This window comes from Halomonas sp. GT (genome assembly GCF_002082565.1).
Lineage (GTDB): Bacteria > Pseudomonadota > Gammaproteobacteria > Pseudomonadales > Halomonadaceae > Vreelandella.
Window position 1 is genome coordinate 2,239,550 of record NZ_CP020562.1, and the last position, 115,343, is coordinate 2,354,892.

The 115,343-nt window shown below is 51.8% G+C and carries 101 protein-coding genes, 1 tRNA gene, 1 other RNA gene and 1 pseudogene (1 of these 104 cut by a window edge); 44 read left to right on the forward strand and 60 right to left on the reverse strand.

Annotation, left to right across the window (positions count from 1 at the left end):
- Positions 1-176 precede the first annotated feature (176 nt).
- Positions 177-1,373, forward strand: a complete 1,197-nt coding sequence (locus tag B6A39_RS10515) for an efflux RND transporter periplasmic adaptor subunit (RefSeq protein ID WP_083005184.1) — start codon at positions 177-179, stop codon at positions 1,371-1,373.
- A gap of 6 nt (positions 1,374-1,379) precedes the next feature.
- The gene (locus B6A39_RS10520) at positions 1,380-4,562 is read left to right on the forward strand and encodes an efflux RND transporter permease subunit (RefSeq protein ID WP_083005187.1); all 3,183 of its coding nucleotides are present in this window, start codon (positions 1,380-1,382) and stop codon (positions 4,560-4,562) included.
- Here the strand turns inward: B6A39_RS10520 and B6A39_RS10525 are convergent.
- A pseudogene (locus B6A39_RS10525) lies at positions 4,535-4,928 on the reverse strand (sodium-dependent bicarbonate transport family permease). The gene B6A39_RS10520 and the pseudogene B6A39_RS10525 overlap by 28 nt on opposite strands.
- Before the next feature lie 92 nt (positions 4,929-5,020).
- Here B6A39_RS10525 and aztC point away from each other — a divergent pair.
- Positions 5,021-5,950, forward strand: coding sequence for a zinc ABC transporter substrate-binding protein AztC (aztC, locus tag B6A39_RS10530; RefSeq protein ID WP_083005191.1), 930 nt, complete (start codon positions 5,021-5,023; stop codon positions 5,948-5,950).
- Positions 5,951-5,998: 48 nt separating this feature from the next.
- A complete protein-coding gene (gene aztD, locus B6A39_RS10535; RefSeq protein ID WP_083005194.1) occupies positions 5,999-7,243 on the forward strand; it encodes a zinc metallochaperone AztD in 1,245 nt (414 codons plus the stop codon).
- 422 nt (positions 7,244-7,665) lie between these two features.
- Here the strand turns inward: aztD and B6A39_RS10540 are convergent, their stop codons facing one another.
- The gene (locus B6A39_RS10540) at positions 7,666-8,520 is read right to left on the reverse strand and encodes an ABC transporter substrate-binding protein (RefSeq protein WP_083005198.1); all 855 of its coding nucleotides are present in this window, start codon (positions 8,518-8,520) and stop codon (positions 7,666-7,668) included.
- Positions 8,521-8,769: 249 nt separating this feature from the next.
- Here B6A39_RS10540 and B6A39_RS10545 point away from each other — a divergent pair, with 249 nt between their 5' ends.
- Complete coding sequence (locus B6A39_RS10545; RefSeq protein WP_083005201.1) at positions 8,770-10,944, forward strand: TonB-dependent receptor; 2,175 nt, start codon at positions 8,770-8,772, stop codon at positions 10,942-10,944.
- 340 nt (positions 10,945-11,284) lie between these two features.
- Here B6A39_RS10545 and ffs read toward each other — a convergent pair.
- From ffs to B6A39_RS10560, 3 genes are all read right to left on the reverse strand, one after another.
- Positions 11,285-11,381, reverse strand: an RNA gene (ffs, locus tag B6A39_RS10550) — signal recognition particle sRNA small type.
- Positions 11,382-11,436: 55 nt separating this feature from the next.
- Positions 11,437-11,513: transfer RNA gene (locus tag B6A39_RS10555), tRNA-Met, on the reverse strand.
- A 103-nt stretch (positions 11,514-11,616) separates the two neighbouring features.
- Complete coding sequence (locus B6A39_RS10560; protein WP_083005206.1) at positions 11,617-12,549, reverse strand: choline ABC transporter substrate-binding protein; 933 nt, start codon at positions 12,547-12,549, stop codon at positions 11,617-11,619.
- A 191-nt stretch (positions 12,550-12,740) separates the two neighbouring features.
- On the opposite strand from B6A39_RS10560, the gene betI reads away from it, so the two are divergent.
- The 11 genes from betI to B6A39_RS10615 all read left to right on the forward strand — a co-directional run bounded on the left by betI (position 12,741) and on the right by B6A39_RS10615 (position 27,642).
- A complete protein-coding gene (gene betI / locus B6A39_RS10565) occupies positions 12,741-13,364 on the forward strand; it encodes a transcriptional regulator BetI (RefSeq protein WP_198036708.1) in 624 nt (207 codons plus the stop codon).
- Positions 13,365-13,374: 10 nt separating this feature from the next.
- Positions 13,375-14,844: a betaine-aldehyde dehydrogenase gene (gene betB, locus B6A39_RS10570; protein WP_083005209.1), complete on the forward strand. Its 1,470-nt coding sequence runs from the start codon at positions 13,375-13,377 to the stop codon at positions 14,842-14,844.
- A gap of 100 nt (positions 14,845-14,944) precedes the next feature.
- Positions 14,945-16,621: a choline dehydrogenase gene (betA, locus tag B6A39_RS10575; RefSeq protein WP_083005211.1), complete on the forward strand. Its 1,677-nt coding sequence runs from the start codon at positions 14,945-14,947 to the stop codon at positions 16,619-16,621.
- Positions 16,622-16,824: 203 nt separating this feature from the next.
- On the forward strand, positions 16,825-19,311 hold the full coding sequence (locus B6A39_RS10580) for an acyl-CoA dehydrogenase (RefSeq protein ID WP_083005214.1): 2,487 nt from the start codon (positions 16,825-16,827) through the stop codon (positions 19,309-19,311).
- 444 nt (positions 19,312-19,755) lie between these two features.
- A complete protein-coding gene (locus tag B6A39_RS10585) occupies positions 19,756-20,853 on the forward strand; it encodes an ABC transporter ATP-binding protein (RefSeq protein WP_083005218.1) in 1,098 nt (365 codons plus the stop codon).
- Positions 20,846-21,946 carry an ABC transporter ATP-binding protein gene (locus B6A39_RS10590; protein WP_083005221.1) on the forward strand — a complete coding sequence of 367 codons (1,101 nt, stop codon included), beginning with the start codon at positions 20,846-20,848 and terminating at the stop codon, positions 21,944-21,946. Before B6A39_RS10585 ends, B6A39_RS10590 begins: the two co-directional genes overlap by 8 nt.
- Complete coding sequence (locus B6A39_RS10595) at positions 21,939-22,826, forward strand: carbohydrate ABC transporter permease (RefSeq protein WP_083005225.1); 888 nt, start codon at positions 21,939-21,941, stop codon at positions 22,824-22,826. The genes B6A39_RS10590 and B6A39_RS10595 overlap by 8 nt, the downstream gene beginning before the upstream one ends.
- 1 nt (position 22,827) lies before the next feature.
- On the forward strand, positions 22,828-23,721 hold the full coding sequence (locus tag B6A39_RS10600; protein WP_083005228.1) for a carbohydrate ABC transporter permease: 894 nt from the start codon (positions 22,828-22,830) through the stop codon (positions 23,719-23,721).
- A 12-nt stretch (positions 23,722-23,733) separates the two neighbouring features.
- Positions 23,734-24,006, forward strand: coding sequence for a DUF2160 domain-containing protein (locus tag B6A39_RS10605; protein WP_083005232.1), 273 nt, complete (start codon positions 23,734-23,736; stop codon positions 24,004-24,006).
- Between the two features lie 72 nt (positions 24,007-24,078).
- The gene (locus tag B6A39_RS10610) at positions 24,079-25,818 is read left to right on the forward strand and encodes an ABC transporter substrate-binding protein (RefSeq protein ID WP_083005236.1); all 1,740 of its coding nucleotides are present in this window, start codon (positions 24,079-24,081) and stop codon (positions 25,816-25,818) included.
- Between the two features lie 168 nt (positions 25,819-25,986).
- Positions 25,987-27,642 (forward strand): glycerol-3-phosphate dehydrogenase/oxidase, encoded by a 1,656-nt coding sequence (locus B6A39_RS10615; protein ID WP_083005240.1) that lies wholly within the window; start codon positions 25,987-25,989, stop codon positions 27,640-27,642.
- Positions 27,643-27,720: 78 nt separating this feature from the next.
- On the opposite strand, the gene glpK is transcribed toward B6A39_RS10615, so the two are convergent.
- The 4 genes from glpK to B6A39_RS10635 form a co-directional block, all read right to left on the reverse strand.
- The gene (gene glpK, locus B6A39_RS10620; protein WP_083005244.1) at positions 27,721-29,205 is read right to left on the reverse strand and encodes a glycerol kinase GlpK; all 1,485 of its coding nucleotides are present in this window, start codon (positions 29,203-29,205) and stop codon (positions 27,721-27,723) included.
- Between the two features lie 163 nt (positions 29,206-29,368).
- Positions 29,369-30,127, reverse strand: a complete 759-nt coding sequence (locus B6A39_RS10625) for a DeoR/GlpR family transcriptional regulator (protein ID WP_083005248.1) — start codon at positions 30,125-30,127, stop codon at positions 29,369-29,371.
- A 129-nt stretch (positions 30,128-30,256) separates the two neighbouring features.
- Positions 30,257-32,107 (reverse strand): SLC13 family permease, encoded by a 1,851-nt coding sequence (locus tag B6A39_RS10630; protein ID WP_083005252.1) that lies wholly within the window; start codon positions 32,105-32,107, stop codon positions 30,257-30,259.
- A gap of 306 nt (positions 32,108-32,413) precedes the next feature.
- On the reverse strand, positions 32,414-33,391 hold the full coding sequence (locus tag B6A39_RS10635; protein ID WP_083005256.1) for an NADPH:quinone reductase: 978 nt from the start codon (positions 33,389-33,391) through the stop codon (positions 32,414-32,416).
- 180 nt (positions 33,392-33,571) lie between these two features.
- Between B6A39_RS10635 and B6A39_RS10640 the strand changes: the two genes are divergently transcribed.
- Positions 33,572-34,339 carry a glycerophosphodiester phosphodiesterase family protein gene (locus tag B6A39_RS10640; protein WP_083005260.1) on the forward strand — a complete coding sequence of 256 codons (768 nt, stop codon included), beginning with the start codon at positions 33,572-33,574 and terminating at the stop codon, positions 34,337-34,339.
- Positions 34,340-34,375: 36 nt separating this feature from the next.
- Positions 34,376-35,281 (forward strand): deoxyribonuclease IV, encoded by a 906-nt coding sequence (nfo, locus tag B6A39_RS10645; RefSeq protein WP_083005263.1) that lies wholly within the window; start codon positions 34,376-34,378, stop codon positions 35,279-35,281.
- Here nfo and B6A39_RS10650 read toward each other — a convergent pair.
- Complete coding sequence (locus tag B6A39_RS10650; RefSeq protein ID WP_083005266.1) at positions 35,251-35,838, reverse strand: helix-turn-helix domain-containing protein; 588 nt, start codon at positions 35,836-35,838, stop codon at positions 35,251-35,253. The two genes, nfo and B6A39_RS10650, sit on opposite strands and share 31 nt — an antisense overlap.
- Positions 35,839-36,015: 177 nt before the next feature.
- Between B6A39_RS10650 and B6A39_RS10655 the strand changes: the two genes are divergently transcribed.
- Together B6A39_RS10655 and B6A39_RS10660 are read left to right on the forward strand one after the other, a co-directional pair.
- Positions 36,016-37,434: an amidase gene (locus tag B6A39_RS10655; protein WP_083005269.1), complete on the forward strand. Its 1,419-nt coding sequence runs from the start codon at positions 36,016-36,018 to the stop codon at positions 37,432-37,434.
- Between the two features lie 113 nt (positions 37,435-37,547).
- On the forward strand, positions 37,548-38,756 hold the full coding sequence (locus tag B6A39_RS10660; protein WP_083005273.1) for a benzoate/H(+) symporter BenE family transporter: 1,209 nt from the start codon (positions 37,548-37,550) through the stop codon (positions 38,754-38,756).
- A 319-nt stretch (positions 38,757-39,075) separates the two neighbouring features.
- Here B6A39_RS10660 and B6A39_RS10665 read toward each other — a convergent pair whose 3' ends face one another.
- Positions 39,076-39,510, reverse strand: coding sequence for a hypothetical protein (locus B6A39_RS10665; RefSeq protein ID WP_038484981.1), 435 nt, complete (start codon positions 39,508-39,510; stop codon positions 39,076-39,078).
- Between the two features lie 244 nt (positions 39,511-39,754).
- On the opposite strand from B6A39_RS10665, the gene B6A39_RS10670 reads away from it, so the two are divergent.
- Together B6A39_RS10670 and B6A39_RS10675 are read left to right on the forward strand one after the other, a co-directional pair.
- Positions 39,755-41,488, forward strand: a complete 1,734-nt coding sequence (locus tag B6A39_RS10670; protein WP_083005277.1) for a proline--tRNA ligase — start codon at positions 39,755-39,757, stop codon at positions 41,486-41,488.
- Positions 41,489-41,535: 47 nt separating this feature from the next.
- Complete coding sequence (locus B6A39_RS10675; RefSeq protein WP_232318697.1) at positions 41,536-42,078, forward strand: transglycosylase SLT domain-containing protein; 543 nt, start codon at positions 41,536-41,538, stop codon at positions 42,076-42,078.
- Here the strand turns inward: B6A39_RS10675 and B6A39_RS10680 are convergent.
- The 5 genes from B6A39_RS10680 to B6A39_RS10700 form a co-directional block, all read right to left on the reverse strand.
- Complete coding sequence (locus B6A39_RS10680; RefSeq protein ID WP_083005283.1) at positions 42,075-43,298, reverse strand: PqqD family protein; 1,224 nt, start codon at positions 43,296-43,298, stop codon at positions 42,075-42,077. The genes B6A39_RS10675 and B6A39_RS10680 overlap by 4 nt on opposite strands.
- Before the next feature lie 482 nt (positions 43,299-43,780).
- Positions 43,781-44,836 carry a GGDEF domain-containing protein gene (locus B6A39_RS10690; protein WP_083005289.1) on the reverse strand — a complete coding sequence of 352 codons (1,056 nt, stop codon included), beginning with the start codon at positions 44,834-44,836 and terminating at the stop codon, positions 43,781-43,783.
- A gap of 98 nt (positions 44,837-44,934) precedes the next feature.
- Positions 44,935-45,348 carry a hypothetical protein gene (locus B6A39_RS10695; protein WP_232318698.1) on the reverse strand — a complete coding sequence of 138 codons (414 nt, stop codon included), beginning with the start codon at positions 45,346-45,348 and terminating at the stop codon, positions 44,935-44,937.
- Positions 45,349-45,630: 282 nt separating this feature from the next.
- Positions 45,631-45,756, reverse strand: a complete 126-nt coding sequence (ccoM, locus tag B6A39_RS19210) for a cytochrome c oxidase subunit CcoM (protein ID WP_442906227.1) — start codon at positions 45,754-45,756, stop codon at positions 45,631-45,633.
- A gap of 241 nt (positions 45,757-45,997) precedes the next feature.
- Positions 45,998-46,516, reverse strand: a complete 519-nt coding sequence (locus B6A39_RS10700; RefSeq protein WP_083005297.1) for an FKBP-type peptidyl-prolyl cis-trans isomerase — start codon at positions 46,514-46,516, stop codon at positions 45,998-46,000.
- Between the two features lie 118 nt (positions 46,517-46,634).
- Here B6A39_RS10700 and B6A39_RS10705 point away from each other — a divergent pair, with 118 nt between their 5' ends.
- Positions 46,635-48,005: an AmpG family muropeptide MFS transporter gene (locus B6A39_RS10705; RefSeq protein WP_083005300.1), complete on the forward strand. Its 1,371-nt coding sequence runs from the start codon at positions 46,635-46,637 to the stop codon at positions 48,003-48,005.
- A gap of 2 nt (positions 48,006-48,007) precedes the next feature.
- Here the strand turns inward: B6A39_RS10705 and B6A39_RS10710 are convergent, their stop codons facing one another.
- Positions 48,008-49,828, reverse strand: a complete 1,821-nt coding sequence (locus B6A39_RS10710) for an SEC-C domain-containing protein (RefSeq protein ID WP_083005304.1) — start codon at positions 49,826-49,828, stop codon at positions 48,008-48,010.
- 82 nt (positions 49,829-49,910) lie between these two features.
- Entirely contained in the window at positions 49,911-51,158 is a 1,248-nt protein-coding gene (locus B6A39_RS10715; RefSeq protein WP_083007891.1) for an ABC1 kinase family protein, read from the reverse strand.
- Positions 51,159-51,350: 192 nt separating this feature from the next.
- Between B6A39_RS10715 and B6A39_RS10720 the strand changes: the two genes are divergently transcribed.
- Positions 51,351-53,321 (forward strand): DNA topoisomerase III, encoded by a 1,971-nt coding sequence (locus B6A39_RS10720; protein WP_083005307.1) that lies wholly within the window; start codon positions 51,351-51,353, stop codon positions 53,319-53,321.
- A gap of 10 nt (positions 53,322-53,331) precedes the next feature.
- On the opposite strand, the gene B6A39_RS10725 is transcribed toward B6A39_RS10720, so the two are convergent.
- The 9 genes from B6A39_RS10725 to B6A39_RS10765 all read right to left on the reverse strand — a co-directional run bounded on the left by B6A39_RS10725 (position 53,332) and on the right by B6A39_RS10765 (position 60,667).
- A complete protein-coding gene (locus B6A39_RS10725; protein WP_083005310.1) occupies positions 53,332-53,709 on the reverse strand; it encodes a hypothetical protein in 378 nt (125 codons plus the stop codon).
- 272 nt (positions 53,710-53,981) lie between these two features.
- Positions 53,982-54,389, reverse strand: a complete 408-nt coding sequence (locus tag B6A39_RS10730) for a VOC family protein (protein ID WP_083005313.1) — start codon at positions 54,387-54,389, stop codon at positions 53,982-53,984.
- A 119-nt stretch (positions 54,390-54,508) separates the two neighbouring features.
- The gene (locus tag B6A39_RS10735) at positions 54,509-56,464 is read right to left on the reverse strand and encodes a M48 family metallopeptidase (protein WP_083005316.1); all 1,956 of its coding nucleotides are present in this window, start codon (positions 56,462-56,464) and stop codon (positions 54,509-54,511) included.
- A 25-nt stretch (positions 56,465-56,489) separates the two neighbouring features.
- Positions 56,490-57,083: a LemA family protein gene (locus tag B6A39_RS10740; protein WP_083005319.1), complete on the reverse strand. Its 594-nt coding sequence runs from the start codon at positions 57,081-57,083 to the stop codon at positions 56,490-56,492.
- Positions 57,084-57,329: 246 nt separating this feature from the next.
- Positions 57,330-57,569, reverse strand: a complete 240-nt coding sequence (locus B6A39_RS10745) for a hypothetical protein (RefSeq protein ID WP_083005322.1) — start codon at positions 57,567-57,569, stop codon at positions 57,330-57,332.
- 70 nt (positions 57,570-57,639) lie between these two features.
- Positions 57,640-58,953, reverse strand: a complete 1,314-nt coding sequence (locus B6A39_RS10750) for a S8 family serine peptidase (RefSeq protein ID WP_083005326.1) — start codon at positions 58,951-58,953, stop codon at positions 57,640-57,642.
- Positions 58,954-59,113: 160 nt separating this feature from the next.
- Complete coding sequence (map, locus tag B6A39_RS10755) at positions 59,114-59,905, reverse strand: type I methionyl aminopeptidase (RefSeq protein ID WP_083005330.1); 792 nt, start codon at positions 59,903-59,905, stop codon at positions 59,114-59,116.
- Positions 59,898-60,104, reverse strand: coding sequence for a ParD-like family protein (locus B6A39_RS10760; protein WP_083005333.1), 207 nt, complete (start codon positions 60,102-60,104; stop codon positions 59,898-59,900). Before B6A39_RS10760 ends, map begins: the two co-directional genes overlap by 8 nt.
- A gap of 152 nt (positions 60,105-60,256) precedes the next feature.
- Entirely contained in the window at positions 60,257-60,667 is a 411-nt protein-coding gene (locus tag B6A39_RS10765) for a DUF2784 domain-containing protein (RefSeq protein ID WP_083005336.1), read from the reverse strand.
- A 183-nt stretch (positions 60,668-60,850) separates the two neighbouring features.
- Here B6A39_RS10765 and B6A39_RS10770 point away from each other — a divergent pair, with 183 nt between their 5' ends.
- Positions 60,851-61,450: a cysteine hydrolase family protein gene (locus B6A39_RS10770; protein WP_083005340.1), complete on the forward strand. Its 600-nt coding sequence runs from the start codon at positions 60,851-60,853 to the stop codon at positions 61,448-61,450.
- 62 nt (positions 61,451-61,512) lie between these two features.
- On the opposite strand, the gene B6A39_RS10775 is transcribed toward B6A39_RS10770, so the two are convergent.
- The 7 genes from B6A39_RS10775 to B6A39_RS10805 all read right to left on the reverse strand — a co-directional run bounded on the left by B6A39_RS10775 (position 61,513) and on the right by B6A39_RS10805 (position 65,476).
- Positions 61,513-62,205: a hypothetical protein gene (locus tag B6A39_RS10775; RefSeq protein WP_083005343.1), complete on the reverse strand. Its 693-nt coding sequence runs from the start codon at positions 62,203-62,205 to the stop codon at positions 61,513-61,515.
- 196 nt (positions 62,206-62,401) lie between these two features.
- Complete coding sequence (locus B6A39_RS10780; RefSeq protein WP_083005346.1) at positions 62,402-63,034, reverse strand: O-methyltransferase; 633 nt, start codon at positions 63,032-63,034, stop codon at positions 62,402-62,404.
- A gap of 256 nt (positions 63,035-63,290) precedes the next feature.
- On the reverse strand, positions 63,291-63,458 hold the full coding sequence (locus tag B6A39_RS18990) for a hypothetical protein (RefSeq protein WP_198036709.1): 168 nt from the start codon (positions 63,456-63,458) through the stop codon (positions 63,291-63,293).
- A gap of 369 nt (positions 63,459-63,827) precedes the next feature.
- Entirely contained in the window at positions 63,828-64,085 is a 258-nt protein-coding gene (locus B6A39_RS10790; protein ID WP_083005352.1) for a hypothetical protein, read from the reverse strand.
- Positions 64,082-64,408: a hypothetical protein gene (locus tag B6A39_RS10795; protein WP_083005355.1), complete on the reverse strand. Its 327-nt coding sequence runs from the start codon at positions 64,406-64,408 to the stop codon at positions 64,082-64,084. Before B6A39_RS10795 ends, B6A39_RS10790 begins: the two co-directional genes overlap by 4 nt.
- 48 nt (positions 64,409-64,456) lie before the next feature.
- On the reverse strand, positions 64,457-64,960 hold the full coding sequence (locus B6A39_RS10800) for a hypothetical protein (RefSeq protein ID WP_156886222.1): 504 nt from the start codon (positions 64,958-64,960) through the stop codon (positions 64,457-64,459).
- Positions 64,961-65,080: 120 nt separating this feature from the next.
- Complete coding sequence (locus tag B6A39_RS10805; RefSeq protein ID WP_156886223.1) at positions 65,081-65,476, reverse strand: hypothetical protein; 396 nt, start codon at positions 65,474-65,476, stop codon at positions 65,081-65,083.
- Between the two features lie 571 nt (positions 65,477-66,047).
- On the opposite strand from B6A39_RS10805, the gene B6A39_RS19060 reads away from it, so the two are divergent.
- Together B6A39_RS19060 and B6A39_RS19065 are read left to right on the forward strand one after the other, a co-directional pair.
- On the forward strand, positions 66,048-66,215 hold the full coding sequence (locus B6A39_RS19060) for a hypothetical protein (protein ID WP_232318699.1): 168 nt from the start codon (positions 66,048-66,050) through the stop codon (positions 66,213-66,215).
- A gap of 17 nt (positions 66,216-66,232) precedes the next feature.
- Positions 66,233-66,424: a hypothetical protein gene (locus B6A39_RS19065; RefSeq protein WP_232318773.1), complete on the forward strand. Its 192-nt coding sequence runs from the start codon at positions 66,233-66,235 to the stop codon at positions 66,422-66,424.
- Between the two features lie 141 nt (positions 66,425-66,565).
- Here the strand turns inward: B6A39_RS19065 and B6A39_RS10815 are convergent, their stop codons facing one another.
- Together B6A39_RS10815 and B6A39_RS10820 are read right to left on the reverse strand one after the other, a co-directional pair.
- Positions 66,566-66,964 carry a hypothetical protein gene (locus B6A39_RS10815; protein WP_009724591.1) on the reverse strand — a complete coding sequence of 133 codons (399 nt, stop codon included), beginning with the start codon at positions 66,962-66,964 and terminating at the stop codon, positions 66,566-66,568.
- 325 nt (positions 66,965-67,289) lie between these two features.
- Positions 67,290-67,916 carry a LysE family translocator gene (locus B6A39_RS10820; RefSeq protein WP_083005362.1) on the reverse strand — a complete coding sequence of 209 codons (627 nt, stop codon included), beginning with the start codon at positions 67,914-67,916 and terminating at the stop codon, positions 67,290-67,292.
- 252 nt (positions 67,917-68,168) lie between these two features.
- Between B6A39_RS10820 and glaH the strand changes: the two genes are divergently transcribed.
- A complete protein-coding gene (glaH, locus tag B6A39_RS10825; RefSeq protein WP_083005366.1) occupies positions 68,169-69,131 on the forward strand; it encodes a glutarate dioxygenase GlaH in 963 nt (320 codons plus the stop codon).
- A 63-nt stretch (positions 69,132-69,194) separates the two neighbouring features.
- Positions 69,195-70,409 carry an L-2-hydroxyglutarate oxidase gene (lhgO, locus tag B6A39_RS10830; protein WP_083005369.1) on the forward strand — a complete coding sequence of 405 codons (1,215 nt, stop codon included), beginning with the start codon at positions 69,195-69,197 and terminating at the stop codon, positions 70,407-70,409.
- Between the two features lie 113 nt (positions 70,410-70,522).
- On the opposite strand, the gene B6A39_RS10835 is transcribed toward lhgO, so the two are convergent.
- The 4 genes from B6A39_RS10835 to B6A39_RS10850 all read right to left on the reverse strand — a co-directional run bounded on the left by B6A39_RS10835 (position 70,523) and on the right by B6A39_RS10850 (position 73,743).
- A complete protein-coding gene (locus tag B6A39_RS10835) occupies positions 70,523-71,443 on the reverse strand; it encodes an extracellular catalytic domain type 1 short-chain-length polyhydroxyalkanoate depolymerase (protein WP_083007892.1) in 921 nt (306 codons plus the stop codon).
- Positions 71,444-71,512: 69 nt separating this feature from the next.
- On the reverse strand, positions 71,513-71,764 hold the full coding sequence (locus tag B6A39_RS10840; RefSeq protein ID WP_083005372.1) for a hypothetical protein: 252 nt from the start codon (positions 71,762-71,764) through the stop codon (positions 71,513-71,515).
- Positions 71,765-72,300: 536 nt separating this feature from the next.
- On the reverse strand, positions 72,301-72,498 hold the full coding sequence (locus B6A39_RS19215) for a GNAT family N-acetyltransferase (RefSeq protein ID WP_442906321.1): 198 nt from the start codon (positions 72,496-72,498) through the stop codon (positions 72,301-72,303).
- 186 nt (positions 72,499-72,684) lie between these two features.
- On the reverse strand, positions 72,685-73,743 hold the full coding sequence (locus B6A39_RS10850) for an SDR family oxidoreductase (RefSeq protein WP_083005379.1): 1,059 nt from the start codon (positions 73,741-73,743) through the stop codon (positions 72,685-72,687).
- A gap of 141 nt (positions 73,744-73,884) precedes the next feature.
- Between B6A39_RS10850 and B6A39_RS10855 the strand changes: the two genes are divergently transcribed.
- Entirely contained in the window at positions 73,885-74,817 is a 933-nt protein-coding gene (locus B6A39_RS10855; RefSeq protein ID WP_083005382.1) for a LysR family transcriptional regulator, read from the forward strand.
- Between the two features lie 228 nt (positions 74,818-75,045).
- On the opposite strand, the gene B6A39_RS10860 is transcribed toward B6A39_RS10855, so the two are convergent.
- From B6A39_RS10860 to B6A39_RS10870, 3 genes are all read right to left on the reverse strand, one after another.
- Positions 75,046-75,795: a DUF2971 domain-containing protein gene (locus tag B6A39_RS10860; protein ID WP_198036710.1), complete on the reverse strand. Its 750-nt coding sequence runs from the start codon at positions 75,793-75,795 to the stop codon at positions 75,046-75,048.
- A 720-nt stretch (positions 75,796-76,515) separates the two neighbouring features.
- Positions 76,516-76,971, reverse strand: coding sequence for a hypothetical protein (locus B6A39_RS10865; RefSeq protein WP_083005390.1), 456 nt, complete (start codon positions 76,969-76,971; stop codon positions 76,516-76,518).
- A gap of 289 nt (positions 76,972-77,260) precedes the next feature.
- The gene (locus B6A39_RS10870) at positions 77,261-77,683 is read right to left on the reverse strand and encodes a hypothetical protein (protein ID WP_083005394.1); all 423 of its coding nucleotides are present in this window, start codon (positions 77,681-77,683) and stop codon (positions 77,261-77,263) included.
- 968 nt (positions 77,684-78,651) lie between these two features.
- Here B6A39_RS10870 and B6A39_RS10875 point away from each other — a divergent pair.
- Positions 78,652-79,572, forward strand: coding sequence for a ketopantoate reductase family protein (locus B6A39_RS10875; RefSeq protein WP_083005397.1), 921 nt, complete (start codon positions 78,652-78,654; stop codon positions 79,570-79,572).
- 71 nt (positions 79,573-79,643) lie between these two features.
- Here the strand turns inward: B6A39_RS10875 and B6A39_RS10880 are convergent, their stop codons facing one another.
- From B6A39_RS10880 to B6A39_RS10920, 9 genes are all read right to left on the reverse strand, one after another.
- A complete protein-coding gene (locus B6A39_RS10880; protein WP_083005400.1) occupies positions 79,644-80,276 on the reverse strand; it encodes a glutathione S-transferase family protein in 633 nt (210 codons plus the stop codon).
- 197 nt (positions 80,277-80,473) lie between these two features.
- Positions 80,474-81,484: a 3-hydroxyisobutyrate dehydrogenase gene (gene mmsB / locus B6A39_RS10885; RefSeq protein WP_269747925.1), complete on the reverse strand. Its 1,011-nt coding sequence runs from the start codon at positions 81,482-81,484 to the stop codon at positions 80,474-80,476.
- The gene (locus tag B6A39_RS10890; RefSeq protein ID WP_083005406.1) at positions 81,432-82,547 is read right to left on the reverse strand and encodes an enoyl-CoA hydratase/isomerase family protein; all 1,116 of its coding nucleotides are present in this window, start codon (positions 82,545-82,547) and stop codon (positions 81,432-81,434) included. The genes mmsB and B6A39_RS10890 overlap by 53 nt, the downstream gene beginning before the upstream one ends.
- Before the next feature lie 20 nt (positions 82,548-82,567).
- Positions 82,568-83,722 carry an acyl-CoA dehydrogenase family protein gene (locus B6A39_RS10895; protein ID WP_083005410.1) on the reverse strand — a complete coding sequence of 385 codons (1,155 nt, stop codon included), beginning with the start codon at positions 83,720-83,722 and terminating at the stop codon, positions 82,568-82,570.
- 261 nt (positions 83,723-83,983) lie between these two features.
- Complete coding sequence (locus B6A39_RS10900; RefSeq protein WP_083005413.1) at positions 83,984-84,976, reverse strand: branched-chain amino acid ABC transporter permease; 993 nt, start codon at positions 84,974-84,976, stop codon at positions 83,984-83,986.
- Between the two features lie 2 nt (positions 84,977-84,978).
- The gene (locus B6A39_RS10905; protein ID WP_083005416.1) at positions 84,979-85,866 is read right to left on the reverse strand and encodes a branched-chain amino acid ABC transporter permease; all 888 of its coding nucleotides are present in this window, start codon (positions 85,864-85,866) and stop codon (positions 84,979-84,981) included.
- A gap of 213 nt (positions 85,867-86,079) precedes the next feature.
- Complete coding sequence (locus B6A39_RS10910; protein WP_083005419.1) at positions 86,080-87,303, reverse strand: ABC transporter substrate-binding protein; 1,224 nt, start codon at positions 87,301-87,303, stop codon at positions 86,080-86,082.
- Positions 87,304-87,468: 165 nt separating this feature from the next.
- Positions 87,469-88,218 (reverse strand): ABC transporter ATP-binding protein, encoded by a 750-nt coding sequence (locus B6A39_RS10915; protein ID WP_030072546.1) that lies wholly within the window; start codon positions 88,216-88,218, stop codon positions 87,469-87,471.
- Positions 88,215-89,003 (reverse strand): ABC transporter ATP-binding protein, encoded by a 789-nt coding sequence (locus tag B6A39_RS10920; protein ID WP_083005422.1) that lies wholly within the window; start codon positions 89,001-89,003, stop codon positions 88,215-88,217. The genes B6A39_RS10915 and B6A39_RS10920 overlap by 4 nt, the downstream gene beginning before the upstream one ends.
- A 358-nt stretch (positions 89,004-89,361) precedes the next feature.
- Between B6A39_RS10920 and B6A39_RS10925 the strand changes: the two genes are divergently transcribed.
- The 9 genes from B6A39_RS10925 (at position 89,362) to B6A39_RS10965 (ending at position 99,650) form a co-directional block, all read left to right on the forward strand.
- Positions 89,362-89,775 carry a MerR family transcriptional regulator gene (locus B6A39_RS10925; RefSeq protein ID WP_009724565.1) on the forward strand — a complete coding sequence of 138 codons (414 nt, stop codon included), beginning with the start codon at positions 89,362-89,364 and terminating at the stop codon, positions 89,773-89,775.
- 20 nt (positions 89,776-89,795) lie between these two features.
- Positions 89,796-90,965 carry an isovaleryl-CoA dehydrogenase gene (locus tag B6A39_RS10930; RefSeq protein WP_083005426.1) on the forward strand — a complete coding sequence of 390 codons (1,170 nt, stop codon included), beginning with the start codon at positions 89,796-89,798 and terminating at the stop codon, positions 90,963-90,965.
- A 10-nt stretch (positions 90,966-90,975) separates the two neighbouring features.
- Positions 90,976-92,583 carry a carboxyl transferase domain-containing protein gene (locus tag B6A39_RS10935; protein ID WP_083005430.1) on the forward strand — a complete coding sequence of 536 codons (1,608 nt, stop codon included), beginning with the start codon at positions 90,976-90,978 and terminating at the stop codon, positions 92,581-92,583.
- 11 nt (positions 92,584-92,594) lie between these two features.
- On the forward strand, positions 92,595-93,428 hold the full coding sequence (locus tag B6A39_RS10940; protein ID WP_083005433.1) for an enoyl-CoA hydratase/isomerase family protein: 834 nt from the start codon (positions 92,595-92,597) through the stop codon (positions 93,426-93,428).
- A complete protein-coding gene (locus B6A39_RS10945) occupies positions 93,425-95,464 on the forward strand; it encodes an acetyl/propionyl/methylcrotonyl-CoA carboxylase subunit alpha (RefSeq protein WP_083005436.1) in 2,040 nt (679 codons plus the stop codon). The genes B6A39_RS10940 and B6A39_RS10945 overlap by 4 nt, the downstream gene beginning before the upstream one ends.
- A 10-nt stretch (positions 95,465-95,474) precedes the next feature.
- Positions 95,475-96,380, forward strand: a complete 906-nt coding sequence (locus tag B6A39_RS10950) for a hydroxymethylglutaryl-CoA lyase (RefSeq protein WP_083005440.1) — start codon at positions 95,475-95,477, stop codon at positions 96,378-96,380.
- Between the two features lie 66 nt (positions 96,381-96,446).
- Positions 96,447-98,150: an AMP-binding protein gene (locus B6A39_RS10955; protein ID WP_083005443.1), complete on the forward strand. Its 1,704-nt coding sequence runs from the start codon at positions 96,447-96,449 to the stop codon at positions 98,148-98,150.
- Between the two features lie 61 nt (positions 98,151-98,211).
- Positions 98,212-99,036 (forward strand): class I SAM-dependent methyltransferase, encoded by an 825-nt coding sequence (locus tag B6A39_RS10960; RefSeq protein WP_083005448.1) that lies wholly within the window; start codon positions 98,212-98,214, stop codon positions 99,034-99,036.
- Between the two features lie 44 nt (positions 99,037-99,080).
- Complete coding sequence (locus tag B6A39_RS10965; RefSeq protein WP_083005451.1) at positions 99,081-99,650, forward strand: hypothetical protein; 570 nt, start codon at positions 99,081-99,083, stop codon at positions 99,648-99,650.
- Here B6A39_RS10965 and B6A39_RS10970 read toward each other — a convergent pair.
- A complete protein-coding gene (locus B6A39_RS10970; RefSeq protein ID WP_083005455.1) occupies positions 99,647-101,545 on the reverse strand; it encodes a monovalent cation:proton antiporter-2 (CPA2) family protein in 1,899 nt (632 codons plus the stop codon). The genes B6A39_RS10965 and B6A39_RS10970 overlap by 4 nt on opposite strands.
- A 117-nt stretch (positions 101,546-101,662) precedes the next feature.
- Between B6A39_RS10970 and B6A39_RS10975 the strand changes: the two genes are divergently transcribed.
- The 3 genes from B6A39_RS10975 to B6A39_RS10985 are packed head-to-tail and all read left to right on the forward strand — an operon-like array spanning position 101,663 to position 104,039.
- On the forward strand, positions 101,663-101,956 hold the full coding sequence (locus B6A39_RS10975) for a Trp family transcriptional regulator (protein ID WP_083005458.1): 294 nt from the start codon (positions 101,663-101,665) through the stop codon (positions 101,954-101,956).
- 2 nt (positions 101,957-101,958) lie between these two features.
- Positions 101,959-103,383 carry an anthranilate synthase component I family protein gene (locus B6A39_RS10980; RefSeq protein ID WP_083005462.1) on the forward strand — a complete coding sequence of 475 codons (1,425 nt, stop codon included), beginning with the start codon at positions 101,959-101,961 and terminating at the stop codon, positions 103,381-103,383.
- Positions 103,380-104,039 carry an anthranilate synthase component II gene (locus B6A39_RS10985; RefSeq protein ID WP_083005466.1) on the forward strand — a complete coding sequence of 220 codons (660 nt, stop codon included), beginning with the start codon at positions 103,380-103,382 and terminating at the stop codon, positions 104,037-104,039. Before B6A39_RS10980 ends, B6A39_RS10985 begins: the two co-directional genes overlap by 4 nt.
- Before the next feature lie 76 nt (positions 104,040-104,115).
- Here B6A39_RS10985 and rluF read toward each other — a convergent pair whose 3' ends face one another.
- The 7 genes from rluF to cysM all read right to left on the reverse strand — a co-directional run bounded on the left by rluF (position 104,116) and on the right by cysM (position 114,091).
- The gene (gene rluF, locus B6A39_RS10990) at positions 104,116-105,165 is read right to left on the reverse strand and encodes a 23S rRNA pseudouridine(2604) synthase RluF (RefSeq protein WP_083005469.1); all 1,050 of its coding nucleotides are present in this window, start codon (positions 105,163-105,165) and stop codon (positions 104,116-104,118) included.
- A 68-nt stretch (positions 105,166-105,233) separates the two neighbouring features.
- Positions 105,234-105,779: a DUF924 family protein gene (locus B6A39_RS10995; protein ID WP_083005472.1), complete on the reverse strand. Its 546-nt coding sequence runs from the start codon at positions 105,777-105,779 to the stop codon at positions 105,234-105,236.
- A 66-nt stretch (positions 105,780-105,845) separates the two neighbouring features.
- A complete protein-coding gene (ppc, locus tag B6A39_RS11000; RefSeq protein ID WP_083005475.1) occupies positions 105,846-108,494 on the reverse strand; it encodes a phosphoenolpyruvate carboxylase in 2,649 nt (882 codons plus the stop codon).
- Positions 108,495-108,541: 47 nt separating this feature from the next.
- Positions 108,542-109,381: a nucleoside triphosphate pyrophosphohydrolase gene (gene mazG, locus B6A39_RS11005; protein WP_083005478.1), complete on the reverse strand. Its 840-nt coding sequence runs from the start codon at positions 109,379-109,381 to the stop codon at positions 108,542-108,544.
- Entirely contained in the window at positions 109,381-111,657 is a 2,277-nt protein-coding gene (gene relA, locus B6A39_RS11010; RefSeq protein ID WP_083007893.1) for a GTP diphosphokinase, read from the reverse strand. The genes mazG and relA overlap by 1 nt, the downstream gene beginning before the upstream one ends.
- Positions 111,658-111,727: 70 nt before the next feature.
- A complete protein-coding gene (locus B6A39_RS11015; protein ID WP_083005482.1) occupies positions 111,728-113,194 on the reverse strand; it encodes a TRAM domain-containing protein in 1,467 nt (488 codons plus the stop codon).
- Positions 113,195-114,091, reverse strand: coding sequence for a cysteine synthase CysM (gene cysM / locus B6A39_RS11020; RefSeq protein ID WP_083005485.1), 897 nt, complete (start codon positions 114,089-114,091; stop codon positions 113,195-113,197). It abuts the gene before it with no gap.
- Positions 114,092-114,182: 91 nt separating this feature from the next.
- On the opposite strand from cysM, the gene B6A39_RS11025 reads away from it, so the two are divergent.
- Positions 114,183-115,343: the beginning of an ATP-binding protein gene (locus tag B6A39_RS11025; protein ID WP_083005489.1), read on the forward strand. The gene runs 1,539 nt beyond the window's last position; the window shows 1,161 of its 2,700 coding nt (coding positions 1-1,161); it begins with the start codon at positions 114,183-114,185; the stop codon falls past the right edge of the window.

The following is a 115,343-nucleotide window of genomic DNA, read 5'->3' on the forward strand; positions in this document are numbered from 1 at the left end:
GCAGGAACCTGATACCTCTCCCACGCCCCCTTCACCTATGTTAGCTGATATCCGTTCGGCGCTTGGTCTCTGGTCGAATCTGGCGCTGCTTAAACGACTACATAACTACCAACGCGACACCCATCTATATAACGAACGCCGCTATCGAATACCGGTAGCCAGGGGAGCAAGTCATCATGGGAAGTTTGTCTCAAAGAGCCCGCTTTGCAAGCAGCGGAGCGGTGATCCCGCTTTTGCTAATAACGGTCTTACTAGCCGGCTGTGAGGCCAATAGCGAGGAGGCAGCAGCGCCTTCACCGCCACCAGAGGTTGATGTAGCGGAAGTGGTGGCTCAGCCGATGGTGCTGAGCGAGTCATTCACCGGGCGGGTGGAAGCCGAAGAAACGGTGGAGTTAAGAGCCCGGGTTAGCGGCTATATCCAAGAGGTGGCGTTTGAAGAGGGCGAACTGGTAGAGCAAGGAGACCTGCTATTCCTGATCGACCAGCGGCCTTATCAGGCACGTATAGGTGCCGCCCAAGCGGACCTTGCCCAAGCCAGGAGCCAGCTGGCTCAGGCTGGCAGTGAAGCCGAGCGTGCCCGGGTGTTGTTGGGGCGTCAGGCCATTTCTCAGGAAGTACATGATCAGCGTCAATCGGCGCTAAACAACGCACGCGCCATGGTGGATGCCGCCCAAGCGGCGTTAGATACCGCCGAGCTAGACCTTGAGTATACCCGCATTACCGCACCGGTCAGTGGCCGTGCCGGCCGGACAATGGTAACCCGTGGCAATCTGGCCAATGCCGACCAGAGCCTGCTGACCACGCTGGTAAGCATTGATCCAGTACACGTTTACTTTGAGGCGGATGAGCAGGCCGCATTTGCCAGCCAGACACTATTGACCGATGACGCGACGAATAGCCTGACAATCGAGCTGGGCGGCGACCCGCAGCGGCAGTACACGGGTACCCTGGACTTTATCGACAACCGCTTAAACCCCAATACGGGCACTCTGCAATTCCGGGCGGTGCTGGCTAACCCGGATGGTCGAATTCGGCCTGGAGAGTTTGCACGGGTCGAAATGCCGGTCGCTCGTTTAGAGCAAGCATTACTAGTAGACCGTAAGGCAGTGCTGACCAATCAGGATCGCCGCTATGTCTATATCGTCAATGAGAATAACCTGGCAGAGCAGCGCCAGGTAACCACAGGGCGGCAGGTGGCAGAACGCACCGTCATTACCGATGGGCTCCAAGCGGGTGATCGAGTGATCGTCAATGGCGTGCAAAAGGTGTTCTTCCCCGGAATGGAAGTTAGCCCGCAAAGCTTAGCGGCCGCCCCGGCGGCTGATCTCCCTATTTCCGACGACCAGCCCACCGTTGCGGCCAGGGAGGAGTAAACCGCCATGAATTTCTCCCGTTTCTTCGTTGACCGGCCGATTTTTGCGGCGGTGCTGTCGATCATTATTCTTGCGGTGGGGCTGATCTCTATTCCCAACCTGCCGATCAGCGAGTACCCGGATGTAGTACCGCCCTCCGTAGTGGTTAGAACGGTTTACCCCGGCGCCAACCCGAAGGAGATTGCCGAGACCGTAGCGACGCCGCTGGAAGAAGCCATCAATGGCGTCGAGGACATGATGTACCTCAAGTCTGTTGCGGGTTCTGATGGTGTACTGCAGATGACCGTCACCTTCCGTCCCGGTACCGATGCTGAGCAGGCCGCCGTTCGCGTACAGAACCGCGTCAGCCAAGCAGAGGCTCGGTTGCCGGAAGCCGTGCGCCGTCAAGGTGTCACTACTCAGAAGCAGTCGCCGACGTTTCTGATGGTCGTTCACCTAACCTCGCCCAGCGGTGAATATGACACCCTTTATTTGCGCAACTATGTGCGGCTAAATGTCCGTGATCGTCTTGCCCGGCTCGAAGGGATTGGGGATGCGCAAATCTTAGGCGGGGGGGATTACGCCATGCGCGCATGGCTGGATCCCGATCGAATAGCCGCCCGAGGCCTGACGGCCAGCGATGTAGTTGGGGCCATGCGCGAACAGAACGTGCAAGTCTCTGCCGGGCAGCTAGGCGCCGAACCCATCGCGGATAGCGATTTTCTCACTCTGATTAACGCCCGTGGTCGGCTTGAAACGGTGGAAGAGTTTGGTGACATCGTGCTGAGCCGCGGCGACAGCGGCGAGATACTCAGGCTTGCAGATGTGGCCCGGCTGGAAATGGGCGCCGGGGACTATACGCTCCGCTCGCAGTTAGACGGCAATAACGCAGTAGGGGTGGGAATATTCCAGGCACCGGGTGCCAATGCACTTGAGATTCGCGAGCAGGTAATTGCCACTATGGAGGAGCTGTCCGAGCAGTTTCCTGAAGGAGTTGAGTACGAAGCCGTCTACGACACCACGATCTTTGTGAACGATTCTATAAAGTCAGTGATAGCCACTTTACTGGAAGCTGTGCTTCTGGTGGTACTAGTGGTCACGCTGTTCCTGCAAACATGGCGAGCTTCTATCATTCCATTGCTGGCGGTACCGGTCTCGGTGATCGGCACCTTTGGCGCACTCTACCTGCTGGGCTACTCCATTAACACGCTGACCCTTTTTGGCCTGGTGCTCGCCATCGGTATCGTGGTGGATGACGCCATCGTAGTGGTGGAAAACGTCGAGCGGAATATCGAGGAGGGTCTAAAGCCCCAAGCCGCCGCTCATCAGGCTATGCGGGAAGTCTCTGGCCCCATTATCGCCGTAGGCCTGGTGCTGTGTGCGGTGTTTATACCCATGGCTTTTCTGTCTGGGGTAACCGGGCAGTTCTATCGGCAGTTCGCCGTGACGATTGCAATATCTACGGTCATCTCCACGATCAACTCGCTGACTCTTTCACCCGCACTGGCGGCGATGCTGCTCAAACCTCACAACGCGCCTAAAGATCGACTCACGCGGGTGATCGATAAACTGCTCGGCTGGATCTTTCGCCCCTTCAATCGCTTTTTTAATGCCAGCTCCAATAAGTATCAAGGTGGCGTGGCCCGTTCCCTGAAGCATCGTGGCGCGGTGTTTGTGGTCTATGCGCTGTTGCTGCTGGGTACCGGCGTGATGTTCAAGGCGGTGCCTCCCGGCTTTATTCCAGTGCAGGACAAGCTTTATCTAATCGCGGGCGTCATTTTGCCGGAAGGGGCGTCTCTGGAGAGAACCGACCAGATGCTTCAGGACGTCGTGGACATCGCTATGGAAACCGAAGGTGTAGAGCACGCCATTGCCTTTCCCGGCCTGAACGCGCTGCAGTTCACCAACACCTCCAACACCGGTGTGGCGTTTCTTACCCTCAGCGCCTTTGGGGAGCGTAGCCTTAGCGCCGCGGAGATAAACGCCCGAATCAACCGAGGCATTGGCGGTTTGAAAGAGGGGTTTGCGTTCTCTTTCATGCCCCCCCCGATTCTGGGGCTAGGCAATGGTTCTGGCTTTCAGTTATTTATTGAGGATCGTGGCAATCTTGGCTACGGCGCACTACAGGAGGCACTTAACCAACTCCAGGGCGCGATTGCGCAAACGCCGGGAATGGGCTTTCCAATCAGCAGCTATCAGTCTAACGTGCCGCAACTGGATGCCGAGGTGGATCGGCTGAGGGCCAAAGCTCAGGGCGTGCCGCTTACCGAGTTATTCGACACACTGCAGACTTATTTGGGTTCGACCTATGTAAATGACTTTAATCGCTTCGGCCGTACCTGGCAGGTAATCGCCCAGGCAGACGCTCCTTACCGCACCAGCGTGGAAGATATCGCACGACTGCGTACCCGTAATGATCAGGGGGAGATGGTGCCTATCGGTACGATGGTGGATATCAGGCAAACCTTCGGCCCGGACCCGGTGTTACGTTACAACGGCTATCCGGCGGCGGACTTAGCCGGTGAGTTTGATCCCCGCGTGCTCTCTTCTGCCCAGGCAATAAATACTATTAACGCTTTGGCGGAAGAGGTGTTGCCACCAGGCATGGCGCTGGAGTGGACAGACTTGAGCTACCAGCAATCCTCTCAGGGTAATGCAGCGATGATCGTCTTCCCGTTGTCGATCCTACTGGTATTTCTAGTGTTGGCGGCGCTTTACGAGAGCTGGACGCTACCATTAGCGGTAATTCTGATAGTACCTATGTCGATGCTGGCGGCGCTGATCGGCGTTTGGTTTGGCGGTGGCGACAACAACATCTTCGTGCAGGTAGGGCTGGTCGTGCTGATTGGGCTAGCATGTAAAAACGCTATCCTGATCGTAGAGTTTGCCCGTGAGCTGGAACTGCAGGGCATTAGCGTCGTGGATGCGGCCCTGGAAGCCTGCCGTTTAAGGCTGCGGCCTATTATCATGACCTCAATTGCCTTCACAGCTGCCGTATTGCCCTCTGTGATTGCCACAGGAGCGGGGGCAGAAGTGAGGGCTGCACTGGGTACCGCCGTCTTTGCAGGCATGATTGGTGTGACCTTATTCGGTTTGTTCCTCACACCGGTGTTTTACGTGGCACTGCGTAAGCTATCTGGCCCTCTTGTCAGCCATCACAGCGATAACCTGGATGCTACCGTTCAACCCGCCAACCAATCCCAGAGTTGATGATATAGCGGGATGCCGATCAGCACGTTGGAGGGGAAAGTGAGCCCTAGCGATGCCAGCATGGCAAGACCAATGTTGGCCTCTGGAATAGCCGCGCGAATGGCAACTGGGGCGGCAATGTAAGAAGCACTGACGGTAAGACTTGCCAAAATAACCGCGGAGCCAGCGGGTAGCTCCAGCCAGTAAGCCATTCTCAGGCCGAAGCAAGAGAGCGCGCTAGCGCAGGCTACGCAGCGTTTCTGCCGCGACCAGGTCCATCTCCAACAGGAGCAGCGCCAGGATGCCATGGAAGGCGTTTGTATAAAGACTGTTTACCGATTCACCAGCATCTGGGCTATGTAGCCAACCAACAAGGACACCGCCCACTAGTAGAATACTGGCAATTCAGTTTAAAAATCTCTATAGACGCTCATCTTGTCAATTGATATAATATAACATTACTTTTATAGAAAAAAATCATGCTCTTAAAATATTCTTCACATTTTCTAGGCGCTTGTTCTCTATTTTTTGCAAGCTTCACTTCCTTTGCTGATGAGCGCGCATTAAAAATAGTGGCTTCGTTCTCGATCATCGAAGATTTAGCACGCCAAGTTGGCGGCGAACGTATTACCCTAACCAGTATTGTGGGTGCCAATGACGACGCCCATGTTTACGAACCCACCCCCGCCGACGTTCGTCATGTGGCGCAGGCGGACGTGGTGCTCATCAATGGCCTGATGTTTGAGGGCTTTCTTACCCGTCTGATAGATGCCAGCGGTACCAAGGCAAGCGTGGTCACCGTGTCGGAGCACTCAGTGCATCTCGAAGACCCCCAAGGCGGTCACTACCACTTTTATGGCGACCGGGCGGTGTTCCATGAAGCGCCTTATGATCCTCATGCATGGCAATCGGTGCCTAATGCTAAAGCGTACGTAGCTCGGATTGCCGAGGCTTTTTGCGAGGCCGACCCGAAAGGCTGTCAAGAGTACCGTGCTAACCAGCAGCGCTATGAGCAAGCTCTGGAAACGCTAGAGCATGAGATTCAGGAGCGCATCTCCACAATTCCCGAATCCCGGCGCACCGCTGTAGTGGCCCACCACGCTTTTCGCTATTTCGAGGAGGCCTACGGCATCAATTTTTTAGCCCCGCAGGGGGTGTCCACCGAGTCCGAAGCCACGGCTGCACATGTGGCACAGTTGATTGATGCCATTGAGAAGCAAAACGCGGTGGCTGTGTTCGCTGAAAATATTTCTAACCCCAGGCTAGTAGAGCAGATTGCCGATGAGGCGGGCATCGCACTCAGCGGCACCCTCTATTCAGATGCGCTCTCTGGCGCTGATGGGCCTGCGGCCACTTACCTCGACATGATGCGGCATAACGTCAACACCCTAGTGACGGCGCTGCAATAGTCACCCAGGCAACTAACCATGCCCTTTCAGGGCTCAAGGAGAGAAACGATGCCCCCGATGTTTATAGGCAAAGCGTTGACCGCGCTCGCCTTCGCAATAAGTAGTGCCGCCGTGCAGGCTCACGACCATTCCGATGACCACGCCCATGGCGACGGTGAAAACGTCACGGCCTGGCGGCTATTGGTCGCGGACCAACAGGATGCCGTGGTACACGTCATCGATGCCAAGGAGAAGTCGCTGCTGGACACCTTCGAGATAGCGGGCCCGGCGGCACTTCATCGCTCCCGCAGCGGCGAAGCGGTGTTTGCCGTGCAAGGGGCTGCAAACACGGTGTCGGTGATTAACACCGGCATCGCTTTCCATGACCACGGCGACCACGCCGATATTGAGGTGTCAGCTCCCGCCCTCCTAGACGTGACACTAGAAGGCGAGCGCCCTGCCCACTTCGTCGAGCGCCAGGGCTATATTGCACAGTGGTTCGATGGTGAAGACGAAGCTCGTCTATTTACCGAAAGCAGCACTTTGTCGGGCGAGCCAGATATTCGGGTGGCTAATGTGGAAGCGCCACATCATGGCGTGGCAGTGCCCTATCACTCTCACGCAGTCGTGACCGTCGTGAACCCCGAAGATTCTTCCCAGCGCCCGATAGGTGCCAAAGTGCTGGATAGCGATGGAAACTTGGTCGGTGGCGAAGTGGCCTGCCCTGGGCTACATGGCTCGGCTGGATCTGGCAGCCTCTATGCGCTGGCCTGCCACACAGGACTGCTGCTGATCGCCACGGAGAACGGCACGCCCCAGATCACCCACCTGCCCTACCCGAATTCTCTGCCGGAAGGCAGTGCTTCCACGCTACTAGGGGGCATCGGGCTTCAGTACTTTATGGGTAACTACGGGCCAGATCGCTTGATACTGGTAGATCCCACAGAAGGCGGAGAGGGCTTCCAACTAGTGCAGTTGCCTACCCGTCGTGTGCATTTTGCAGTGGACCCGATTCGGGCCCGGTACGCCTACGTGTTCACCGAAGATGGCCAACTGCATCAACTGGATGTGCTTAATGGCGAGTTGACACAGTCGCTACGCCTAACAGAGCCCTACTCCATGGATGGTCACTGGAATGAACCGCGCCCACGGATTGCAGTAGCAGGCGATCAAGTGGTCGTCACAGATCCCAATGCAGAAGCGTTACACTTTATAGATATCGAAACATTTGAACAGTTAGAAGAGATGCCGCTAGAAGGTAAACCTTACAACATTGTAGCAGTTGGAGGCACAGGAGTTTCTCACAATAATTAATATCATCTGACACAAATCCCCGGATGTTTAAAACGCAAAAACAACTTTTTGGTAAAGCCCATAAACGTTGTCAGCAACTCATCCGGGCACAATTTTCTTGCCTCCAACTTTCTATACATATCTTATCACTAATGTTAAGTTTATTTTTATAAACGGTAATCTACAAACAAGATGTACGAATATCTAACTTTAACCAAATTTTTCAGATATCTGAAATGGGTAATGCTCTAAAAGGCTAGCTAATAATTTTAGTAAACGTCTCGATGAAGCGAGCTTGGATAATTTTAACTTTGATATTTTCGGGGGAAAGGTCAATCCTGCCGTTGGCTAGCACTTTCCCTTATCAGGCCCACAGAGCAAAAAAGCCACCAAGCAATCCTGAGGCTCCACTCTCAGAAACAGCGCCCGTATAGCGGCGTGCGTTAGCGTGATGGTCGAGACGCCAGCGCGGCCACCAGCTCACGAGCAAAACGTTGAGCGGAAGGCAACGCGCCAAAACTCCATACCGGCGGTAATCGCAATAGCGTGGCGTTTTTAACGCTGGGTAGATGTTGCCATAAACCACTTTTCGTCAGCGCTTCTTCGACTCCAGCGGCCAGCGGCTCGACAACGACCAGCGTGGCCTCAGGATAGTTGTAGAGCGCTTCGATACCCACGAGTGAAAATCCCCAGGCGTTAGTGGGCCGATCCCAGGCATTGGTTAAGTTGATTTGATCAAGCACGGCGTTATAGAGGCTATTATCGCCAAATACTCTGACATGACGGGCATCCATGAATTGCACCATTAGAAGTGGCGGTGCCTCGGGACGTTGTTGTCGGAGCGTATCCATCAACCTATGCGTTTCGTCAATTAGCTGTGCTGCCTGCAGCCGGTGGCCGGTCAACTCACCTAGCTGTCGGGTGAGAGTGTGTATCTCTTGCCAAGTGTGGGTGCCGGGCGAATAGGGGGAAAACGACGTGACCGGGGCAATGCTCTCCAGACGCTCCGTCAGACTGGCGAACATCGGTGAAATGAACGTTTGCGTCGGTGGCGATTGCGCCATGAGTTCTAGGTTGGGCTGTGATCGCAGGCCCAGGTCTGCAACGCCATCGGGAATTCCTGGCTCCCCTACCCACTCATGGTAGCCCTTGTGTTGAGCGGTACCACTCAGCGGCGCGTCGATGGCCAGTAGCGTCTCGGCGATGGTCCAGTTGATGGTGGCCCACTGGGCGTGGGCACTCGACAAGGGCAACAAGCAAGCGGCCGTTAAACAACAGCGAGCCAAGAATGAGAACATCGACCAGTGGCACATAGCAGCGAGGGCATCAGAAAAAAGGATTTACATTTAGACGTCAATACGCATTTTTTGCAAGGCATCAAGAAAAAATAACACCCGCATATGCTAATGCCTCTCATTTTGTTTATCATATAGATCCACATCGGGTAGGTGGTCATGGCACGAAAGCCAAGCCCTCCACTTTCTTATATCGGCTTCATAAAAAACGCGGCGGCCGAGTGCTGCTGTACACACGATTGGATCGACACCATGCCTCTTGGGAACATCTTCAACAAAGCGGCTCAGCGCCGCAAAGCACGACTGTTGCGCGCGATGACACTGCTCGCGATGGGTATTACGCCCGTGACCGCCTGGGCGCAAACGAGTGCTGAAAATCAATCCCTGGATACCGTCACCGTCACGGGCTCCGTACCCACCTATGGCGATACGCCACCGCCGGCCTTCGCCGGTGGCCAAATCGCGGCGGGGGGCCGAGTGGGTCTGATCGGCGAAAAGGACGCAATGGACGTGCCTTTCAACGTCATCAGCTATACCAGTGAGCTGATGGAGAATCAGCAATCTCAAACACTGGGCGATACACTTCAGAATGATGCCTCGGTATCGGTAGGGTTAGGCTTTGGTATCTATGGCGAAGCGTATAAGGTACGTGGTTTCAATCTTACCGGTGACGACGTCGCTTATGGAGGTCTCTACGGTGTATTGCCGCGACAAATCATCAACAGCGACCTTGCCGAGCGCGTCGAAGTCTTCAAAGGCGCCAGCGCTTTTACGTCGGGCATTCCCATCGGCGGGAGCGGCGGAATTGGTGGCACCATCAACATCGAGCCCAAGCATGCGGGGGATGATCCGATGCTCAATCTATCCAGTGGTTATCGCTCCGATGGCTACGGCGAAGTGGGCGTCGATGCTAGCCAGCGTTATGGTGATCAGCAACAATGGGGAGCACGCGTAAGTGCCACGCGCGGCCGTGGTGATACCGCCATTGATGACGAAACCCAGCGCGACACCTCCGTCGTCGTTGGGCTCGACTATCGTGGCGAACAAGGCCGGATATTGTTCGATGTCGGTCATCAAAAGCTCACCCTGGATGGCGGCCGCTCAAGCGTCAACACTGGCGCTGCCACTCAGGTGCCAGCAGCCCCGGATTCCTCGTTGAACTACACCCCCTCGTTCGGTGGAACCGAGCTAGAAACCAATTTCGGCATGGTCAGGGGCGAATATGACCTCACCAACACCTGGACCGCTTTCGCGGCCTTGGGGGGTAACCGCACGCTCGAAGGCATCGTGTCGGCGACCCCGCGCCTTACCGATGATACAGGTAACGCCAGGGTCAACGACTTCGAGACCAACAACCACATCGACAACGTCGCCAGCCAAGCGGGACTTCGTGGGTATGTGTTGACTGGCCCGGTTAGCCATGACATCACCGTTGGCTACTCTAGCGCCTATCGCAAGTTCGACACGGACTGGAATTTCCTCTCGGCAGGCTCGACCAACATCTACAATCCCGTCGATTTATCTCGTCCGGATGGCACGCCTTTCGTGGGGGGGAGCGTGACGCGCACACGCTCCCAAGGGGTCACGCTGAGCGATACGCTTGGATTCATCGACGACCGACTGTTGCTGACACTGGGGGCACGCTATCAGGAACTCGAGATCGATGAACGCCCTAATGCCGGTAGCAGCAACCGCTATGCCGACCGTCGGGTCACCCCCGCCGTCGGCGCGGTATTTAAGACCACGGATAATATCTCGCTCTACGCCAACTACGTCGAAGCATTGCAGGATGGCGGCACGGTCACCGATACCACAGCACTGAACTTTGGGCAGCAATTGGGCATTGCCCATGCCAAGCAGCACGAGGTGGGCGCTAAGTTCGACTACGGCAACCTAGGCGGTGGCATTAGCCTGTTCCAGATTGAGCTACCCTCTGCAGCGGTCGTCGATGGCGTCGGCAACCTGGATAACAAGCAGCGTAATCGCGGCCTGGAACTAAGTCTTTACGGTGAGCCGACGACAGGCGTGCGTCTGTTTAGTAGCGCGACCTGGATAGACGCCGAACTCACCAAAACACAGGATGGCAACGAAGGAAATGACGCCACGGGCGTTCCTGAGTATCGTTTTGTGTTCGGTGGCGAATGGGACACATCCTTCATCGAGCGCCTCACTGCCACTGGTCGCGTCCTGCACACGGGCTCGCAGTACGCCGATGTAGCTAACGACTTGAAGCTGGATTCCTGGACACGCCTCGATCTTGGCCTGCGCTACACCACGCCGGTCGGTGGCGCTGATTGGATCTGGCGCGCAGGCATCGACAACGTGACCGACGAAAATTACTGGTCAGGTGCCTCGACGTCCTTTGCGAATTATTTGATTCAAGGCGAACCACGTACCTTCAAGCTTTCGGCGACCGTAGAGTTTTAATAAACGCATCCTTTTTACCGTTATCCTAAGGGCGCTTCCGATGAAGCGCCCTCACTGTTTACGGCGAGGCAATGAAAGCCTTAACGTGAGAGGAGTATTCAGAATGGTAGCAGGTATCAAACTCTAGGTAAGACTTTACAGTATGTGCAAAGGCAGTTTTGAAGCTGGGAAATTTGTAGAGACTCTTGACACGAGAGTGACGGAGTTTGCGCCTGCACATGACAACACCCCATTACGTAGGTTTACTACAAAAAAGGTTATGTCACGAGAGACCGAAAATTATGTCATTTTGATCGGAATTAATGTCAAAACAGGCCGGAAACGACAGAAATGGAGGCGGCCCCAAAAGCCACATCCCGGCACACGCAGCCACCACTACCGTTGCTCCCTTCCGGGCCTGGCGGGGTTTGCAGTTTAGCGTTGCGGGAGGACCTAAGGGGCCACCATAACGGCACACTCTGGTATTTCTAAGTGAGTGTACTGATGCTGATGTGGTGGCTACGCCCTGATTTGAACAGGGGACCCCATCATTATGAGTGATGTGCTCTAACCAGCTGAGCTACGTAGCCTTTCCCTCATCAACGGGTGCAGATTATGCCTATCTTAACTATGAAAGGCAAGCCAAAAACGACCTGCCTTTCATTCAACTACCCTGTTGAGTGAATAGTGTGCTTATAAGGCTGCTTGGACTGCCGGCAGCGCTTCTTCTCCAGCTCGGGTAGTCACTCCTTCGAGCCATGCTGCTAGCACATCACCGTTTTCATTAAGGTAACTGCGTGCTGCCTCTCGCGGGTCTACCCCATCATCCATAATGGCACTCATCAGCTGGTTTTCCATTTCCAGGGTGAACGTCATATTTTTCAGCAATTCACCGACATTAGGACACGCCTCAACAAACCCCGCCCGGGTATTGGTATGCACGGTTGCACCACCCAGATTGGGGCCAAAGTAGTCACCAGCATCAGATAAATACGCCATATCAAAATTAGTGTTCATTGGATGCGGTTCCCAGCCTAAAAATACCATCCACTCCTCATTTGGCACTCTAGCGCGAAGCTCAGCCAGCATACCCGCCTCGCTCGAATCGACGACTTGCCAATCACCTAGCCCATAGGCGTTATCGTCAATCATTTGCTCAATCAGCTCGTTACCATCATTGCCAGCTTCAATGCCGTGCAAACGCTGCTCAAACTGATCAGCATGCTCTGCCAAATCATTAACAGAGGTCACGCCCGCATCATAGACATATTGAGGCACTGCCAGGGTGTACTTAGCTCCCTCAAGGTTGACCACTAAGCGCTCAACCTCGCCGCGCTCCACATAGGGGTCGCTGATAGAGGCCATCGACGGCATCCAGTTGCCTAAAAAGACGTCAAAATCATTATTACCCATGCCCGCATAAGCAATCGGCACCGAGACAGTATCAACACGCGTTTCATAACCAAGCGCTTCCAGTACTTCACTGGCCAATGCTGTCGTTGCCGTAATATCAGTCCAGCCCACTTCTGCAAAGCGAACACTACTACACTCATTAGCAGAGGCCGCTGCCGGTAAACAGGCAGTCAGCAATAATGTGCTTAGACTTCGTGTGTATGTCCGTTTCATGTTGATCTTCCCCATTATCGGTTTTATATGAACACGCTCTATACGCAACAGTCGTAGAGACGAGAAAACAACGCAGGCTTTTATTGATTGAACGTTCAATAAAAAAATGTCATCATGCTCAGGTAATCATGCCTACTCCTGGTTTTCAAGGACAGGAGCCAATGGGCATTCAACGTCAGTAGGAGATAGCTGTGCCTAAGGTGGGAATGGAACCGATACGCCGCCAGCAGTTAATTAAGGCTACCATGGCGGCCATTGACGAAGTTGGTTTAGCAGAAGCAACTGTCATGCGAATTGCCCGTCATGCTGGCGTTTCGGCGGGCATCATTAGTCACTACTTTGGCGGCAAGGATGGCCTGCTGGAAGCAACGATGCGGCAGATCTTGACCGATCTTAGTGATGCCGTTGCAGCACGCCGCCGTGCGTTAGAAGACGACTCCCCCCGGGCTCATATTGGCGCCATCATCGAAGGTAACTTTGATCGCACTCAGGTGACCGGCCCTGCCGCCAAAACATGGCTCGCCTTTTGGGCCAGCAGCATGCATAAGCCCGTGCTTCAGCGGCTTCAGAATGTCAACGACCGCCGTTTGTACGCCAATTTATGTCATCAATTCCAGCGCGTCATGCCCCGCTCAGACGCTCGCAATGCGGCTCGCGGGCTGGCCGCGATGATTGATGGTCTCTGGCTGCGTGGTGCACTTACGCCAGAAGGGCTCGACGCCGCGGAAGCGCGACATCTTGCGCACACCTATCTCGACCAACTGCTTATTCATCATGGATGCCAGCAACGCGCATCCACTGCAGAAACACAGTAAGGAGACCAACATGGCCGCTCAAGATATTCAGCCACTTTATATTGATGGTCGTCCGGTAAACGCCACTTCAGGCGAGACATTTACCGTTTCAAACCCCTATGACGGCAGCCTGCTCGCCACGATTGGCCAGGCAGGCCAATCCGATGTCGATAGTGCTGTAGAAGCCGCTCAACGCGGACAGCGTCAATGGGCAGCGATGACGGGAATGGAGCGCTCACGTATTCTGCTGCGCGCTGTTGCTCTGTTAAGAGAGCGAAATGATGAGCTTGCCGAGCTGGAGACTCACAATACGGGTAAACCTATTAGTGAAACCGCCAGTGTCGATATTGTGACCGGTGCCGACGCCTTGGAGTACTACGCAGGCCTTGCCCCCGCTATAGAAGGCAGCCAGATTCCGCTGCGTGATAGCTCCTTTGTGTATACCCGTCGCGAGCCACTCGGTGTCATTGGCGCCATTGGCGCCTGGAACTACCCCATTCAAATTGCCTGCTGGAAAGCCGCACCTGCGCTGGCGGCGGGTAACGCCATTGTCTTCAAGCCCAGTGAAGTAACGCCGCTAACCGCTATCAAGCTGGCTGAAATTTTCACTGAAGCAGGCCTGCCTGACGGTGTTTTCAATGTCGTTCAAGGAGATGGCCGCGTTGGCGCAATGCTGACTGAGCACCCAGGTATCGCCAAGGTATCGTTTACTGGCGAAGTTGGTACCGGAAAAAAAGTGATGGCCGCTGCTGGTGGCTCTACGCTGAAAGACGTCACTATGGAACTAGGCGGTAAGTCTCCGCTGATCGTGTTTGCCGATGCTGATTTAGATCGTGCTGCCGATGCCGCTATGATGGCCAATTTTTACTCCAGCGGCCAGATCTGCACTAACGGCACTCGCGTGTTCGTGGAGCGCAGCGTCAAAGACGCCTTTGAGGCGAAGCTGGTTGAACGCGTTCAGCGAATCAAAGCGGGCGACCCGATGGATCCAAGCGTTAACTTCGGCCCGCTAGTAAGCTTTGAACATCAGCAAAAAGTGCTTTCCTATATTGCCCTAGGTAAAGAGCAAGGCGCACGAGTATTGGCTGGTGGCGATGAGTGGAATAGCGGTGATTGGGCGAAGGGTGCTTGGGCTGCGCCCACCATCTTTACCGATTGCACTGACGATATGCGCGTCGTAAAAGAAGAGATTTTTGGGCCAGTGATGTCAGTACTCGCCTTTGAAGACGAAGACGACGTTATTCGTCGCGCCAATGACACCAAGTACGGCCTGGCGGCGGGTGTGTTTAGCGAAAGCTTAAACCGTGCTCACCGAGTTATTCACCAGCTGGAAGCCGGCATTTGCTGGATCAACACCTGGGGCGAGTCTCCTTCCGAAATGCCGGTAGGCGGCTACAAAGAGTCGGGCATCGGCCGCGAGAATGGCGTCGAGACGCTCAATCACTACACCCAGACCAAGTCAGTACAGATCGAGATGGGGCCGTTTGAGTCGGTGTTTTAAATCGAAGTAATGGACGCCACCGGTAGGTATATCGAGCAGACACGTCTCTTTTATATCTACCGGTTCATTACCAATTCTTCGACTCTTCCAAGGTAAAACCATGTCTCAATCACGCGAATTTGATTACATCATTATCGGCGCAGGTTCAGCGGGTAACGTGCTGGCTACCCGCCTCACCGAAGACAGTGAGGTCAGCGTATTACTGCTCGAAGCAGGCGGCCCCGATTACCGTTTCGATTTTCGCACCCAAATGCCCGCCGCACTGGCCTACCCGCTACAAGGCAAACGCTACAATTGGGCATTTGAAACCGACCCCGAACCGTATATGGATGGCCGTCGCATGGAGTGTGGCCGAGGCAAAGGCCTGGGCGGCTCTTCACTGATCAACGGCATGTGCTATATCCGCGGCAACGCACTGGATTACGATAACTGGGCCAAGCAACCCGGCTTGGAAGAGTGGGATTACCTCAGTTGCCTGCCCTATTTTAAAAAGTGCGAAACCCGCGATATTGGCCCTAATGATTACCACGGCGGCGACGGCCCGGTCAGCGTGACCACGCCTAAAGCTGGCAATAACCCGCTTTACCGCACGTTTATCGAAGCAGGGAAGCAAGCGGGCTATCCAGAAACCGAGGATGTTAACGGCTACCAGCAAGAGGGCTTTGGCCCCATGGACCGTTTCGTCACACCCAAAGGGCGCCGTGCGTCGACTGCACGCGGCTACCTTGACGTTGCCAAGCAGCGCAGTAACCTGACCATTGAAACCCATGCAGTCACCGATGTGATTGAATTTGATGGCAAACGTGCCGTTGGCGTGCGTTACGAGCAAAAAGGTCAGCCACACAAGGCCTACGCTCGCAGGGAAGTGCTGTTGTGTGGCGGTGCCATTGCCTCACCACAGATTCTTCAGCGCTCTGGCGTAGGCAACCCCGAATGGCTTCAGGAATTAGGCATTTCGGTTGTTCATGAGCTGCCCGGCGTAGGAGAAAATCTCCAAGATCACCTTGAAATGTACATTCAATACGAATGCAAAGAGCCTATTTCGCTGTATCCGGCGCTGAAATGGTACAACCAGCCAAAAATTGGTGCCGAGTGGTTATTTAAAGGTACTGGCGTTGGCGCCAGCAACCAGTTTGAATCCTGCGGATTTATTCGTAGCAATGATGAGGAAAAGTGGCCAAATCTGCAGTACCACTTCCTACCCATCGCGATCAGTTACAACGGTAAAAGCGCCGTCCAGGCACATGGTTTCCAGGCCCACGTTGGCTCGATGCGCTCGGAAAGCCGTGGACGAATTCGATTAACCTCGAAAGACCCACACGCGGCACCCAGCATATTGTTTAACTACATGGCCAAAGAGAAAGATTGGCAAGAGTTCCGCGATGCGATTCGCTTAACCCGCGATATCATCGCTCAACCTGCTTTTGATAAGTACCGTGGCCGTGAAATTTCACCTGGCCCCAGCGTACAAAGTGATGACGAACTCGATAGCTTCGTCAAGCAACATGCCGAAACGGCCTATCATCCTTGTGGCAGTTGCCGCATGGGCGAAGGTGAGATGGCAGTCACTGATGGACAAGGCCGTGTGCACGGGCTCGAAGGCCTACGCGTCGTTGATGCATCGCTGTTTCCGGTGATTCCTACCGGCAACCTCAACGCGCCTACTATCATGCTGGCGGAGAAAATTGCTGACCGCATCCGTGGACGTGAACCCTTGCCACGCGCCAACGTGGATTATTACGTCGCTCACGGCGCACCCGCTAAACAAGCTTCGTAAAAGCGCAACTCTTGGATACGATTAAGAATGCTAAACGCTATGGCTAACGACCATAGCGTTTTTTTATGTCTTATTTACGCTACAGTAAAGGGTATATAGCGAACGTATAAGAGTGAAACACTTGCACTTAGATAGGTGACTCTGACAATATTCAAACATACGTTTAAATGCGTTCATAACTAACTACCCACGGAGACACACCAATGCTCACCTTACTACTCATTGTGCTTGCCGTTGCAGGCTTGCTCGTGGTGATGCGCCGCGAAGCAGGCGCTACGCCTGCACTCGCCTTGCTTGGCGTACTGGGCTTAGTAGGCTTAGTGTTAGACGCGCCAATTATTGGCACACTTTTACTGTTAGCCGCGTTAACCGTCGCGGTGACTGGTCTGCCAGCATTACGCAGCAAGTGGCTGACGCCGCGCATTTTCGCCACCTTCAAAAAGGTAGCGCCGAAAGTGTCTGATACGGAGCGCACGGCATTAGAAGCGGGCAGCGTTTCCTGGGATGGCGAGCTATTCTCTGGCAAACCTCAATGGGAGTCGTTGCTAAACTATAAAGACGACGGCCTGAGCGAGGCAGAGCAAGCGTTCCTGGATAATCAGTGTGCAAAAGCAGCTGGCATGTGTAACGCCTGGGATATCGCACAAGAGCGCGCTGACCTCCCCCAACAACTGTGGGATTATCTAAAGAAAGAAGGCTTCTTCGGCATGATTATTCCGAAGGAGTACGGTGGTCTAGGGTTCTCGGCTAAAGCACAATCCATGGTACTGCAGAAGCTCTCCGCTAATGAAACGCTGATGGTCACTGTTGGCGTACCGAACTCACTCGGCCCAGGCGAACTGCTGCTCAAATACGGTACTCAGGAACAGAAAGACCATTACTTGCCCCGCCTTGCTGATGGCCGAGAAATCCCCTGTTTCGGCCTAACCGGTCCGCGTGCTGGCTCTGACGCCACATCCCTGCCGGATACAGGCGTTGTCTGCAAGCAAGTTATCAATGGCGAAGAAGTGCTTGGCTTACGCCTTAACTTCGAAAAACGCTGGATCACTCTGGCCCCTATTGCAACAGTAGTAGGCCTCGCCTTCCGTCTTTTTGATCCAGAAAAATTGCTCGGCGATGAAGAAGACCGCGGCATTACCCTAGCGCTAATCCCCCGGGATACTAAGGGCATGGACATCGGTCGCCGTCACCACCCTATCGGCAGCCCGTTTATGAACGGCCCGATTAAAGGTAACGACGTGTTTGTGCCGCTGGATACCATTATCGGCGGCCCAGACATGATCGGCCAAGGCTGGCGCATGCTGGTCGAGTGCCTCTCGATTGGTCGCTGCATTACCCTACCTTCTGGCGCCACCGGCACTGCCCGCTACGCGCTAGGCTGGAGCGGTGGCTTTACTCGCGTTCGTCGTCAGTTCAACGTCCCCGTGGCAGAAATGGAAGGCGTACAAGAGCCGTTAGCACGCATGGCCTCACTGGCTTACATCTCCGCGGCTACGGTTTATCAAACTGCCAACCTGATCGACCACGGCGAAAAACCTGCCGTTCCTTCAGCGATTTTGAAAAGCCAGCTGACAGAATTCCAGCGCGTATTGCTGAGCGATGCAATGGATGTTCACGGAGGTAAAGCGGTGACGCTTGGCCCACGCAACTATCTAGGCATTGGCTACAGTGCCAACCCGGTAGCAATCACCGTGGAAGGCGCCAATATTATGACCCGCAACCTAATGATCTTTGGTCAAGGTGCGATCCGCTGTCATCCGTATGTGCTGGACGAGCTGGCTGCTAAAGATGCCAACGATGTAAAAGCCTTCGACAAAGCCTTCTTTGGCCATACTGGACTGATTTTCGGCAATGCCGCTCGTGCCTTTACGCTTGGTTTTGGACTAGGCAAACAGAGCGTCCCCTTCAGCGGCCCCGCCGCTACTTACGCGCAGGATATTGCACGCCTTTCTGCAGGCTTTGGTTTATGCGCTGATGCCGCCATGGCAAGCCTTGGCTCCACGCTGAAAAAGCGCGAAATGCTATCAGCGCGCCTGGGCGATGTACTGTCTAACCTATACTTGGCCTCGATGGTGCTAAAGCAGTGGCACACCGGCAATAAAGTGGAAGGTGAAGAAGCACTGTTGCATTATAGCCTGCAGTTCTTGCTTAACCGAGCAGAGCAGGCGTTCGTGGAAATTTTCGACAACCTACCGAACCGTGCGTTAGGCAAGGTGCTGAAAGTCGTGGTTATGCCAACTGGCCGCCGTTGGAATAAACCGCATGACGACTTGGCCCGTGATATCGCACAGCGTGTATCTACGCATAGCGCCCTGCGCAGCAAGCTACTTTCCAATACGTGGGATAAAGATGATGGCGCAGAGTCTAACCCGCTCGCTCGCTACAACGCCCTGCTAGTGGATTATGATCGCGCTGAAGCCCTCTACCGCACAGTGAACAAAGCCTACGCCAAAGGCGAGCTGCCTCAAACGGCGCTACACCCTGAAGCACGCGTAGAAGCTGCCCTGGAAAAAGGACTAATCAAAGAAGAGGACGCTCAGTTTATGCGTGCTTTCGAGGCAGAAGTCCTTGAGATGCTGACGGTTGATGATTTCGCCTATGACGCGTTTGCCAATGATAAATCGACCTTGATTAATCACAACGCAGCGCCTGTCGCCACACCGCAGCAAGCTGAAACCAGCGTCAAATAGCGCTTCCTCTTTAACTGGTAACCCCGACCGGCCTCTTCAGGCCGGTTTTTTTCTAAGGTGTATTTTCATAAACGAAACAAACGAACATTCGTTTATCTCCCTCAGCGATTGCCTTTCTTCTTTAACTGCCTTTCCCGACTTGCCTTATCTCATCGAAACAACAGGCAAGCGGCGCTTCTGTCTAACAGAGTCCGCGACGATGTACGCCTAAAAGCGAATACAAACAGCCATAAAAGTCGTTGCAAGTTCGCAAATGATCAACTAGCCTTTCGTTATTGAAAATAAAGTAAGTGAAAATCCGCTTGATGGTTGGCTGACAATAAATTGCAAACAGCCAAGGCTAACATCTCGAATAAGCGACCATTGCTTCACTTTTCAATAGCGATCAACGCAAGACCTCTACCAATAACATTTATCTATAACAATGACGTTAGCGAGATCGGCATGTCCTTACATCTGCAAAATATCGACCACATCGTCGGTGGTGAATCCCACATCAGTGGTGTAAACCTCGAGCTGGAGCCGGGTTCTTTCAATGTGCTGCTAGGGCGAACTCTAGCAGGTAAAACAACGCTCATGCGTTTAATGGCGGGGTTGGAGCAACCTACCCGGGGGCGAATCTACATGGATGGCAAGGATGTCACGGGCGTATCCGTCCGCAACCGTAATGTCTCCATGGTGTATCAGCAGTTCATCAACTACCCAAGCTTAACCGTACGAGACAACATCGCATCCCCTTTAAAGCTTGCTAAAACGCCGCAGCAAGAAATTGATCAGCGTGTCAACAGTATCGCTGAAATGCTTCACATCGAGCATTTGTTAGATCGCTACCCACAAGAGCTTTCTGGCGGTCAGCAGCAGCGAACTGCCATGGGGCGCGCGCTTGTGAAAGATGCTGACTTGATTCTGTTCGACGAACCCTTGGTCAACCTTGATTATAAACTTCGAGAAGAACTTCGGGATGAACTGCGCGAGCTGTTTAAAGCCCGCAACTGTATTGCTGTCTATGCCACCACGGAGCCTAATGAAGCACTTGCGTTGGGAGGCAACACGGCCGTTCTACATGAAGGTAAGCTGTTGCAATACGGTCCAACTGAGCAGGTTTATCGAAAACCTAACGGTCGTCACAGTGCTGAAATGTTCTCAGAGCCACCGATCAACATTGTGCCAGGCAAGCTAACCGCATCAGAAATCACTTTTGACCAAACCATACACTTTCCCTGTGATGCAGGATTGCAACGCTTACCACCCGGCGACTACGACTTCGGTGTGCGAGCTTCTCATATCAACTTAACGCCTCAATCAGACGATGATCTGGAACTCCCTGTGCAAGTTGATGTGGCTGAAATCAGTGGCTCGGAAACGTTTTTACACGTGCGCCATGAACACTTCCCGCTAGTACTCCACCTTACAGGTATTCACGAGTTCAACATGAACGACACTATCAATGTCTATTTTCCAACGCATCACCTCTATGCGTTTGATAAAAATGGCAGTACCGTTCATGTGCCCCTAGCACAAGGGGGAGCCGCCCATGGCTGAGATTACGCTTAAGGGACTAGCCCACAGCTATACTAAAACGCCATCTGGCAGCGATGATTATGCGATCCGCCAAATGGATCATGTATGGCATCAAGGTGGTGCTTATGCCCTACTCGGCCCTTCAGGCTGCGGTAAATCCACATTACTGAACATTATTTCCGGTCTCCTGGAGCCCTCCGAAGGCGACGTACTCTTTGATGGTCAGCGCGTTAACGAGCTGCCGCCCGAAGAACGCAATATCGCCCAGGTTTTCCAGTTTCCAGTGATCTACGACACCATGACGGTGTATGACAACCTAGCCTTTCCGCTGCGGAATATGAACACACCTGAATATAAGGTTGATCCTAAAGTTCAAGAAGTAGCGGACATCCTCGACTTGACGCCGCTGCTATCACGCAAGGCCAAAAATCTGACGGCAGATGAGAAGCAAAAAGTCTCCATGGGCCGCGGCCTTGTTCGCGACGATGTTTCGGCGATTTTGTTTGATGAACCACTCACTGTTATCGATCCACAATTAAAGTGGAAGCTACGCCGTAAACTCAAAGAGATTCATGAGCGATTTAATATCACCATGATCTACGTGACTCATGACCAGCTAGAAGCATCCACCTTTGCGGATAAAATCGCGGTGATGTATGGCGGTCAAGTGGTCCAGTTCGGCACGCCCCGTGAGCTGTTCGAAAAACCAGCCCATACGTTCGTCGGCTACTTTATTGGTAGCCCAGGCATGAACTTTATGGAGGTCTCCCATCATGACGGTAACGTTATGTTCGGTAACCAACCGCTGCCTGTTAACAGTGCGATTGCTCATCACGTAGCCTCAGCACCGTCTAGTAACATCAAGCTTGGCATCCGCCCTGAGTTTATTACCGTCTCTAACTCTCCCGGGCCGAATACGTTGCCCATTAACGTCGTTAACCTCCAAGACCTTGGCACTTATTCTTTGTTGAGTTTCAAGCTAAACGGCCAGCTATTTAAGGCGCGCCTCCCCGAAGGACACACAGCGATCAACGAATCCGCATTTGCTGGGTTTTCTGACCAGCATATCGGCCTCTATATCGATGAATACCTGGTGGAGATCGGTCATGAATAACAAAGTACGCAATAACCGAGCGTGGCTGCTAGTTCTCCCCATGCTGGTGCTGGTGGCCTTTTCAGCCATCATTCCGTTAATGACCGTGGTGAACTACTCCGTACAAGACGTATTGGGGCCAAATGCCCGCTTCTTTACGGGTACTGAGTGGTTTCAAACCATGCTCAATGACTCTGCTCTACGGGCAGCATTTATCAGGCAAATTATCTTCTCACTGACGATTCTGGCTATTCAGGTCCCACTGGGTATCGCCATCGCACTGATTATGCCGAAGCGCGGCTGGCAGGCCTCTGCCGTATTGATTTTGATAACCCTGCCACTGCTGATTCCTTGGAACGTTGTAGGCAGCATCTGGCAAATCTTTACCCGTGGCGATATTGGGTTAATGGGCTGGGGGCTTCGCGAGCTAGGCATTAATTACAACATCACCCGCAACGCTGGTGATGCCTGGGCCACCATCATTTTAATGGACGTTTGGCACTGGACACCGCTGGTAGCAATGCTTTGCTATAGCGGACTGCGCTCTATTCCAGAAGCCTACTACCAAGCAGCCCGGATCGACCGTGCCTCAAAATGGGCCGTGTTTCGCTATATTCAATTGCCGAAACTTACCAATGTACTGGTCATCGCCGTACTACTGCGCTTTATGCACTCGTTCATGATCTACGCCGAACCGTTCGTACTTACCGGTGGCGGCCCAGGCAGCTCTACTACCTTCCTCAGTCAGTCGCTAGCCACTATGGCCATTGGCCAGCAGGATCTGGGGCCTTCCGCCGCGTTCTCGATCATTTACTTCCTGGTCATTTTGCTGGTGAGCTGGGTGTTCTACACCACCATCATGCACATGCAAAAAGATAAGAACCCGCACGGGGGAGCATGATATGTACCGCTTAGAAAATACCCAGCAGGGTGAAAAATATAACACCATATTTAGCCGTACGACGCCTGCTCAACGGCGTAAACGCAACGCGCGGAGTCGGCTTCGTTCGCGGCTATTGTTAGGTCTTTACTTGTTTTTAATGATTTTGCCAATTTACTGGCTAATCAATATGTCGCTGCAAACTAATAGCGAAATTCTCGGCTCCATGACGCTGTGGCCGCAAAATATAACGTTTGATAACTATATCAGGATCTTTACCAATTCAAGTTGGTACATGGGCTACGTTAACTCGATGCTTTATGTTGCCATGAATATGCTCATCACCATTTGTGTGGCGTTGCCTGCGGCTTACGCATTCAGTCGCTACACCTTTATTGGCGATAAGCATTTGTTCTTCTGGCTGCTTACCAACTTGATGGCTCCCCCAGCAGTATTTTTGCTGCCCTACTTCCAGCTCTACTACTCAGTTGGTTTATTCGATACTCACATCGCGGTAGCACTGGCTCACTGCCTATTTAACATTCCGCTCGCGATCTGGATATTAGAAGGCTTTATGAGCAGCGTACCCAAAGAGATTGACGAAACAGCTTATATCGATGGCTATAGCTTCCCTAAATTCTTCGTCAAAATTTTCATTCCCATGATTCGCTCAGGGATTGGTGTCACGCTGTTCTTCTTATTCATGTTCTCTTGGGTAGAACTACTGCTAGCCCGCACGCTGACCGCCACCGATGCTCAGCCGATTGGCATGATCATGACCCGCACCTCAACGGCCTCGGGTATTGATTGGGGAACGCTGGCTGCTGCCGGGGTATTAACCATCATACCTGGCATTTTGGTGGTCTATTTCGTTCGCAACCATATCGCCAAGGGCTTTGCCCTGGGCCGCACCTAAGGAGCAGTCATTATGTCTTGGATGGTATGGACTCCCCCTACGGCCATTTTCTTTTCATCGATAGCAGCAATGCTTGCAGGCATGACGCTATGGGAACTCTTGTCTCCCACGGTGGAACGCAAAGGTTTTTTACCCATTAGCACCACTCGCGGTGATCGGCTGTTTATCGGCCTGCTATCTGCCGCGTTTATTCACTTGGGCTTCATTGGGTTCACGTCGATTTCAATTTGGATTGCACTAGCACTTTCAGCGGTATGGCTGCTGGTGTTAATGCGCTGGGGTTAGCCCTGGCGTTAAGTACGGCAGTATCAAGGACGCTCAAGATATCAGGGAAGAGCACAACAAAACGAGGTCAACATGCGCAATAACAAGTTCAAACTTACTACCCTCGCCGCCAGCCTAATGCTCGCATCGGGGACACTGATGGCCGACGATCACGATGCGCGGGCAATTGCGGAGCGCTTGGTCGACGAACACTTCCAAAACTCAACCTTGAGTCGTGAAGAGCAAATCGAAGAACTTCTTTGGTTTGCAAAAGCAGCGGAGCCTTTCCGCGGCATGGACATTCAAACTGTCGCAGAAGGTTTGACCACCCACGTCTATGAAAGTGAAGTGCTGGCAGAAGCATTCAGTGAGCTAACCGGTATCAATATTACTCACAATATTATCGGCGAAGGCGACGTCGTTGATACGATGCAAAACCAGATGCAGTCAGGTAACAGCATTTACGACGGTTTTGTGAATGACACTGACTCTATCGGCACGCACATTCGTTACGGCACCACCATCAACCTCACCGAGGCAATGGAAAACGAATGGGCTGACTACACACTACCCACGCTGGACCTAGACGACTTCATTGGCTTGCAATACGGCACCGGCCCCGATGGCAGCTTATTCCAGCTACCCACTCAGCAATTCGCAAACCTTTACTGGTTCCGTTATGACTGGTTCCAGCGTGAAGATCTGCAAGATCAGTTCCGTGAGATTTATGGCTATGATCTTGGTGTACCCACGAATTGGACAGCTTACGAAGATATTGCCGAGTTCTTTACCGAGCATGTTGGTGAAATCGACGGCACTACCGTCTATGGCCACATGGACTACGGCCGTCGTGATCCATCGCTTGGCTGGCGCTTCCACGACTCCTGGCTTTCAATGGCAGGTATGGGTAGCCCAGGCGTGCCGTCAGGCAATCCAGTCGATGACTGGGGCATTCGTGTTAACGAAGATAGCCAACCTGTAGGCGCCAGCGTTAGCCGTGGCGGTGCAACCAACTCACCCGCTTCTGTCTTTGCCATGCAAAAAGCTGTTGACTGGCTACGTGACTTTGCACCAGCTGAAGCGCAGGGCATGACCTTTGGTGAAGCAGGCCCAGTCCCTGCTCAAGGTCACATTGCTCAGCAAATTTTCTGGTACACCGCTTTCACCGCAGACATGACAGATCCTGCTGTGGCAGTAACTGATGATGAAGGCAATCCACTTTGGCGTATGGCGCCGTCACCTACCGGTCCTTACTGGGAAGAAGGTATGAAAGTGGGCTATCAAGATGTAGGCGCATGGACATTCTTTGACTCTACACCTGAGGACCGTCGAACCGCTGCCTGGCTATTTGCCCAGTTCACAGTGTCTAAAACAACCTCTCTTGAAAAGCTAATGGCTGGCCTAACGCCGATTCGTGAATCTGACATTTTCTCTGAGCAGATGACTGAAATGGCACCTAAGCTTGGTGGTTTAGTTGAGTTCTACCGCAGCCCCAACGAATCCAACTGGACACCTACAGGCACCAACGTACCCGACTATCCGCGTATGGCTCCGTTATGGTGGCAAAACCTAGCGCCGGTAATGAGCGGCGAAGTTACCCCTCAAGAGGGCTTGGATAAGCTAGCGTCAGATATGGATAACACCATGCATCGCTTAGCTCGCGCGAACGTCTTCGATAGCTACGCCCCGGTGCTTAACGAAGAGCGCGACCCGCAATACTGGCTGGATCAAGAAGGCTCTCCCAAACAAAAGCTTGATGATGAAATGCCGCAAGGAACCACCGTTCCTTACGATGAAATGATGGAAGCCTGGATGGAAGCGGGTACCCGTTAATCCAGTTAGGGCGGGCTTCGGCCCGCTCTATTAAGCTCAAAAACTAGGTTTCATCAGCGGCGAGCAAATAACAGCAGGGCTCGCTGGTCTACATAGGCTTATTGCTTTGTTGTCATGTTGAAACCGCTACCTAAACACGGGGCTTTTTCTTTGTTAATTGGAACCGCTATGAAACTGCGTAACCGGAATATCGAGAAATTGCACACTGACGACTTTGACGCACTAATCATCGGTGGCGGCATTAACGGTGCAGCAACCGCAGCCGCGCTTGCTGGCAAAGGTGCTAAAGTCGCCTTAATAGACCGCGGTGATTTTGCGGGAAGCACCAGTATGCACTCCTCTAATTTAGTTTGGGGAGGCATTAAGTATATGGAAAGCAAGGATTTCGCATTAGTACGCAAACTGTGCAAAAGCCGTAATCACTTGATTAAAAGTTACCCTTCTACGGTTCAGGAAATTCGCTTTCTTACCACTATCAGTAAAGGCTTCCGCCATTCACCGAAATATTTATGGGCAGGCACCTGGCTCTATTGGCTCATGGGGAACGGGTTTACCAAGTTACCTCGTTTACTGTCTCCTAAGAACATTAAGCAAGAAGAGCCAATTATTGATGTCGAAGGCTCAGTAGGTGGGTTTGAATACTCAGATGCCTACTTACACGATAACGATGCCCGATTTGTATTTAATTTTGTTCGTCATTCGCTTAACTATGGGGCAATTGCAGCCAATTATGTTGAGTCTCTTGGTGCTGAACGCGAGGGACAACACTGGGTCACCAAGGCCCGCAATGTCATGGATGGCAGCACATTTAACATCCGTTCCAAAGTATTAATTAATGCTGCTGGCCCCTGGGTAGACCAGCACAACGCACTCACTGGTGAGAAAACCTCTCATCAACATCTCTACTCAAAAGGTATCCATCTGATCGTTCCGCAATTGACGGAAACTAAGCGGGTGCTTGCGTTTTTTGCCGACGATGGACGACTGTTCTTTGTCATTCCCATGGGTAATCGCACCTGCATCGGCACCACTGATACGCATATGGAGCACCCAGAGGTAGATGTCACAGCTGAAGACATCGAGTTTGTATTGGAAAATATCAATAAGCGCCTAACGTTAGAAAAGCCGCTTACCCAAGACGATATTATTTCAACACGCTGCGGTGTTCGGCCGCTAGCTATCAAAGCGGATCAAGGTAGCGATCGCGATTTTCTCCAACTGTCGCGTAAGCATGTGATCGATACCAATGCGGATAGCGCTCACATTAGTATTTTTGGCGGTAAATTAACCGACTGTTTGAACGTAGGTGATGAAATCGCAGAAGAAGTGGTCCGCCTAGGTGTCAATCTCAGCGATATCAACTATCGCTGGTATGGCGAACCGCCAGAGCCTGTTAAACAACAGTTTATGGATCAGGCTAAACGGATGAACCTGGATGCGATGACCGCTCCGACGTCAACCGAGCCGCTCTCTTCCAGGCTGTGGCGTCGTTATGCAGAACAGGCCATGCAAATGCTAGAAAAAATCCGTCAGGATCCTGCGGAAGCCGACATTCTTATTGAAGGCACCGAATATATTCGCTGTGAACTAGAGCATGCTCGAGACCACGAAATGATTACGCAGCTAGAGGACTTCCTGCGCCGAAGAGCCAAAGTTTCATTGGTTGTTCACCATGAACAGCTGCGCCACTCTAAGGGGCTGAAAGAAGCGTGTCGTGTTCTGTTCGGGGACCAAGCGGAAGAGCGTTTCGCCACCTACTTTGCTGAAAATCGTGACACCTCACAGCCGTTCGTTGCGCAAGCAGAGCCACAGCACACTCACTAAACAACCATCAACGACATTAAAAAGCCGCTATCATCGATAGCGGCTTTTGCGTATTAAAGTAACCAATTAAAACTGTTGTTAATTAGAACGTACGCGATTTACGGCGTCTAACCAACCCTGGTATAACGCCTCCCGAGTCGATTCTTCCATTTTAGGTGTAAAGCTCTTCTCGCAGCGCCAGAGTTGCTCAATTTCTTCAAGCGTGTCATACCAACCCAAGCGCAAGCCTGCTAAGTAAGCGGCTCCTAGTGCTGTCGTTTCAAGAATAGTGGGTCTATCCACCTGAACGTCGAGCATATCGGCTAAAAACTGCATCACCCAACTGTTTTTCACCATGCCACCATCGACACGTAGATTACCCGGCGTGGCTTCCATATCGTCGTTCATGCAATGCTGAAGGTCACGGGTCTGGTAACACACCGCCTGGAGCCCCGCCGCAACAATTTCGGCAATACCGGTATCCCGAGTGAGGCCAAAAATTGCCCCTCGCGCTTTAGGGTCCCAATGGGGTGCACCCAAGCCAGTAAAAGCCGGAACCAAGTACACGCTATGTCCGCTGCGGGTTTCTTTGGCAAGCGCTTCTGTCTCTGACGCATCTGCAAACAGGTTCAACCCATCGCGTAGCCACTGCACAGTCGCCCCAGCAACGAAAATACTGCCTTCCATCGCATAGGTCGGCTTGCCATTAATTCGGTAACCAATGGTGGTCAACAGGCGATTTCGTGATACCGACGGCGTATCTCCGGTGTTCACGATCATAAAACACCCGGTGCCATAGGTGCTTTTGCCCATTCCTGGCTGAAAGCACGCTTGCCCCACTAGCGCGGCCTGCTGATCGCCTGCCACACCTGCGATAGGGATAGACGCCCCTAACCAATGCGCGTCAGTAATACCAAAATCATCGCTGGAATCTTTTACCTCGGGCAGCATGTTGGCAGGAACGTTAAACAACGCTAATAGCTCATCGTCCCATGTTTGATTATGGATATTAAAAATGGCGGTTCGCGATGCGTTGGTGGCATCAGTGACGTGTTGCTTGCCGTTGGTTAACCGCCAAATCAAAAAGGTATCGATAGTGCCAAAGAGTAATTCACCCCGCTGCGCTCGCTCACGGGCACCTTCTACATTATCGAGTATCCAGGCGAGTTTAGTGGCAGAAAAATAGGGGTCTATCAAGAGGCCCGTCTTCGCTTGCACTGCCTCAGTGTGGCCTTGATCGCGGAGTGTTTGACAAAGTTCAGAAGTGCGCCGGTCTTGCCAAACAATTGCATTATAGAGAGGCTTACCCGTCTCTCTATCCCAGACCACTGTGGTTTCACGCTGGTTAGTAATGCCAATTCCATCAATCTGCTCTGGCGAAATACTCGCCTTTTCGAGCACCTCACGACAAGTGGCAACGACAGTCTCCCAAATATTTTCGGGATCATGCTCTATCCACCCATCTTGGGGGAAGTGCTGAGGGAATTCCTGTTGAGCAACCGCCTCTATTTGACCTTGGCGGTCAAATAAAATGGCGCGCGAGCTGGTCGTACCTTGATCAATGGCGAGAATAAAGGAGGACATATCACGTTCACTTTGTTGTAGGTTCTTTCGATTTTGTATGTTTTGTTTCGCTTTATTATCATCCAAGGCTACTCTAGCCGCCCCAAATGCTCAAGTATGAAACTACTCTCCTTTACCCTTAACACGTCGATAGCCATACCTTCCCTCAAATCAGGCACCGTGCTTAGGCGATATGCAGCGCGACACCATGCTGTAATAACAGCTGCTGAATCGATTCAGGAGGTTTTCGATCAGTGAATAAAGCATCGAGCTGGGAAATATTGCCCTGCCGCACCACCGGATTGCGATGAAACTTAGAGTAATCAGCAGCCAAATAAATGCGCCGTGAATTGGCAATAATCGCTTGGGCAACGCGTACTTCTTGGTAATCAAATTCAAGTAGCGAACCATCCTCATCAATACCGCTGATCCCGATGATCCCGTAATCCACTTTAAATTGATTGATAAAATCGATAGTGGCTTCGCCGATAATACCGCCATCGCGTGAGCGGACTTGCCCACCGGCAATAATCACTGTGAAATCTTCTTTGTGCTGAAGAATGGCTGCCACGTTCAGATTATTGGTGATAATTTCTAAGCCCTGATGCTCAAGCAACGCCTGAGCAATCATCTCGTTACTGGTACCGATATTAATAAATAGTGAGGAGTGATGAGGAATTTGCTGCGCTAAGCAATGAGCAATCCGCTCTTTCTCCTCTAAATGCAGCGTCTTACGCGTGCTGTAAGCGGTGTTAACAGTGCTTGATTCTACGCCTACACCGCCATGTACACGACGAACCCGCCCTTCGTTTGCTAGCGTGTTTAAATCACGACGAATGGTTTGTGGCGTCACTGCAAAGTGATCGGTCAGCTGCTCGATGCTCATGTAGCCATGCTGGCGTACCAGGTCGACGATGGCATCTTGGCGAAACTGTTGGTTCATAAGCCCGGCCTGTTCGTTATTTATTGGTGTATAAGTGCTGTTCTCTATGGGCTATAGAGTAGCAAATTTTCGAAATTCAATAATACGAACATTGAGCCCTCCCCATTTTATCGCTAAGTATCTACTCCATTAAAGCGGCCAGACCCATAAAATGGTAGGAATGGCGACCACCATCACTACTAACGAAAGTGGAAGACCGAGCTTCCAATAATCTCCAAACTGATAGCCGCCCGGGCCTAGCACTAGCGTATTGGACTGGTGGCCTATCGGCGTTAGAAAGGCACATGAGGCACTGACAGCCACGATCATTAAAAAGGGATCAAGTGATACATCAAAACCACTTGCAAGACTGGCGGCAATGGGCGCCATCAACAATGCGGCAGCGGCATTATTGACCACATTGGAAAGCAACATCGAGAGAATAAATAGCCCTGCCAATGAAACAATAATGGGCCATTCAACGCCGAATCGTAGTAATGCATCAGCAATAATTTCAGCGCCACCGCTCGTTTCAAGCGCTTCCCCCACCGGCAGCATAGCCGCCAAGAGAACAATAACGGGACCATCAATGGCTTGGTAACCTTCTCTTAGCGGAAGCACACCAATCAGTAGTGATAGCAACGCCGCGCTACTCATGGCAACAGCGGCAGGAAGAAGATCAAACAGCATTGCAATAATTGCGAGGGCAAAAATACCGATCGACAGCGCCAATTTTCGCGGTTGACCTAAGTGAAGCTCACGATTAGCCAGCGGCAAACACCCAAGGGTCGCTAAGCTATCGGCGATTTCGTTTTCACTGCCTTGCAACAAAAGTACATCACCGGTTTGAAAACGAATGTCTCGAAGACGCTGCTTTAAACGCCCCCCATCCCGAGCTACCGCAACTAAATGCAGCCCGAACTGCTGATTTAACCGCAGCTGGCGTACACTTCGATTGACCATCATTGAATCGTTACGCACCACCGCTTCAATAAGCTGCAGACCTTCCGTATTGACAGGCTGGCGCTCATCCGTCGGTTGTGAAGCCTCATGCTCACTATCGGCCTCATCACTGTCTTTCTCATCTTCTTCTGGTTCCGCAATGGCGCTCAACCCTACTTTATCTTCCAGCAGCTTAAGCTCATCAGGCCCTGCTTCCAGCAGCAAAATATCTCCCTCTCGAAGCACCCCATGAAATGAGTACCCTGCGCGGCGATTATCTTCCCGTACCACAGCAAGAATAGGGATAGTCTCCTCTAGCTCATCATGAAGTTGCTGGAGTGTCAGACCATTAGCCTGTGATTCTTCTGACACCTTTAGCTCAACCAAATAATTAGCAGTATCAAACATTTCTTCGGTTGAAGCCTGCCCGCTGCGCTTAGGCGTTAAGCGCCAGCCCACCAGCACAATAAACACCAGACCGACTAGCGCAACAGCCACCCCCACCGGGGTAAAACTGAACATGCCGAAGTTTTCACCGGTGATATTACCCCGGTATGTGGCAATAATAATGTTGGGTGGTGTGCCAATCAGCGTGGTTAGGCCACCTAGCAGTGAGCCGAAAGCAAGTGGCATTAACAGTAGCGATGGCGACGTATTATGTTCACGCGCAAGACGCATCGCCACCGGTAACAACAGTGCAAGCGCCCCGACATTATTCATCACCCCAGAAAGCACCACGACCGTGCCAACTAATACCAGTAACTGCAACAGCAGCCGCTCACCCACTTTGAGCACTTGATTGGCGATGATATCGACAACACCAGAGCGCTCAAATCCTCGGCTAATGACCAATACAGCGGCCACCGTAATCACGGCCGGATGTCCAAAGCCTTTAAAAGCGTCATCGGTGGGCACAAGCCCAAGCATTACCGAACCGAGCAACGCCGCAAGTGCAACGAGATCATAGCGAAATCGACCCCACATAAAAGCGGCAAGTGTTAATCCCAAAACGATAAAAACCAACGTACTGGGCGCCAGCCCAATGCTTTCCATTGTCATGCGGGTCCATCTCCTTGTGTTGGGTACGCTCGGCTGATGCGCCAACTCATTAGCAACACATTAGATGATGGCCATACGGCCGTATAGTCCTAGAAGAGCACAACAAGAAAAAGAACGTTAGAGCAATAAAACGCCTGGCGTGACCTAATGCCAGTCAGTTAAAGCTGACTGGCATTACTGGCGTGGCCAGGCATTCATAAAAAGTAGCTAAAGAACGACTAAGCCAAACAGCTCACTCTATGTGGCAAAGAGTTGTTGCAAAGAGTGGCTACAAAGAGTGGTCGTTTAGCCATGCACCTAAAAGCGTTAAGGTAGTAGCACCGTTGAGCCTGTTGTTTGACGACTTTGCAGGGCATCTTGAGCCTTTCCTGCGTCCTTAAGCGGGTAGCGATTTGCTACGTCAATACGAAGTTTGCCGCTTTCGATCATGCCAAAAAAGTCATCGCACATCATTTCAAAGCGTTCACGGGTGTCAGCATAGCCGTTCAAACTTGGGCGGGTTACAAAGAGCGCGCCTTTTTGGTTCAGAATACCTATATTCACCCCGTCTACTGGGCCAGACGCATTACCAAAGCTGACCATTAACGAACGAGGTTTTAGGCAATCTAACGACATTTCCCAGGTGTCTTTTCCGACGGAGTCGTAAACTACATCGCACATTTCACCGTTGGTTAGCTCGCGCACCCGATCTACCACATTCTCTTCGCTATAGTTGATCGTGGCCCAGGCACCATTAGCCATTGCCAAGTCTGCTTTCTCTTTTGAACTAACCGTACCGATAAGCTTAACGCCTAGCGCTTTAGCCCACTGGCACGCAATCGAGCCAACGCCTCCAGCAGCGGCATGAAAAAGAATGGTCTCACCACCCTTTAACTCATAAGTTTGACGCAGCAAATACTGTACGGTTAAGCCTTTCAGCATACTGGCCGCAGCGGTTTCAAAATCAATAAAGTCCGGCAGCTTAATAACCTTGGCCGCTGGCAATGTATGCATCTCTGCATAGGCACCCAATGGCCCTTGTGCATACGCTACCCGGTCACCCTCTTTTAGATGGGTAACCCCTTCACCCACGGCATCGACAACCCCAGCCCCTTCAGTGCCTAATCCGGAAGGCATAGATGGGGCAGGATAGAGCCCCGTACGAAAGTAGATATCAATAAAATTCAGACCTACCGCTTTATTAGCAATACGCACTTCACCGCTGCCGGGCGCCTTTGGTTCGGTGTCGACCCACTCCAACACACCTGAATCGCCCGTTTTCGAAAACTCAATGCGTTTAGCCATCTAAGCAAACTCCCATTGTTAATTATTGGATACGCCTTAGCTGGCTATCCAACCGCGTTGTGCGCACTAAATCAAGCAATTAGCCAGTCATACAGGACATAGTGCTGTCATGCACCCATGCTAGACTATCTGAAAAATGTTGATAACAATGCTTATCGGTTACTCTCAAACGGACAGACTATGACGCACCCAGCAATCTGTTTGCCTACGCTTATAGCCCATCGCGGATACTCGGCCGCCGCACCTGAAAACACCCTAACGGCAGTGCGTGCCGCTCATCAAGCTGGGACAACCTGGGTGGAATTGGACGTTCAGCTTTTGGGCGATGGCACCCCTGTTATCTGGCACGATAGCGATATTAGCCGCTGCTCCGATAGCCGCGGCGACCTTGCTAACCTGACATGGCAGTATGCGCAACAGCTTGACGTCGGCAGCTGGTTTGGCGATACGTTTGCAGGTGAAAAGATGGCAAGTCTAGAGGCCATGCTGGCGCTATTGAACGAACTCAACATGGGGGTGAATTTAGAGATCAAGGTAAACAAAGGCCGTGACCCCATTGCCTTGGTGGATACCGTCTTACCAATCGTATTAGCAACACTGCCCGCCGAACGGCTGATTGTGTCCTCGTTTGATGCTCGGGCGCTAGCTCGATGCCGCCACATTGCACCAAAAGAAACACTTGCGTTAGGCGTACTGTTTGGCAGCACACCGCCAACTTGGCGTGACCAATGTGAAGCCATCGATGCCTTTAGTATTCACCCTCATTGGCCGCGCTTAAAACACACACAGGCCGCTGCCATGCGCAGAGATGGCTATGAAATTTTATGCTATACCGCCAACGACCCCAGTGCTTTTGAAAGCCGCTGGGGATGGGGAATAGCCAGCGCGATTACTGATGAGCCTGTAGCATTTCAACGCTATTTGAATAATCGACGTCGACACGGTTAAATTCGCCACTACCCAATACTCTACCTAAGGAAAACTATGCACTATCTTGGTGCCCATGTAAGCGCAGCGGGTGGCGCGGATCAAGCAGTGTTCCGTGCGGTAGAAATCGGCGCAAACGGCTTTGCTCTCTTCACCAAAAACCAGCGACAGTGGAAAGGTAAACCACTGACCGACGAGGCCATTGAAGCGTTTAAACAAGCCTGCCAAACCTATGGTTTTGGTCCGGAACAAATTTTACCCCACGACAGCTACCTAATTAACTTAGGCCACCCGGAAACTGCTGGGCTTGAAAAATCACGCGCTGCGTTTTTAGACGAAATGCAGCGCTGTGAGCAACTAGGCCTCACGTTATTGAACTTCCACCCTGGCAGTCATCTGAACAAAATTAGCGAAGACGACTGTCTGAAGCGCATCGCAGACTCCATCAACGAAGCACTGCTAGCCTCGCAAGGTGTCACGGCAGTGATTGAAAACACCGCTGGGCAAGGAACCAACCTCGGCTGGCGCTTCGAGCATTTAGCGGAAATTATTGCCCACGTCGATGATAAAACGCGTGTTGGCGTTTGTATTGATACTTGTCACGCCTTCGCCGCGGGGTATGACTTACGCACCGCCGAGGCCACCAAGGCAACATTGGATGAACTAGGCAAGGTGGTCGGCTTTGAGTATTTACGCGGTATGCATTTAAACGATGCCAAGAGCACCTTCGCAAGCCGTGTAGACCGCCACCACAGCTTAGGTAAAGGCAATATCGGATTGGATGCATTCACAACGATCATGCAAGACGAACGCATTCATGACATACCGATGATTTTGGAAACCGTCGAACCCAGCATTTGGGCTGACGAACTCAATTGGCTACGTGCTCAAGTACCTGGTACTCAAGTGCCCGGTACTCAAGTGCCCGGTGCTCAAGCGCCTGACGCAGCGCCTGGCAAATAGTGAATCACATCATGAAAGCGTAGCCGCGTCGTAGCGCTGTTTCGCATGGCGTGTGGGCGATCTGCAAAAAAACGCAGTCCCTCGCCTACCCGCAGCGTTTGCCAGCGCTCGTCTATGCGCAGCTCCATTTCACCCTCGACAACGACGATGTGTTCTACCACACCGCTGGCGTGGGGAGAGGACTCACTGATCGCCCCTGGCGCTAGCTCAATCATGAACATTTCAAAGCCCAGCAGCGGGTCATAAGGGAAAAGCAGCCGCGCTTGCATGCCCGCGCTATCATCGCCCCAAACGGACTCCCAGCCATCTCTATGTAGTTCGCCTAACGCTGGTTTATCACCATCAAACAGGGTTGAAAACGACACTCGAAAGCCACTGGCAATCTTCCAAAGCGTTGAGATGGTAGGGCTAGACTCACCGCGCTCTATCTGTCCCAGCATGGCTTTACTCACACCCGTTTCACCCGCCGCGCGATCTAGGCTCCAACCACGATTTTTACGTAGTTTTTTCACGGTTCCCGCAATGTGCTCGGCAATGGTATGGGGGTCACTCACTATGTGTGGTCTCCTTTTTGTTAAGCATACTAGTGTATCGACTGATCAATAAAAGCAACACATTGCTTAGAGAGCATCTTGGTCTCTTTTGCAGACTTCCATCCACTTGCCTAGGCTTGTAGTGACGCTAGTTATTTAGCTTAGCAACCTCTTTTAAGCCTCAATTGCAAGGAGCGACACGTGAACGACAATGATTTAGGCCTGATGGATGCGCAATCGTTGGCTAAATTATTCAAATCCCGCAAAGCCTCCCCCTTAGAGGCTACCCGTGCAGCTCTTGAACGAATTGAAAGCTTTAACCAACAAGTAAATGCCTATGTGTATGTTGACGCTGAAGGGGCTGAACGTGCTGCTAAAGCGTCTGCTAGACGATGGGGCCAAGGAAAGCCATTAAGCCCAATAGACGGTATTCCAGTTTCTCTAAAAGATCTGACTCAGGTGGCAGGCATGCCTTGCCGCGAGGGCTCATTGACGACTTCGGAGGCACTCTGTGATACCGATGCCCCACCTGCGCGTATGCTGCGTGAAGCAGGAGCCATTATTTTGGGAAAAACCAATACGCCTGAGTTTGGGTGGAAGGCAGTGACAGATAATCGCGTTTTTGGGGCCACCGCGAATCCCTGGGATACACGCCTAACCGCTGGTGGCTCCTCTGGCGGTGCGGCAGTGGCAGCAGCTCTTAATATGGGCGTTTTACATCAAGGCGGCGACTCAGGCGGATCTATCCGTATCCCTGCAGCCTTTAACGGCGTCTTTGGCTTTAAACCTACATTCGGCTGGACACCACAGTGGCCACCGGCTAAGGAGCCAAGTCTTTCCCATCTGGGCCCGCTTACTCGCTCCGTGGAAGATGCGGTTAGTATGCTTAACGTAATGGGTCGCTATGATTATCGCGACCCTTATGCAGCACGTGGCCAGCCTAGCTGCTGGGGTGAAGACTTAGGAAGAAGTTTAGATGGTTTGCGAATTGGTTTTTCAGCAGATCTTGGTTTTGCCAAGGTGGATCCTCAAGTAGCACAGCGGGTAAGAGAAGCGGCTGATAAGCTTGCAGATCTTGGTGCAAACGTTGTTGAGGTAGATCCTGGCTTTGATTCTCCGCTCGATACTTTTCGCAAGCTATGGTTTACCGCTTCATTGCAACAGTGGTCACAGATGAGCAGCGAGCAACGTGAATTGCTAGATCCAGGCTTGGTCGCTAATGCAAAACAAGCCGAAGCGTGGTCAGCAGTTGAATTGTTCCGTGCATTAACTGATCGAGCCGCGCTAACGCAACGCCTAGAATATTTTAATCAGCACTACCATCTTTTAATGACGCCAGCCGTGTCACTACCGGCCTTTGAGATCAATCATGAAGTGCCTCCCGGCAGCAAGATGCGTGATTGGGAAGAATGGGCATCTTTTAGCTACCCCTTTAACCTCAGCCAACAACCTGCTGCATCGGTGCCATGCGGATTCACAGAACAAGGGCTTCCCGTTGGTTTCCAGCTTGCAGGCGGTAAGTATGATGATATTCGCGTTCTCCGGGCATGCTATGCCTATATGCAAGCCCATCCACCTCGCTTTCCAAGTGTCCCTAATCCGGCTCATTACGCTGGTTAGATAACAACATACCGACTTGGGCGTAAACCGACCATTGTGCGCTATAGCGCACAATGGTAGTCTTGCACATTGTGCGTTATAACGCATATTTTAAGCGCAAGTGAGGTACATACATGGAAGCCCCGTCGTCCCTGCAGCCCACAAAAAGCCATAAAACCGCATTTTGGCGAGACATTAGTCTCTCGTCGGTCACCGCAGGTTTCGTTGCGGTTACTATCGGCTACACAAGCTCAGCGGCAATCATTTTCCAGGCGGCAGCCGCGGCAGGTGCTAGCACTGCGCAAATTAGCTCTTGGCTATGGGCACTAGGCATTGGCATGGGCATAACCTCAATAGGCTTATCGCTACGCTATCGAATGCCTTTATTAACCGCGTGGTCAACGCCAGGCGCGGCTTTTTTGGCAACTAATCTTCCTGGCATTCCACTTGATGAAGCCATCGGTGCCTTTCTATTCTCCGCGCTGCTCATTACGCTATGCGGCGTAACAGGTTTATTCGAGCGCTTGATGCGTTATATCCCTAGCGCAATCGCCTCGGCACTACTAGCAGGTATTCTGCTGCGCTTTGGCTTAGAGCTGTTTAACGTTATGGAAAGCCAATGGCTACTACCACTGGCCATGTTGGCCGCTTGGGTAGCAGGTCGACGCCTTTGGCCAACGCTTGCAGTGCCTGGCGTGCTGTTAATTGGCATTGCTATTGCCCTTTGGCAGGGCCAACTAAACGTCCACAGCATTCCGTTAGCACCTACCGTACCCGTTTTCACTACGCCAGCCTTCTCGCTGACAACACTGATCAGCATTGGCATCCCTCTGTTTGTCATTACCATGGCGACTCAAAATTTACCTGGCGTAGCAGTTCTGCGAGCAGCAGGCTATCAGCCAAACAGTTCGCCACTCATTAGTTGGACAGGGGGTGCTACGCTTTTACTTGCACCCTTTGGTGGCTATGCATTCAATATGGCGGCCATTAGCGCAGCAGTCTGCATAGGGCCTGATGCCCATGCGAACCCTCTTAAACGCTATACCGCAGGCGTTGCAGCGGGCGTGTTCTATATCTCGATGGGAATCTTTGGGGGCACAGTTACCGGTATCTTCAATGCGCTTCCCAGCGTCCTCGTTATGTCGCTGGCAGGTATAGCGTTACTTGGCACATTAAGTGGGGGGTTAGCGAATGCATTTGAAAATAGTGGGCAGCGAGATGCTGCCATTGTTACCTTTTTACTAACCGGCTCTGGCATCACTTTATTAGGTATCGGCGGCGCATTTTGGGGGCTTGTGGCGGGCTTGGTGGTTCTAAAGCTGACAAATGCTCCAAAGCATTAGCGGTATGTTATTCATGCAATAACTATTCATGTAATAACAATACGATAAAAAATGCCCCCAGAGCGTTCACTACTGGGCTAATGCCCGTCAGTTAAGCCTGACGGGCATTAGCCGATGGGCTGTTTTTTTGATTAATAAGTGCCTGACGGTGATTCCACCCCAGCCCTCCGAGCCGCCCTCATCATTCCCGCAGGCCCTTAGCGGGAATCCATGTTGACCTGGGGTTTTAGACTGCGGTAAGCCAAGGTCAAGGTGGGTTCCCGATTACCCCACTCGGGAATGACGTGCGGTGACTCGGGAATGACGTGCGGTTTACGAATTACATTGTAGCGAGGCGTTCTTCATCCAGTACGCCCGACATACGCACCATGGCTAACGCTTCATCCAGGCTTGCCACTTCTTCCATCATCAATAATTCGTTTTCCAAACTAACCGGCTGCCCCGCTTTATCTGACAGTAGCTTCTCTAGCGAAGCTACGTCCATAGCGTCGTCTAAGTGGTGAATATCTACCGATGCACTGCTAGCACTTGGTAAGTAGATAGTGCCATTAGAGAAATCCACGGCATAAGCGATAACGCCTGGCACAATAAAAAACAGTAAGCCGACACCGTTAGCGATCGCCACCACTGGGTCAACATTACCGCTCATTTGTCCTTTACGCTCAGGATGAAAGAGCGTTCCACAACCACTTAACGTTACAATGGAGACACCAACAACGGCCCCCGTTAACCAACGGCGTACTGCTTGCTGCATGAAGGTTCCCTCAAAGTCCTAACGTACCGATAGCGTGAAGAAGATGCTGTTGTTTGGCCATTGCTATCGAACCACAAAACTGAGCAAGTTTAACACATTTGATTACCAACACACGCCAAGCTGTTAACGTAGGATTTTGCCGCCATACTCGCTTAGCCGTACAATGCCGCATTCAACGCTAGTTTAAGCGCTACATTACTAAACGATTAAGCATCACCCCTACCAACAAGGAATGCTCACGCCCATGCGCGCCAGCCAATTATTGATTGCGACATTAAAAGAAACTCCGGCCGACGCTGAAGTCATCAGCCACCAGTTAATGCTGCGCGCCGGTATGATCCGTCGTCTTACCTCTGGCCTCTATACGTGGCTGCCTCTTGGCCTACGCACGTTGCGTAAGGTTGAAGCCATTGTCCGCGAAGAGATGAACCGTGCCGGCGCTCAGGAAGTATTAATGCCCGCCGTGCAACCAGCTGACCTATGGCAAGAGTCTGGCCGCTGGGAGCAGTACGGTCCGGAACTACTGCGCCTGAAAGATCGCCACGAACGTGACTACTGCGTAGGCCCGACCCATGAAGAAGTCATTACCGATTTGGTGCGAAAAGAGATTGCCAGCTACAAACAGCTGCCGATTAATTTCTACCAAATTCAAACTAAGTTTCGTGACGAGATTCGCCCTCGCTTCGGGGTGATGCGTTCTCGCGAATTCATTATGAAAGATGCTTACTCCTTCCACTTGGATGAAGCCTCTCTCAAAGAGACCTACCAGACGATGTATGATGCCTATACACGCATCTTCACCCGCTTGGGTCTCGATTTCCGTCCTGTGATTGCTGATAACGGCTCAATTGGCGGCACTGGTTCCCACGAGTTCCACGTACTAGCCGACTCAGGCGAAGATGATATCGTGTTCTCCAACGCCTCCGATTACGCCGCTAATATGGAAAAAGCAGAGGCTCTGCCCGCGCCGTTAGGCAGCAACGTCGAGCGCGCAGCCCCTAGCCAAGAGATGCACCTGGTTGATACGCCTAACGCTAAGACAATTGCCGCCCTAGTAGAGCAGCATGGCCTGCCTATTGAGAAAACCATTAAAACGCTGATGGTGCATGCTGCTGAAGGTGGCCTGATTGCTCTGTTGATCCGTGGTGACCATGAGCTTAATGAGGTCAAAGCTGAAAACCTGCCCCAGGTAGCCGCTCCGCTTACCATGGCGAACGAAGAAGAAATCCGCGCCGTGGTTGGCGCTGGCCCAGGCTCACTTGGACCGGTCGGCCTAAATATGCCGATTATTATCGATCGCAGCGTGGCACTTATGAGCGACTTTGGTGCTGGCGCAAATGTCGATGGCAAGCACTATTTCGGCATTAACTGGGAGCGTGACGTGGCTCTGCCCCAAGTTGCCGATCTACGTAACGTTGTAGAAGGTGACCCTTCGCCAGACGGTAAAGGCACGCTTTCTATCAAACGAGGCATAGAAGTGGGTCACGTCTTCCAGCTTGGACAAAAGTATTCCGAAGCAATGAACGCGACAGTACTGGGCGACAACGGCAAAACTAGTCACCCGTGGATGGGCTGCTATGGTATCGGCGTTACTCGCGTGGTAGCTGCTGCCATTGAGCAAAACCATGATGATTCAGGCATTATCTGGCCAAACGCCATCGCACCGTTCCAAGTAGCGCTGGTACCGATGAATGCCCACAAATCACAACGTGTGCGCGAAGAGTCCGAACGGCTCTACCAAGCACTAACAGCGGCGGGCTTAGACGTGCTGCTTGACGACCGAGACACACGCCCCGGTGTGAAGTTTGCCGACTTGGAACTGATGGGCGTACCCCACCGCTTAGTGATTGGTGACCGAGGCCTGGATAACGGTGAACTTGAATACAAAGGCCGTCGAGACAGTGAGGCAACCATGGTTCCCGCCGATCAAATCGTCGATTTTCTTCGCGAGCAAGCGGGTCTGAGTAACAACGGATAAGGCAGCTTTTCATGTTGCTGGGCGCAATAGTAAGATGTTTGCGCTGGATGAACGGGTGGGTCTTGGCAGGCAGCATTGTATTCGCTGCCTTGCCTATGGCCAGCGCAGTGGCGTCTCCGCTGCGACTGACTCTTGATGCTGCCCACCAACAAACGTCTGATTCTCAGCGGCAGTTGCAACAGTGGCGTAGCCGCATGGATGCGCCACTGTCACGGTTTATCCGTGACCCCGATGAGCGACACGAGTTACTAAAACGTCTGTATCAAGAAGCTCATTTAGCCGGGTTACCCCCTGACCTCGTGCTATCACTAATTCAAGTAGAAAGTGCCTTTAAAGCCGATGCAGTCTCGTCTGCTGGTGCCATCGGACTCATGCAAATTATGCCTTTCTGGGTCGAAGAGCTTGGCCTGCCAATAGACAACCTTAGCGATCCTAATCGTAATCTGCGTTATGGCTGCACCATTTTAGCTCACTACCTCGCCGTCGAACGCGGTGACTTCACTCGCGCATTGGCTCGTTATAACGGCAGCCTAGGACAAACATGGTACCCAGAACGGGTACTAAAAGTATGGCGAGATGATTGGCGTTAATCGGCGACAGGCTGCACTAACCCTAAGCTGACTAGTTGGCCCAATAAATGGCAGATATCCCGCTTGATATTTTGCCTGCTAGCACCAACAAAAAAAGCCACCAAAGTATCAACAATGTCATCTTGGCATAGAGCCTCATGCTGCAGTAATGCCCACACGGCTCTACTCGTCATATTCAAACGATGGATTTCGCCGCCCTCTTTCGCAATGACGAACAGCTCTTCACCCAATGGAAACTCATGAGCCACTGGGCTGATTTGCCAGCTGCGCGTGTCGTTTGGTGCCAACACATAGCTCTGTTTGAACGCCTCAGGCTCAGTTTGGCGACGACACACATTCGTCGCTACAGCACCGTCAAGAAACCCATCGTTATCTATCTCAGTTGCCAGCCACGTTGCCGCTTCGTAAGCATCTCGGTAACGCATTAAAAAGCACGGCAAACCTTTTAAGAGTGGCAAAAAGCGTTCAATCAACGTTTGATCCGACTCATGCTCAGCGAAATTCTGCTGCAACAACTGCCATAACCCATCTCCCGGCTGCAGACGTACAAGCTGTGGCTCACTAATCGATTCATCGCGCTCAATAAGGAGTATGGCGCCTAGCGGACAGCGCACCCCATGCGATGCCAGCTGCTGCTCGTTTAACGCTAAGTAGCCATAGCGATCATCATGAGGCCCTAAGTGGTTAGCAACAAACTGATGAAACTCAGACGCTAGAGTCTCGGGCAACGGCAAACGCAACCTAGGTGCAACGCCCAGCGCTATTCCTTCACCACCGCGATTGAGTGCCAGCACATCATCGCCGAACACCCGATAACCAGCTGCAGCAAACGCCGCCGTGAGCGTGCTTTTGCCCGCTCGATGACTATCCGGAAATATTACTAGCTGTTGATTAACCTCTACCGCCCCGCAGTGAAGTCCAATATGCTCTGGATGGTGGCGCAGATAAGCACCCGCTAAATCAGCAATCACGCTGCATGCGGTTCCCGCTGGTGTATCTAATAACATACCACCCGGTAGTGCCGGTGCTTCCTGCCAGTAACCTTTAGGATGACGCCAAACACAAATAGAAGGTGCTTGCTGCTGAGCCTCACAGGGCGTTAGCCGCCAGCCAGGCATGGCCTGATGGATCACTGGCAGCAGGTGCTCTGCATCAATCAAACGTATGCAAGGGCCAATATTTTCCAGCGCATAATCAACAGCAATCGATGTGGCAGACACGACACCCCCCTACCAGCGAGGTAATAAACGACTTATGTGAATCTCAATCACACCATCTCGTTCCCAGCGAGAACGCTGTGGGCGAGAGTAGTAAGGGCGAGAATGCCGTGATTTAGAATAACGAGGTCTTGAATAGCTGGGTCTTGAATAACTGGGTCTTGAATAACTGGGCCGCGAGTAACGTGAACGGGAGTGATGATCACGCGCTTCAGCTTGCCCCATGGATAACAGCGTAGGGGCTACGTAAAGTGCAGCGGCACCAAGCCCTAAGCTTGCTAAAACTTGTCGGCGTGAACGCCGCTTATTCAGCAGGGAATCGGCTTCATTGCTCATATCAGCACTCCGGATTAGTCGCTAGAAAAGGTTATGAAACGCTGTTTTAAAAACAATCCTAGCGTCGAAGCACTCGTCAAACCACCGATTGAGCGTTACTTTCCCATTGTTTACTTTTTTTAACTATACCTCAGCGTTTTGTGAAAACATTATGCAGCCACAGTAATCTGCCAATCATTACGGCCTGCGCTCTTTACTTGGTAAAGCGCTTTATCAGCATATTTGTAAGCGCTTGGAAAGGTGGTTTTCCCTGCGGTAAAGCGCGCCGCCCCAATACTCAAGGTGACCCTTTCATTGTCCGGATGCGTGGGGTGTTTGAAATCAGCCTGCTCTAAAGCAGACGTCAATTGTTCACAGTAGCCAATCAAGATTGCATCTTCATCACAAGGCAATACGGCCGCAAACTCATCGCCCCCTAACCGGTACAGTTTTGCATCTTTTCCAAGTACATGTTTTAAGAGGCTGGCTAAGCGCCTTAACAGTTGATCCCCCTCAGGATGCCCCAAGGAATCGTTGTACTGTTTGAAGAAGTCGATATCGACCAAGATCAAAGCAAGCGCTGCCCCCTCTTTGGCGGCGACATCCTGATGAAGCGCACTACGGTTACCTATCCCCGTCAGCGGATCGCGCATCGCTTGCTGCATCCAGGCCATTGTTTGCTTAGTAGCGCGCTCTGTTCGCCGCAGCTGGCGCTCATGCATTAGCCAAAACAGCAGGCCTAGCGCAAAAATCACCATACTCGAATAGGTGAGAACCTGATTATGCCGCCGGGTGCTCTTAGAAAACTTATTAATTGCCATACCACGCAGGTCGAGCTGGTTCATCTCAATGTTTGTTAAACAATCAATTGGTCCCAACAGTTCGGCCGCGGCATCAAAGGGTGTCACGGCATTTTCTTTAAGGCGCTCTGTTAGTAAAGTTAGGGTTTGTAAACTTGATTGAGTACAACTGTACTTTTGACGATATATCTCAACGTCAATTAGTCCATAGGCAAGATCGAGATTAAGCCTAACCGTTTGTCGTTGTTGATCGTCAAAAGCCTGTTCGCTTAACAAATGTTGCTGGGCGAGCTGTAAATATCCCCGCGATCTGGTAGCCAATTGCTGCCCAGTCAAATTGCCGGTTTGGCTGAAGTAAGCTTGTATTTCTGGATATACCCATCGCGCCTCATAAACAATAACCACCATCAATGCCATAAAGCTCATAAGGCTCAATGATAGCCACGTTACATAGCGCCGCTTCCTACCTAAAGGACTAGGTGGTGGTGTAGGCACGGCAGGTGGGCAAGATGGCGGTTCAATAATCACCAACGCGCCTCAATACTTCGAATCATCCATATCCAATCATTGAATTCACGTAAATTCTCGATATCACGCTGATCATCATAAGCCTGCTCAACCAGCCGCAACGGCCCTCGCGAACGCAACGTAAGCGGCTCTCCATTCTCTTCCGTTACCATTAACCACTTAGGATCATTCCAGCCACTTAATGTCACTTCGTAATCATCCCATGCCGTAAAGCGCAATGCAGGGGGAACTTCGCCAAACTGATTAATGAGAAAGCGACGGAACTCAAGTCCGTGCATATCAACTTCTCGCCCTTGAAAAGGATCAAATATTGACAAGGTAATCGTAGACTGTTGGCGCAACTCGTTAAGAGAAAGCGTTGTGGTTTTTTCGCCATTAATTACGCTTAATGACTGAGAATAGGCCGGCATTGATAGCCAACTAAGTAATAGTAGGACGCAGACAACACTGACCTTGAAATAATGAAGAGCGCAACAGCGTATGGCAACGATTGAAGTAACAGCATTCATGGCAAATGGCTTCCTGGCGATACAGTGCCTTATTGTGCTGCCAGATACTTTACCAGACGGTTAATGCGAATACTCGGAAACAGTTTTTAATCAACAAAAAAAGCCGGCCCAATTGGGCCGGCAACAGGAAGCTCGCTGTTAAAAGCAAGCCCCCTCCCCTGACGACTGTCATCACAAACAGCGTTAATGCTTTTTACGTTCATCCTTACGGAGATGGTCGCGTACAATAAAACCTACCCAACCAATCATAAAAGCAATCATTAACGCGACAGTAACTAGACCGAAAATAACAGTATCATCCCAGTACATGGTGATCCCCTCCTGCCGTGATGTATGACACCATCCTAGTGCGTTGATAGCGGCAGGAAGCTGACCTGGGTCAAGCTTTTCAGCGGGGTTATTTGCGGCCTGTCAGGAACTTGATATGGGTCAGTTTTTAGCGCTCAAAGTACGCTGCAGCTTCAAAATACGCTGTCAATTTTGAGCACGCCGAAGATTTAAAGCCTGTGAAACTTAAAGCCTGTGAAACTTAAAGCCCTAAAACTTGCAGCTAAAGCACTTTTCGATCTTCTACTTTACTGTGTTCAGTTCCCGGCGGTAGAGGATGGCCTTTAGCTAGCTCTGCACGGGTTGCATCTCGTACATCCAGCACGTTTACTTGGTAGCGAAGCGTGTGACCTGCCAGCGGATGGTTTGTATCGACCGTTACCATGTCACCATCAATACTCATCACCGTGACAATTTGCGGGCCTGCTTCACCTTCTGTTTGGAAACGGCTACCTGGTTCAAGCGTCGCGCTGCCAAACGACGCACGGCTCACCTCCTGCACCAAGTCTTCATTACGGAGGCCGTAGGCATCAGCAGGCGCAAGCGTGACACGCAGCTCATCTCCAGCGGCTTTATCTTCCAAGGCACTCTCTAAACCGGGCAAAATATTATCGTGTCCATGGAGATACTCTAAGGGCTTATCACGCGCGTTGGAGTCATCTAGCACGCGGGTACTGCCATCGCTAAGCACATCGCTTAACACGTAGTGTAAAGTGACTACCTGATGGGCTGTAATCGACATTGAAAACTCCTCTCCGGTAAGCTATCGGCTTTGTCATGGATATCAGGCCTAGTCTACCACTGACCGGTTTTTAGCGGGCCTCGATGCAGACGTTTTCTTTCCTGGAGTGTTAACCAACATGCCCACCCCTATTCCCCAGCGCAGCTGGCTGGATGCGCTAGGTATTTACTGTCGTGCGCCTGTCATCACCATGCTGTTTCTAGGTTTTTCTGCAGGCCTGCCTTTTTTACTGGTGTTCTCAACCCTTTCTGCATGGCTACGCAGTGACGGTGTAGAAGTTGCCGCGATTGGCTTCTTTGCCTGGATTGGCATGCTCTACTCAATCAAGTTTTTTTGGGCGCCTATCGTTGACCGGCTTGCACTTCCGATCCTGACCCGCACGTTTGGCCAACGACGTGGCTGGATGCTGCTTGCCCAGGGGATGATTGCAGCTGGGCTAATTGGCTTAGCGGGAGTCAGTCCGGTAGGCAACCTAGGCTGGGTAGCAACCTTTGCGCTGCTGGTAGCCTTTGGCTCGGCCACACAGGATATCGCCATTGACGCGTACCGCATCGAATCCGCGGATGACGATGTACAAGCCGCAATGGCCTCTACTTATATTATCGGTTACCGCGGGGGGCTGTTAGCCGCAGGAGCAGGGGCGCTTTATGTGGCATCCGCGATTTCCTGGAACGCAGCGTATCTCTGCATGGCTGCGCTTGTGGGCATTGGCGTGCTCACCGTACTCATTCGACCTGAACCTAAGCGCGCATCGCTGACAGTTCAGCTCATTCACGAACCCAAAGTACGCGCCTTCATTCGTGCCAGCCGTGGCCAACCGAAAGTTTTGCGACGTCTAGGTGCTTGGGTGATTGGTGCCATTGTGTGCCCTTTCACCGACTTCTTCCGCCGCTATGGGGTGAAGGCGTTGGGCATTTTAGTGTTTATCGCGGTGTTCCGAATTAGCGACCTTGCCATGGCCTCTATGGCAAATCCGCTATATATCGATTTAGGCTTTTCACTGGCCACCATCGCCAACGTCACCAATATTTTTGGTATTGCCATGAGCATTACAGGGGGCATTCTTGGTGGTTTGCTGGTCGCTCGCTACGGCATTGGGCCACTGCTAATCATTGGCGCAGGCTTTGTCATGGTGACCAACCTGCTGTTTGCCGCGTTAGCATTGATAGGTAATCAGCTTCCTATGCTGGTCGTCACCATTATTGGCGACAACCTTGCCAACGGCTTAGCCAGCGCTGTCTTTATTGCGTTTCTTTCCAGCTTAACCTCGCGGGCTTATACCGCCACCCAATACGCACTGTTTTCGTCGTTAATGACGCTACCAGGAAAGTTTCTGAGCGGTTTTGGCGGGCTGGTCGTCACGGCTCAGGGATACGCCACCTTCTTCGTAGTGGCTACCCTGCTCGGCTTACCCGCCATTCTGCTAGCCATCTGGATCAGCCGAGATAAGCAATTGGTGCCTACCCCAGTGATCGCAGAAGCAAAATAAAACTAGCGATGATCCGCCAACCACGCCAGCGCGCCTGGCGTGGTGCGCCACTGGTCACGCATCAACGTACGATACTGCCATGCTTCCGCACGGGAACCGGGATCTACCTGACCATCCGCATGGGGCATAGAAGGCCGTGGATTCTCTGCACACAAAAGCTCAAGCGCATAGCGATTATGGGCGATCACATCCGCCAACGCTGCTTCGGCGGCATCGTGGTTTTCCAAACGATATAGCGCCAGCGTACGGCCCATCAATAACCCCAGCTCTAAAGAACCATCGTCCTTTTGTGGCTCATCAGTGAGCGCTAACGCTTCTTCATTGCGGTCATCCCGCAGCAATTGGTCAAGCACTAGCTCTCTCAACCCAAGGCTATCTTCCTGATCTATAGCTAGCAGCTCTTCAGCCAACTCGCGTGAGTGCTGGCGCGCTCCGCGCTCCATGCCCACCACCAGTGCAAGGCCAGTACGCAGCAGCATGGCGTTATCGGCATCATCCCAACACAGGCTGCCGTCACCGGCTGCACGGGCTTGTTCTAACCAGCGGGAAAGGCGCAGTGCCAGGGGTTCCAGCAGGCTCGGTGCCATCCACGGCAGGCTACCAAAGCGGCTGGTCAGCGCTAACGTTAAATCTTGCACTACCTGGGGCGCATCTAACCATTCTGGGTGGGCACATAGCTCAGACATCCACTCTATCGCGTTGCCCCAGGGGTCATCGCGAAAGCCCAAGGCGACCTCTTCATCGACCATGACTTGAAACTGTTCGTGCCAAGCCGCAAACAGGGTTTCTTCACGAGCAGTGGTTGTGTAGTGCAACCTACCGGAATCGGCATCTTGCTCAATGGTAAGCTTCGGTGCGATTGGAAGTGCCGACAACAGCGCCTGTAGCGATACTAGCGGCGTCGCCATATCTTCTTCGGCGCTCAACAGCTGGTCGGCCAAGGTGGCACCAGGATTTTCAGCTAGAGCAGCCAGAAATTCGAGCTGCTCTTCATCCAAGTCGCCCTGGCGAACCAAGCGACGGTACCAGAAGTTAGCTCGCTCTTTGGCCTCTTCCTCATGACCTTCATGCAGCAGCAACATGGCTTCAATGTAGGCTAGCGTCGGTGAGTCCGGTAGTGCCTGCTGGGCTTTCACGAACGCAGCGCGGGCGCTGTCTAAGTCATCGTTATCCAGGTGCATGAGGCACAACCGCTCAAGCGCCACACCGCGCAAAAACAGTGGACCGCGTTCCATAACGTCATCAAGCAGGTCAGCACGTTTGCGGGTAAACCCGCGCTCTTGATAGATATCTAACAGAATTTCGAAAGCAGGCTCGGCCTGCTCCGGCAGTCGCGACCAATCACTACCGTCGAACAGTGACTCAAGAATCTGCATTGAACGACCGGTTTGACCGCTTTCAGCAGCAATTAGCCCGGCTTCTAATAACGCCTGGGCAGGTGCTTGCTGACTTTCCAGCGCCGCTTTCAGCGTAGCGCCTTTCCACTCACGCAGGGAAAGCATCCACATCATCTGCTCAGGAATATCCGTGGGGAAGTCAACGCGGTAGCAGCACTGTTTGAATTTACGCCCTGAATCACACCAGCAAGGCTCGTTACGCCCTGGGGTGGCCAATGGTTCGTTCGCAAAATTAAGCCGCTCTAGCGGCGTTTGCGACCATAAAATAGGCGCAAGCGCCTGGGCAGTTGCCACATCGCCATTAAACGAATCTGCGCCTTCGGCACGTACCCAGGTCATAAAATCGGGGTAGTGTTCCTGCTTCCTAATTGCCGAGAGTGCCCCAGAGGCAAATCCCAGCAGTTGATCGACCCATACCGCCAGCATTGCCGTCTCCACTGTCTTCAAAACGCGATTGAAAAGCGCAATAGTCTAGCATGACAGGCGGCGCTCCCGCAGCGGCAATTAGTTAAGGTCTACGCGCCCAGGCTAGCAGCGGCTCGGTGCGCGTATGCATATCCAGACGCGCTTTCAGACGTACTAAGTTCCAATAGTGCCCATTCAGTGCCCGGGAGAGCAGCAACGTATCCGCAGGCGGCTGCAGCCGATCCATGGCGGCCCACACTTTTGGCGTTAGCTCGCGCAGGCGGCGGTGTACCCGCACATCGCTGAAGTCCTGCTCACCAGGGGAGAATAGGGGTGACACACACTCAGCGGACTCTCGATAAAGTGCCAGTGGCGCGCCCTGCCCCTGGCGGCCGCCCATTTTCATTAACGCATCATCCATTGCCATCGGATCTTGCGCAAGGGTGGCATCTAATAGCTGCATCATGGCTTTTAGCCGCGCTTCGGGCACAGGTATGACCGCACCAAAATCGTAGATGACCAAGCGCCCTTCGGCATCCGCCGCAAAGTTACCGGCGTGGGGGTCGGCATGCAGCTCACCGTAGGTAAACAGCTCCTCGGTAATCCAATCAGCCAACGCCACGGCCACTTTCTGACGAGTGCCATCATCAGTGTTTTCTAAATCCCGCAGTGGTGTGCCACCCACGTAACGCATCGCCAACACATGCTGCCCGGATAACTCAAACAGTGGTTCGGGTATGACTAACTGAGGGTTATCCTGATACCGCTCGCGATAGCGAGCCAGCGCCCGTGCTTCGGCGTGATAATCCAATTCTTCACGCAGCCCTGCCGCTAACTCTTCAAATAGCGCATCCAAACGCGCTTGAGGCACTTTAAACCAGCGACCCAAGCTCATGATCCGTTTGACCTGTTTAAGATCGCTTTCCAACACATCCGCCAGCCCAGGGTACTGCACTTTCAGCACCACGGTTTCACCTGCATGAGTTACTGCTTTATGCACCTGCCCCATGGAAGCACTCGCAAACGGACGCTCTTCTATATCGCTAAAGTACTGATCAATATCGCCGTATTGCAGTAGCAACGCTTCATGGATACGCGGCCAAGGCATTGGTTCTGCTTGACGCTGTAAGCGAGCAAGCTCATTTGCCAGGTCTGGGGGCAGCAGGTCATCCCACTGGGACATAATCTGCGCCAGTTTCATGGCCGGGCCTTTTAACTCCGAAAGCCCTTCAAACAGCGCTTCACCTAGCGCCCGCCAATCTGCTTGACCACCTAGACGAGTTTTCAGCAGCGCCCCGCCCGTGCGGGCACCCAGACCCAATAAACGTCGTGTTCTGCCGCGTTCGCGCATGAAAATCGCCTCGTTAATTGCTTTTTGACAGCTTACCCAATTTGTTAATTTTATACAAAAACTATACACAGAAATAAATTCATCCATTTACAAAACAACCTACTAGCCATCTATCACACGAGCTAGACGCTAACCTGTTGCGGGTTCTGCTAAGATGGCAACTTGTTGTTACCAGACAGGGCTAGACACTGTATGCGCTTGATTATCGCCGAGAAACCCAGCCTTGCACGGGCCATAGCCGACGCGCTGCCCGACAGCGCAAAACGCCAGGATGGCGCTATGATCTGCGGCGACACCACCGTCACTTGGTGCCTAGGCCATTTGCTAGAACAGGCCCCGCCCGAGGCTTACGACCCTGCTGATAAACAGTGGCGACTAGACCGGCTACCCATTGTGCCGCAGCAGTGGAAACTAATGCCGCGCCCTAAGGCGCGAGGGCAACTGGCAGTGATTCGCAAGCTGATTAAGCAGGCTACCAGCGTTGTGCACGCTGGCGATCCAGACCGCGAAGGCCAGTTACTGGTGCAGGAAGTGATTGAGTACATGAAGTATCGCGGCCCTGTTCAGAGGCTGCTGATCAGCGACCTTAACAAACCCGCCGTGAGCCGTGCACTTGCCAAGCTTCGCTCCAATATGGAATACCAGCCGCTGTTTCAAGCGGCACAGGCGCGCTCGCGTGCTGACTGGCTTTACGGCATTAATTTAACCCGCGCCTGGACGCTAACCGGCCGCCAAGCAGGGCATGACGGCGTGCTTTCCGTTGGCCGTGTGCAAACACCAGTACTCGGATTGATCGTGCGCCGCGACAATGCCATTCGTGATTTCAAGCCTCACCCGTTCTACCCGCTATGGGTGGATTTACAGGTGGCACAAGGTCAGCTGCGCGCCTGGTGGGCACCCAAAGAGCACCAGCCCTTAGATGAGCAAGGGCGGCTGATCGATCGCACCCCCGCCGATGCCTTAGCAGCACAGCTTCCTGGCGCACGGGGCACCCTAACCACCCTCGATCAACAGGAAAAGCGACAAGCGCCGCCGCTACCCTATTCGCTCTCCGCGTTACAAGTAGATGCCGCGCGCCGCCATGGGCTTTCCGCACAGATGGTGCTGGATATTTGCCAGCGGCTTTATGAACAGCACAAGTTAATCACCTACCCTCGCTCCGACTGCCGCTACCTGCCCGAAGAACATCTAGCGCTGGCCCAGCGTAGCTTGAGCAGCGCCTGCCAAAACGATGACACGCTGCGTCAGTGGCTGGGTGGTGCTGACTTTACCCTGCGCTCAAAAGCCTGGAACGACAAACAGGTAGGCGCGCACCATGCCCTAGCGCCCACCGGCAAGCCCGCAGACTTTAGCCAACTTTCCGCCACTGAAGGCCATGTATTTCGGTTAATTGTGCGCAATGTGATGGCGCAGTTTTATCGGCCGCTGCGCACCTTTGAGGTGAAAGCAGAGTTCACCCTGCTAGATGAAGCTTTCCGTGCCCGCGGCCAGAGCATTCTTGATCACGGTTGGAAGCCACTCTTCACCACCCGCGACGAAACTCCGCCGCTACCGCCGCTCACTCAGGGGGAAGCCTGCCCAGCGCTTGGCGCAGGCGTTGAGGAGAAAGAAACTCGCCCGCCAGAGCCGTTCACTGATGCCAGTTTAATTAAAGCGATGATGAACATTGGCCGCTACGTGGATGACCCTAACGTGCGCCGTACGCTACGTGACACCGACGGCCTTGGCACCGAAGCAACCCGTGCAGGTATTATTGAAACGCTGGTACAGCGTGGCTACTTGGTACGTCAGCAAAAAGCCCTGCGTGCCACTAAACTCGGCTGCGCGCTGATTGCCGCCTTGCCAAGCGCCGTAAGCACGCCAGAACGCACTGCGCTTTGGGAACAGCGGCTTAGGGCGATCTCAGAACAGCAGGATGACCCCGGCGCATTTCAGCAAGCACTCTTGGATGATCTACGTGGCCTGCTCACCCACAGCGATGCGGCCAAGCTGAGACACAGCCTACAGACCGCCCAAGGTGAAGATACCTCACCTGCCAAACGCGGGACAAAAACACGCAAAAGCTACACAAAAAGAAAAAGTACTGCAGGCAGGACAAGTACGACAGATAGGAAAAGTACGACAGGCAGGAGGAGCACCACAGCCAAGAAAAAAACCAGTTAATTGGCAAAGGTTAAAAGCTCAACCAAATCAAAAAAATCAATCCATAAACGGCCAGCGTCCCTAAGGTCACTGGCCCTAGAACGCGCACCTTTTGCCCGCAGAAAACAACTCCGTCGCTCCCTTCAAGCACCATTGCACGGTCTGCAAATTTCTTATAGCGGTAACTTGCAACCACTTCAAAACCAGCAAATAAAAAAGCAGCAACAATGCCAATGGCACGCATATAGTTAGCATCACTTACACAGACTTGGTTCAAAAAGTAATTAGAAGCCAAGATGCCCACGGTTAAAGCAACACAAATCCCCAGCATGACAAAACGTATCGCGCCAAGGTGGCGGAGCTGGTTCATTAGTTCAGAGAATTGAACGTCTGTTGTTATGGTCGACATATCACTTCCCCGCTGCGGGTCAGGTAAGCTGCATCGATGAGGAGATCCTCACGGAGAAGTACACCACTCTCTGCTACGTTCAACCATACGAAATTAAAATCGACCTACCTAGCTGTTACGCTCAATCCATATCAGCAAAATAGATGAAAATACTCATTAATAGATGGTACTAACGCCGAAGAAAATTACTTACTACTTTTCAGTGCGCCCGACCCTCTCAAGGGAAACATCCAGCAGTACAAGCTGCTAATCCAAAAGCAATATTATTAGCACTAATTCGATAGGTTAAGCTGCCAAGAAACACCATACCTATCGTTCAGCCAACCAAACTTCTCGCTAAAGCCATAATTAGCCAATGGCATCAATTCAGTACCGCCTTCTCCCAAGGCTCGAAATGCTTCTTCGATTTCGCGTTCTGACTCACACTCAACACGCAAGGAGATAGATGGCGTAAAACTAAACTGATGATCAAGATGGCTATCCATTGCCATGAAGGTGGTGTTATTAATTGTGAACCACGCAGCCTTAACCGTCCCGGCGGGTTCATACTCACTAGTTTCATGATGCTGAATATCAATAATCTTCGAGTTGGCAAACACAGATGTATACAGCTTAATGGCCTCTTCTGCTTTACCGGCTTGAGCACCCACAAACATCAGCGACGTTGTTATAGACTTCATGTTGGCCTCCGTTTCGGTTTTAAGTAGCCCGCTTTCTCGGCAATATCTGCAAAATAGTGCGATATCATGGACATGCTCAGATATCGCACGGGGCTGACCATGTCTTATCTAATAACAGTCTATGTCTCATCTGATAACAGTGGCGGCATAGGGCAGTCGAGGATATCGGCCATTACTCGGAACAACTCAGCTTCGGCTGGGCGAATATGTCCGCTATGCTCAATGCAGCGCGCCATGGCTTGCAGAAGAACGGGCTTTTGCAACGGCTTTAAGCGCCGTAAGCGCTCCACGGCCAAGCTTAATGCCCGCATATCACTTACCTCGTCAATTGCAGACAAGGCGAACGGCAGCTCGCTTTCCGCTGCATTAATCGCTGCGCTAATCTCGTCAGGGTTATCCTGGCCAGCCGCTGCCAGCACACTGAGTAGGCGCTGGCACTCTCGCTGTAAATCGCCGAGTTTAAGATGAGCGAGTCCACTGTTCTTTTCGCCCAGATTGTTCAACAGCAGCTGATACAGCGTCCATTCAAACAAGCTGACGTGGCCATCCGCGTTGATCAACCGCTCCATACAGAGGCGAAAGTGCTGAGACTGCTCAACGGAAAGTGACTTTAAGGCTGGTAGTGCCAACTCAACCAGCGGTAGGCGTAACGCCACCTCCAGCCTCAATACTTCGGGGCCAATGTCTATCAGCACTCGATAAACATCTGGCAAGGCAATTTGTTGTAATGCCTCTAACTGCTGCTCACGAACTGGCTGTTCATCGCTTAACAGCAGCGCATAGATTAACGCACGAGCAGTATAGGGTTCATGGGCTGCGGTTTTGATTCGTTCTGGCAGCGCCTCTAGCGTTGCCCTGGCTTGCGCCAGATGGCGTTGACTGGGCTGGCCGATAGCGTTAATGGCCGTTTGAGCAGAAGCTGCGGTTAATACAGCAGTCAACGTCCCTCTGCTTAGCTTCGCATCAGAACGGTCGTCACTGCCACCTTCACTATCATCTTCATTATCTACTGAACCAAGGGCGTCATGATCAGTGTGCCGCGGGGGCCAGCGAACCTCAAAGCGGCCATCCCAGTCTGGCATTACCCGCTGAATACGATTTTTAAGTGGCGGGTGGGTTGCCATCATACGCGTAAACCCCAGCTTTATGCCCTGGCCGAAAAACAGGTGGCTGAATTCCGCTGCCTGAGGCGCTTTCAGATAGGAACCCTGGCTATGCGAGCCAATCTTGACCAGCGCATTACCAATGCCATAGGGGTTACGGGTGAACTGTACTGCCGAAGCATCCGCCAAATATTCGCGCTGACGACTGACCGCTGACTTAATCAAATTGCCAAAAAAGGTGCCTGCATAGCCGACCACCATTAGCGCCGCTCCCAACCCCAAAATTACCGCCGCGGAGTTGTTACGTTTATTGCCGCCAGCACGCCGATAGCGCATGCTACGTAGCAAAATACCACCCAATAACCCAATCAATAGAATACCGTGGAGGATGCTCACCAAGCGTATGTTTAGCCGCATATCGCCGTACAGAATATGACTAAATTCATGCGCAACGACCCCCTGCAACTCATCCCGTGTCAGGTTGCGTATGGTGCCACGGGTGATACCGATCACCGCATCGGTGGTTTGGTACCCTGCCGCAAAAGCATTAATGCCCTCTTCCTCTACGACATAAACAGAGGGCACCGGCGTACCCGATGCAATGGCCATTTCTTCAACGACATTGAGAATGCGGCGTTCATCGGCGTCGTGGGTATTTAGGTTAATCTCACGCCCACCAAGCGCTTCAGCGACTGCCCGGCCACCACCACTTAGCTGACGCTGTTTGAATAGACCGCCCAGTACCACAACAGCCAGCACCCCGATAGCCACACCAGCAACTAGCTGGAATGAGAGCGCGGACCACATTCCCTGCGCCGAAAGACTGGGTTGTTCTGCGCCATCCATCAGATGCAAGGCGATGGCAACGACCAATGTCGTTACGATAACCAACGCCAGCACTGCAAGTACCAGCAAGATAACCAGATGCCAGGTTCTGCGCCGAGCGTGTTCCTGAGCTGTGAAAAAATCCATGTAATCCAGGCTCCTACGCCATAACTTAGAACGACACTTTGGGTGCCACCTGGATCTGGGCGCTGTCTTCAAACTCTAACAGCGAAGCATCTTGGCCATGCCCAAACATGCCCGCCACCGCCACGGGGGGGAAGCTCTGCCGATAAGTGTTGTAGTGCATCACCGCATCATTAAATGACTGACGTGCAAAAGCCACCTTGTTTTCCGTGCTGGTGAGTTCTTCTGACAACTGCATCATATTTTGCGAAGCTTTTAGGTCTGGGTAAGCTTCCATGACGACATTGAGCCGTCCCATCGCTTGAGTTAGTGCACCCTCAGCACCACCAAGATCAGCAATCGCCTTGGCGCTACCAGGGTTCGCCGCCGCCGCTTTAAGTCCGGCCACTGCCGTGTTGCGAGCCTCAATGACTGACTGCAGCGTTTCCCGCTCATGGCTCAGATAGCCTTTGGCGGTCTCTACCAGGTTAGGAATTAGGTCATGCCGCCGCTTAAGTTGTACTTCAATCTGGGCAAAGGCATTCTCAAAGCGATTTTTCAACGAAACAAGACGGTTGTAGATTCCGATAACGTAAAACGCGATAACGGCGGCGACTACCAAAACGACAATGAGTGTCAGCATTAGGGTCCATCCTTAGTGTTAGCTGTAGTTAGCAGAAAATTGCTAGCAGAAAATTGCTAGCGGAAAAATAATAGCATTTGAGATTCTTATGCGTATTAACGGAAACGCGCATTTGGCCGCACTACAAACTTGCTGCCAGCCATTCGATCGGCCTTGCAAACTCATCACCTCTTAAAAGCGCTGCCTAAATCTCTGCAGTGTTGATTTTTTTCATTTGCATCACGTCGAGCCACCTATTAATTGAACTTACCAAGTTTCACTGGTCCCTGGCGGCCCCATATCGATCTGGATATCAGGCGCAATATCGACGACGCCTTCGATCTTTTTTAGTCGCTCAGCGGTGTCGTTGTCTGCTGATCCGGTAATACAGCCAATTTCCTCAAGCACATCCCGAATGGTTAACCCTTCAGCACTAAGCTGAGTAGCTATTTCATTAATCGGCTGATCGCTTGAAATCGTCACTATCCAGAGCTCTATATTGGCCATCGATCTTACCTTCGAAGTTTGCGCTCTAGGCAGGCCATTTGGAGTGCCTGCCTAGAGACAATCTGCCATATCAAGGTGCTTGTACCAACCCAGCGCCTACTCGGCTGTCGTCAAACGGCAAGCGCCGCGCTGAAGCCAATAGTTGCTCCCAAAGCTTCATTCCTCGCAGAGAGGAGTCGGACTCTGCCCAGAGTGCAGCACAACCCGCCACGTGAGGCGCGGCCATACTAGTACCACTAATGGTTTTGTAGTGAACTGGCCGAGGCCATGACGAAAAAACATCCCCCCCAGGCGCTGCAATTTCAACCTTGCCCGCGTTAGAAAAGCTAGAAGGCTTCAGGTTGGCGTCAAGCGATGCAACGGACATAATGGTGGGTGAGTTAGCCGGAGCGCCAGTGTTGGCAGAGGAATTGCCAGCGGCAGCGATAATCAGGCAGCCATTGCGCAGCGCCGCTGCGCCAGCGTGCGTGTAGGCGGCTTGCACAGGGCTTTGACTGCCAAGCGACATTGAGATCACTTCGCACCGATTAGCAATTGCCCAATTCATTCCCGCCAGCACCCCTGCCCCAGTACTGCTGCCTGAGTTGGTGAGCACCTTGCCGACCAGTACTTGAGAGCCAAACGCTATGCCGTAGCGCAACGGGTTTCCGGAAGGTATTTGAGGACCACAGGCCGTACCAATACAGTGCGTTCCGTGGCCATTGATATCATGGACTGGCTCCCCAACGAATGAGCGGGTCTTGAACTCCCTGCCCTCAAAATCCGGGTGACCAAGATCCATCCCGGTGTCCAACACGGCGACTTTTATGCCAGCACCACTCCAACTGCTTTGCAAAACCTGGCATTGGGCCAATCCCCAAGTCGCCTCGCGCTCACTAGATTCAAGATCCCTTTCGCTTTCACTCTGTTCAATGTCAGCACCAAGGTCTCGAGCGATAACGCTGGCTGCCCGCAGAAAGCCTCGGAGGTATTCAGAACTTTCTGAGAACGCAAAATACTCGGGCTCAATAATCTCTATGGGGCTCTCTGCTGATATCTCGTCGTGAATACTCATCCCATGCAGCTGTAACGCATCGCCACCAACGAGCGCAACGCCAAGTTCAGGAAACACCATCGCCTCTGCATCTCCGGCATCTTCCAGGCTAACCGCTTGATCGGTGAAATCGCGCGCATCAGCGACTCGGAAGTTTTGCGCCTTTAGCGATTTAATGCCTTCTTCTACACGCCCGTCGCGATAGCTAATCAGAAATCGCCCAGTTTCCAGGCAACTACCGCCACGCTCCAAGGCTGCCAACAGCAGTTTTTCGGCACCGCACGACACAGAGGCGCGTGGCTCTATTGCTGGTGTGCTACCGTTTGGGTTACCTGTCGGTTTTTTCGCCATCGTAGACATCCTTTTCGTTTAGCTATTAAGCGATAGGGCGCAGGTGCTTTTCCAATATCCCAATGCACTAGAAAGCATGCGTACCTAGAGCACCCACATTTTCAGCTTAACGCACCTGAAGTGCTTCGCCAGATGGATTTGAAAGGATGAAGTACGATGATTAATGGTTAATGGACGTAGGGATGGTTTCATCGTCGCGAAGTGTTAACACTTCGAAACCGGATGAGGTGACCGCAATCGTGTGCTCCCACTGTGCAGACAACTTCTTGTCACTGGTAACCACTGTCCAGCCATCTTTCTTGGTTTTTATCTTGGCTTTCCCCTGGTTAACCATCGGCTCTATGGTAAATACCATACCCTCTTGTAAAACCAGCCCTTTGCCCTTCTTCCCATAATGCAACACCTGGGGCTCTTCGTGCATTTCTCGGCCAATTCCATGCCCACAATACTCACGAACGATAGAGTAGCCCTGTTTTTCAGCATATTGCTGAATCGCGTGACCTACATCACCTAACGTTGCGCCAGGCTTAACCGCTTGTATCCCTTGCCACATGGACTCGTAGGTTTTATCGACCAGTCGCTTGGCATAGGGCTTTACATCTCCAAGAAGGTACATCTTGCTTGAATCTGCGATAAACCCGCCCTTCTCTAAGGTAATATCGACATTAACGATATCGCCTGACTTAAGTTTTTGCGTTTCAGATGGAATACCATGACAAACCACATGGTTGACTGACGCGTTCAACACATACTGGTAGCCATACTGCCCCTTGCTGGCAGGACGAGCCTGTAACTGGTCAACGATATAACGCTCGGCCCAATGATTAATATCCATCGTGGAGATGCCGGGCACTATTTGTTTATCGAGATAACTGAAAACTGATGCGAGTAGCCGCCCGGCCTCGCGCATTACGCGCAGTTCCTCTGCACTTTTCAGCGTTACCTTAGCCACCAATCACCTTCCTTAAATCAACATCGGCTTGCTGCATTTGGTCACGCATAATTTCAGAGAAGGTCATGCTCGGATTAGCCTCCGCGAGCATCCCTACTTTTATCCAATATTCAGCCTGCGCATTAATGGAACGCACCATCACCGAACTCGCCTTGCGCACATCTTCGTGTAGCCGGTCATTAATTTTCACGATCCCCATAGCGCTCTCTCAAAACATACGAAATGAATATAAAACATATACGAATCATATATCATCAACCATTGAGCAACAAGCTTCCCTGCCATTAGCGCAGCATGCCTCACCAATGTATAGCGCTTGGTTAGCCGGGTTCGAAGCAGGATCTGAAAAAACTAACGGACGTGTGCATTTGGCCGCACAACAAACCAGCTAGCCAGCACCAAGCTCCCAAACAGGGTATAAACCACGATAAATACCCATTCCGGCAACGTGAAATAGAGCAGGCTCTGCAGCCAATATTGAATAAAAGAACCCGCATAAGTGCCCGCCCCAGCCTTGGCCCGCAGCGCCATTTCCCACGTGGTTAACGGGCATACAATACCAAGCCATGCCTGCACGACCACATAACCAATGGCACACAGATGAATGATTCGGAATGTCCGGTGTCGCACCCACTGCCATTGCAGAAAATACCCTACATAGATAGCCACCAAGCTAAAGACGACAAACGCCACAAACAGCACATGGAGAACCAGTACCGAATCCGCCAGAAGCAAGAGTAACGTTTGTTGAGTCATAGTCATCTAGGTCATCCTCAAAAAGTGATCAACCTCCCTATCGACAAATGGCTAATTAAATTAGCCGATATTGAATAACGAACCCATGTACGCTGTGACCTGTATCATCGACTGTGGCCATAAGCCTGTCGTTATTACACTGACGCCGCTCTCTTTTAAACAACAATCAATAGCATCAAGGAGTTATTAATGACCACACTTGTCACACTACGTGAACTTTCAGGGCTTGAGCTCACCCCTAGCAAACTTTCTGAGTCTGCATTAATCCTTATCGATTGCCAAAATACCTACCGGGAAGGCGTCATGCAGTTAGAAGGCGTGGAAGAAGCCCTGGTAGAAGCCAAAAAACTCCTTGAAAAAGCGCGCGAGGCTGGTACTCCGATCATTCATATTCAGCATAATAGCGGGGAAGGATCGCCTTACGATATTAATGCGCCCATTGGACAGATCGCAGATATAGTAAAGCCGATAGACGGCGAGCCGGTTATCACTAAAGCGTTTCCCAACGCCTTCGTTCAGACCGATCTTGAAGCACAGTTGAAAAAGGTCGGCTGCAACAAACTGGTGCTAGCTGGTTTCATGACCCATATGTGTGTTAACTCCACTGCCCACGGTGCATTCAACCTTGGGTTTGACGTGACAGTAGTTGCCAGTGCGACCGCTACCCGCTCGCTTCAAGCTGACCAAGGCAAGACGTTGTCAGCTAAAGCGGTTCATGAGGGGGCGTTAGCGTCAACGCGAGATCTGTATGCCGCAGTGGTGGATACCGTCGACGACCTCCCCGTTTAATAAGCGGGGAGATCGTTTAACTTGATGCGCGGCGAGGAGGAATTGTTATAGCGCCTAACTTGTTAGGGCGTTTGCGCTTCGTCGCGTATCACTCTGAGCGAAGTGATTTCAATGGTAAGCGCATCACGCGTTTTTTCTAAGTCACTTACCTGCTCACTGACCGCGGCAAGCTGGGTATTGGCCTCTTCAAGTTCAGTGTTGAGCGCCTCAAGGTCTTCTTCAGCCTGCCTCCGAGCCTCTTCTGCATCTTCCTGCAACTGTTGAGCGGCATCGCGGGCTGCTTCAGCCTCTTTTTTATCCTCATCTACCTCGGCGTATGTTTCATTCAATTCTTCTAGGCGGTCCTGCTTTTCGCCTACTTGCTCATCTAGGGTGGCAACCTCTTCTTCGCGAGATTCACGCTCACCCCGTAAAGCGCTCAAATCTTCTTCAGCGTTGGCGATGTCTGCTCGCGTTGAAGCAAGTTCGGCCTCAGCTTCCGCCTGCTCAGCCTCAAGGGCGTTCATTCTCTGCTGTAAGGTTGCTAGGTCAAGCTCCGCGGCTTCAACCTCAGACATCTGCGCCTGAATCTGCTGATGCTCTCGCTCAGTTTCGACCAAGCGCGCTTCGAGCGCTTCCTTACTGTCTTGTCGCGACCCTGCGATAGTGTGCGCAACGATAGCCCAGACCACCGCAATAATGGCGATGGCTAAGATCACCTTTACACGGTTGTCGCTCAACAGTTCAATCGTCGATGGTTTAGTAGTCCCTGTCATTGGTGCATTCCTCTCGCTTAAGGGCTATCGCTACTATGATGGCTAACATATGAACGCTAGCGGGTCTTTAACTGATCCATTGTTAATATGAAGGAAAGTTCATGGTTCGGCTAGGAGCGACCATTCAACACATACCAATTTAGCACTTGAATTAACTGCCCTAATTATCTCAATACGCCTAGCGGGCACTTCCCACTCATTGCGACCATTGAGCGCCAGCACCACCTCGACAGGCGGAAAAACCAAAACAGCGCGTTGCCAGAAACTCCCCCTTACCAACAGAGACGGTACAAGTGGTGAAATCTGGGTCTGCCGACACCAGCGCCATGAAACTAGCCATTTCATCGGCATGAGAAGTGGCGTTATCCACCACAAGAAGCCCACCTTCTCTCAAGACCCGCTTAATATTCGGCCACCACTGCACATACTCAGAACGGTTAGAATCGAGAAAGAGCAGATCGAATGAAGAATCGTCCACGCTTTCCAACAACTTGCCAGCATTACATTGCAGCGGGGTAATGTAGTCAGAAAGCCCCGAGCGCTCGAAATTCGTGGCTGCCAGATCGAACTTGTATTCGGAAAGCTCCACTGTCGTGACGTGCCCGGAAATCTTCTGAGCTGCCTGGGCAAACCACAAGGTGGAATAGCCATTAGAGGTACCAATCTCCAGCACTCGTGTTGCGTTCGTGGCTTGGGTAAGTACTGAAAGAAACTCCCCCGTATCACGGGTGATATTCAGCATACGATGCGGGCGATCAGCAATGGCAGCATCGTTTTCCTGACCAAACTGCTCTAACTCGGTTAGCAACTCGCGTAATGATTCGTCCACACTTGCCCCCTAGCAATCTAAACAGCTTTAAAACGAGAGCCGACTGGCCAGGCTCAGAAGATGGTAAAACATCATGCCCACCTAGCTTAGAAACGTAACGTTTTAAGATTAACGCACATAATGAACTTCACCAGATTGATCGAAGGCCTGAAATCGGCCAGGAGCGGATGTTAAAGAGTTTTCAGATTAATGATGTTCACAACATCTATTCCACTCCCCCCTTCCCTAAAACGCGGAGCGTGGCGGTCTGGAAATGTCAGTTTCCGTCCTTAAATTTTGCTTTACAATTGCCGCTCATGCACATGGTACAGTAGTGCTCTCTATCCTCATGCTGGGCACCCTCAGCGATGATAATGCCGCAGCCGTTGCAGAACAGGGTGCCAATCCCGTCTTCGAATTTCACAATTGCATGTTCGTAGTCCATAAAGTTCTCCGCGAAGACCCCATCCTGCAAGAACGGGTAGTAATAGCTTGTCAGCAAAAGCCGATCTTTATCTGATATTTCCTTCGATGGCGCTATCAGGCGTCAGTTCAATTTCCTCTCGACCATCAGGTTGATACAGATAATAACAACGCACCTAAACAGCAAAGGCTAAGCAATTCTCTCCCTGGCAACAGATGCATTCAGTGCCATGATTCTCGGATATGCAACTCTGCATCACCAAAGTTGGCTTGGCCGCTATCGGCCAAAAGCGGTCTTTTAGTTGTCACTGATGTAGCGCTTTAACGCCCGCCATCACCGGTGACAAAACCGGCGCGAACCACAGGTTTTGGCGTCCGGTGCATGGCTTGGTTAGGAATCACTTTCGATCACTCCCAAAAGCTTCTTAAACTCACTTTCCAGTTCGTTTAACACTGGCGGCACCTCCTCGCGCAAACGTTTGTAGGATTGCATCCAGAGACCGGTCTCGTCCGACTTATACTCCTCGTTCCCCATCTGCGCAGTATCAAACTCGATTAAAACGTCTCGCAAGGTACCTATCAGCGTTTCAGCTTTGTCAGCGGCATCATTGGGAAGGAATATCCGGTTTTGGTAAAAATAAGCACTCATGTCATTATAAATTTCGGCTGTTTGCTTCTTTTTTCAGTGAGTGGCTGGCTACCCTGCTGAAAGATGCCTACAAGATCGGCAGCTGAAGATTTGCTCTTGGCGATTTTTCCATACAAGTTCGCTATCACCTCTGCTTGCCGTTGATGGATCGTCGAAAATCGCTGCTGGTGCTCGAAATTTGCACGATCTAGCTCGCTTTTATAGTGCTGAATATCTCGGGCAAAACCTTGCGAAATAACTGTTTTGAGTATCCAGGCGACAGCCGCCACTACCAATGTTGGGGCGACGATAAGGCCTGCAAGTTGTTGCCAGTATTCTTCCATGTGTATTCCTAACGCGTGCGCTCAGCCGCGGACAGGCCGCGTAGCGGGCTAGCCGTCGGATGCAGCGCCTTGTTGGGGCAGGCTTCGGGGATGGCTATCGAGAATCGATGACACGGCTGCCGGACGCGCTGGAGGGGGCTCGGCGACCAGCGCCGCAGGGTTGTAGAAGAAGACAATGACGAAAGCAGCAAGTGCCCCGCCAGCCTTTAGCCATCCAGAGATCTGCACTTCAAGGAATCCGCTAAACGTGCCAGTAAAGCCACCCACGGCTACCGCTAAGACTATACGGAATACCTGATACTGAAATGGCGTCGGATTCGGAACGATCAGCGCAATCACGAGGATCGTTATGAGAAAAGCCACACCGAAAATTGCGGCGAACATCTTCTCCGCACCCTTGCTCATGGCAGCCACCGTGTTGAATGTGAAGGTGTGACTAGCTTGTTCTTTTCCGGGCTTCGCGATCTGCGTTCTATGCAGGCGGTACGAGGCGCTTATCTCTAGTGTGTCATCAGGGTGTAGATCACGGATGCTCCCATGCCCTTCTGCCATAGGAACTTCCCCCACTTCTTCGCCATTTACCTTAAACGTGATTCGAGGTCCGAGAAGCGGCCTCCCATCTGCGTCTCGAACGCTTACGTCAAAGTCACGGTTTCCGCGAGCCATTGCCATCTATGCACAAATTCGCACAGTAGAGTTGCCGACCGCGCAGACAACGCAAGGTTGACCAGAGGTACCGTCGGCGCAGCGGGCTTCGCGCTTTCCCCCCGTAACGCGCTGACGCGACGTGGGCAACGAGAACGTGTGGGATGATCGATCTGCGCCAATTGTCGTCTGGGCTTCGTAGCCATCAGCTTCGATTAAAACTGTCACAGGTCCCAACGAAGCCGGATATCGGATTGTGGCTTCTCCGTCGGACTCTTCGATCCCGCCGAGATATGCGTCGCGAGCATATAAGTTGATGGTTACTCCATAGAACACCTGGCCAGCGCCGTCCAATACTTGAATGCGAAACTGATGCATTGGGGACGCCTTTGGCATGGGCGCGCCCGCTGATCCTGACGACATAGTAGGTCTCCATTTTGTAGTACTTCATCATCGCAGCTTAAGTCTTGCCCATTCATTCTAAGTCCCAACAGCGTATTAGACGGCGCGTTCTATTATTGAATCAACGTGCTGGCACTTTTTTCCGGAAAATGCAGCCTGCCAGATTCTTCCAAGCCTATGATTCTTTCAGATATTAATTTCCATTAGGCTATATATCCAAAACTCGCGCGCCTGCTGCATTTCCCAGAATTTCCGCTCAGGGTCGAGCCCCGACCTTAAATTAACCTTAGCACATGATGTGCACGAATTGATCCATTCTTTGACCTCCACCCGATGGAGGAAAATTCCATGAACGTCTCGACAGAAATCTCCTTTACACCTTGGAATAAAGGCAAGTTGGTTGGGCAGAAGACACCTCTACGTCTTAGAGATATCTGGGCCATCCGTGTTCAGCTACAACTTGCAAAGAAAGACACGAGATCTTGCCCTCTTCAATTTAGCCATCGATAGCAAGTTACGGGGCTGCGATCTCGTCAATTTACGGGTACGGGATATAGCTCATGGTGCGTGCATATCTCCACGAGCCATTGTGATGCAGCAAAAGGCACATCGGCCTGTCCAGTTCGAAATTACCGAGCAAACTCGAATCGCTATTATCGACTGGATACTGCTTGCTCAGCTCCGAAGCGAAGACTTCCTGTTTCCCAGCCGAATCAATAGCGCAAAGCATCTTCAACGCGCCAATATGCCCGTATTGTAAAAGCCTGGGTCACCGAAATAGGTCTAGATCCGTCAATGTATGGCACGCACACGATGCGTCGTACAAAAGCTTCGCTGATATACCGCCGCACGAAAAACTTTAGGGCAGTGCAACTGCTCCTGGGTCACACGAAGCTGGAAAGCACCGTCAGGTATCTAGGGATAGAGGTTGATTACGCGTTGGAAATGGCAGAACAGACAGAAGTTTGATGAGGATAAACGAAGGCCTATTTTGGGCCGTCGTTGTCCGGCCAAGAGAGGACATTCAGCGTTGGTTGATATAACGCCCGCCATAATTAGCCGCTTGGAGCACAGCGTAAAGCGGTCAAATTGATGGCTTTGTTATGCTTTTTATTTTTGGTAGCCAGTATATTGGATTACATCAAGGCACTGCCGTGCAGTTCTTGGCATATCAGCACGAGCAGCAACATCGAACCTGTTAGACCGTGTTTCAAACATGACAACTGCCTTCTTAAATTTACTATTTATTAGCCTTAAAATACTTAACCCCAATTGAGCCTGTTCTTCAGTTAAACCACTTTCGTCAATGAGTTTGTCGAAATGACGGCATGCAGCGAAAAAAGCATTGAGTCGCTGCTTAACAGAAAGAAAACCTATACCCGGCATTGCTGCACTTACAGATAGAGCCGCTTCATTTGCTGCTCTCCAATTAACATCGATCTCTTCCAGGTCTTTTTCATGAAAGCTGCCATTCCTGTTAAGAATCGCAATAAATTGATCTTTGTTCATTCGTTACCTCCATGAAGCATTACAGTGCTGAACCAGCATCCCGCGTTGGCCGAATGTCCGCCCAGGGTCGAAAACGGACTTCTAGCAAGGTGTCTAATCGCAGTAACCGACTCCGCTTACTTTCATTCAACAACCTGCAAATATCAAAATCTACTTAGCCTCAAAGCTAGCAGATAATGATTGCTGCCGTCATTAGAAATTAGTCGTCTAGCTCTGGTCTCACCATGGACAGTAGCGGGATGCCGCCACTTATTGTGAATGCTGGCCTCCCTGATCATGGTTAATTCCAGTGGTTTCCTGACAAGCTAAAATCACCAAACGCCTATTACGTAGGCCGCTTAGCCAGCAATGCCCAGACACCCGCCGAAGAGAGCAGTGTTCCCCCCACGACATTGAAACGGCGCTGGGCGCGGCGCGAGGTAAGCATCTTGCGCACAGATGAGGCGAACACCGCGTAAAGCGTGGCATTGAGTGTCGCTAACGCCACGAACGTGACTGCCAGAATCCACAACTGCTGCCCCGCATTAGCGCCCGGGCTAACAAATTGCGGCAAAAAAGCGACGAAAAATATGATGCCTTTGGGGTTCAGTGCCGTGACCAAATAGGTATTGGTGAACAGCTTCCAGCGCGACCCTGATACGGCGGGTGTTACCGGCTGAACCGACGATATCCCGGCACGCAACAGCTTTATGCCCATATAGAGCAGGTACAAACCGCCAATCCATTTGATAACGGTGAACCAAAACGCCGAAGCAGCCAAAACAGCACCCAAGCCAAGTAGCGAAAAAATCAGCGCCGTGGAATCGCCTAGAGCAACCGCAGCGACAAGCGGAATATTGGCGCGCCTGCCTTGGGCGATGGAGTAGCTGACAACCGTCAAAATCGTCGGGCCAGGAATAGCGAGCAAGGCCACGGATGCAAGGGCAAAGGCAAACCAAATCTCGATAGACATAGGGCAGCACCTTAGAAGTCATCATGACTAAGTTAGCATAAGCCGCAGAAGGCTGGGGTCCCCCATTAGCAACGCCCTCTGAGATCCCCACTATTTTGACGATGAGAGCTCCCCTGGTGGTCGAGCTTGCATCATCTTTTTAACTAAATAAATATAAAACGTTGACGAAATATAAAAATGTAGATATTTTTTAAGCGTAGGTTATTTATTCAGCCGGTTCTTTTTCACCCTTTTGCTAAAGAGAGGCGTCCAATGAACGCTCCAGCCACTATCCCCGCACAGCAGCATCATGGTTTCACCGTTGGCCGCTCACCGCAGTCGGACCGCTTACTGCAACTGAGCTTCCCAAAAGAGACAGTGCAAGCGTTTCTTGACGCCGTGTCGGAATGGCCGGTTCAGGCACTGGAATATAAGTCTTTCCTGCGTTTTCGAGTGGCCAAGATTCTTGATGACCTATGCAAGAACACCTTACAACCGGTGTTGATCGATACCATGGTGGATCGGGATACGGGGGCATTTCTGGTGACGCCAGAGGGGCTGGATCAGGTTGAGCAGGCCGACGAGATGGTGATATTCGCCACGGCGGTGGCTCACCTAATGGGACGCTCAAATTACGATGCTATGAGCGGCCAGTACTATGCGCGGTTTGTGGTGAAGAATGTCGATAACTCAGACAGCTACCTACGTCAGCCGCACCGCGTGATGGAGCTGCATAACGACGGTACGTTCGTGGAGCAGGACACCGACTACGTGTTGATGATGAAAGTCGACGAACAGAACATGCAAGGTGGCAACTCACTACTGCTGCACCTCGATGACTGGGAAGGGTTAGACAGTTTCTACTCTCACCCACTGGCGCGCCGTAACATGCGCTGGACCGCGCCGCCCAGTAAGAATGTTGATCGCGACATTTACCACCCCGTATTCGATGTGGATACCGAGGGTCGCCCGATCATGGCCTACATTGACCAATTTGTTCAGCCGAAGAACTTTGAGGAAGGCAACTGGCTAGCCAATCTTTCTGATTCGCTGGAAGGTAGTCAACATAAGCTATCGATTCCGGTATCTACCGGCAGCTTCTTGCTTATTAACAATCACTTCTGGCTACATGGGCGTGACCGCTTTACCCCGCACCCTGACCTGCGTCGTGAGTTGATGCGTCAGCGTGGCTATTTCACACATGCCAAAACGCTACGCCAGCCGCGTCAGGTATAATCATCAAAATAAGTCGGCCACCGCCATAACGGTGGCCTCTTCCCCTTGACTACCGAGACGCCTATGTACGACTACATTATTATCGGGGGCGGCATTCTTGGGCTGTCGACGGCCATGCAGCTTATCCGCGCCTACCCTGACAAGAAGATGCTGCTGGTTGAGAAAGAGGATGGTCCTGCCCGCCATCAAACTGGCCACAACAGTGGTGTGATTCATGCAGGGGTTTACTACACGCCCGGCAGCTTAAAGGCGCGTTTTTGTTTAGAGGGAAACCTCGCCACCAAAGCGTTTTGTGACGAACATAAGATTGCCTACGATGAATGCGGCAAGCTTCTAGTCGCCACGAATGACCTCGAACTTCAGCGTATGAAAGCACTGTGGGAGCGCACGGAGGCTAATGGCCTAGAGCGGTATTGGCTGACGGCAGAGGAACTGCACGAACGAGAGCCTAATATTACCGGCGTCGGCGGTATCTTTGTCCCTTCCAGCGGTATCGTGAATTATGCTGAGGTTGCTGCCGCGATGGGGCGCGAATTCGAAGCCGCTGGCGGCGAGATCCGCTATACCACGTCAGTGACCGGCTTAAGTGAGCGAACCAATGAGGTGGTGGTATCCACCAGCCAGGGCGATTTTTCTACCCGCTATATGGTGTCCTGCTCAGGCCTGATGGCAGATCGAGTAGTACGCATGCTGGGTATCGAGCCAGACTTCACCATCTGCCCCTTCCGCGGCGAGTACTTCCGCCTTCCCGCGCAGCATAATCAAATCGTCAACCACCTGATCTACCCAATTCCTGACCCGTCGATGCCGTTTCTTGGCGTTCACCTAACGCGCATGATTGACGGCAGCGTGACGGTCGGCCCCAACGCGGTACTGGCCTGGAAACGTGAAGGCTATCGAAAGACCGACTTCTCGTTTTCCGATACGCTAGCCATGTTGCGTCATAGCGGCATTCGTCAGGTGCTGAAAGACAACCTGCGCCCAGGGCTTTCCGAGTTTAAAAACTCGCTCTATAAAAAAGGCTACCTTCAGCAAGTGCGTAAGTACTGCCCAAGCTTAACGCTGTCAGATCTTGAGCCTTATCCTGCTGGCGTGCGCGCCCAAGCAGTGTCCAACGATGGCAAGCTGGTCGACGACTTCTTGTTCGTCAATACGCCTCGTACTGTCAACGTGTGTAACGCACCCTCGCCTGCGGCTACGTCAGCGATTCCCATTGGGGCGTATATCGTAGAGAAAGTTAAGCAGCAGGTTGGAGCTAGCGTCGCCGTGATGAGCTAACACATCACCCCGTGTCGCCTGAGTCTTTAACCGCTCATGGGGGGCTCGGCCTACACATGGATGTCTAAACGGTGGCAGCGGAACATGCCCAGCCACCGTTTGACGGTATTTTATTACGAATCTTTCACAGCCTCAGTAAGGCCCCAGAAATGGGCGATGTGTCGGGTCGAAGAAATGCCAACCTCCAGCATGTACTTGTCTTCTTCACCGAGCCCCTCTTCACCATCGGCCATAATTGGCGTGCCGTGTCCCATTCCTTCGATGATGTACTCTTCAATCACGTCCCGTTTGTCAGGGTTGCTCCAAACCTGTCGAGGAAAGCCGTCAACCTTCTCCACCCTTGTCGGCGGCCCTTCAACCTTGTGAACTTTCTGCCACTGCCGAACGATAGAGTCAGCGTTGGAATGGTCAACGGTCGAGTCGCTGCTGCCATGCCAGACCGAGATCGTTGGCCAAGGGCCATCAAAGGTCGAGGCCCCGCGCACCAGCTCATCAAGCTTGCTATCTGACGGGCCGCCAAATCCTTTCATGCGAACGGCCGCTTCCATCAGGTTATCCGCACTGCGGTAAGGTAGCCCAGCGATAATCGCGCCACCTGCGAACACTTCCGGATAGGTCGCCAGCATCACAGACGTCATGGCGCCACCCGAAGACATCCCCGTGATAAAGACCCGTGCAGGGTCGATGTCATGATCCTCAACGACTCTTTCAATCATATGGCGAATAGATAGTGGCTCGCCTCCGCCTCGGCGGCTGTCGCCAGACTTGAACCAGTTGAAGCTGCTAATCGGGTTGTTACTTTTCCTTTGCTCAGGATACAAAAGTGCTATCCCGCACTCGTCGGCAAGCGCCGACCAGCCTGACCCAAGATCATAACCCTCTGCAGATTGGGTGCTCCCATGCAGAACAACCACAAGTGGCCCATTTTTAGAGAAGTTCTTAGGGATATAGGTGTCTGCATGCAATGCCCCAGGATCCGCGCCGAACTCTTTCAAATCGGTCAGGCGATTTTGACTACCTGAAGTTCTCGGCATAAGGCCTCCGTTGCCAACATAGTCTGGAACATACTGTTTGTAGAAAAAGTCTGCGGTAGGCAGCATCATTTAAGAAGGCTCCTTGTAAAACTTTAACAGCTTCTGCTGAGATTGATCGCTGAACTCCCCAGCCATTGGGCCGTTCGGCTTATTTACCTCAGCTACCTTCTGCTGGCTACGAACAGCCACTGGAATTAGCGCCACCGCATATAATGCAAGGCCCACCGCAGCAAGGAGTGTTCTAGTAATAAGCGAATCTTGAGCGGTGACCGCCAAAAGTATGGCTATCGTTCCGAGCGTGAGCGCAAAAATAATTTTCATAACGTTTTCCTGACAGTGGATCGGCTTAATGCAGACTCACGCGATCCTATACACATAAATACCTATCGGTACGCCAGGCATGGTAACTCGCCATTCATAATGAACATTGATAAACCATGAAGTCGGCATCTGCTCGGCCGAGGGTAAAGATTGCTCATTAAAAAAAGGCTGGGGCTATATAATCCGAGAAATATTTATTGCTTAGCAAAGAAGCAATAACACTTCTTTTAATACAACAATCTAACGCTGAGCTTTAATCAGTGAAATCACTAAAAATGGTGTCGCACTCCTTGCGACACCAAACTAAGAGAATTATAGTGGCGCTGCCTTCCTGGCAGCGCATAGCGCAACATCCTTGTTTAGACACTTCCTTTGTCCCGCTTAACCTCAAGATAGACCTTAAAAGACGCTGTCACTGTGCGCTGGCGAACGTAGTACTGTTTAATTTAAAAAATACGAACTAAAGGGTAAAAGAAAGCGCCATTACAATACTTAACGGTGTTTAGTAAATTGATGATATTCCATTAAACAATACGTTATAAGGTCTGTTTCGAGCGCTCTTTTTTGCGTCTAAGCTTTTTTAAAAAGTACTTTCTGCAGCACGGTGCAACGTCAAGCGCGAGACACTCACACTCTTTATCTAACGCCCAGGTTCTGATTTCACTCAGAAGTGCCTTGGCAATACCTTCCCCTCTTACCGCAGGCGTAACCCACATTTGACAGATGTGAGCGATTCCAGCCTAACTGACTTGTACAGCGCCCAATCATCGGGGTTAGTACTTTGATGTTGAAATTTTTCATATGGGAGATTCGTTGCATTTTATAGTTTCTGAAAAATCCAGTTCCATAAATAACAAGACCCAGCGCCTAGCGACGCCGAGTCTTGTTTTACAAGCTTTCGTCTTGCTGAGATTTTGCTATTAGGGAATGATCTTCTCAGCACGTAGGCGATCAAATAGGTCGAAGAAGGCGCTGCGGGTCTCGCGGAAATGGTCGAAACCGAAATCGCGTGACTTGGTAGTATCGTTGACACACTCCTGGTCACGGCCCAGATCGGCATCCGTATGCCACCATGAGGCAAGTTTAGTGACATCAGCCTCGACCAGATTGTGCTTCTCGGCAATTTCACGCCAAGTGTCGTCGATCCCGGCCATCTGTGTGTCTAACGGCTGCGTCGTTTCAGGGCATTCGACCACTTCAAGGCCGAAGTACTCGCCAATCTCACGCCACATACGACGCCAGCGAAAAACGTCACCGTTAACCGTGTTGAATGCCTGATTCGCCGCTCCCGGTGTCGTCGCGGCCCACTCCATTTGGCGCGCCAAAACCAGCGCGTCAGTCATGTCAGTTAGTGCGTTCCATTGAATCTGCGAACCGGGGAATATGAATGGCTTGCCGGTTGCCTTACAAATTGAGGCATAGACGGCAAGCGTGGTGCCCATGTTCATGGCATTACCACGGGCGTAGCCAATGACCGTGTGCGGACGATGAACGTTCCAGGCAAAGCCTTGACGCTCGGCGTTTTCGAACAAGACGTCTTCCAACGCATAGTAAAAGTTATCGCCAGGAACCCGCGGCTCGGATTCGCGGAACGGCGTTTCAATGCGACCGCTGCCGTAGGCTTCAAACGAACCGAGATACTGCTTGGTTCCCGTAACCAGCGAGGCGTGCTCTAGATTAACGTCATCAAGCGACGCGAAAAGATTGCGCATCATGGCACTATTGGCTTCGACATTGGCCTTCTCGTTCTCGCGACCGACCCAAGTGCAGTAAAACACATGGGTAATTGGCAGGCCGGCCAACGCCTCTTGGGTAGCGGACGCATCGAGCAGGTCCGTGGTCACTGGATTCACGCCGTTCTGTTCGCTGGCGTGGCGTGATAGCCCGTAAACCGTCCAACCGCTAGCCACTAGGTAAGAAGCTAAATTGCCACCAGTGATTCCGGTGGCACCGACGACTAGTGCAATCCCTTTACGCATGGGCTTTATCCTTTCGTGAATGATGTCTGGCCGCCAAGCGGGCAGCCGATGCCCACATTCTGGTAGCGGTCGTTCATTGCTACAATCAAAAGCACTGCAAATCTTTATTGCACAAGACGCAACTTAAGGAGTTTCAACACGATGGATCTCAATGCCCTGCGCGTATTCGAGCGTGTCGCTGCGACGGGAAGCTTCACCGCTACCGCTCGCCACTTCCATCGAGCGGTTTCTTCCATTTCTAGGCAGATCCAAGGCTTGGAAGAGGACGTAGGTCAGCCGTTGTTTTACCGGCATACCCGAGCCGTGGCACTTACCGAGGCGGGGTGGCGTTACTACGAAGAAGTACGCGATATTCTAGAGCAGCTCGACTTCGCCACAGAGGCCTTGGCGCACCCCAATGCTGAGCCCAGCGGCATGCTACGCATTAATGCCCCGGTAGCGTTTGGTCAGCGTCAGATTGTGCCCCTGCTTCATCGCTTTCAAGACCGGTACCCTTCCATCAAGGCCGAACTGCAACTCAACGACCACGTGGTCGATCCGGTTCGCGAAGGGCACGACATCACCTTTCGCGTGGGCAATCTCGCAGACTCATCGCTAGTCGCGCGCCGTCTAGCACCGATGAATTACGTGATCGTGGCGTCGCCGAGCTATCTTCAAACACACGGTGAGCCCGAATCGCCGGAGGCACTCGCCAATCACAATTGCCTGATCTATCAGGGCGAGATGGGCCGCCAGCGATGGTACTTTCAGGCACCGGATCAAACGAGCGCCAAGCCTTTCGAGGTCACCGGCAACCTTTACAGCAACGATGCTATCAGCTTGGTCCATGCGGCCCTTTTGGGGCAGGGGCTGGTGATGTTTCCAACCTGGCTAATTGCTGACGAGCTCAAAGCCGGGACATTGGTCGCACTGCTTGAATACTGGCGCTGCGAGGTCATGCCCGGGCGACGCGACATCCACGTGCTTACCACCGAACGCCGTCTTCGTTCACGCAAGGTTCGCGTTTTTCTCGACTACTTGTTCGAGTCGCTGGCTCCCCTTCCTCCTTGGGATTGTTGGCGTAAGGAGTGTTAACCAATATTCATGAGATTCCAGAATAGTTAGGAGCGGACATTCAGCGTGGGCTGATAGAACACCATTCTCACTAGAGAACTCGAGCGCAGCGAGTATTTTTCCTGTGAAGCTACTTGTTATGGACTCACTTACATCAAGGACTTGCATTGATAAGCAGTTTATAGCTCTCATCTCGCATTGAGGCTATATTGACCAGGGCATGCGGGTACTTTGCTGCGACCACCGCTCTCAGTAGCGCCTGATTGTCAGGAGGCATTTTTCCCCGATAACGATCTCAGTGAGCGACATTGGCGAATAAACGTGCCTTCCTTTCTTTGGAGATACTGCCCTCCACTCTTTTTCGTACTTCCACGCGTTAGATTTTGTTGAGCAAGCTCTCACATGGAAATCGTAGTCCCCACGTTCAATAGAATCTTCATCTATGAGGAAATTAATTTCATCAATAAGATTTAACGTTGGCAGTCTATTCGTGTATGTAACAGGGCAAAGCATCAAATCGCTTAGATCGTTCAGCGACTCTAGTGACGTGTGTAACTCGTTCTCATCAAAGACCAAGCAAAACCCGCGTAACCCATCCGCGTAATGAGCCCACATCAGATGATTTAGTAAGATGTCGTTGCTATCTCCTCTACAGAAACAACAGTAACCATGAGACTCAATTATATCTTTCACCGTTGTGAATAGAGTCTCTTTTAAAAATTCGACACTATTCTGAATTCGATACTTGAGGCTGTCACTTTTCTCAATCTGATCTAGAACATCTTGCTTCATTCCATGTTCTAAAAAATAAGCACGAATTCTCGCATAGAAATCCTCCGCGGCGGTTCTATTCGAAAATGCCTTTGGATACTTTTCACGGAGTTTCACGCGCCCTTCGAATGGATCGTTGAAGTCGAGATAACCAGAAAACCAACACGTACTAGCAGCGAGGCCTGCTAGAGAGTTCTCACTAACCCTAGAGTATCTATATAAACTCATAAAGCACCCCTTCATCAGACAAGGTATCAGGGAGCCAGAATCATCATCCAAAACGCGTTTTTTCTGGCGCGAAAGTATGTTGGAGTAACTTTAGCGTCTTTTGCAAAAATGCATAAAAACATATTTTTGTGGCTCAGGAACGGCTTGCCACCTGCTTTAAATTAATTTTAAATAGACTGCATATTCAAAATTCGTACGTCTACTGCATCTTTAGAATAGCCGCTCAGGGTCGTCAGCTGCCTTAACCACCCCATTAGCATAGATTAAAGTTCTTCAATCAGCTAAAAGCAGCTAACTAGTGCTATCCTATATTAAGGCACATCTTTAGATGGCAACCTTACACAGATATTCAAACTCACCGCTCAGGTAATTCCTACAAACAATAAATATAGGACCTTATGACGTCTACAAGTTCTATGGCGATTAATCTCTGTCAGTTAAAAAAAACGGCGACCTAAGTTACTAACATAATACGAGAAGCTTGCAAATGAATGTAGCGTCTGAATCTCCCCAGGTATTCTAGACACCCGTTAGACTCTTAAAGTAACGTCTTTCATACTCAATTGGTGATAAGTTATCGCTTATCCCGAGTCGGCGTTTTGGGTTGTAAAACATTTTCAATGTGATTGAATACGTCACGTCTAACCACTTCGTTTTTTGAATAAAGCTGTGCTTGATTCACTCTCGCTTGAGGAGTCGAAAGAAGCTAGGAACCATGAATTATCTAGACAGTATTGGAAGCCTCAATTTTGCAATAATAATTACGCCATCAGTAACACTATATCCGTAGCCATAACCCCAACCGAAACCGCCACTTTGACCTCCTACCCCTACAGAACCGGATTGTGTATCGTAATTGTAACGTCCATCAATCGTGGATATAATTTGGATTATTTCATATCCATCCGAATAAAGCTTGTTGCACGAATCTGTGATTCGGATTGAGAAATCCTCGATATCAATATAAGTATCGGACTTTTTTCCTGTGCTAACCCATTCTTCACGCGTTTCAAAGACGGGCACTTCAGTTTCAACCTCTTCTTTCTTGAAAATCCCTTTTGTCTTAGTAACTTTCTTTGTACCCACCTGATATTTAACGTTCTTTTTTTTCCTAATATCCGACATATTTGCTCGGATCCAAGTGTGAGTATATTGGGGCTTATTCTCATCACTCATAAAACCTCCTTTCTTGTTTTTCTTAACAGTTTATTAATGCACATGCGCGTTTATTTGAGAAGCTTTGTTAGACAATACGCCTTTTTAGCTAAATACTACTGTGAATAACCGGTCTCAACGAAAACCGATTTAGGGTGATAACGCCTATGCATAAATAATTTTTTCGACCTGGTGCAGTCTTTCAGTAACCTCGTAGAAATGCGCAGAAATCATCATCAATACCATGGTTTTCAGGACAAATTTTTCATTTGTGCTATCCTAATTGTTTCGAGGGAGAGCATTTTTTCTTTCATTGCTTAGTGATTTGAAAATATGCACCGTCCCATGAGATATATCCCGTATTCTCATTTTTTTTGATGACACTTAAACCTGGTGCATAACTGCCTGAGGTGCATTCTACTCTCAATATTTCTACCGAAGGTGTATATATTTCAATACTTTCTAATGGAAATCTTCTTCCTGTTAAAAAATCACCTGCGGTTTCAATCTCCGTTTTATATATTGGGTTACTGCAAGTGCTATCAATTAACTGCACCGACTTTTCACCATAGTGTATAGTACGGCCTATAAAAGCAGTTGCTTCCTGATCTGTCATAGCTGAAACGTGAGGAAACCTTACCTCTGTTAACTCCCAGGCACCTAAATACCATTCATTTGCCTCCGCAACCGCAGGAAACCATAAAGCCATTAAAAAGATAAAATAAGCACGCATGCAACCTCCCTACTAATTGATATTTTTTAATATAAAGCATATATCCACATAATTTTAAATAATCATGCACCCACCTTCTATCACTGCACACTAATGTCACTCTTAAGAGCAACTTTTAGCAATATCCCTAAGTTCAACCTTAGCGAAACTTAAGAATCTTTACCTCATTAAAATAGCTCAAAACGACGATTAGATCTATCAGAATAAGATCAAAACATGGCACAACCCATCGAAGCCTCCATATAAAAATAGAGAGCACATTACAAGCAATAAATGAATTAAAATTCAAGAAAAAACTAGTTATTAAGCCGTAGAGCCTTTCACCAGTAACTAGCTCTAGGTGTAATTTAAAAAATCACTCCAATCATTTATCCTGACGCTTAATGATCTAATTCAAGATTCTTAAAAACTCTAGTCACAACAAACAGGAAAGTATTATTTTTTTAGAGCTAGATCGCTGCGACGCTATTAGAAATATTTTATATTTTCAATCAGTTTCAATGAGCTTTTATAGTCAATCAATATGGTTGTTGCGATATATTTTTTCATCATCAATGCAATCTTACATCAGATTTAACTAATTGACCTCATAGAGTCGAAAACCTAAACTTAATCCACCATTGCACACGCACATCCCACTCTTTCCTGTAACGCGACTCAGTCCCTCACACAAAATATTACGCTAGCAGATAATCCTTAGCCTCGTCATTAGTCATTAGCCGCGCATTGCGGCCTTCTGCCACGCCTAGAGCCTATTCGCTCATAACGCCCTTTGGCTTCTATCACTAAAACAACAAGCCAATAGGTGGACCAAACTAACTCGGTCAACTGCATCGGCACGTTACGGGGCTGTTTAATAAGGTGATATTTTGGCTACGGTGACGCTGCTACTCACCTCACCTTCATTTCCTTATGCTGAACACGGTAAGCTTGGCGGCAACACCGCTACTGATGGCTAAAAATCAACGATGACTTCCCATTGGATACTTGGCCCTGGGGCCATTGGTCGCCTGTTGGCGCATTCGCTTTCACCTTTCTCTGACACCACTTTGATTGGCCGACGTGCACTGCCTGAACAACAACGCCTGACCACCCCTGAAGGTGAAGAGCGAATTCAGCGGCTAGCGAGCGTTACAGTTGCCGAGCTGACCTCTCATCCGCTCCCTGCGCCTGGGTTCGTGCATATCACGACCAAAGCCATGGCTGCCGAGGCGGCGCTTGCCAGCATTGCTGATATGGTTGCGCCCACGACCCCGCTGGTACTGTGGCAGAACGGTTTTTTGGCACAGCCACGTATTACACAAACTTGGCCGGGGCCAGTGCTGTGCGCAACCACGACTCAGGGTGCTTACATAACTGGCAGTGATGCTATGGTTCACGCGGGGCGCGGGCCGACGTTTATTGGTGATTTAGATAATCAGCACGCGGGATTGACGGAGGCGATAGCGGCGCTATTGAGTGAGGCAAACTTTACCGCCACGCCGGTAGACGATATTCGCCAGCGTTTGTGGCAGAAGCTGGCAGTGAATGCGGCGATCAACCCATGGGTGGCGCTCAATGGCGTGCGCAATGGTGAGCTGCGTGGTGATGCTTATGCAGGCCGCGTGGAAGCGGTGGTAAAGGAAGTTGCGGCAATTTTAAAGCAGGAAAACATTGCACCACCGAATGGTGGCGAAGGTGAAGACGCGTGGTTGGCGCTTGTATGGCAGGTGGTGGAGAACACCGCTAACAATAAGGCCTCGATGTTGCAGGATGTTGAGGCCAGACGCACCACCGAGCGCGGGGCGATTTTAGGGCCGTTGATCGATAGTGCCGAGCACCGTGGGTTGCCGTGTGGGTTGTTGAAGGAGCTCGATAGCCAATTGGCTAAATTGGAGGCGGAGTTTTAGGGAACATTTAGTGGCTAAAATTATCGCGCGCTAAAGCGCCCTCCCTTCATCAGGAAGGGCTGCTTTCTACATCACGTTACAGGGATCATCACTACGTTCTGAAAGGCGGGGCGTTCTGCAAGCTGTTGGTACCAGCGCTCCAGATTGGGCCGCCGCTGCCAGGTTAACCCGCTATTCCATAGGTTATAGATAAACGGCGCTACGGCGATGTCGCCGAGGCCAAATTCATCGCCGGAAAGCCATGATTGGCTTTGGTTTGCCAGCACGTTATCTAGCAGCTCGAATAACCTTTCGCAGGCTAGTATTCCGGCATCAATAGCGTTGTTATCGCGCTCTTGCGGCGGTGTTCTTACGTACCCCAACAAAATAACGCGGTGTTTGGGTGAAAGTGTATTGTTCGCCCAGTCCATCCATTTTTCTGCCTGGGCGCGCTTAGCGGGGTCATCTATCCATAAATTACCTTGGCCATACTGTGCGGCTAGGTAGCGAATAATAGTATTGGATTCCCATAACACGCTTTCGGTGGCGTCGTCTTTGAGTAGCGGCACCAGCCCATTGGGGTTCATGGCCAAGTACGCGGGGGTATTGTTGATCCCATGCTCCAGTCCTGCTGGAATTTGCTCAAACGGCAATTCGAGCTCCTCCAACACCCAGCGCACCTTTTTCACGTTGGTCGAGTTGTTGCGACCCCAAAGCGTAATCATGGCAGTCCTCGTGTATGAGCATTTTCTTTGAGTTTGCCCGTCCTTGAGGCCGAAGACAAACTGTGGCTTTAGTGGGATAGCTGGGGCGGCTTCGCCGCCCTTTCGCGGGTGCCTCGTATTGCTCGTTTCTCGCAAAACTCGTTACCACGCGCTACACCACCACGTGCTCCTCACCATTTTCCATTCACGCCTTACCCTCACTCCTTATCTTGATAAAACTGCAGCAGGCTGGAGAAGTCGAGTTTGCCGTTGCCACCTGCTTTATGCAGGGTGAATAGCGAACGTGCCGCGGAGCCCATGGGTACCGGTGAGGCGCTTTGTTGGCTAACATCCATAGCGAGGCCCAAGTCTTTAATCATCAGGTCTACTTGGAAGCCGCCTTGATAGCCTTTCGAGGCAGGGGCATTTTCCATCACGCCGGGGTATGGGTTGTAAACATTCAGCGCCCAGTTCCCCCCAGAGCTTTGCTTCATAATTTCGGACAGTACTGCAGGGTCCAGGCCGTTTTTAACGCCCATATTGATCGCTTCGCAGGTGCCCGCCATCAGGATGGAAAGCAGCATGTTGTTGCACACTTTCGCCACCTGCCCTGCGCCGTGGTCGCCGGCGTGGAAGATATTCTTACCCATCACATCAAGGACGGGCTTGGCCTGTTCAAATTGTGCTGTGCTACCGCCAACAATAAAGGTGAGCGTGCCCGCTTGAGCTCCGCCTACCCCGCCAGATACAGGCGCGTCGACAAAGCCAACGCTTTTTTCAGCGCCAGCGGCAGCAACGCTGCGGGCGGTATCCGCATCAATGGTAGAGCAGTCAATCACCAATGCGCTCTTTTTAATGACATCAAACAGCGGCTCGTCGCCATCCACATACAGCCCACGCACGTGCTTGCCTGCGGGTAGCATGGAAATAATAAAATCTGCATCGGTGGCTGCTGCTTTTGCAGAGGCCGCTACTTCACAGCCTTGAGATTTCGCTGTTTCCAACGCTTGTTCAGAAAGGTCAAACGCGCGAACGTTAAAGCCCGCTTTCGCCAAGTTGGCCGCCATGGGGCCGCCCATATTGCCTAAACCGATAAACGCGACGGTGGTCATTTTTATTGTCCTTATTCGAAAATTGACGGAGAAATGGGTTGAAGAAATGGGTTGAAGAAATAGATTAACGAAGATCTGCCAGAGGACTCTTTTCCCACGGCGAAACCAGCAGCTCATCGATAAAGGTTTGTTCTACTGATGCGACATCTGGGTATTTCCACGCAGGCTGGCCATCCTTATCGACTAACAGCGCACGCACGCCTTCGGGGAATTCCTGATGGCGGCAACACTGTACTGAAAGCGCCAACTCAAACTGAAACACCTCAGCCAACGACATGTGCTTGGCGCGCTTTAGCTGCTCATCAATCAGCTTCACTGATACGGGGCTACCGTGGGAAAGCGTTTTCTGCGCTTTGCTGAACCATTTGTCGTCGCTGCTAACTGCCAGCACAGCATCCACGGCTTGCTCAACCGTGTCGTGATCCATTAGCTCACGAATCAATGCGGCGGATTTGTGAACCGGCGATTCCAGCTCGGCAAATACCTCTTGAGAGGCTTGTTCAAATTCACGCAGCACACTGTTAACCACACCATGGGCGTCCGTTTGATTTCCTTCACCCCAGGTTGCGTCCATCAGCTGTTGAGCCATAGCTGCGCGGTAATGACTAGCGATCGCGCGATCCGCAAGGCCCAGGTGAACAGCATCTGGCGCGTTAATTTGGCTGCCGGTCATAGCTAGAAAGCGTCCGGTGCCGTTGGGCAAGCGATTTAAGAACCAGCTCGCGCCTACGTCTGGATAAAGGCCAATCGTTACTTCTGGCATCGCCAGACGGGAGGTTTCCGTTACGATTCGGTGGCTGCTACCGCTAAGCAGCCCCATACCACCTCCCATTACAATACCGCTGCCCCAGCAAATGACCGGCTTGGGATAGGTGTGAAGCAGATAATCTAGGCGGTACTCGTGTTCAAAGAAGCGCTCTGGGAAATCTGGTTCGCCGTCTCCTTTGATCGCTTTATACAAATTGACGACATCGCCCCCTGCGCAAAACGCTTTTTCACCAGCGCTATCCAACAGAACAGCAACGACTCGCTCGTCGGTTTGCCACGCGGTCAAGCGCGGCAGAATCTCTTCAATCATCTCCAACGTCAGGGCATTCAGTGAACGCTCGGCGTTAAGCGTGATCTCGCCAATAACATGGCCATCTTGGGTGGCGTGTTCAGCAAACAGTACGCTACTCATTCCATTGTCCTTGTGGTTGGCTACAGCTCAGAGGCACCATCAGAGAGCACACGGCGGGAAATAATCAGTCGCATGATTTCGTTAGTTCCTTCCAGAATACGGTGTACACGGGTGTCACGCACATAGCGCTCCATCGGGTACTCTTTAATGTAGCCGTTGCCACCATAGAGCTGAAGCGCCTCATCACACACCTTGAAGCCGACATCTGTCGCAAAGCGCTTAGCCATGGCGCAATAGGTGGTGGCATCTGGGTGACCAGCATCCAGCTTTGTGGCTGCCATGCGCACTAACTGGCGAGCCGCGACAAGCTCGGTAACCATATCCGCCATACGGAACTGAAGCGCTTGGAAGTCTGCCAGGCGCTTACCAAACTGCTTACGCTCCAGCATATATTCGCGGGCTTTGTTGATCGCCTGCTGGGCGGTGCCGATTGAGCAGGTGGCGATATTGATACGTCCGCCATCCAGCCCTTTCATGGCAATTTTGAAGCCGTCGCCTTCGTTACCTAACAGGTGGTTGGCAGGCACACGCACATCTTCAAAAGTAATCATGCGGGTTGGCTGGCTGTTCCAGCCCATTTTGTCTTCTTTACGGCCGTAGCTAATGCCGCTTGCTTTGGCATCAACCGCGAAGGCAGAAACACCGCTGGGCCCTTCACCCCCGGTACGCGCCATCACCACCAAAAAGTCGGTACTGCCCGCGCCTGAGATAAACATCTTGCTGCCGTTGAGTACGTAGTCATCGCCATCACGCTTGGCCGTGGTTTTAAGCGAAGCCGCATCCGAGCCTGAGTTGGGTTCAGTTAAGCAGTAAGAGCCCAACAACTCGCCTGTGGCGAGCTTTTCGCCCCACTGCTCCACTGCTTCCGGCGTGCCGAAGTCGGCCAGCATCCACGTCACCATGTTATGAATAGTGAGATAGGCGGTGGTTGAGGTACAGCCCATGGAAAGCTGCTCAAAAATAATGCTGGCATCCAAACGGGAAAGACCAAGCCCACCAACGCTTTCTGGTGCGTACAGTGAGCAAAAACCTAACTCACCCGCTTTGCGGATGACATCAACAGGAAAGAAGGATTCAGCGTCCCACTGTGCAGCGTGGGGTTCTAACTCGTTCTGGGCGAATGCCCGAGCCATATCGGAAAAGGCAACCTGGTCTTCACTTAACTCAAAATTCATGGCAAATCTCCGCAGCATGCTTCGCTGAACAGCCTGCAATCAGGCTGGTAACTTAGCGTTTGCTATTATCTTTATTAGTCATTGGCGTCATTGGCAATTGTCTTGACGGGAAATTATCTTTACTGGCAACGTTGACGTTTACGTTAACTTATATTCTTACCCTGAATGGTGCAACTGCTTACCCCACTACCTTTGGCGTAGAGGCATGGTTTGGGCAGAAAAAAGGGTGCCCTAGGGCACCCAAACATCGGACAGAACCGGTTATTTGAAATTTTTGCGATACATTTTAGTAAGCTCGCCCACGATGCCACTGCGAAAGCTAAGTACGCAGACAACAAAGATAATACCCAGAATAACGCTTACCCAGTTACCCAGCGGCGACTGTGCCAAAATGTGCTGCAGGCTAACGACAATACCTGCCCCCATAAGGGGGCCAAGCAATGTGCCTACCCCGCCCAGCAGCGTCATTAAGATAACTTCACCGGACATATGCCAGTGCGCATCGGTTAACGACGCCAGCTGGAACACAACAGTTTTGGTAGAGCCTGCTAACCCGGCCAACGCCGCAGAGAGCACAAACGCCAGCAGTTTGTAAGCATCAACGTTGTAGCCCAGCGAAATAGCACGCGGTTCATTTTCACGAATCGCTTTCAGCACCTGCCCAAAGGGCGAATGCACCGTGCGCTGGATCAGCGCAAACCCAAATAAGAAGATGGCAAACACGAAGTAATACATCGCCAAATTACTACGTAGGCTAATTAACCCAAACAGATCGCCACGAGGCACGCCGTGCAAACCATCTTCACCACCAGTGAACGACGACTGAACAAAGACGAAGAACATTAGCTGAGCAAGGGCGAGTGTCACCATTGCAAAGTAAATTCCTTGACGACGTATAGACAGCATGCCGAAAAAGGCACCCAGCAGTGTCGCCATTAGCGTACCCGCGATAATCCCCATTTCAGGTGTCAGGCCTGGATAGCTTGCCAATAAGTAGCCGGTAACATAACCACCAGTGGCTAAAAATGCTGCGTGACCGAACGAGAGCAACCCCGCATAGCCCAACAACAGATTAAAGGCGCAGGCAAAAAGCGCGAAACATAGAATTTTCATTAGAAAAACGGGATAGGCCAAAAAAGGAGCCACTAACCCGACCACCAGGAGCGCAAGATAAAACATATTGCGGCGCATTCTGGCCCGTTTCTGCCGTTCTTGTACGGCTGATGGTGCATTGAGTGCTTGAGAGTCTGCCATGGTTATGCCTCCTTACCGAACAGCCCAGCGGGGCGTAACATGAGCACCAATATCATCACCAAGAAGATCACGGTATTGGAGGCCTCGGGGTAATACACTTTGGTTAAGCCTTCGATGATGCCCATACCCAGCCCAGTGAGAATCGCACCCAGAATAGACCCCATCCCACCAATGACGACCACCGCAAACACAACAATCAGCAGACTTGACCCCATGGTAGGTGAAACAGGATACAGCGGTGCTGCCAGGACGCCTGCAAAGGCAGCTAGCGCTACGCCGAACCCGTAGGTCAATGTTATTAACAGTGGTACGTTTACCCCAAATGCTTGCATTAGCTGGGAGTTTTCAGTTCCCGCCCGTAGATAAGCGCCCAACCGGGTGCGCTCAATCATAAACCACGTAAATAGGCACATGGCCAATGCCGCTACCAACACCCAGGCACGGTAGGTAGGTAGGAACATGAAGCCTAAATTCAGGCCGCCTTGTAGCACTTCCGGGGTCGAGTAACGCGCCCCCGAAACGCCGAAGAAGTTAACCAGCGTACCTTCAAAAATTAGCGCTAGCCCAAAGGTGAGCAGCAGTCCATAAAGGTGGTCCAGATGGGCAATGCGACGCAGCAAAAAGCGCTCCATCAGCATGCCAAAGCCACCGACTACCAGCGGCACCAGAAACAACGCCAGCCAATAATTGATACCTAAATAGCGAAAGCCTAGCAGTGCGGCGAAGGCTCCCAGCATGTATTGCGCCCCATGGGCAAAGTTGACGATCTTCAGTAGGCCGAAGATGACCGCCAGGCCCAAACTAAGCAGTGCGTAAAAGGCTCCATTCACAAGCCCAAGCGTTAGCTGGCCCATGAAAACGGCCAATGGCACGCCGAATATCATCGTCATTGTATGACTCTCCTCGCCGCCAAGCGGATAGTAGCGCTTGCCACTATCCCTGCGTGTTGCCTATTTTTAGAAGCGCTTGGAAAAGCGCTTTTTCAATAACACCCAGCGGGTTATATAAATCGCCGAGTTATCCGACAGTGCCTGAACAACTCGACGATTTAACCGCCTGGTTTCTAAGATCGTAGGACACTAAGCAATTGTGTTTATCGACCCTTAGTTTTGAACCAGTTTGCACTGGCTATCAGCGAGCGGACGGTAGGCTTCATCGGCAGGAATGGTGCTGAGGATTTGATAAAGATCCCACTCACCAGTTGACTCTTCCGGCGTTTTCACTTGGGCCAGATACATGTCGTGAATCATACGACCATCTTCACGAATAGAGCCGTTACGCGCAAAGAAGTCTTCAATGGGCATATCAGCCATCTGGGCGCGAACAACTTCAGGGTCATCGGTTCCGGCTGCTTCTACGGCTTTCAGGTAGTGCATGGTGCTTGAGTAGATACCCGCTTGAACCATAGTGGGCATACGGCCAACTTCTTCAAAGTAGCGCTCTGACCATTCACGAGAGTCTTCATCCATATCCCAATACCAGCCAGTGGTTAACAGCAGACCTTGGGTGGATTCCAAACCTAGCGCGTGAACGTCGTTCAGGAAAATCAACAGACCTGCTAGCTGTTGGCCACTCTGTGTGAGCCCGAACTGGCTAGCGGTAGTGATCGCATTGACGGTGTCGGCACCGGCGTTAGCCAAGCCTACAATCTTCGCACCAGACCCTTGGGCCTGAAGGATGTATGAGGAGAAATCACTCGTTGGGAACGGGTGACGTACGCCGCCAACAATTTCGCCACCATTGGCTTCAACCACATTGGTCACATCAGCTTCCAGCGCATGGCCGAACGCATAATCAGCGGTTAACAGGAACCAGCTGTCGCCGCCCTGCTCTACGACTGCTTTAGCAGTACCGTTCGCCAGTGGGTAAGTATCGTAAACCCAGTGGATGTGGTTTGGCGTGCAGTGCTCATTGGTAATGCTTGATGCTGCAGAACCCGACACAATGCCCAGGCCATTGTTTTCTTCAAGCACTTTCGTTACGGCAATAGACACCGAGGATGCCACTAGGCCACCTACCATGTCGACGTTACGCTGGTCGATCCACTCACGTACCGTGTTAGCACCGACGTCGGCACTATTACGATCGTCAGCGCTAAAAATTACGATGGGTGAGCCATTAACACTGCCGCCAAAATCAGCAACCGCCATTTCCATGGCTGTTTCGCCACCTGGGCCAGCGAGGTCACGGTAAGTACCTGACATATCTGCCAAATAACCAATGCGAACTTCGCCATCGCTGATTTCAGCGTGAGCGGTAGAGATTGCCATCGTAGAGGCAGCGGCAACAGCGATGCTGGCAGTCAGCGTTTTTTTCATGAAGGTCATGTTCGTCTCCTGGCCCTCAGGGCCTTTGTTGTTGTGTTACGACGTACCAATGAAGTGCTTATAGAGCGTTTAGTGTTGTTAAAACTGAACTGTTAAAACTGAACTGTTAAAACTCGGTTACTAAAACGGGATTGTTAAAGCTCGTTTTATTGATCTAGGTTAGCGTTATACCCCCAGCATGGTATTGAGATGATCTCGACGTGACGGAAGCTGTGCTGCGCTAATCTCTTCAACAATCTGGCCGTGATCCATTACGAAATGACGATCTGCCAGCGGCGCTGCAAAACGGAAGTTCTGCTCCACCAAAACAATGGTCATACCGCGTTCTTTTAACTGGATAAGTACTTCGCCAAGTTTTTGCACAATAACGGGGGCTAAGCCTTCGGTAATTTCATCGAGCAGCAAAAGCCGCGCACCAGTGCGAAGAATGCGTGCCATTGCAAGCATCTGCTGCTCACCACCAGAAAGCCGCGTCCCCTGGCTTTTACGACGCTCGTAAAGGTTAGGAAACATGCCGTAGATTTCATCTAGGCTCATTCCGCCAGAGCGAACCGTGGGCGGAAGCAATAGGTTTTCGTGCACATCCAGGCTTGCAAAAATACCGCGCTCTTCGGGGCAGTAACCAATACCAAGCCTTGGAATATGGTGGGCCTTCATATTCAGCGTTTCGTTGCCATTAATCACAATCGAGCCAGTACGACGCCCTACCATATTCATAATGGATTTCAGGGTTGTACTACGTCCTGCACCGTTGCGACCCAGCAGCGTAACCAACTCTCCACGCTTAACATCAAAGTTCACGCCGTGAAGAATGTGTGATTCACCATAGAAAGCGTGTAGGTCTTGCACTCTCAGCATTTCTAACGTCTGGGAATCAGCTAACTCGTTGGCTTCATAGGCTTCAGCGGTATTCATACAGCAGCCTCCTCTTCAGCAGCTTCACTGCCCATATAAGCCTCACGCACTAATGGGTTGCGGGAAACCTCTTCATAGTTACCTTCGGCCAACACCGCGCCGCGGGCTAATACTGTAATGCGATCACAAAGCCTACTGACCACGCTCAAATTGTGCTCTACCATTAAGACGGTGCGCCCTTTCGAGACACGCTTAATCAGCGCCACGATACGGTCAACATCCTCTGCCCCCATACCCTGGGTTGGCTCATCGAGCAGCATCATCGTAGGGTCAAGCGCTAGCGTGGTGGCAACTTCAAGTGCGCGTTTACGGCCATAAGGCATTTCTACCGTTAATGTATCGGCGTATTCACGCAGGCCAACTTCATCAAGTAGCTCTAACGCACGCTCATTAAGGTGATCCAACGACTTCTCGGATTTCCAGAAGTGAAACGAGGTGCCTAATTGGCGCTGCAGCGCTACCCGGACGTTTTCCAGCGCCGTCATATGCGCAAACACCGCTGAAATTTGAAATGACCGTACAAGTCCCAGCTGCGCAATTTCATTGGATTTTTTACTGGTAATGGGCTTACCACGATAAATAATTTCTCCACGGGTAGGCGGCAGAAACTTGGTTAGCAAATTAAAAACAGTGGTCTTTCCAGCACCGTTAGGGCCAATCAGGGCGTGAATGTGCCCTTCTTGAACTTGAAGATTAACGTCATCCACGGCGGTAAAACCGCGGAATTCTTTGGTCAGCCCTCTGGTCTCGAGCACTGGTCCATTAAGAACATCGTCTGCACGCATGGAGTGGTAAGCCTCTTTTTGTTCTTGTTCGGGTGTTCTTGCATCCGGGTGTTTGGTGCTGACGTTTCACCAACCGCTTCATCAAGTGAAACTCGTTAGCCGGCAACACACCCTTACCTGAACGTAAGGTGTAGGTGCAAACTAGCAATCACTTGAGGGGTATTACAATTACAACTTTGGTCTACGCTTCTTTAACGTTTCTTCACATTAACAATCTAAATTATTATTTTTCAATAACTTATAAAAAAATTAAGGAAATCAAAAAAGCACAACTACTGCTTTACGTTAACGTAAACTTGTTTTAGCCTCATGGTCAGTGTTCCATAGGGACATTCCCCTATCGACGAGAACAATGATCATGAGCAAAACCTACACGATCAGCGAATTGGCCAGCGAGTTTGACGTTACCACTCGAAGCATTCGCTTTTATGAAGATCAGGAGTTACTTCACCCTGCTCGCCGTGGCCAAACACGCATCTACAGCAGCAAAGACCGCGTGCGTCTGAAATTAACGTTACGCGGTAAACGACTCGGTTTTTCCTTAGCAGAGATCCGCGAACTTTTTGAGTTGTGGGATGAAACCCGCAGCGGCAGCGAAAAGCAGTTGCACTTGATGCTGAGCAAAATCAGCGAGCGTAAATCTGCTCTAGAACAACAAATGAAAGACATCACGATGGTGCAGCTGGAACTTGAAAGCGCTGAAATTCGCTGTCGCCAGGCTCTTGAAGAACTCAATGAAAAACCTTCTTTAACGACGAAAAGCTCCCTTTAACAATGACAAGGTGATTGACCATGTTTTCACACTATTCAGAACTCAATTTCGGCCTCGACGATGAACTGAACATGCTGCGCGAGCAGGTCAATGCCTTTGCCGCTAGCGAAATTGCTCCGCGTGCTGCTGAAATCGACCGCAATAACGAATTCCCAAATGATCTGTGGAAGAAGTTTGGCGACATGGGTCTGTTGGGGATTACCGTTTCTGAAGAAGATGGCGGTAGTGGTATGGGCTACTTGGCCCACTGCATTGCAATGGAAGAAATTTCCCGGGCAAGCGCTTCCGTCGCACTCTCCTATGGCGCGCACTCAAACCTGTGCGTGAATCAGCTTAAGATTAACGCCAGCGCTGAACAAAAAGAGAAATACCTGCCTAAGCTGATCAGCGGCGACCACGTAGGCGCACTGGCAATGTCAGAGCCAGGCGCAGGCTCTGATGTCGTGTCAATGCAACTGCGTGCCAAGCTAGATGGCGATCACTATATTCTTAACGGCAATAAAATGTGGATCACCAATGGTCCCGATGCCGACGTGCTGGTGGTGTACGCCAAAACTGATCCGGAAGCAGGCTCCAAAGGCATTACCGCCTTCATCATCGAAAAAGGCATGCCTGGCTTCTCGACTGCGCAAAAACTCGACAAACTTGGCATGCGCGGCTCCAACACCTGCGAGCTGGTTTTCCAAGACTGCAAAGTACCTGCTGAAAACGTGCTGGGTGACGTCGGTAAAGGGGTTCGCGTATTAATGAGCGGTTTGGATTACGAGCGCACCGTACTGGCTGCTGGCCCTATCGGTATTATGCAGGCCGCGATGGATGTCGTACTGCCCTACATTCATGAGCGCAAGCAGTTCAACCAGTCGATCGGCGAATTCCAGTTGGTTCAAGGAAAAGTGGCGGATATGTACACCACGCTGAACGCTTGTCGCGCCTACTTATACGCTGTTGCCGGAGCCTGTGACCGCGGCCAGACCTCTCGTAAAGACGCAGCGGGCGTGATTCTTTACTGCGCTGAGAAAGCCACCCAAGTTGCCCTAGATGCCATTCAGCTGCTCGGCGGCAACGGCTATATCAACGAGTATCCCACCGGTCGCCTTCTACGCGATGCCAAACTGTATGAAATTGGCGCGGGCACCAGCGAAATTCGCCGGATGCTGATTGGCCGCGAACTCTTCACCGAAACAAAGTAAGGGCCGCGCCATGAGCACACTCTCTACACAGATCAATCCCCGCAGCGATGTCTTTCAAACCAACGCCGCTTCCATGCTGGGGGAAGTTTCTAAGCTCCGAGAATTGACCGCTGCCGTCGCCCAAGGCGGCGGCTCTAAGGCGCGTGAACGTCATGAGAGCCGCGGCAAGCTATTTGTGCGTGACCGTATCGATCACTTAATTGACGAAGGCTCGCCATTTTTAGAGTTTTCCGCCCTGGCAGCCCATCACGTTTACGATAGCGACGTGCCTGCGGCAGGCGTGGTAACGGGCATTGGCCGGGTATCTGGCGTTGAGTGCGTGATTGTGGCCAACGATGCCACGGTAAAAGGCGGTACGTATTTTCCGCTCACGGTGAAAAAGCACCTACGCGCCCAAGAAATCGCCCGCAAGCACCGTTTACCATGTATCTATTTAGTGGATTCTGGCGGCGCTTTTTTGCCCCGCCAGGATGAAGTATTCCCCGATCGCGATCACTTCGGGCGTATCTTCTATAACCAAGCCACTATGTCGGCAGAGGGCATCCCGCAAATAGCGGTGGTCATGGGTTCCTGTACGGCTGGCGGTGCGTATGTACCCGCCATGGCGGATGAATCAATCATCGTTAAAGAACAGGGCACGATTTTCCTGGGCGGCCCGCCGCTAGTGAAGGCGGCCACGGGCGAAAGCATTAGTGCAGAAGACCTGGGCGGTGCCGATGTGCATGCCAAAGTCAGCGGCGTAGCCGATCACTACGCTGAAAATGATGCCCATGCCCTGCAGTTGGCACGCGCTTGCGTATCCCGTTTAAATTGGCAAAAGCGTGGCAAATTAGCCATGCAAGCACCCAAGCCACCCAAACTCGACCCCAGCGAACTTTACGGCATTGTCGGCACCGATCTTAAAAAACCTTACGATGTTCGCGAAGTGATTGGTCGAATTGTCGATAGCTCTGACTTTGACGAGTTCAAGCGCTACTACGGCGACACTTTGGTCACCGGCTTTGCGCATATCCACGGCTATCCTGTTGGTATTGTGGCGAACAACGGCGTGCTGTTTTCAGAGAGCGCGGTAAAAGGCGCGCACTTTATCGAGCTATGCGCTCAGCGCAAGATTCCACTGGTGTTCCTGCAAAACATTACCGGCTTTATGGTTGGCTCTAAGTACGAACATGAAGGCATTGCTAAACACGGTGCGAAGTTAGTGACGGCCGTAGCATGCGCCAAAGTGCCTAAGTTTACCGTTTTGATTGGCGGTAGCTTCGGCGCAGGTAACTACGGCATGTGTGGTCGCGCCTATGACCCCAACCTGCTGTTCATGTGGCCCAATGCGCGTATTTCGGTCATGGGTGGCGAGCAGGCGGCAGGCGTGCTCTCTCAGGTCAAACGTGAGCAGTATGAGCGCGATGGCCGTGAGTGGACAAAAGAAGAAGAAGAGGCCTTCAAACAGCCCACCCGCGATCAGTACGAGCACCAGGGCCACCCCTATTATGCTAGCGCCCGCCTATGGGATGACGGCGTCATTGACCCACTTCAAACCCGCGACGTATTAGGGCTTTCTCTAGCTGCTGCAATGAATGCTGACGTCGAAGAGACACGCTTCGGCGTGTTCCGGATGTAAGGGCGAACACTATGGCTTACTCAACGCTACTGATCGAAGAAGGCGTGGCGCGCCTGACGTTAAACCGCCCAGAGGTGCATAACGCCTTTGACGACAGCCTGATCGCTGAACTAAACGCCCACCTAGACGAATTGCATGCGCTAGCCAACGCCGGTGACGTTCGGGTGGTAGTGCTTGGCTCTGAAGGTAAAAGTTTCTCTGCGGGCGCTGATCTTAACTGGATGAAGCGCATGATCGATTACGGCTTGGAAGACAACCTAGCGGACTCACGCAAGCTGTCAGCGCTTATGTTGGGGTTAGACACCCTGCCTTGCCCTACCGTTTGCCGAGTGCAGGGGGCCGCCTTTGGTGGCGCGGTAGGTCTTGCCGCCTGTTGCGACCTGGTAGTCGCTTCAGATAAAGCTAAATTCTGCCTGTCTGAAGTAAAAATTGGTTTATCGCCCGCGGTGATTAGCCCCTATGTACAGCGCGCGCTTGGCGAACGTCAAATGCGTCGTTATGCACTCACTGCTGAAGTAATGGATGCGCAAACGGCGATGGCACTCGGCTTGGTCCACCAAGTGGTGGAACACGATGCCTTGGATAGCGCCGTAGACGCTATGCTCGACACCCTGCTGAGTGGCTCTCCCCAAGCCCAACGGGCAACCAAAGCACTGCTGGCAAGCGTGGCTCAGGTACCCGACAGTGACGCCACCCGAGAACATACCTGCCAAGTGATCTCCAAACTGCGGGTGAGCCAAGAGGGTCAAGAGGGCTTATCTAGCTTTTTTGAAAAGCGCCGCCCTGCCTGGACGCAACCGTCTGGCCTTCAAGAACCCAACACTGCTGCGGAGCCACGCTCATGACGCTTGACCTTACTAAATTCGACACGTTGTTAGTGGCCAACCGCGGTGAAATTGCCTGCCGCGTGATGCGCACCGCCCGCCGCATGGGGCTGAAAACGGTTGCCGTTTATTCAGATGCCGATGCTACGGCTCGTCATGTGCGCGAAGCCGATGAAGCAGTGCGTTTAGGCCCCGCTGCCGCCCGCGAAAGTTACCTTAATGTCGATGCGGTTATCGATGCAGCCAAGCGCACCGGCACTGGCGCCATTCACCCCGGCTACGGCTTTCTTTCAGAAAACGGTGGGTTTGTTAAAGCCCTTGAGCAAGCGGGCATCATCTTTGTAGGCCCCCCAGCGTCGGCAATTGCAGCGATGGGTGATAAATCTGCCGCGAAAGCGCGCATGGCCAATGCAGGCGTGCCGCTGGTACCTGGGTATCATGGTGACGATCAGGATGATGCACTGCTGCGCAGCGAAGCCGATAAAATCAGTTATCCGGTGATGCTAAAAGCCAGCGCTGGTGGCGGCGGTAAAGGCATGCGCGTGGTTGAAAGCGGCGAAGGTTTTCAAGCAGCGCTTGATGGCTGCCGACGTGAATCCAAAGCCGCATTCGGCGACGACCGCATGTTAATAGAGAAATACTTGGTGCAGCCTCGTCACGTCGAAGTACAGGTATTCTGCGACCGCTACGGCAACGGCGTGTATCTATTCGAGCGGGATTGCAGCGTGCAGCGCCGCCATCAGAAAGTCATAGAAGAAGCGCCCGCTCCTGGCATGACGCCCGAACTGCGCAGTGCGATGGGCGACGCTGCCGTTCGCGCGGCAAAAGAAATTGGCTATGTGGGCGCAGGTACTGTGGAGTTTCTGCTCGATGCCGACGGCTCGTTCTACTTTATGGAAATGAATACGCGCCTGCAGGTTGAGCATCCCGTTACTGAAATGATTACCGGCCAGGATTTGGTCGAATGGCAGCTGCGCGTTGCGATGGGCGAACCACTCCCCTGCACACAAGACGAGCTCACCATCACCGGCCATAGTTTTGAAGCGCGCCTGTATGCCGAAGACCCGGAGCAAGATTTCCTACCGGCTACCGGTTTGTTGACTCGCTTCGCCTTGGATTTAGAAGGTGCCGACTTAGATAACGATCGGGTGCGTTTAGACAGCGGCGTGGAAAGTGGCGATGTGGTTTCCATGCACTACGATCCCATGCTGGCCAAACTGATTGTTCACGGCGCTGACCGGGATGCGGCGCTGGCCACTCTCAACCGCGCTTTGGCGGCGCTGGATGTACAGGGCGTGGTGACGAACCGCGCCTTCCTGCAACGCTTGGCAAATCACCCTGGCTTTAAAAACGTCGAGCTCGACACGCGTTTTATCGAACGCAATGAAGCCACACTGTTTGCTCCGCGCAGCTACTCTACCGAAGCGTATGCCAGCGCCGCGCTGATCGGCCTGAACCAACTGGCCCAAGAGTGCGAGAGCGACTCTCCGTGGGACCGCCATGACGGCTTCCGCTTGAATGCCCCCCATACCATTCGTATTGCGCTGTGTGACCCGGCAAGCGCCCAGGCAGCCGACAGCGACGAAGCGGTGGTAATTGTTGAAGGTAAGCGCGAAAGCGGCGAATCGCTTTGGAATCTGACCATTGGTGATCAAACGTTGACCGCTAGCCTACAATCGCTGACAGGTGATGCGGTAGCCGTCACGCTAAACGGCCACCGTCGCCGTCTACAGGCACGCCGCGATGGCCATATCGTGGTGATGGCTGAACCCAGTGGCGAAACACGCCTCTTCTGGCGACGCATCGATGCCATTGACCACGGTCACCATGAAGCCGAATCAACGCTCACCGCCCCCATGAATGGCACCGTTGTCGCGCTGCTGGTAGAGCCTGGCGCGGCGGTAGAGAAAGGCATGCCGTTGATGGTCATGGAAGCGATGAAGATGGAGCACACCATGACTGCGCCTGCCGATGGTAGTGTGGAGACGTTCCACTTCCAGTCGGGCGATACCGTGAGTCAAGGTGACGTGCTACTCGACTTTGCCCCCAGCGAATAGGAGCTAACCGATGGCACTGCCTACGTCTATTAAACTGTTTGAAATGGCCCCCCGCGATGGCCTGCAAAACGAACCGGGCACCTTAGTGCCCACCGCCACCAAAATCGAACTGATCGAACGGCTGGCGAATGCTGGTCTGACTCATATTGAGGCCGCCAGCTTTGTCTCGCCAAAATGGGTACCACAAATGGGCGATGCCAGCGAGGTAATGCGCGGCATTGCCCGCAAACCCGGCGTGGTTTATTCGGCGTTAACGCCTAATCTGAAAGGCCTGGAAGGAGCACTGGCAGCTGGCGTTGAAGAAGTAGCGGTATTTGGTGCAGCCTCTGAAGCGTTTTCTCAGAAAAACATCAACTGCTCGATTGCTGAGTCGCTGACACGCTTTGAGCCAGTGCTGGCGCGCGCCAATGAAGCAGGTGTGCGGGTGCGTGGCTATGTGTCTTGCGTACTGGGCTGCCCCTATGAAGGGGATATTTCACCGCAAAAAGTTGCCGAGGTAGCCAGCGCACTTTATGAGATGGGCTGCTATGAAATCTCCCTAGGAGACACTATCGGTGTCGGCACGCCGCTAGCCGCTAAGCGGATGATTGAGGCTGCCCGTCAGCAGGTGCCTATCGAGTATTTAGCGGCCCATTTCCATGACACCTATGGCATGGCGCTAGCTAACTTATATGCCGTAATGGAAGAAGGCGTGAGCGTGATTGACGCAGCGACTGCAGGGCTTGGTGGCTGCCCCTATGCCAAAGGTGCATCCGGCAATGTGGCCACCGAAGACGTACTTTACCTGCTGGAGGGGCTGGGCATTAACACCGGCATCGACCTCCAGGCAGTGATTGATACGGGCGTCTGGATCACTCAGCAGCTTGGTCGCAAGCCCAGTTCTAAAGTCGCGTTGGCCAAAAGCACGGTTAGCTAATAATAACTATAGAAGCCAACTGCTTTCTTCCCGTTGAGACAAAAAAAATAGTTCGGAGAGACACCCATGGCATCACCTGCACACACCCTACCTAGCTACACCAGCAGCACCGCAGATAAGCCGCTGCTGGGCATGACCATTGGCGATAAATTTGATCAGATCGCCGCACAGTATCCCGACAACGACGCGCTAATCGCCCTTCATCAGAACATTCATTGGAGCTACCGCCAGCTTCAGGAAGAAGTTAACCGTTGCGCACGTGCGTTGCTGGCCATTGGCGTTAAAAAAGGCGACCGGGTTGCCATCTGGGCACCAAACTGCTGCGAATGGACCCTAACCCAGTTTGCCACCGCCAAGATTGGCGCGATTTTAGTCAACATTAACCCCTCTTATCGTACGCATGAGCTGGACTACGCGCTTAATCAATCCGGTGCGCGCTTTTTAGTCACTGCCAATCAATTCAAAAGCTCTGATTACACCGCCATGCTGTTTGAGCTCGCGCCTGAACTAAACAGCAGCGCAGAGGGTCAGCTAAAATCACAAAAACTGCCTGATCTTGAGTGCATCATTAATCTGAGCACTGATAAACATAGTGGTATGTGGCGCTGGGAAGACTTTATTAACGAAGCCAACAAGATCAGCCAGACGGATGTTGATGACCTGCAGGCCACGCTACAGTTTGATGACCCAATCAATATTCAGTACACCTCGGGCACCACGGGCTTTCCGAAAGGCGCGACGCTCTCTCACCATAACATTCTCAACAATGGCTTCTTTGTTGCCGAAAGCATGGGCTTTACCAGCGAAGACCGCTTGGTCATCCCCGTACCGCTCTACCACTGCTTTGGCATGGTGATGGGTAACCTGGGCTGCATGACCCATGGTGCGGCGATGATTTATCCGGATGAAGGGTTCGACCCCGGTAAAGTGCTAAAAGCAGTACACGAGCAAAAAGCCACCGCTCTTTACGGCGTACCCACTATGTTCATCGCCGAACTAGAGCACCCCGACTTCGCCACTACTGATTTTTCCACGCTGCGCACCGGCATTATGGCGGGCTCTATTTGTCCTGCAGAAATCATGAAGCAGGTCATCGAAAAGATGAACATGAAAGGCGTACAGATCGCCTACGGCATGACCGAAACCAGCCCAGTTTCCACCCAAACCGGCGCAAACGACCCTATTGAAAAGCGTGTTTCCACCGTTGGCCGCACCCAACCCCACCTGGAAAGCAAGATCGTCGATCCTGGCAACGGCGGCATTCTGCCCCGTGGTGAAATTGGCGAGCTGTGCACCCGTGGCTACAGTGTGATGCTCAAGTACTGGAACAATGACAAAGCCACGGCTGAAGCCATTGATGAAGCCGGTTGGATGCACACAGGCGACCTTGCCACCATGGACGAGGAAGGCTACATCCAGATCGTTGGCCGTATTAAAGACATGGTGATTCGCGGCGGTGAGAATGTATACCCTAAAGAGATCGAGGAGTTTTTATACGCCCACCCTGCGATTTCAGAAGTACAGGTCACCGGTGTTCCGGATAAGAAGTATGGCGAAGAGTTAATTGCTTGGGTGAAGCTCAACAGCAGCGCAGGAGAAGTCACTGGAGAAGACCTGCGCGAGTACTGCAAAGGCAAAATCACTCACTTTAAGATTCCTCGCTACTTTAAATTTGTTGATGAGTTCCCGATGACGGTAACCGGTAAAATTCAGAAATTTAAAATGCGCGAAATTTCTATCCAAGAGCTTGGGCTTGAGGATCAAAAATAACCCTTTAATTAACGCCGGCCCATGGTCGGCGTTGATTTTTGTATGACATTGAGACACCCACATGTCCACTCAACAGCGGCTAGCCGAGCACTACCACCAAGGGTTACGCGATGACGATATCCTTAGCCAAATTCGCACCCACTACCCTGATGGCCCGACGCTTCACCAACTTGCCCCGCTAGACCAGCTACATATCGGTGGTATTGCCGCCTCTAAAAAGCTGCTTAACCTGCTTGATCCTTCGCAACATACGAAAGTGCTTGATATAGGCTCAGGCTTAGGCGGATTAATGCGCCAAGGGGCAGCGCTAGGTTTTCAACTTACCGGTTTAGATATCACCCACCGCTTTAACGTACTTAACCAGGCGCTGACTAACTTATCGGCTTCTCCAACAAATTCGTCACTTAGCTGGGTTACCGGAGATGCCTGCGCGTTACCCTTTCCAGAGAACACATTTGATGCCGTGCTATTTCAGCACAGCCTGATGAACATGCCCGACCCCGCCCAGGTTATTGCCGAAAGCCGACGTGTGCTCCGCCCAGGTGGCAATCTTGTCATGCATGAAGTCGTTAGTGGTAAAAATCTTGCCGAATTGCGCTACCCGGTTCCTTGGGCAGCATCGCCAGAGCATTCACACTTACTTTCGATGGTAGAACTAACCAATTTGCTGACAGCAAACGGCTTCATGCTTCAGCACAGTGAAGATTGGAGCAGCACTGCACTTGAGTGGCGTCAGCGACAGCGACAAAAAGAGCAAACGAATATCGATGCCGTGCTCTCACCCCAATGGGTATTTGGCGAGCGCTTTTTGAAAATGGGTAAAAATCTGTTAGAAAACTTATCAAATAACGTAATTAACGTGGTAGAAATAAGCGCCCGTTGCTAGGCTAGATAAGATACCTTCCTTAGCCAGGGACACGAGGAACGCCAATGAAACGCTTGGCAAGCACCTTGTTTTATAGCTTTGCTGGTTCCATGCTGCCATTTATGAGCTGTTTAGCCAGCGGCGGAGATACTGACCTCGCCTATGCGTCTCCAAACAGCGAGTTTATGTCCCTGCGCAACGGTGTCGTTTTAGAGGGCAGCGACTTAAGCAGCCTCGATAGTTACACCACTGGCTTTCGTTTTACGGCCGGCTTTAGTCCATGGCAGTTACCACAGCTGGATATTGGCGCTGAAATTGCCTACCGCGAAAGTGAAGAAGTTCCCATCTCATCCAGTGTTGACCCTCTTATCATGGATACTCTCAGCCTGGGCGGTGCCATCGTTGCAGGCGTGCGAATGGGCGCTTTTAGTATTTACGCTAAGTCTGGCCTCACAGAGTGGCGTGGCGAAACCGATCAGCCATTAGCCGACGACGGCGGCACCGCCTTCCTGCAAGGCTTTGGTGCCACCATGACCATCAATCGTTTGGTAAGCCGCGTAGAGTACGAACGTATCGATGCCCCCACCCTCAGCCATCTCAATATGCTAAGCGCCTCTCTGCACCTGCCGTTTTAGCGGCTCCCTTCGGATGCCTGTTCAGGTGGCGTCCATACGGGTTCTTCTGCTTGATTTGTCTCATCCCAGCCGTGCCGCATTGACTTACTCAGCGCTTCTTCCAGTTTCATAAACAGTTCGCCGTAACGCGGGCTAAAGCTAATGCCCTCCTCAATTTCTTTCCAGGCTTCAAACAGCTCATCTTCATGGGCATTTTCGTGTTGCTCAAACGAGTCGATCATCTGCTTGGCACGCATAGGGTGTACACCCATAGCCGTTAACGTATGGCCACCCAGTTCTAGCGCAGAGTGATAAACCTCTCTGGTTACATCGTCAGCGCCTGCTTCGCGAAGCTGATACCCATGGCCACGGTCAAATGCACGCGCCAACACCCAAACGTTGGGATAGTACTGTTTTACGTGCTTCACCATATCAACAGCCCGCTCGCGATCATCAATCGCCACCACCATCACTCGCGCATGCGCAATACCCGCGGTTTCTAGAAGGTCTGAACGACTGGCATCCCCAAAGTAGCTTTTAATCCGAATATGGCGGAGGAGTTCAATTTGCTCAATTTCAAGATCTAAGGCCACGATGGGAATGTTATTAGCGCGCAACAAGCGACATACAATCTGCCCAAAACGACCGACACCAGCGATGATTACTGGCGCTTGCTCTTCGATCTTATCGGCAGCGCGCGTGTCGTTTTTCACTGTTTGGTAGCGCGGCAGTACTAAGCGGTCATAGGCAATAAACAACAGCGGCGTCACAAACATGGAAAACGCGACAACCAGCGAAAGTAATTGCGACACATCAACAGGAATAACGTTGCTCTGCACGCTGTAAGTTAACAGCACAAACCCAAATTCCCCTGCCTGCGCAAGGCTTAACGTAAACAGCCAGCCATTACTGCTTCGAACACGAAACAGTAATGCCAAACCAAACAAAACGATGCCTTTTACAAGGATAACAGCGAGTACGAGCGCTATTACCGTTAACCACTGCTCAGCGAATACCTGAAAATTTATCCCAGCCCCAACCGTAATAAAAAATAGGCCGAGTAAAAGCCCTTTGAACGGCTCGATATTGGCTTCAATCTCGTGTTTGAATTCGCTGTTGGCAAGTACAATACCGGCTAAAAACGCACCAAGTGCTGGAGACAAATTAACAATCCCCATCAGCGCAGCAATGCCAATAACCAGCATTAAAGCGGCAGCCGTAAACACTTCTCTCAAACCGGAGGAAATCACGTAGCGAAACAATATTGGCCCAAGGTAATGCCCACCAATAATTACAACCCCAACAGCCCCAACCACCACCAGTCCGTGGAGCCATGCAGGCATACCCTGGACAAGGCTAAGGCTGCCATGTTCAGCATAGCTACCACCTGCCCCCATTAATTCGGGCAGCGCCAATAGTGGAATCAATGCCAACATCAAGATCACCGCGATGTCTTGAAATAGCAGCACTGAAAACGCGCTACGCCCGCCTTCAGTTTTCGTGAGTCCTTTTTCGTTTAGGGTTTGCAGCACAATCGCCGTTGAGGAAAGCGCAAAAATCAAACCGATGGCTAAGGAAGTTTGCCACGCAAGTCCCAGCCACCAAGCAATAGCGGTGCCTGCAGCGGCTGTTATCACCACCTGTAAACCACCCATCCCTATCAAGCTTACCCGCATCGCCCACAACCCTTTTGGGTCGAGCTCCATACCGACTAAAAACAGCATCATTACCACACCAAACTCAGCAAAATGCTGAATTGTTGTGGTCTCCTGCCCTACCAAGCCTAGCACTGGGCCAATCACTACCCCTGCTACCAAATAGCCAAGCACCGAGCCAAGGCCAAACCGTTTGGCCAGCGGAACAGCTATTACCGCTGCAATAAGGTAGATAAATGCTTGAATAAAGTAGCCAGTCATTGGGTTTCCTCAAATTGGCGCGAACGGCTTGACTTCGCTGAACAATAAGATACTGTACTAGTACGCTAGTACAGTATCTTATTCATTTATTTTGTGCCTATACGGTGAACCTACTCTATGTCATTTGATGATGACCATCAGGCTGATTTAGTACGCTATTTACTTGGCATTGACTCACCAGAGGCAATGAACGAGGCACTAGCCAGCTTGTTAACGCCCGCAGAGTACCAAGAAATCAGCAAGCGCCTACAGATTTTTAAACTTTTGCGTGAAGGAGTCCCCCACCGCAAAATCGCTGAAACTCTGGGCGTTGGTATTGCCACGGTATCCCGCGGTTCACGCGCTTTAACCACGCTACCCTCTTCAACGTTACCTTCATCACTACCGTCCCCCACTTCACGGACCGATTAATCATGACGACCATTACGCCTGCTTCATCAGGCCCGCAGCCTTTTACGCTGTCGCGCAAGCCTCACTATGTCACCCTGGCGGCGGACTGTGACTTTTTTGCTCTGTTTCAAAAAATTGAACGCCAATTTGATACCTGCTACATGCTGGAATCACTAGGCGAAGATAGCCATATGGCACGCCACTCAATTATTGGCTTTGATCCTGAGTACACGCTTTACGCCAATGGCGGCACGTTAACTATTGAAGATCGTGACGGTAATGCAAACCACTACCCAAGCGATAACCCTTATGAGTTGCTACGCAGCTTGATTCCGCAGAATATTATTTCTCGTAAGTATGCAGGCGGACTAAGTGGTTATCTTGGTTATGACGCTATGCAATACTTTGAGCCTTCGCTATCGTTGAAAGCTAGCGACGATTTCGACACGTTTCGATTTGGCCTTTATAAAGACGGCTTGATCCTCGACAAAATGACCGGGGAAGTGACCTATTTTTATTACGACAACAGTCGGTACGCGTTTCTGCAAACCTTGATCGACGCTGATGATATCCCCCCAGGCTCGTTGCATATTACTGCGCTGGGCGACACCATGAGCCGCGAAGAACACGCCGAAGCGGTGGCCAAGGTGAAGCAGGACATCATCGACGGTAAGGTTTTCCAGTGCGAAGTGGGCTTTAAAAAGCGCTTTAGCATTAAAGGCGATACGCTAGCGCTCTACGATCAGTTGCGCACCATTAACCCGTCGCCACAGATGTACTACGTGAAATTTGGCGAGCAGAAGCTGATTGGCGCCAGCCCCGAGCTGCTGTTCCGACTGCGCCAGGGCGAAATGGAGACTTTCCCGTTGGCTGGAACGACCACTCGCGGCAAGACGCCTCAGGAAGATACCCAGCTAGCCCGTGCGCTACTCAACGACCCTAAAGAGATTGCCGAGCACAATATGATTGTGGATCTACACCGCAATGATATTGGTCGGGTGGCACAATTTGGCACGGTGAAAGTACGTAGCCTGATGGACATCAAGCGCTTTAGCCACGTGCAACATATCTCCAGTGAAATTGTTGGAATTATTGCCGAAGGCGAAGATATGTTTACCTCCCTCGCCAGCAACTTCCCTGCGGGTACGCTGACGGGTGCGCCAAAAATCGAAGCAATGAAAATCATTGATGATTTAGAAATTGACGGTCGTGGCCCTTATGGCGGCGCGGTTGGTCAGTTCTCTTTTAACGGCGACTGCACCTTTGCGATCCCCATTCGTACGGTCTTTGTAAATGGTGAAAGCGCTTACGTGCAAACCTGTGGCGGCAACGTATTTGATAGCAACGCCGAAGATGAATACGAGGAAATTCGCCGAAAATTTGCTGGCACCCGCAAAGCCCTCGCCCCTTTTATGAGCGTGGATACGGACATGGAGAGTCAAGCATGAAAGTGCTAATTATTGATAACTACGACTCCTTCACCTATAACCTGTATCAGTTTATTGGTGAGATTTTAACCACGGAAAAAAATCGCGGTGAGCTGCCTCATTTCGAGATTATTGTTAAGCGCAATAACCAAATCGACTTCAAAGCGATAGAAGCCATGGCGCCTGATCGCATCATTATCTCTCCTGGCCCAGGCTCACCGGATGATCCGCGCTATTTTGGCGTCTGTGCCGACGTTATCGAGAAACTCGGCAAAACCACACCACTATTGGGCGTGTGCCTGGGCATGCAGGGCATTGTTCACGTCTTTGGCGGCAAGGTGATAAAAGCACCACTGCCGATGCATGGCAAAATCAGTCCGATCAACCACAACAATCGCTCGGTGTTTAATGGCGTACCCGACCAGCTTGAAGTGATGCGCTATCACTCATTGATTGCGGACGCCCTCTCCCTGCCCGACTGCCTGGAAGTGACTGCATCAGTGGGCGCGCTAGGTGCTGACAAGTTTGAGCAACGCAGCCACTGGCAAACAGTGGGTGAGTTTGAATTGATGGGCGTAAAGCACCGTGACTACCCCATTCACGGCATTCAGTTTCACCCTGAATCGTTTGCCACAGAAGGTGGCAAAGAACTCATTGCTAATTTCTTATTTGCCTGATCCATCAGCTTGCAGGTATGCAATAGATTAGGCGCCAAAGGCGGGCCCCCAAGGCTGCCCGCCTTTCTATTTCTATTTAACGCTTCCCTTTCGCCCGACCAACACGGCCTTTACCGACTGGCTTAGCCCCGGCCTTGCCTTTTACGCTTGCCTTACCCGCGCCAGCAGCTTTGGCCTTGGGGTGTGGCTTACCCGACGCACCAGCCTTCGAGCCGGCACGTGCTTTTCCGCTGGCGTTTTTTTTGCCCTTGGGTGGCGGTTTGCTGCCAACCTCTTTAGCTCCTGGCTTAGCCGGTTTCTGCCGCCCCTGTTTATGCCGCCCCTTGGTGGCTGTTTTTTTAGGCTTGTTAGCGCCTGCCCCCGAATTGTAATCAGGCCGCGCAGTCTGGCTCTTTTCAGGCACTGCCTCAGAGCGTTCTGTCAGCGCGACAATCGTATCAATCTCTTTAGGAGTTAAATCCCGCCAGTCACCTAGGGCCAACCCTTGCAGGGAAACATTCATTATTCGCGTGCGAACGAGCTGGGTGACCTCGTAGCCAAAGTACTCGCACATACGGCGAATCTGGCGGTTCAACCCTTGCACCAGCGTAATAGTGAACACGAACGTCGATTCTTTGGTCACTTTACACTTTTTAGTCACTTGCCCAAGGATAGGTACACCCTTTTGCATGCCCGCAACAAATTCATCGGTAACCGGCTTATTGACCGTAACCACATACTCTTTTTCATGATTATTATTGGCGCGCAGAATTTTATTAACCAAGTCGCCATTATTGGTTAGAAAGATTAGCCCCTGCGAGTCTTTATCGAGCCGCCCAATGGGAAAGATGCGTGTGCCATGCTTCACGAATTCAACAATATTATCTTTTTCGCTGGATTCGGTGGTACTGACAATCCCCACTGGCTTATTCAGCGCAATAAGCACCAAATCCTCTTCTTCCTGAGGCTCTATCTCCTGACCGTTGACCTTAACCCGATCACCCGGCACTACTTGATCGCCTGTCGTTGCCCGACGCCCATTAATCCAAACATTGCCTTGTTCAACATAGCGGTCAGCCTCTCGGCGAGAACATAAACCGCTTTCGCTGATGTATTTATTGATGCGGGTAGATTTTCGTAACGACATAAAACGCCATAGGCAAAAGTGTGGTGAAGTGGTTAAGCAAAATTCAAAAGCTAACGTTAAAAGCCTAACTAGAAGCCGGACCCAGGTTGTTTAAGAAACTCTATTTCGGCTGGCGTAGATACCCGGCCCAACACGTCGTTTCGGTGGGGATAACGACCAAAGCGGTCAATGATCGCTTTGTGACGAATCTCGAAATCCAAGTTGTTCTCTAGCCCAGGCTGATCAAACAGCTGCATTGCCACTTTATGAATAGCGGCAGACTCACTGTGCATATAAGGCATGTATAAAAAACTACGCTCGACTGGAGCCAGTTCGTTATCTACCGCTAATGCAACCGCTTCCTGTGCAAGCGCTAAGGCTAACGCATCACTGGCGAAGGCTTGCGGGCGGTCACGGTAGATATTTCGAGAAAACTGGTCCAGCACAATAATTTCAGCCAGCCGCCCTCGAGCAGTACTGCGCCACTCATAACATTCACAAGCAGCCGCTTTGGTCAGCAGTGGGCCGAAACGCTGGGTAATCTGCTGATCCATCGACGTATCTTTTTTAAACCACTGCGCTGGCGTTAATTCATTAAACCAAAACGACAGTACTGACTGAGCATCCTTTATCATCACGCCCCCAATTCCTAATAAGGTGATGACGACGCCGCCACACGTAGTGGCGGCGTACTGTTATTTTTAACCCGTATTGCGTAAACCTGCTGCAATACCTGCCATGGTCACCATGAGCGCACGAGAGAGATCGGCACTAATGGCACCATCGGCGTCCCGATTACGCTGCAGAAGCTCCGCTTGCAAGCCATGAAGCGGGTCGATGTAAGGGTTGCGCACATCAATTGCTTGGCGAATAAGCGGGGTGTTTTCAAGCAGCTTCTCTTGCTGAAGGATATCCAACACGACGTTTTCAAGCCGCTCAAAACGCTCCCTTAGCTTCTTACCCAATGCTTTCAGCGAAGGCTCATCGACCAAGCGATGCTCATAGTAAGCCGCAATCGCTACATCCGCTTTGGCCAACAGCATTTCCAACATATCGAGATAGGTGCCAAAGAAAGGCCACTGACTGCGCATTTCTTGCAGCACTTCCCGACCGCCTGGCTGCTCCAGGCGTCGTGAGAACGCCTCACCGCTGCCCAACCAAGCAGGTAGCATCAAGCGAATCTGTGTCCAAGCAAAAATCCACGGAATCGCTCGTAAGGTTTCCACGCCACCATCCTGGCGACGCTTGGTTGGCCGGGAGCCAAGCGGCAGTCTACCCAGCGCGCCTTCCGGCGTAACCGCACGGAAATAAGGGACAAAATCGGGGTCTTCACGCACTACGCCCACATAGGCGGCATGGGCTACTTTCGCCAGCTGGTCCATTTCTTCACGCCACTGAGGCTCCGGTGCGGGCGGTGGCAAGAGCGTCGCTTCCATGACCGCACAGGCGTAAATTTCCATAGAGCGCAGCGCGATATCTGGCTGACCAAACTTAAAGCGAATCATCTCGCCTTGCTCTGTCACTCGTAGGCTGCCATTCACTGAACCCGGCGGCTGGGAGAGAATCGCCGCATGCGCCGGACCGCCACCGCGTCCAACGGTGCCGCCACGGCCATGGAAGAGCGTCAAATCTACGCCATGCTTGTCACATACATCGACTAACGACTCTTGGGCACGGTACTGTGCCCAGGCAGCAGCAAGCTGTCCGGCGTCTTTAGCAGAGTCTGAATAGCCGATCATGACTTCTTGTCGGTCTTTCGCCAAGGCGCGGTAACCGGGAAGCGCCAGCAATTGGTCAATGACATCGCCCGCATGGTCAAGGTCGTTCAGGGTTTCAAACAGCGGTGCGATGGGCAGCGTGACTTGGCCCCCAACCTCTTTCATCAATAGCGCAACGGTTAATACGTCCGAAGGCTCGGCAGCCATCGAGATAATATAGGTACCCAGCGCTTCAGCGTGCTCTTGAGCAATCACTTTAAAGGTATCGAGCACTTCGCGGGATTCTGCCGAGCACTCCCAACGGCGTGGGATCAGCGGCCGCCTTGATTCTAGCTCAGCGAGCAGGAACTCTTGGCGCTGAGCTTCGTTCCAGTCCTGGTAGTGCCCCAAGCCTAGTGCACTGGTGAGTTCTTCCATTACCTGGGCATGCCGGCTGGCCTCCTGGCGCAGGTCAAGTTTGGTCAACGTAACACCGAACACTGCCACGCGGCGCAAGGTATCAAGCAGCGCGCCATTAGCGATGGTGTCCAACCCGACATCACACAGTGAGCGGTAGCATGCCAGTAGCGGCGCGTAGAGTTGGTCGCGGGTTTCAATAATTGGTCCGCCGTCATAGTTGCGGCCATCCAGCTCTGCTTTTGCCCAGTCGCGTGTGGCTTCCATTTTATTCAGCAGACGCTTGAGCAGCTCACGGTAAGGCTCGGCAACTTCTCCTACCTCTGCCTTCAAAGCGCTGTTAGCTTTCCACATTGAAAGCTCGGTTTTCAGCTGTTCAAGGTCGCGTAAATAGAGATCGGCGGCCATCCATCGGCCCAATAAGAGCACCTCTCGCGTCACTCGCGCGGTGACATTTGGATTGCCATCTCGGTCACCGCCCATCCAGGAAGCGTAGCGAATAGGCGCGGCATCTAGCGGCAAACGCTCTCCGGCAGTATCGAGTAATAAATTATCCAAATCGCGATGGAAGTCTGGCACTGCCTGCCATAAGGAGTTTTCGATAACCGCGAAGCCCCATTTGGCTTCATCAACAGGTGTTGGCCGCTCATGACGAATCTCATCGGTATGCCACGCCTGACTGATCAACTCTTCCAAGCGCCCCTGGGCGCGAGTGCCACGCTCTGGATAGTCTTCAGAGCTTTCAATCGCGGTCAGGCATTCGTCGATAGCATCGTATTTTTGAATCAACGTGCGGCGGATAACTTCTGTAGGGTGGGCAGTCAGCACTAGCTCAACGCGCATACTGGCCAGGGTTTCTACTAATTTACGGGGCGAATTACCCGCCTGCTGTGCACGGCTTAGCAGTTCACCAAGCACTGGCTGGGTACCAGGCTTGTAGTCTTCCACCCGGCGAAAGCGCGCCCGGTAGTGCTGTTCAGCAATGTTGGCAAGGTTCAAAAACTGGTTAAACGCACGCGTCACTGGCAGCAGGTCGCGTTCGGGCAACTGGCGTAGATACTCAATGAGCTCACGCTGCTGCAATGAATCGCCCTGGCGTCCCCGCTTGGCATGGGCACGAATCGTTTCAATTTTATCAACAAATGACTGGCCTAAATCATCGGCAATCGTACGGCCCAGGCTATCACCGAGAATACGCACGTTATCACGTAGCGATTCGTGTAGGTCGTGACTCATTGGCATGGCCTCCTTGCGGGGTCGCATTAGTTGTTAAAAGCTAGTTGTTAAGGGGTAAGCGTTTTTTCTTGTGCTTTAGCGGCTTGCCAGTGGGCTTCCATCTCGTCAAGCGAGGCGTCAGTTAGCGGACGCGCAGCGGCGGCAAGCTCACGCTCTACGTAGCGAAAGCGGCGCTCAAATTTGGTATTTGTGGTACGCAAGCATTGTTCGGGGTCAGCCCCCAATGTGCGCGCTAAATTAGTCACTGCAAACAACAAATCGCCGACTTCTTCTTGAGCGTGCTGTTGGTTACCCTCGGCAAGGGCTTCTTCAACTTCAGCCAGCTCTTCACGGATTTTGTCCAACACGCCGCGAGCATCAGGCCAGTCGAACCCGACCCTGGCGGCACGCTTCGAGAGTTTAGCGGCACGACTAAGCGCAGGCAGCGTACGTGGAACATCGTCAAGTACTGAGGGCGTGTTTTGCTGTGCACGCTCGGCACGCTCATCGGCTTTAAGCGCTTCCCAGCGTGAATTGATGTGCTGGGTTTGTACATCCTCGGCACTCACTCCGGGTGGGCGCCGTGACGCTAGCGTGCCATCAGGAAATACATGCGGGTGACGTCGCAACATCTTTGCGGTCAACGTATCAACGATGTCGTGAAAGTCGAAGCGCTGCTCTTCAGCACCAAACTGGGCGTAGTAAACCACTTGGAACAGCAGGTCACCCAGTTCGCCGGGCAATTCATCAAAAGCGCGCCGCTCAATAGCGTCAGCAACTTCGTAAGCCTCTTCCAGCGTATGTGGCACGATGCTGTCCCAATCTTGCTTGATATCCCAAGGACACCCCTGTTCCGCATTGCGAAGTACCGACATCAATGTCAGCAGATCCTCTACGCTATAACGCATCAGGCGCCTCCTTTACGGACGTTTTTCTCTGGGTCGGCATTGCGCAAACGACGCACTTCCGTCACGTTAGGCAACTGCTGGATTCGGGAAAACAAGCGGCCTAACGATTCTAGACCGTCGACTTCCAGCGTGATGCGCAATCGCGCGATCCCCTCGTCAGTATCCGTCAGCGTATTAACAGCTAATACATTAACTTTCTCGTTGCCTAGTAGCCCGGTCACGTCACGCAGCAGTCCAGAGCGATCCCACGCTTGAATTTCAATAGTGACGGGGTAACGGGTCTGGGCGCGCTCGCCCCACTCTACTTCGATAATGCGTTGGGGCTCTTCCATTCGCAATTGAAGGATGTTGCTGCAATCCTGGCGATGGACGGTGACCCCGCGACCTTGCGTAATAAAGCCTACAATCGGTTCCCCAGGCACTGGCCGACAGCAATTCGCCATGCTGGTTTTTAAGTTACCGACACCCAGCACGGTGATGTCACTTTGAGTCGCTTTACTTGGCTGGCGGCGTGGCTTTGCCAGTAACCGATCTAACTGCTCTTGATCGTCCGTTTCACCAAACAACTGCTGGGCTTGATGAAGCACTTGGCCGATGCGCAGGTCGCCCGCACCAAGAGCTGCATACATATCGTCGGCGTTTTGGTAGTTAACAGCACCAGCAAGCTTAGTAAGATCAAGCCCTTCAACATCCAAGCGGCGCATCTCACGCTCGAACAGCGCCCGCCCTTCGTCTAAGTTCTGGTCTCGTGCTTGGTACTTAAACCACGCCTGGATCTTAGCCCGCGCGCGCGAGGTGCGCACATAGCCCAAACTGGGGTTTAACCAGTCGCGGCTGGGGCCGCCTTTGGTGGCTGTTAAAATCTCGACTTGCTGGCCGGTTTTTAACTTATAGGTGAGCGGTACTATCCGACCATTAATCTTGGCACCACGGCAGCGGTGACCAATTTCAGTATGCACGCGGTAAGCGAAGTCGATAGGTGTGGCGATACGCGGCAGGTCAATGACATGACCATCGGGAGTGAACACATAGATGCGGTCTGGGGCAACGTCGCTGGAAAGCCCTTCACGCAGATCGCCAAAGCCACCTACTTCATCTTGCCACTCAAGCACTTGGCGCAGCCAGGCAATTTTTTCTTCATAGCTGCGGCTTTTAGCATTGGTATCATGCCCTTTATACCGCCAGTGTGCGCAAACACCTAATTCTGCTTCGTCATGCATAGCAAAGGTGCGAATCTGGATTTCCAGCACCTTATTTTCTGGCCCCATCACCGCGGTATGCAGCGACTGGTAACCGTTTTTCTTCGGATTGGCAATATAGTCGTCAAACTCATTGGGTACATGGTGCCAACGAGAGTGAACAATTCCGAGTACGGTATAGCAATCGGCCACATCAGGCACCAGAATGCGCACTGCACGCACGTCATGCACCTGGGAAAAATCAATCCTCTTGCGCTTCATTTTGCGCCAGATTGAGTAAATATGCTTGGCTCGCCCATCGACATCGTAGTGATGAATATTCTGAGCTTCCATCAAACTCTTGATGGTTTCCACCACGTCATGAATATAGCGATCACGATCTAAGCGCTTTTCAGCTAATAGCTTAGCAATCGCTTTGTACTCATCTTCATGCAGATAGCGAAACGATAGGTCTTCAAGTTCCCACTTGATTTGACCTATCCCAAGTCGATGAGCAAGCGGCGCATAAATATCGGCCACTTCACGCGCGACTTGTAAGCACTTTTCACGGGGCGCATCTTTTACTTGTCGCAAGGCACAGGTGCGTTCAGCAATTTTGATCAGAGCAACGCGCACATCTCCGACCATGTTAACCAGCATTTTGCGCAGGTTTTCCTGCTGATTATGCTGGCCCATACCATGGTTGGGCGCTAGTGGGTAGCTAATGGCCGCCATTTGCAAAACACCGTCAATCAGCTTAGCGACTTCTTCACCAAACCGTTTGGTAACGGCGTCTATACTCAGCAGTCCTTCGCGAACCGCGCGATACAGCACGGCAGCCTCAAGGGTTGCTTGATCAAGCTTGAGCTCGGCCAGAATGTCGGCCATTTCCAGCCCCATTCGAAAACTTGAACCTGGCGAGAGCCACACACGGTGGGTTTGCGGCGCCTCTCGCTCCAACTGTTCAGCAAGCTCACACGCTTGCAAGAGTCGTTCGGGTTCGCGTAGGCGCACATCCTCTTGAAGGCGTGCTAACCACTGCTGTATGTCCACCTTTCCGCTTTCGGTAAGCGGCTGGTCCTCACGCACTTTCACCATGACAATCATTCATCCTTTCAGGGTAACGGCTATCCATTTTCCGTCACCGAGGCTTGATGCAATGGGCAGGCTAGCCCTCGTATTCAAATAGCATCAGCGTTTCCAGGTGAGCAGTGTGTAAAAACATATCTGCCACTGCTACTTGCTTGACGCGATAACCTGCATGCACAAGATGTGCCGCATCGCGAGCAAGCGTTGCCGGGTCACAAGAAATATAGGCCACCCGGGGTATGTTGTAACTGCCTAATACTTGGCAAACTGCTTCCGCGCCGCTCCGAGGCGGATCCAGCACAATCGCATCAATTTGCTGATGCTCGCTCAATAGCAGTTGCACCTTTCTGGCGTCACTTAAGTCTGCTTGCTGGGCATGCACATCCAATAAATTAGCATCAGCGTTAGTGGTAATTCGCTCTACCATCGCTGGGTTGCCTTCTACAGCAATCACCTTTGCTCCTGCGGCGGCTAACGGCAAACTGAAGTTACCAATCCCAGCAAAAAGATCTACGAGCTGTTGCCCTGGCGCTGGCTTTAACCATGCTACCACCTGGGCTACCATCTTTTGGTTAACCTCAGCATTTACCTGTAAAAAATCGCCTGGTGAGAAACGTAACGTTACAAGGCTGGATGCTTTATCACCTGCCAAGCAATGCTCACTGGTGGATGAACTTGCTCTTTGAATGCCGAGGTCATCAAGATTAAGCACTTCTTGTAGAACGGGTGTAGCGCCATCATGCGCACCACTCCAGTGCAAAACAGGTGTTTCCCGCCCTAACCAAGTGCCGAGCGAGACCTGTTGCTGTTCCGCAAACTGCTGCCAACGAGCCCTATCTTGATCATGGGCTTTTAACTGACGCACCAGCACTACTGTCGCCTCATCGGTCGCCAGTAATTCGACATGGCCAACGAGACGGGGCGAGGCTAATGTTGCCAACAATTGCCCTAATGGAAGAATCAATTTGTTCAGCACTGGCACCAGCACATGGCACTGCTCAATATCAACTAATCGGTGGCTGTTGGGTGCTCGAAACCCCAGAAGAACATTACCCTGACCATCTACCCTCACCCCAAGACGTGCGCGACGTCGGTAGTGCTCGCTACTACCATCTAACGCAGTAATAGAACCTAGCGTTAGGCCCTGACGCGCCATTAGCTCTGTGACAACGTCGCGCTTATGCTGGCGTTGTGCAGCAAGATTAAGATGCTGTAAATCACAGCCCCCACACTGACCAAAGTAATTACAGGGTGGCTCAACCCGCTGCTCTGACGCAGTGAGCCGGTTTTTTATATGCGCTTCGTCATACCGTTTACGCGTCACATGTATTGCCACATCGACATGTTCACCGGGAAGCGCCTGATCAATGAACACCGTTTTACCAGCTATGTTATGCGCCACACCACGACCATCATGCGCTAGACGCTCAACCACCAGCGTTGTCGAGGGATCACCTTTTGGCTCAGTTTTATGGCTTGGTTTGCGTACTAGTCCTGAGTGTCCCGAGGCGGGGCGAGATGGCCGCCGCTTACCCAACATGGCCATCTATAACTCCGGGGCAAATAAGCCTGTGGAAAGGTAGCGATCACCTCGGTCACAAACGATGAATACAATGACCGCGTTCTCAGTTTGTTCTGCGATCCGCAACGCTCCAGCCAAGCTACCCCCTGATGATACCCCTGCAAAAATACCCTCTTCACGGGCCAGGCGTCGCATGTGAGCTTCTGCTTCTTGCTGACCGATATCAAGGGTCATGTCGACTCTCGGTGCTTCAAAAATCGATGGCAGGTACTCTTTTGGCCAACGACGAATCCCAGGTATGCTCGCGCCATCCGCAGGTTGTAAACCAACAATTTGGATCGCTGGATTCTGTTCCTTAAGATAACGAGACACCCCCATGATCGTGCCCGTAGTCCCCATTGAGCTGACAAAATGCGTCACCTCCCCGCCTGTTTGCTGCCACACTTCTGGCCCCGTTGTACGGTAGTGCGCTAGCGGGTTATCTGGATTGGCAAATTGGTTTAGCGGCTTGCCATCGCCTCTCGCAATCATCGCATCGGCAATATCTCGTGCCTCTTCCATCCCACCTTCTTTGCTGGCTGAAATTAGTGTGGCACCAAAAGCCGCCATGGCCTGCTTACGCTCTTCTGAAGCGTTTTCAGGCATGATTAGCGTCATTTTGTAGCCTTTGATAGCAGCAGCCATGGCCAACGCAATGCCCGTATTGCCTGAGGTTGCTTCCACCAGCGTATCGCCCGGAACGATATCGCCTCGTGCTTCGGCTTCACTTAACATAGAGAGTGCCGGTCGGTCTTTCACCGAACCAGCAGGATTATTGCCTTCTAGCTTGGCTAGAAGCGTGTTATTACGACCAGCAGTTATGCGCTTTAAACGAACCAGTGGCGTGTTGCCAACCACATCTTCGAGCGTCGGATAATTCATCGTACATTCCTTATCATCACCATTATGCTGCATTATATCGGTGCTGCCGTTAGCTTGACAGGCAACCTCATTGAATCAACGAGCTTCTCTCATGTCTTTAAACACGCGCTTACTCTTTGCGTTACTCGGATTTCCACTTCTTGTCTATGCCGTCATGGCAGTATTGCTGGTGGTGCAAAGCGAAACCACTGGCCGTGACATGCTAGAAGAACGTTTAGTAAGCGCTGGTGAATTGCTAGCACCAAGCCTGGGTAACGCCATGGTAGATGGCGACTTACCTCGCTTGGAAGCCATTGCCAGACAGCTTCTGGAGCACAAAGGATTGCGCGCGGTAACACTTTTTGACGAGCAAGGAAGTCGCTTATTGGTGCTTGGGCATTCGATACCTCCACCGCCTCGCCTAAATGCCCCCAATTCCACGGCACTCACTATGGATGAAACTATTTGGCGTTTGCAGGTACCCTTAACCACGTCTCACGGCCAACAGTTTAATCTTACCAACACTGGTTGGCTTGAAGCTGAGATGGACATACGCACACTAAAACTGGAGCGCTACAAGCTCATTGCTAGCCTTAGCTTAGGCGGCATGCTTCTTGGTCTTCTGCTTTTTTTAGCCGCATTTGCGATCAGTCGCTACGCTACTCGCCCAATTGAAGAGGCGAATCAAGCGCTTTACCGCCTATCACGAGGGGACTACCGGCCTTTTATTGCGGCTGCTCGGCCTACCGAGTTTCGGCAGCTGGCAGAACATGTCAACGGGCTGGCGGAACATTTCCGGCAAGCTCAGCATGATATGCAAAGCCAAATCGAACAAGCGACCAGTGAACTGCAAGAGTCCATGGAGACGATTGAAGAACAGAATATCAAACTCGATCTTGCTCACCGAAGCGCGCTACGCGCGAATGCAGTGAAGTCCGAATTTCTGGCTAATATGAGCCACGAAATCCGCACCCCTCTAAATGGCATCATTGGTTTTTGCCGCTTACTAGGCCGCTCGACTCTCGATACGCGGCAGAAAGAGTGGTTAGAACATGTGCACCGTGCGTGCGATAACTTACTGATGCTAGTCAATGATGTGTTGGACTTCTCGAAGCTAGAAGCCGATCGTCTGACCTTAGAAGAAGTCGACATCGACATTGTATCGCTAGTGGATGAAGTTGTTGGCCTACACGCGCCTGAAGCTCAACGCAAACGACTGCACTTAGTGGCGATGGTATATGACGATGTGCCGCCTACGCTTTGTGGCGACCCG

Excerpts from the sequence above, each read along its gene's own strand:
- B6A39_RS10515 (WP_083005184.1), top strand. The coding sequence starts at position 177 with ATGGGAAGTTTGTCTCAAAGAGCCCGCTTTGCAAGCAGCGGAGCGGTG.
- B6A39_RS10520 (WP_083005187.1), top strand. The coding sequence starts at position 1,380 with ATGAATTTCTCCCGTTTCTTCGTTGACCGGCCGATTTTTGCGGCGGTG.
- aztC (WP_083005191.1), top strand. The coding sequence starts at position 5,021 with ATGCTCTTAAAATATTCTTCACATTTTCTAGGCGCTTGTTCTCTATTT.
- aztD (WP_083005194.1), top strand. The coding sequence starts at position 5,999 with ATGCCCCCGATGTTTATAGGCAAAGCGTTGACCGCGCTCGCCTTCGCA.
- B6A39_RS10540 (WP_083005198.1), bottom strand. The coding sequence starts at position 8,520 with ATGTTCTCATTCTTGGCTCGCTGTTGTTTAACGGCCGCTTGCTTGTTG.
- B6A39_RS10545 (WP_083005201.1), top strand. The coding sequence starts at position 8,770 with ATGCCTCTTGGGAACATCTTCAACAAAGCGGCTCAGCGCCGCAAAGCA.
- B6A39_RS10560 (WP_083005206.1), bottom strand. The coding sequence starts at position 12,549 with ATGAAACGGACATACACACGAAGTCTAAGCACATTATTGCTGACTGCC.
- betB (WP_083005209.1), top strand. The coding sequence starts at position 13,375 with ATGGCCGCTCAAGATATTCAGCCACTTTATATTGATGGTCGTCCGGTA.
- betA (WP_083005211.1), top strand. The coding sequence starts at position 14,945 with ATGTCTCAATCACGCGAATTTGATTACATCATTATCGGCGCAGGTTCA.
- B6A39_RS10580 (WP_083005214.1), top strand. The coding sequence starts at position 16,825 with ATGCTCACCTTACTACTCATTGTGCTTGCCGTTGCAGGCTTGCTCGTG.
- B6A39_RS10585 (WP_083005218.1), top strand. The coding sequence starts at position 19,756 with ATGTCCTTACATCTGCAAAATATCGACCACATCGTCGGTGGTGAATCC.
- B6A39_RS10590 (WP_083005221.1), top strand. The coding sequence starts at position 20,846 with ATGGCTGAGATTACGCTTAAGGGACTAGCCCACAGCTATACTAAAACG.
- B6A39_RS10595 (WP_083005225.1), top strand. The coding sequence starts at position 21,939 with ATGAATAACAAAGTACGCAATAACCGAGCGTGGCTGCTAGTTCTCCCC.
- B6A39_RS10600 (WP_083005228.1), top strand. The coding sequence starts at position 22,828 with ATGTACCGCTTAGAAAATACCCAGCAGGGTGAAAAATATAACACCATA.
- B6A39_RS10605 (WP_083005232.1), top strand. The coding sequence starts at position 23,734 with ATGTCTTGGATGGTATGGACTCCCCCTACGGCCATTTTCTTTTCATCG.
- B6A39_RS10610 (WP_083005236.1), top strand. The coding sequence starts at position 24,079 with ATGCGCAATAACAAGTTCAAACTTACTACCCTCGCCGCCAGCCTAATG.
- B6A39_RS10615 (WP_083005240.1), top strand. The coding sequence starts at position 25,987 with ATGAAACTGCGTAACCGGAATATCGAGAAATTGCACACTGACGACTTT.
- glpK (WP_083005244.1), bottom strand. The coding sequence starts at position 29,205 with ATGTCCTCCTTTATTCTCGCCATTGATCAAGGTACGACCAGCTCGCGC.
- B6A39_RS10625 (WP_083005248.1), bottom strand. The coding sequence starts at position 30,127 with ATGAACCAACAGTTTCGCCAAGATGCCATCGTCGACCTGGTACGCCAG.
- B6A39_RS10630 (WP_083005252.1), bottom strand. The coding sequence starts at position 32,107 with ATGACAATGGAAAGCATTGGGCTGGCGCCCAGTACGTTGGTTTTTATC.
- B6A39_RS10635 (WP_083005256.1), bottom strand. The coding sequence starts at position 33,391 with ATGGCTAAACGCATTGAGTTTTCGAAAACGGGCGATTCAGGTGTGTTG.
- B6A39_RS10640 (WP_083005260.1), top strand. The coding sequence starts at position 33,572 with ATGACGCACCCAGCAATCTGTTTGCCTACGCTTATAGCCCATCGCGGA.
- nfo (WP_083005263.1), top strand. The coding sequence starts at position 34,376 with ATGCACTATCTTGGTGCCCATGTAAGCGCAGCGGGTGGCGCGGATCAA.
- B6A39_RS10660 (WP_083005273.1), top strand. The coding sequence starts at position 37,548 with ATGGAAGCCCCGTCGTCCCTGCAGCCCACAAAAAGCCATAAAACCGCA.
- B6A39_RS10665 (WP_038484981.1), bottom strand. The coding sequence starts at position 39,510 with ATGCAGCAAGCAGTACGCCGTTGGTTAACGGGGGCCGTTGTTGGTGTC.
- B6A39_RS10670 (WP_083005277.1), top strand. The coding sequence starts at position 39,755 with ATGCGCGCCAGCCAATTATTGATTGCGACATTAAAAGAAACTCCGGCC.
- B6A39_RS10675 (WP_232318697.1), top strand. The coding sequence starts at position 41,536 with ATGAACGGGTGGGTCTTGGCAGGCAGCATTGTATTCGCTGCCTTGCCT.
- B6A39_RS10690 (WP_083005289.1), bottom strand. The coding sequence starts at position 44,836 with ATGAGCTTTATGGCATTGATGGTGGTTATTGTTTATGAGGCGCGATGG.
- B6A39_RS10695 (WP_232318698.1), bottom strand. The coding sequence starts at position 45,348 with ATGCCGGCCTATTCTCAGTCATTAAGCGTAATTAATGGCGAAAAAACC.
- ccoM (WP_442906227.1), bottom strand. The coding sequence starts at position 45,756 with ATGTACTGGGATGATACTGTTATTTTCGGTCTAGTTACTGTCGCGTTA.
- B6A39_RS10700 (WP_083005297.1), bottom strand. The coding sequence starts at position 46,516 with ATGTCGATTACAGCCCATCAGGTAGTCACTTTACACTACGTGTTAAGC.
- B6A39_RS10705 (WP_083005300.1), top strand. The coding sequence starts at position 46,635 with ATGCCCACCCCTATTCCCCAGCGCAGCTGGCTGGATGCGCTAGGTATT.
- B6A39_RS10710 (WP_083005304.1), bottom strand. The coding sequence starts at position 49,828 with ATGCTGGCGGTATGGGTCGATCAACTGCTGGGATTTGCCTCTGGGGCA.
- B6A39_RS10715 (WP_083007891.1), bottom strand. The coding sequence starts at position 51,158 with ATGCGCGAACGCGGCAGAACACGACGTTTATTGGGTCTGGGTGCCCGC.
- B6A39_RS10720 (WP_083005307.1), top strand. The coding sequence starts at position 51,351 with ATGCGCTTGATTATCGCCGAGAAACCCAGCCTTGCACGGGCCATAGCC.
- B6A39_RS10725 (WP_083005310.1), bottom strand. The coding sequence starts at position 53,709 with ATGTCGACCATAACAACAGACGTTCAATTCTCTGAACTAATGAACCAG.
- B6A39_RS10730 (WP_083005313.1), bottom strand. The coding sequence starts at position 54,389 with ATGAAGTCTATAACAACGTCGCTGATGTTTGTGGGTGCTCAAGCCGGT.
- B6A39_RS10735 (WP_083005316.1), bottom strand. The coding sequence starts at position 56,464 with ATGGATTTTTTCACAGCTCAGGAACACGCTCGGCGCAGAACCTGGCAT.
- B6A39_RS10740 (WP_083005319.1), bottom strand. The coding sequence starts at position 57,083 with ATGCTGACACTCATTGTCGTTTTGGTAGTCGCCGCCGTTATCGCGTTT.
- B6A39_RS10745 (WP_083005322.1), bottom strand. The coding sequence starts at position 57,569 with ATGGCCAATATAGAGCTCTGGATAGTGACGATTTCAAGCGATCAGCCG.
- B6A39_RS10750 (WP_083005326.1), bottom strand. The coding sequence starts at position 58,953 with ATGGCGAAAAAACCGACAGGTAACCCAAACGGTAGCACACCAGCAATA.
- B6A39_RS10760 (WP_083005333.1), bottom strand. The coding sequence starts at position 60,104 with ATGGGGATCGTGAAAATTAATGACCGGCTACACGAAGATGTGCGCAAG.
- B6A39_RS10765 (WP_083005336.1), bottom strand. The coding sequence starts at position 60,667 with ATGACTATGACTCAACAAACGTTACTCTTGCTTCTGGCGGATTCGGTA.
- B6A39_RS10770 (WP_083005340.1), top strand. The coding sequence starts at position 60,851 with ATGACCACACTTGTCACACTACGTGAACTTTCAGGGCTTGAGCTCACC.
- B6A39_RS10775 (WP_083005343.1), bottom strand. The coding sequence starts at position 62,205 with ATGACAGGGACTACTAAACCATCGACGATTGAACTGTTGAGCGACAAC.
- B6A39_RS18990 (WP_198036709.1), bottom strand. The coding sequence starts at position 63,458 with ATGGACTACGAACATGCAATTGTGAAATTCGAAGACGGGATTGGCACC.
- B6A39_RS10790 (WP_083005352.1), bottom strand. The coding sequence starts at position 64,085 with ATGAGTGCTTATTTTTACCAAAACCGGATATTCCTTCCCAATGATGCC.
- B6A39_RS10795 (WP_083005355.1), bottom strand. The coding sequence starts at position 64,408 with ATGGAAGAATACTGGCAACAACTTGCAGGCCTTATCGTCGCCCCAACA.
- B6A39_RS10800 (WP_156886222.1), bottom strand. The coding sequence starts at position 64,960 with ATGGCAGAAGGGCATGGGAGCATCCGTGATCTACACCCTGATGACACA.
- B6A39_RS10805 (WP_156886223.1), bottom strand. The coding sequence starts at position 65,476 with ATGTCGTCAGGATCAGCGGGCGCGCCCATGCCAAAGGCGTCCCCAATG.
- B6A39_RS19060 (WP_232318699.1), top strand. The coding sequence starts at position 66,048 with ATGCAGCAAAAGGCACATCGGCCTGTCCAGTTCGAAATTACCGAGCAA.
- B6A39_RS10815 (WP_009724591.1), bottom strand. The coding sequence starts at position 66,964 with ATGAACAAAGATCAATTTATTGCGATTCTTAACAGGAATGGCAGCTTT.
- B6A39_RS10820 (WP_083005362.1), bottom strand. The coding sequence starts at position 67,916 with ATGTCTATCGAGATTTGGTTTGCCTTTGCCCTTGCATCCGTGGCCTTG.
- glaH (WP_083005366.1), top strand. The coding sequence starts at position 68,169 with ATGAACGCTCCAGCCACTATCCCCGCACAGCAGCATCATGGTTTCACC.
- lhgO (WP_083005369.1), top strand. The coding sequence starts at position 69,195 with ATGTACGACTACATTATTATCGGGGGCGGCATTCTTGGGCTGTCGACG.
- B6A39_RS10835 (WP_083007892.1), bottom strand. The coding sequence starts at position 71,443 with ATGCCGAGAACTTCAGGTAGTCAAAATCGCCTGACCGATTTGAAAGAG.
- B6A39_RS10840 (WP_083005372.1), bottom strand. The coding sequence starts at position 71,764 with ATGAAAATTATTTTTGCGCTCACGCTCGGAACGATAGCCATACTTTTG.
- B6A39_RS10850 (WP_083005379.1), bottom strand. The coding sequence starts at position 73,743 with ATGCGTAAAGGGATTGCACTAGTCGTCGGTGCCACCGGAATCACTGGT.
- B6A39_RS10855 (WP_083005382.1), top strand. The coding sequence starts at position 73,885 with ATGGATCTCAATGCCCTGCGCGTATTCGAGCGTGTCGCTGCGACGGGA.
- B6A39_RS10860 (WP_198036710.1), bottom strand. The coding sequence starts at position 75,795 with ATGAGTTTATATAGATACTCTAGGGTTAGTGAGAACTCTCTAGCAGGC.
- B6A39_RS10865 (WP_083005390.1), bottom strand. The coding sequence starts at position 76,971 with ATGAGTGATGAGAATAAGCCCCAATATACTCACACTTGGATCCGAGCA.
- B6A39_RS10870 (WP_083005394.1), bottom strand. The coding sequence starts at position 77,683 with ATGCGTGCTTATTTTATCTTTTTAATGGCTTTATGGTTTCCTGCGGTT.
- B6A39_RS10875 (WP_083005397.1), top strand. The coding sequence starts at position 78,652 with ATGACTTCCCATTGGATACTTGGCCCTGGGGCCATTGGTCGCCTGTTG.
- B6A39_RS10880 (WP_083005400.1), bottom strand. The coding sequence starts at position 80,276 with ATGATTACGCTTTGGGGTCGCAACAACTCGACCAACGTGAAAAAGGTG.
- mmsB (WP_269747925.1), bottom strand. The coding sequence starts at position 81,484 with ATGAGCTGCTGGTTTCGCCGTGGGAAAAGAGTCCTCTGGCAGATCTTC.
- B6A39_RS10890 (WP_083005406.1), bottom strand. The coding sequence starts at position 82,547 with ATGAGTAGCGTACTGTTTGCTGAACACGCCACCCAAGATGGCCATGTT.
- B6A39_RS10895 (WP_083005410.1), bottom strand. The coding sequence starts at position 83,722 with ATGAATTTTGAGTTAAGTGAAGACCAGGTTGCCTTTTCCGATATGGCT.
- B6A39_RS10900 (WP_083005413.1), bottom strand. The coding sequence starts at position 84,976 with ATGGCAGACTCTCAAGCACTCAATGCACCATCAGCCGTACAAGAACGG.
- B6A39_RS10905 (WP_083005416.1), bottom strand. The coding sequence starts at position 85,866 with ATGACGATGATATTCGGCGTGCCATTGGCCGTTTTCATGGGCCAGCTA.
- B6A39_RS10910 (WP_083005419.1), bottom strand. The coding sequence starts at position 87,303 with ATGACCTTCATGAAAAAAACGCTGACTGCCAGCATCGCTGTTGCCGCT.
- B6A39_RS10915 (WP_030072546.1), bottom strand. The coding sequence starts at position 88,218 with ATGAATACCGCTGAAGCCTATGAAGCCAACGAGTTAGCTGATTCCCAG.
- B6A39_RS10920 (WP_083005422.1), bottom strand. The coding sequence starts at position 89,003 with ATGCGTGCAGACGATGTTCTTAATGGACCAGTGCTCGAGACCAGAGGG.
- B6A39_RS10925 (WP_009724565.1), top strand. The coding sequence starts at position 89,362 with ATGAGCAAAACCTACACGATCAGCGAATTGGCCAGCGAGTTTGACGTT.
- B6A39_RS10930 (WP_083005426.1), top strand. The coding sequence starts at position 89,796 with ATGTTTTCACACTATTCAGAACTCAATTTCGGCCTCGACGATGAACTG.
- B6A39_RS10935 (WP_083005430.1), top strand. The coding sequence starts at position 90,976 with ATGAGCACACTCTCTACACAGATCAATCCCCGCAGCGATGTCTTTCAA.
- B6A39_RS10940 (WP_083005433.1), top strand. The coding sequence starts at position 92,595 with ATGGCTTACTCAACGCTACTGATCGAAGAAGGCGTGGCGCGCCTGACG.
- B6A39_RS10945 (WP_083005436.1), top strand. The coding sequence starts at position 93,425 with ATGACGCTTGACCTTACTAAATTCGACACGTTGTTAGTGGCCAACCGC.
- B6A39_RS10950 (WP_083005440.1), top strand. The coding sequence starts at position 95,475 with ATGGCACTGCCTACGTCTATTAAACTGTTTGAAATGGCCCCCCGCGAT.
- B6A39_RS10955 (WP_083005443.1), top strand. The coding sequence starts at position 96,447 with ATGGCATCACCTGCACACACCCTACCTAGCTACACCAGCAGCACCGCA.
- B6A39_RS10960 (WP_083005448.1), top strand. The coding sequence starts at position 98,212 with ATGTCCACTCAACAGCGGCTAGCCGAGCACTACCACCAAGGGTTACGC.
- B6A39_RS10965 (WP_083005451.1), top strand. The coding sequence starts at position 99,081 with ATGAAACGCTTGGCAAGCACCTTGTTTTATAGCTTTGCTGGTTCCATG.
- B6A39_RS10970 (WP_083005455.1), bottom strand. The coding sequence starts at position 101,545 with ATGACTGGCTACTTTATTCAAGCATTTATCTACCTTATTGCAGCGGTA.
- B6A39_RS10975 (WP_083005458.1), top strand. The coding sequence starts at position 101,663 with ATGTCATTTGATGATGACCATCAGGCTGATTTAGTACGCTATTTACTT.
- B6A39_RS10980 (WP_083005462.1), top strand. The coding sequence starts at position 101,959 with ATGACGACCATTACGCCTGCTTCATCAGGCCCGCAGCCTTTTACGCTG.
- B6A39_RS10985 (WP_083005466.1), top strand. The coding sequence starts at position 103,380 with ATGAAAGTGCTAATTATTGATAACTACGACTCCTTCACCTATAACCTG.
- rluF (WP_083005469.1), bottom strand. The coding sequence starts at position 105,165 with ATGTCGTTACGAAAATCTACCCGCATCAATAAATACATCAGCGAAAGC.
- B6A39_RS10995 (WP_083005472.1), bottom strand. The coding sequence starts at position 105,779 with ATGATAAAGGATGCTCAGTCAGTACTGTCGTTTTGGTTTAATGAATTA.
- ppc (WP_083005475.1), bottom strand. The coding sequence starts at position 108,494 with ATGAGTCACGACCTACACGAATCGCTACGTGATAACGTGCGTATTCTC.
- mazG (WP_083005478.1), bottom strand. The coding sequence starts at position 109,381 with ATGCGTTATAGCGTAGAGGATCTGCTGACATTGATGTCGGTACTTCGC.
- relA (WP_083007893.1), bottom strand. The coding sequence starts at position 111,657 with ATGGTGAAAGTGCGTGAGGACCAGCCGCTTACCGAAAGCGGAAAGGTG.
- B6A39_RS11015 (WP_083005482.1), bottom strand. The coding sequence starts at position 113,194 with ATGGCCATGTTGGGTAAGCGGCGGCCATCTCGCCCCGCCTCGGGACAC.
- cysM (WP_083005485.1), bottom strand. The coding sequence starts at position 114,091 with ATGAATTATCCGACGCTCGAAGATGTGGTTGGCAACACGCCACTGGTT.